Below are 115,343 nucleotides of genomic sequence, written 5' to 3' on the forward strand. Positions count from 1 at the left end.
GAAAGCCACTTTCGCAACATCCCAAGCAGCCACGCCGGCAAGCGAACAGGCGATCTCGCGTGATCAGACGGACGGCACGCTCGCAGCCAAGGGTCGCCGCGAGTCGTCCGTCTGGACACACGTGTCGTCCGTCTGATCACGGGTGTCGTCCCTCCGGTCACACGGAACCGACCCGACAGTAGGTATCCGAGAGACGGATGGCTCTAACCCGAATCGCCACTCACGACCACCCGCACCCAAGCCGAGCCCGGAGCTACCAGGCGTCCGCCAGCAGTTGCCGTGTCTCCCCCAGCAACTGCGGCAGCACCTTCGTGTGCCCGATCACCGGCATGAAGTTCGCGTCGCCACCCCACCGAGGCACCACGTGCTGGTGCAGGTGCGCGGCGATTCCCGCGCCGGCGATCACGCCCTGGTTCATCCCGATGTTGAACCCGTGCGCCGAGGACACCTCCCGGATCACCCGCATCGCGTGCTGGGTGAACTCCGCCACCTCGGTGGTCTCTTCCGCCGTCAGATCCGTGTAGTCCGCGACATGGCGGTACGGCACGGCCATCAGGTGACCGGGGTTGTACGGGTACAGGTTCAGCACCGCGTACACGGTCTTCCCGCGCGCGAGGATCAGCGCTTCCTCGTCGCTCTTCTCCGGGAGATGGCAGAACGGACAGCCCTCGTCGGGCTTCTTCACCCCTTGCACGTAGGCGAGCCGATGCGGGGTCCACAGGCGCTGCAACGCGTCCGGGACCCCCACACCGTCCTGTCCGACGACTTCGGGGCCATCGGGGCCCGTCACCGGAGTACCGCCTCCAAGCCCGCCACGGTCGGCGAGGAGTTCTCCCGGCGCTGGACCCAGCCGGCGATCGCCTCGACCGCGTCGGCCACCGGGACGCTGTTGATCTGGCCGCCGTCGCGGAACCGGAACGACACCGCGCCCGCCTCGACGTCCTTCGCGCCCGCCAGGAGCATGAAGGGCACCTTCTGCGTGGTGTGGGTGCGGATCTTCTTCTGCATCCGGTCGCCGCTCGCGTCGACGTCGACCCGGATCCCCTTGGCCCGCAGCGCCTTCTCGACCCCGCGCAGGTGCTCGACCTGGTCCTCGGTGATCGGGATGCCGACCACCTGGACCGGCGACAGCCACGCCGGGAACGCGCCCGCGTAGTGCTCGGTCAGCACGCCGAAGAACCGCTCGATCGAGCCGAACAGCGCGCGGTGGATCATCACCGGGCGCTGGCGACTGCCGTCGCCCGCGGTGTACTCCAGCTCGAACTTCTCCGGCAGCATGAAGTCCAGCTGGATGGTCGACATCTGCCAGGTGCGGCCCAGCGCGTCCTTGGCCTGCACGGAGATCTTCGGCCCGTAGAACGCCGCGCCGCCCGGGTCCGGCACCAGTTCCAGCCCGGAGTCCACGGCGGCGGTGCGCAGCACCTCGGTCGCCTCGGCCCAGACCTCTTCGGAGCCGATGTACTTGTCTTCGTTCCGGGTGGACAGTTCGAGGTAGAAGTCGTCGAGACCGTAGTCGCGCAACAGGTTCAGCACGAAGTCCAAAAGGGACTTCAGCTCACCGGGGACCTGTTCCAGGGTGCAGAAGATGTGCGCGTCGTCCTGCGTCATACCGCGGACACGGGTCAGGCCGTGGATCACGCCGGACTTCTCGTAGCGGTACACGGAGCCGAACTCGAACATCCGCAGCGGAAGTTCCCGGTAGGAACGCCCGCGCGAGCGGAAGATCAGGTCGTGGAACGGGCAGTTCATCGGCTTGAGGTAGTAGTCCTGGCCGGGCTTGCGGACCGAACCGTCCTCGTTGTGCTCGGCGTCGAGGTGCATCGCCGGGTACATGCCGTCGCGGTACCAGTCGAGGTGACCGGAGGTCTCGAAGAGCGCGCCCTTGGTGATGTGCGGCGAGTAGACGAAGTCGTACCCCGCCTCGACGTGCCGCTGACGCGAGTAGTTCTCCATCTCCTGCCGGATGATCCCGCCCTTGGGGTGGAACACCGGCAGCCCCGAGCCGATCTCGTCGGGGAAGGAGAACAGGTCCAGCTCGACGCCGAGCTTGCGGTGATCGCGCCGTTCGGCTTCGGCGAGGCGCTCCAGGTAGACGTCCTGCGCCTCGGCGGATTCCCAAGCGGTGCCGTAGATCCGCTGCAGCTGCGGGTTCTTGTCGTCGCCGCGCCAGTACGCCGCGGCGACGCGGGTGAGCTTGAACGCCGGGATGAACTTGGTGGTCGGCACGTGCGGGCCGCGGCAGAGGTCGCTCCACACGCGCTCCTTGGTGCGCGGGTCGAGGTTGTCGTAGATGGTCAGCTCGCCGCCGCCGACCTCCATCACCTCGGAAGTGTCCACATCGGACTTGATGTCGACGAGTTCGAGCTTGAACGGCTCGTCGGCCAGTTCCTTCTTGGCCTCGTCGACCGAGTCGAAGACCCGGCGGGAGAACTGCTGCGCGCCCTTCACGATCTGCTTCATGCGCTTTTCGAGCGCTTGCAGGTCTTCCGGGGTGAACGGGGTGTCGACGGCGAAGTCGTAGTAGAAGCCGTCCTTGACCGGCGGGCCGATGCCGAGCTTGGCCTGCGGGAACTGCTGCTGCACGGCCTGGGCGAGCACGTGGGCGGCCGAGTGGCGGATGACGCTGCGCCCGTCCTCGGTGCTTGCCGCGACGGCTTCGACCTCGACCTCGGACTCCGGGGCCCAGGAGAGGTCGCGGAGGTTCCCCTCGGCGTCGCGCACGACGACGATCGTGTCCGGCCCCTTGGTCGGCAGCCCGGCTTCGCGGACCGCGGTGCCCGCCGTAGTGCCCGCCGGTACCACCACGCGCGAGGCGGTTGCGGCTGCTACTGACGACGGCTGGGACACGATGGACTCCTCGCGTGTAAACGGATGTTTCGTGTGATGTTAGTCGTCAGGCGCGGCGCGGCTCACGCGCATTACCCCTAACACCACGAAGGCCTCCTTCCCATCGGAAGAAGGCCTTCGCGTATTGAGCGGCGAGGTCAGACGGTCTCGACGACCTCGTCGAAGTCCAGCCGCGGCAGGCGGTCGAACCAGGGGTTGTCGCCCGGCTTGCCGACGTTGATCACGACGAGGGACTTCCACGCCTTGTCCGCGAAGAACTCCTTGTCGATGCCCTCGGCGTCGAAGCCGGTCATCGGGCCGGCGGCCAGCCCGGCGGCGCGGACGCCGATGATGAAGTAGCCGACCTGGAGCAGCGCGTTGAGCTTGGCGGTCTCGACGCGGCCCGCCTCGTCGGCGAACAGGTCCTTGGCGCCCGGGAAGTGCGGGAAGGTGCGCGGCAGGTTCTCGTGGAACTCGGTGTCGGCGGCCAGCACGACGGTCACCGGCGCGGTCTCGGTCTTGGCGCGGTTGCCCTCGGACATCAGCGGGGAGAGGCGCTTCTTGCCCTCTTCGGTGCGGATGACCAGCGCGCGCAGCGGCTGGTTGTTCATCGACGTCGGGGCCCACTTGACCAGCTCGTAGATCGCGCGGATCTGCTCGTCGGTCACCGGCTCGTCGCTGAAGCTGTTCGCGGTGCGGGCCTCGCGGAACAACAGGTCCTGAACGTCCTGCGGGAGGTTCAAGGCTTCGGTCGGCTCAACGCTGGTGGTCATGGGTGGATCTTCCTTCCGTACGCTTCCTGTACTCGCCACAACCTAGTTGAGCGCTGAACTATTTCTCGCTCAACTACCTCTGGGTGTGCGGTCGATCACAGGAACGGCCGCCGTCCCGGAGGACGACGGCCGTCGAGTGTGATGCGGCGGAAGGATCAGTAGGCCCCGCGTCCCTGCACCACGGCCCGGAAGGTCTTCCACAGGATCACCAGGTCGAGGGCGAGGGACCAGTCTTCGACGTAACGCAGGTCGAGCCGGATGCTCTCGGCCCAGCTGAGGTCGCTGCGCCCGCTGACCTGCCAGAGCCCGGTGAGCCCCGGCTTGACCAGCAGACGGCGGCGCGCGTCGGGCGCGTACTTCACGGTCTCCTCCGGCAACGGCGGGCGGGGACCGACGAGCGACATCCGACCGCTCACGACGTTGAGCAGCTGTGGCAGTTCGTCGAGCGAGTACCGGCGAAGCATGGAGCCGACCTTCGTGACGCGGGGATCCTTCCGCATCTTGAACAGCGGTCCCGCGCCCTCGTTCTCCTCCTGGAGGTCCTGCTTGAGCTTGTCCGCGTTCGTGACCATCGTGCGGAACTTGAGCATGGTGAAGGTGTGGCCGTCGCGGCCGACGCGGCGCTGCCGGTAGATCACCGGGCCACGGTCGTCGAGCTTGATCGCGACCGCGATCGTGAGCAACAGCGGGGAAACCAGGGTGAGCAGCAGCGCGGAACCGAACCGGTCGAGCACTTCCTTGACGAAACGGCGGCCACCGGTGAACTGCGGCGCGCTGACTCGCAGCAGCGGCATGCCGAGCACACCGGAGACGTTCAGCCGGGGACCGGCGACCTCCATCAGCATCGGGGCGACCACCATCTCCGCGGAGGTCCCTTCCAGGTCCCAGGCGAGCCGCTGGAGCCGTTTCGGGTTCCAGTGCTGGTCGGCCGTCACGGCGACCACCCGGTAGCCGCCACGGCGGACGTGGCCCGCGAGGTCGTCGAGCTTCCCGACGACCGGGACACCCTCCACCTCGCCGCTCCCCCGCTCCGCGCCGGCGCCGGAGTACGTGCAGACCGCTTCCACCCGCCAGCCGACGTGAGGATCGGCCTTGGTGCGGGCGATGAGATCGGCGACCGTGTCGGGACTTCCCGCCGCGAGCACCGGCAGCAGGCACTCACCGAGCCGTCTGCGCCGGTGCAGCACCTGCCTCAGCGCGTACCGCTGCAGGAACATGAAGACCGAGATCATCGGGACGACGATGAACACCCAGGGCTGGACGGCGAGCGCGCCGAAGAGCAGGCCGCCCAGCGCGACGAGGACCGCGGTGGCCACCAGGCCCCGGCCCAGCGTCCGGTACTCCTCCGCGCCTTCGCCCAGCACTCGCGGGCTCCAGGCGCGGCAGACCGAAAGCCCGAACAGGAAGGCGGCCGCGGTACCGAGCGCGTGCATGTCGTGTGGATCGGATCGATCGATCAAGAAGGCGCTCATCAGGATGAGCACGAAGGCCGTGAAAACGTCACTACCGATGACCCAGGCACGGTAGCGCGATTCCCAAGCCGCGTACGGCGGCCGCGCCGACGTCGTGTCGACCGCCGCGGCATTGCCCGCACCCCTTTGCGGGGGGAGCGGGATCGACTGAAGGTCGATGTGCTGCGGCGTCCCGTTAACGGTGGACGACGGCCGCACCGACTCTTCCATCAGACCTCCCGGAGTGGGGATTCCCGAACGCCGGATCAACACGCTGAGTAAATGAGAGCGATTTCGAAGAGTGATCGATTCTCAAGATCCTTCAGCGGCCGATGGGGCGACACACGCCAAGGTATCGGCCGCTCTCCGGCCTTCGTTACAAGGATTTCCAGCCACATCCTGCGCGAGTTTCCGGCAAATGAATGCCGCGTTGATAACAAGATGATGACGATGGGTAATAGACCGTATCCTCCGAACAACTACTCAAAGTAGTCACGAATTCGCAGCTTTCCCGGCCACTCGGGGCAGCACGCCCCCGATCGGCCGAATGGCCCCGAAAGTTCCACAGTGGACGGTCCGGCGAAGTCGATCTCCGGCCGGTCCACTGTGGATTTCACGCCCCCGGAGGACCTCGGCGCACGAGCCGTCCCCACCGCGGGCGGATCTACCTTGTCAATCGGTCACCGGAGTGGCGTTTCGTCACATCACGCCGGTGTCACGGCGACTTCCCCGCCGCAGCCGGACGAGTGAGCCGCTCGCCCATGCCCTGCATCACTTTCACCGTGGTCTGGACCTTTCGACGGAGGTCATCGTGCCGAGGATCACAATGTCGTCTCGATGGACGGATCATGTGACGTTTTCGCGGCGCGACGGGAGGTCCCCGGCGAATGTCCACACGGGCCGGAATCACGGCTTCAGGACTCTTCGGACCGGCGGCGCCCCCACCACCCCCGCCGCACCGAGTGCATTCAGCCGCTACGGCGACCCGGCCCGCGACGGTAGAAGTACCGTCCCCACATAACCCGCGTCCGACCTGGGGATCGAATGCCTCCGGACGGCCCCGCGCCCCTTGGTGTACAGGAATGAATCAAGGCCCCGGACCAATGGTCCAGGGCCTTCATCCGGTGGGCGATACTGGGATCGAACCAGTGACCTCTTCGGTGTGAACGAAGCGCTCTCCCGCTGAGCTAATCGCCCGCTCGCGGTGTCCCGGGGAACTCTACCCCACGACTTTAGAGGGCCTGCAAACGGGTGGTTCCCTCCGACCACACTCCGCTCACCAGCAAATACGGAGCGAACAACCACGAGCTAGCCGGGGTTGTCCTGGCCGGGGGCCGCCTGCGACGCGTTTCGACATTCGTGCGACGGTGCTATCGCGTGACGACTAAACCGCGCAGTATGTACATGTGGACTGCCTGCAGGGCGCATGTAGGGCTGCGCGTCGCGCGGGTGATGATGGGGTGACGAAGTAGGGAGCCGGGGCCGGATGGCCCCAACCGGGTGATCTGCGGCAAAACCGCGTTCCAATCGGCCGGCCGAAACGTCACATCATCGCCACTCGGTTCGACCGGGCCGGGAAGGAGACGAAGGGTAGGACGATGCGCAACGATCACGTGACGCTCCGCTCGACGGCGGTGTTCGACCTCCTGGCACCGCGGACACCCGCGGTTCCGGTCAAGGTGGAACTGCGATACGACACACGCGACCCCTACGCGGTCGTCGCCGCCTTCCGCACCGGCCGCGCCGGCTGGGTCGAGTGGGTCTACGCGCGCGATCTCCTCGCCGACGGCCTCCTGGCCGACGCCGGCGACGGTGACGTCCGCATCCGCCCCTCCGTCGAAGACCCCGAGTCCGTCCTCATCGAACTGAACTCGCCGTCCGGGCACGCCATGTTCGAGGCGTCCGCCCAGGAGCTGGCCGACTTCCTCGACCGGACCTACGACGTCGTGCTTCCGGGCAACGAGCACCTGTGGGTCGACGTCGACGACGCCCTCACACACCTGATCCCCAACGATCTGGCCTGATGACGGGCTTGCGAACAGCAAGTGGCACCCCGGTTGCAGGGCCGATTCCGGGGTCGGATAGTGTTCACACACACCACGGCGACGGGGTGAGGGACAAAGCCGAAAGGTTCTGACCTCTGGACCGGACCGAGGATGTGCGGATGTAGCGCAGCTGGTAGCGCATCACCTTGCCAAGGTGAGGGTCGCGGGTTCGAATCCCGTCATCCGCTCGGAAGGCCCTCTCGGGCCTGTCACGGTGGAGTGGCCGAGAGGCGAGGCAACGGCCTGCAAAGCCGTGTACACGGGTTCGAATCCCGTCTCCACCTCGCGCGATTAGCTCAGCGGGAGAGCGCTTCCCTGACACGGAAGAGGTCACTGGTTCAATCCCAGTATCGCGCACCATCTATTTCGCAGGTCAGAAGCCCTGCTCCTCCTCGGAGGGGCGGGGCTTCAGTCGTAAAAAGGCGATGAAAAGGCGATGGCCTTCGGGGCCGTCTCCAACTGCCCGTCACGGAAGGTGGCGTGCAGGTGCGGGAACCACTCCCCCAGCTTGGTCCGCTCGCTCGGGGTGAGCGCGACCAGCGAGCCGATCCACCGGGTCTCGAGCGCTTGCAGGATCTGACGGCGCATCAACGGGGTCACGTGGTCGTAGACCCGTGCGATGCCCTTCATCTTCTGCCCCAGCCGTGCCCGCCGGGCGACTTCGGGGATGCCGTCCTCGGCCAGCCAGGTGCTGTGGCTGTGCCGTCCTTCGTGGAAGGTGAACGTCGGCAGGATCGGCTGCACCACTTCCACAGACCGCGTGTGTTCAGCGTCACTGCCATCCCATACCGGGCGCCAGTACCGGTTACGGAAGTTCGACCGTCGAAGCGGCGCTCCCTCAGCACTGCACAACACGAACGGGAAGCTGTGGCTGTCGATCAGCTCTTCGTAGAAAACCGCGATACTCGGCGGCAGTTCCACGCTTCGCGTACCAGCCGGTGTCTTGGTCCGGCCCTTCTTCGCCCGGCCGCCCTGTCGTCTCGGTGTCACCGGGCGAGTCGGCCGCAGACCGAGATCAGCGAGCCTCGAAGTGTCGACTCTGCGGCCGCCTTTGAAGAGGCGTCCGCCGATCTCTTTCAACGGCTCGCGGATCTGGATCGAGCGCGCCTCGCTGTCGTACTCGTGGCGCTGCTGACCGACCAACTCGCCCCAGCGTGACCCGGTGTAGAAGTCGAGCAGCCCGAGTACGAACCCTGCGAGCCCGAGCCCGCTCTCATACAGCCGCATCGAGGCACGGAGTGCCTGCACCGGTGTCGCGACGAGGTTCTCCACCTCGAACTCGCCCGAGGTGACCCGGATCCCTGCGCACGGGTTGGCCGGGATCTTCCTCGCCTTGACCGCTGCGCCCAGGATCGTGGAGAACAACGAGAAAATCGACGCCACCGACGAATCCGCGTAGTCCTCGTGCAACTCCGACAGCCACTTCTCGATCTCCACGTAGCTGTTGAAGATCCCGGCCAGCGGCCAGGACGACCACTGCGGCAGCAGATGGTTGTCCAGGAAGGACCGGTACTTAGCCAATGTCGTCGGTTCTAGCCGCGGGCCGACCGCCTCCATGAACTCCTCGGCGAACACGCCGAACAACATCTCCGCCTCACGCGGGTCCAGCCACAAGTTGCGCCGAATCAACGCCTCCTGCTCAACACCCCACGCCTCGGCTGCCTTCTCTGAGTTGAATCCGGCTCGGCTCCCCCACGTCCCATCAGGACGTTTGAACCGAGCACGCCACCCTGGCGTGCTACCGCCAGTCGGTTGCGCATAGGCCATATCGAACACTCTCTCTTCGTCGAGCGGACTCCCGGATCACCCCGGGATTGAACAGAACGGCCGACGCTCACGCCGCACGCATGCCACCGCGATACGAACGAACCTCGCTCCTAGTCAGCCGCACGATCTCCGCGACGTCCTCCCGGCTGAACCGGTAGTGCTTGCCGAACCGGCGATGCGGGAACGCTCCAGCCGCGGCCCGGTCCTTCAACGTCCTCTGCCGTCAGCAGCGCGTCGGGATCGCGCGGCGCGCGCTCCGCCAACGCGCGGATCGCACTGGCGAGCTCCCGGATCGAAGCCGCCAACGCCGCACCGCCATCGACGGAATCCAGCGCGGAAGCGCTCACGCGCGGACTGTCGTCCGTCACAACAATTCACCTCCTCCAGTGATGCGGGCGGCGCGGTTCAGCCCTGCCACGTCTGCGGCGCAGGATGGTTTCGGCGCCCGCAGACGTGAGGGCTCGTGACAACGGATCAGCTGATCAGACGCGGTGGCGTCGGCCGATCGCCAGCTGTACCAGCTGAAACAGCTGGCGCACAAGGCAAACCTGAAAGACTCGGCCGACCTACCCGATCGCGTGAACTACCGCTCAGCCCGGATCTCCCACCGCGTTCGCCGGATCCCGTCGACGCCGCGCGACTCACGGGGGCGCGACACAGTGGACCAACCAGGCCGCGGCCGAAGGTCCGCGACCGGACGGAACCCCGCCGCACGCAGACTCGCGCCACTCTCGCCGTCCTGGGTGTAGGTGATCAGACGCTGAAAGCCGAGTGTCCGCGCGACGCGCCACGAGACTCCGTACAGCTTGGAGTTGGCGTTGCGGGCCCCTGTCGTACAGGTGCGCGTGACCTCAACGCTAACCCCGTCATCGAGGTGGCGGGCAACCGGCCGCCCGACGATCGCCACACCGACGAGTTCGGTCTCCTGAGCGACGCCCACCGCGAACTTCATCCCGCGCGGCGGCCGATGGTGTCGGTGATGCGCGGCGATGAAATCGCAGGCCTGCCGGAAGGTGATAGGAACGATCGTCAAGCCCAACCTCGACACGTCCAGACCGCGCACAGTGGAGAGTCGGCCAGGTTCGCGTCCGGTCTCGGTCCGAGTCCGGCCTCGGACCGCAATGCCATCGGCTCCCTGGTTCACACCGCCACCCCGCCGACGTCAGCAAGCGCACTGATCTCGGCATCCCGATCCGGCTCGACCTCACCGGATCGCGGAGCCGGCCGATACCGAAGCGGCAGTGTCGACGGAGGCGCGATCCGCTGGGTCGCAGCTGAAACCGACGGGTCTGTCAAACGAACGGTGTAACTCGGGTTGAAGGAAACTACTTGCGTCCGGCGGCGAGTCGGCCGTCGAAGGCGATCTCGAAGGCGTTTAACGCGGGTTTCCACCGCATGGTCCAGCGTTTGCGGCCGGTGCCGGTCGGGTCCAGGCTCATGATCGCCATGTAGACGCACTTGAGCGTGGTCCAGGCGGCGAAGACGGTGTCCTGGGCGAGGCCCCCGGCTTCACCGGCAGTGAGGTGGTCGGGCATGCGGAGCATCGTGTGGCCGGCATGGGTGGCCTTGCGGAAGATGTCGCCGGTGGTGATCCAGGTCTGGACGAGGGGCTGGGCGTGGGCGATGACCAGCTCGGCGAACTGGTCGAACTCCGGGCCGGTGAAGCCGGCCGCGCGCAGGCGGTCGACGAGGGCAGCGTCGACGGGATGCGTGGCCTCCTCGTCCTCGAGCAGTTTCCGCAGGCGCCCCACCGCCCGGCCGCGAGTGGGCCCGACCGAGCCGACGGACAGGCCCATCGCCTCGGTGACCTCCTTGTGGGAGGCCTTGTTGACCACCAGGAGCCGCAGCAGCTCCTGGTCTCGCTTCGGGAGCTTCACGAAGGCGCGCCAGAGCCTCCGGTCACGCTCGGCGCGCGGGGTCTGCTCGTCAGGGGCGGGATCGCCGCTGATCGCGGTCTCGACCAGGTCGTCGGTCAGCGGCCCCGTCCGCGCCGCGCCCTGGCGGAGACGCTGGGCTTCTCGCCGGGCGGTGGTGATCAGCCACCCGGCCAGGGCCCGGGAGTCCCGGATGTTCCCCCGTTGCGCGGCATCGGTCGACGCCGCCCGCTTTGGAACTCGCCCCCTCCAGCAACGGCTGACAACACAGCGGACCAAAACCACAGCTGGACGAACCCTCTACGGTGCATGCCGTTCTTCGCTTCGTACGCGCCTGGTCAGGTATCGGACGTCCATGACGATGGGTACGACGGCGGTGAAGGTGATAGGGACGACTTCGCGTTTCCCCGGACGACGCCGTACTGCTTGACTTGCAGACATGACCACGAAATGGGGGCGCGCGGTGGTCGGTGCGATGGTGCTACTGATCTCGTCGTGCTCGTCGATGGCGATGATGAGCGAGGAACAGAAGATGGTGGAGCTTCGCAGGGCAGGCGAGCTGGGCGCCGGGGCGCACCTCACGCTGCTCGCCGAGCTCACGGTTCCTACGCCTGAGACGTGCTTGAACAACCTCAAGCGGTTTACCGGTGGTGCGCCGTGGGACGAGCCGTACAGTGCCACGGCGGATTGGATCTCACTGCACGGGGACTACTTCGTGGACAGCTGCGTCTCCGGGACACCGCGGGTTCCGAACCCGTGACCTGCCGCCCGCACGGTCCACGCCCCGTCGTTGCTCCGACGGACCTGGACTGGTCGTCGAGGCACTGCACACTGCGAAACCCGCAAGTTCCGCACCATCGACCCGGGACGAAGGCGATTTGGCGACGTAGGCCGCGCACGGCGGGAGCCGCCAGGTGCGACGCTGTGGGCGAAGGACGTCAGGCCGGGCACCGTCCACAGTGCCGGCCGGCCCAGCCTCGTGTGGAAGCTCAGTCGGCCGAATACGCCGGGACCGCCGACGAAGCCTCGTTCGTCACGAGTCCGCGAAGCCACCCTCAGCGATGACAACGTCGCCTACGGCGAGACCGGCGTCATGCAGGAAGCGCAGCAGTACGACAAAGCCGTTAACGGCCAGCTGATCGAACCCACGCACGCTGTCCCCGATGTGTCGTGCTGCGAAGCCGTCGACGGCGAGGTATGGGAAGTTTCCAGGTTCGGAGGGGTTCTTCTGGTCACCGAGACCGGCGAGGGCAGAGGGATCCAGGTGTACGAAAGCGGCGAAGCCACACGCGCCCAGTTCGACACTGTCCTCGCGGGCTTACCTCGCGCCGTTCACCCTGCAGCAGGGCGTAACCGCACCCGAAGCCTCACGGCAGAGCCGTGGGGCTTCGTCATCGGCCGCCATCGACCGGATCGGGTGCCGAAGAGGCGCCAGGCCCTGTCTCGATGCGATCGTGTGTAGGCAAAGATAGGCAGGTGAGCGCGTCAGATGAGCCTGCCGAGCTGAAGAACGAGATCGGCCAACTACATACGGCCTTGGCATCACAACCAGTGATCGAACATGCCAAGGGGATGCTCATGCTCCTGCGCAACTGGACTGGCAACCAGGCCTTCGCCGCACTGCGTGAGGTCTCGCAGCACGCGAACGTCAAGCTCCACGACGTCGCCGCAGTGATCGTCTCCGCAGGCGCGCCTGCCGAACCATCAGGCATCGACCAGGAAGTCTCGCAGCAGGTGCTTCACGAACTACGCCTTCGCGTGCTCGGCTCAGGCTTCGGGACGTAGCCTCCGCAGACCGATTTGAGTATCCCGCTGCAGACTCGCACGTTGTCGAACAGGGTTCGAAGCGACGCCTTGATCGCGCCCGTCTTGCCCTCATAGGTCGACCACGGATTGAACTTCACGAAAGCAGGCTTCCGGTCGGAGGAATTCCACACCGCGACGAGCAAGGTCTTGAGCTTCTCCCCCGTGACCACATATCCGAGAGGAACCTCGGCGTCGACCACGACTCCCGTGGTCAGCCCGTCCTGGTTCGCGCCCACCTCGACCTGGAGGAACTCGGGAGGCGCGCCCTTCACCGCGTCGACCACCGGTCCGGCGGACGCCATCTCGGTCTTCTGAGCAGCCGGAGCCGGGTCCTTGCTGGGAAGGAACAGACTGCAGCCGCCCAGCAGCATCGCCATGGCGGCCATCGTCGCGAACACCATCGCGAACCGGAGACTCATCACTCACTCCATACACTCAGCCACCAGAACCACGCCAACCACGCCCGCACCACGGCGTCTCGTCGGTCCAGCGGCACGACTCGTCGCCTACACCATCGACGGACTGCTCACGACTCCCGCTCGCCCTCGCTGACAGCGGCTTTCGACCATGTGCGTCCTAAGCGTGCAAAGAACTCCTGCTCGGCGGAACGGGATCGTCGGCCCGGAGTCGTCGCCAGGTTTCACGCCGCCGCCGTTGTGCCGCGGGGTCGGCGACCGGCGCGGCCGACAGCAGGCGGTGGGTGTAGGGATGCACCGGGTCGGTGAGCACCTCCTTCGTCGGTCCCTGCTCCACGACGTGGCCCCGGTGCATCACCGCGACCCGGTCGGCGAGCTGTTCGACGACGGCGAGGTCGTGGCTGATGAACAGGCAGGCGAACCCGAGTTCGCTCTGCAAGCTCCGCAGGAGCTCGAGGATCCGGGCTTGGATGGTGACGTCGAGCGCGCTGGTCGGCTCGTCGGCCACCAGCAGATCCGGATCCTCTTTGGACGAACCCGGCGTTTCGCCTACGGACCGTACGCGCGCACGAACGTGTCGACGCCCGATTCCGCGATGGCGTCGAGCTCATCCTCCGGAAGAGTGCGCGTCCCCAGGCGGGAGCGTGACTCCAGCGGCCCGATCAGCAGTGCCAGGAAGTGCTCGGCGGCCCTGGCCGGATCACACGAACGAAGAGCGCCGGAGAGGACGAGGTGAGCGAACCGGTCGGCCAGCGCCTCGATCAGGTGCGCCGACGTGCGTTCCTGCATCGCGACCGCCAGCTCCGGGAACGTGGCCAGTTCGGCGTGTGCCAGGGACCGGAGCGCGTGCGAACGCTCACCAGAGCAGATCCGCAGCAGCCGGGAAGCCGCGGTTCCGAGAGTCTCGCGGACGTCGGCCCCGGCGTCACGGAGCGGCTCGATGGCGTCGAGCGAGTCAGCGGCGACGCCATCGGCGGCAGCCGCCATGGCGCCGCGGAACAGCGTCTCCTTGTCACCGAAATGGTTGTAGACGGTGGGTTTCGCGACCTTCGCCTCGTCCGCGATCTCCTGGACCGACGCCCGCGCGTAACCACGGCGCGCGAAGACCGTGAAGGCCACGTCCAAGATCTGTTGCCGCTTCGAAATCCGGTGTTGCACCTGAACCCGTCCGTTCACTACTTTGAACTCACGGGTTCAAAGTAGTGGAGGAAGTCTTGATCGTCCAGTTCATGCGCTTCGCGTTCCGCGAGGAGAGCACCGAGGAACAGAAGGCCCACGCCTTGGAGTTGATCCGCCGGACCGCGGCGGTGGAGTCGGTGGCGCATTCCACCGTCGGCAGGCTTCTCGGCGATCCGGCCGAGGGCTACACCCACGGCTATTCCTTCGGACTCGCCGACCTCGACGCGCTCGAGCGCTACATGTACGACCCGGTCCATCTGGCCGGAGACCCGGAGATCCTCCCGCACTACGCCAAGTTGCACGTCGGGGTCGCCGTCACCGACGACCCCGATCCGGATCTGGCCGCGAAGATCTCCGCCGTCTACGAAGGCAAGCTCGCCCGGTATCCCGATTGGGAACGGCTGATGACGGCGATTCCCGAAGTCCGGTTCGGCTGACCGGCCGTCATCGCTCGCCGGCCGGATCCAGGTCCGGACGTGAGGTGATCTCCACCGCGTTCGCTCGGATCCAGTCCAGCAGTGGGGTCAACGCCGCCGCGGCACCACGCCCCAGTTCGGTCACCGAGTACGTCACCGAAGGAGGTTGTTCCGTACCGACCTCACGACGCACCAAACCGTCCTGTCGCAGCGCCCGGAGCGTGGCCGTCAGGCTCTTGTCGCTGATCCCAGCGACCACAGCCCGCAGTTCGTGGTAACGGTGTGGCCCGCGCAGCAAGGCGGTGAGCACGAGGATCGCCCACCTCCCCGCGAGATGTCCGAGCACCTCTCGCGCCGGGCACTCCTTGTGGAACACGTCACTCACCGCTTCTCCCCCGGTTTCCTGGACTGGGTGCTCACCTCCGGGTGAGCACCGCACCGCGACGTGAGCGCCTTCCGCCCGAACCCGCGCTCTCCTTAGGTTAGTGACCTGCTCACGACCAAGGAGGAACCCGTGCCGACCACGACCATCGTCACCGGCGCCGCCCGCGGGCTGGGTGCGGCCATCGCCCGGCACCTGGGGGCACGAGGCCACCACGTGATCGTCAACTACCGCACCGACTCCGACGGCGCGGCCGGAGTCGTCGAGGACATCGAGGCGGCGGGCGGCGCGGCGTCGAGCGCCCGGGCCGACGTCACCGACCCCGCCGCGGTCGAAGCGCTGATTGCCGGCGTTCTGGCCCGACACGGCCGGATCGACACCGTCGTCGTCAACGCGAACACCGCCCCGCCTCCCTTCGCCCCGCTGATCTCCCTGTCCTGGAACGATTTCGCCGCCAAGATGACCGGCGAACTCGCCGGCGCCTTCCACATCACCAAACGCGTTCTGGAGCCGATGCGGGCCCAAGGCGACGGCCGGCTCGTGTACATCGGCAGTACCGCGGCGGATTACGTCGGTGAAGGCCGTCTAGCCCACGGCACCGCGAAATCCGCGCTGGCCACCTTCGCCCGTCACGTCGCCGCGGAGAGCGGGCGCGACGGCGTCTGCGCTCTGGTCGTCGCGCCCGGAGCGGTCCGGACGCCGGCGACGGCCGGGCTGCTGGACGGCGACCGCGGCGAAGTCCTTGCCAGGGAATCGGTACTGGGCAGGATCCTCGAACCCGAGGACGTCGCCGCCGCGGTGGCGCTGGCCGCCGATCCCGCGCTCCGCCCGGCCACCGGCACGGTGCTCCGCGTCGACGGCGGCTGGTCCGTACTCGTCGGCGGGCCGGCCAGCTGAGATTCCTTGTCAGCTCTCGAAAAGCACCGCGGCGATCTCGTCTGCCGTGACTTTGGCCAGGTCCACGAAGAAGGGCAGCCGTTCGGGGATCATCAGAGCCGTCGTGCCGCGCAATCCGAGAGCGAACCGAGTACGGCCTTCCCCGTCGCGCAGCGGGATACCGATAGTGCGGAAACCGGCGGCCAGTTCCTCGTCGTTGAAGGCCCATCCGCGTTCGCGGGTCAGCGCGAGTTCCTTGGCCAGCCCGGCCGGATCCGTGGGCGCGCGTTCGGTACCTTCGGTGAACGGAAGTCGCGCCAGCTCGTCCTCCGACACATCGGACCACGCGAGCAGTGCCCTGCCCAGCGCACTGGCGTGGAGCGGGATCCGGAGCCCCTGGAGCTCGTGCCCGTCCGCCTCCCGCCAGCGGCTGGTGCCCAGCAGCACCATGTCGTTGCCGTGCCGGACCGCGATCGACGCGGACGCCCCGGTGGTGGTCGCGAGTTGTTCGAGGTGGGGCTCGACGAGGTAGATCCGGTGCTGCCGGTACGCGATCTGCCCGTACTCCGCGAGTGCGCCCCCGATCCGGTACCGGTTCGAAGTCGGGCTCTTCTCCAGGAAACCGGCACCGATGAGCGCCGTCACCAGACGATGCGTCGTGCTGGCCGGGAGCTCCACCCGGCGGGAGAGCTCGGTGATCCCCAGCTCGCCGCCACCACGAAAACACCCGAGAACCGCCAGTGCCCTCGCCACGGTCTGGACGCCGTCACCACCGTCTCGCGCCATGCGGACCAGCGTAACAGTATTCCAAACAGTGGAAGGACTTTCGCCGTTCGCGCCATCTGTGCCAGAAGGGCCGGGCTGGTTTTCCATTCTGTGGAACGTCTGGATCCCTTGAGGCGGCGTGGTTAGCGTTGCGCCCATCTCGACCGGGCCATCCGAACCGGGTCCCCACTCCCCAGGAGTCACCTCCATGCCCCGCAGCCGGAATTCCAGACTCACGCTCGCACTCGTCGCCCTCCTCGCGCTGATCACCGCGTGTGCCGGCGCAGGCCAGGACACCGGCGGCACCTTCACGCTCAAGGTCACCGATCCCGGAAACGCCGGTCCGCTCGCGGTCGGCAAACGGGACGAGACGTTCGACAAGGCCTTGGCACCGCTGGGTGCCCGCATCGAATGGGTCCCCAGCACACCGGGCTTCAGCTCGAACCTGAAACTGTTCAACACCAAGCAACTCGACGTCTCCGGTGGCGCGTACAGCCCGGTGATCGGCGCACTGTCCAAGGATGTCGGTGTCCGGATCATCGCCGTCGCCGACCCGGTCGGCAAGGACCAGAGCGGCATCCTGGCCTCGCCGAAGTCGGGTATCAAGTCGGTGCGCGACCTGGCGGGCAAGCGGATCGCGGTGAACCCGGCGGGGAAGGGCGAGTACATCACGCTGCTGGCACTGGCCCAGGCCGGTGTGCCCGTCGACCAGGTCGAACGGGTGCCGTTGCAGCAAGCCGACGCGACCTCGGCGTTCGCCACCGGCCAGGTCGACGCGTGGGCGTCGTTCAACGAGCCTTACCAAGAGGCGAAAGCGAACGGCGGCGTGGAGATCGCCACCGAGCAGAGCATCGGCTCGGTCGACAACACGATCGTCGCGTTCCGCACCGAGGTGCTGGACTCGCGGCCGGATGTCGCGGCCAAGTACCTGGAGACGTTGCAGCAGCTGACCCGGCAGCAACGGGACAACCCGGAGGACTTCGAGAACGTCTTCGAGAAGGCCGGTCCTCGCGCGCTGTCGGGCGATCGGCTGCGGCGTGCGCTGGCACTGGGCGGGCAGGCCACGGTTCCCCGGTACCCCGACGAAAAAGACCTGCGCGACCTCGAATCGGTCGCGAACCTGTTCTCGGCGAACAAGGTGACCACGCGGACTATCACCGCGGCGGACGTCGTCTACGACCTGCCAGCCAAGCTCACCGAGCACCAGAAGGCGGCGAAATGAGCATCGTCACCACACCCGGACCGGTACGCACCGAGCCGCCGGGCCTCGTGCGGCCCGAATACCGAGGAAGCGGACGACGGCGGCGCTGGTCGTCGATTCCCTTGCGCATCGCCGTTCCGCTGCTGCTCGTCGCCCTGTGGTGGATCGGAACGGCCACAGGCGGGATCTCCGAACAGGTCCTGCCGGGGCCGCCGAAGGTGTGGAACGCGTTCGTCGAGCTGTTCCGGACCGGTCAGCTGGTGGACTTCACCCTCGCCTCCCTGCAACGCGCGGCGGCCGGAGTGTCGCTCGGTGTCGCGTTCGGACTCCTTTTCGGTGTCCTGGCCGGACTGTCCGCGCTCGGCGAGGAACTGATCGACGCGACCATGCAGATCAACCGCGCCATCCCGTTCCTCGCGCTCGTGCCGCTGTTCATCGCGTGGTTCGGCATCGACGAGACGTTCAAGGTGCTGCTGATCGCGGTCGCCACCGTCGCGCCGATGTACGCCTACACCTATCTCGGCGTCCGCAACGTCGACCGGAAGATGCTGGAGGCGGCGAGGAGTTTCGGGTTGCGCGGGCCGCGGCTGGTGTTCGGGACCATCCTTCCTTCGGCGCTTCCCGCGGTGCTGATGGCCCTGCGGATCTGCCTGTCGATCAGTGTCACCGGGCTCATCGCGGCCGAGCAGGTCGGCACCCGGGAAGGCATCGGCTACCTGGTCAGCCTGGCCCAGGAGTACAACCGCACCGACTACATGGTGCTGTGCGTGGTGCTCTACGCCGTCCTGGGCCTGGTGTTCGACGCGGCGGTCCGGGTGCTGGAGCGGTTCGCGATGCCGTGGCGGGCGGGGGTGGCGGCGCGATGACGGATACGACCACCGAACTCGCGGTGTCGCTTTCCGGCGTGAGCAAGAGCTTCGGCGAGAAGACCGTGCTGGACGGCGTCGATCTGGAGATCAGGCGGGGCGAGTTCGTCGTGCTGCTCGGCCCCAGCGGCACCGGCAAGACCACCCTGCTTCGGCTGCTGCTCGGGCTCGAACGGCCGGACACCGGGGAGATCCTGGTTCCCCGGCAACGGACCGTCGTCTACCAGGAACCACGGCTGATCCCCTCCAAACGCGTACTGTCCAATGTGGTCATCGGCCAGCCGCACGGCAGGCAGACCAAGGACAACGGGCGCCGCGCGCTCGCCGAGGTGAACCTCGCGGACAAGCACCGTGCCTGGCCCGCCACGCTTTCCGGCGGTGAGGCGCAACGCGTCGCGCTCGCCAGGGCGCTGGTGCGCGAGCCGGAGCTGCTGTTGCTCGACGAGCCGTTCGCCGCGCTCGACGCGCTGACCCGGTTGCGCATGCAGGATCTGGTCGGCGACCTCGTGGCCCACCATCGGCCCGCGGTCCTGCTCGTGACCCACGACGTCGACGAGGCGATCCGGCTCGCCGACCGGGTGCTGGTACTCCACAAAGGACGGTTCGGGCACGACGTCGTCGTCGACCTGCCCCGGCCCCGTGACCGCACCGACCCCGCAGCACTCGACTACCGCGCCGCCTTCCTCGCCGAGCTCGGCGTCGGCGGCGTCCCGATCCCCTCGGAGGACACCCATGACCATCACGACTGAGCAGACCATCGACCAGCTCTGGTACACCCGCTGCCCGGTACCCACGGCCAGCGGTCTCGCCCACAGCCTCGGCTGGCTCGCCGACAACGCGGGCGACCACGGCCTTCCCCTGGCGATCCTTCAGGACGCCGCACCCGAAATCGCCGTCCACCACTACGACCACCGGTTACGCGGGCTGATCCGCGAAGGCGGCAACGTACCCGCCATCGCCGCCCGCGCCCAGGGCTCGCCCACCCGGCTCATCGGGCTGACCTGGATCGACGAGGCACAGGCCATCCTCGTCGCGGGCGACTCCCCTATCACGGACGCCGCCGGTCTCGCCGGCGCGCGGATCGGCATCCCGGCGTGGGCCGCGGATCAGGCCCGCAGCTTCCCGAGGGCGATGGCGCTGCACGGGTTCTCGAACGCCCTGCGCCTGGCGGGCCGCACCCTCGCCGACGTCACGGTGACCGAGGTCGACGTGAACCGTGACCCCCAGGTACGTGGCCGAGCCACCCGCGGCACCACCTGGGGTGTGGCCGAGTTGCTGGCCGGTGACGTCGACGCGATCTACGTGAAGGGCGCCCGGGCGGCCGAAGTGGCACGGGAACAGGGGCTGCGGGTCGCGGTCGATCTCGACACCGCCACCACCCGCCGGGGCCGGGTCAACAACGGCACGCCCCGCCCCATCACCGTGCACGCCGACCTCCTGGAGCACCGGCCCGAGTCGGTGGTCGGCTTCCTCGCGGCGAGCCTGCGTGCCGCGGACTGGGCCGCCGGCCACCTCGACGAGGTCCGCGCCGTGCTCGCCCGCGAGACGTTCTCCGGACCGGAGGGCGTCGTCGCTGCCTACGGCGAGGAATTCCATCGCACCCTGCACCCGGAGCTGTCCGCCGAGCGGATCGAACTGCTCGGGGTACAGAAGCAGTTCCTCTACACACACGGTTTCCTCGCCGCGGACTTCGATCTCGGCTCGTGGGTGGCGCACGAACCCCTGGAGCAGGCGAAGGCACTGGTCGCACAGGAGCGGGCGGCATGACCCGGTTCCTGTGGGAGCTGCCCGCCCGCGGCGACGGCCGCCGCGCGGATCCGAACCTGTGGCAGCGTGCCGGCTTCGACCATCTGCACCAAGTGATCGACGCGGCCGAACTGTCCGGTTTGGACGGTATGGTCGCCCCATACGACCCGCGCGGCGAGGAGTCGTGGATCGTGGCGGGCGGCGCGCTGCGCCACACCCGGCACAGCCGGGTGACCGTGGAGTTCACACCGTCCTTCGCCACCCCGGTGTACGCGGCGAAGATGTCGTTGACGTTGCAGCGCCTCGGCGCAAACAGGCTCGACTGGCTGGTGCGGGTCGACACCGATCCCGAGGACGACCGGCAACGCGGTGACCGCCTCGGCCGCGCCGAGCGGTACGAACGCGCCGCCGAGTTCCTCACCGTCGCCCGTGGTGCCTGGACCGGGCGCGGCGCCTCGCCCGGCGGGTTCGACGGCGGGGAGTTCGACCACGACGGCACGTACTACCACGTACGGTCGGGCGGCTTCGACGAAGCGGCAGACGGCCGTCCGTTCCCGGTGGTGCACCTTTCCGGGACGTCACCGGAGGCGATCGCCCTGTCGGCAGCCCACGGAGACGTGCACCTCTTCCCCGCGTCCACATCGGACCTCGCGCCGAGCGTCCGCGCGCTCCACACCGACGCCGGGAGCCATGGCCGGACGGTACGGGCCGGACTGGTGCTGCCGATCATCGCCAGGGAGGACGAGCACGAGGCCTGGGCCCGAGTGCTGCGCCTGTGGCGCGAGATCGACCCGGCCGCCACCGAACACGACGTCCGCTCCCGCGCGCTGGACGGGACGAGGTTCGACGGCTTCGACCGGATCGGGTATCGCACCCCGATCGGGCTGGTCGGCAGCTACCGGCAGGTGGCGGAGCAACTGGCCGAGTACGAGGGTGCCGGCATCACCACGTTCGTCCTCAGTGGACACCCCAGTATCGAAGAGATCCACCGGGCGGGCGAGCACGTCCTCCATCTCGCCGCCCCGGCCGGCCGGACACCGACAGGAGCAAGCGCATGACCGTGGACGTCTACTGGCGCATCGGCATGGGCGGCGACCACGCCTCGCTGCGCACTCCGAAGATCCGCAACCGCGGCGACTGGGGCGGACTCGGCCCGGGCAACATCGCACCGGCCCTGCGCGACGGCGAGCCCGACGGATACGCCTACATCGACCACGCCGCGGCGGTGGCCAAGGCGTCGGAAGCGGCCGGATTCCTCGGCGGGCTGCTGCCCTCCTTCCCCGGCACGGAAGACCCGTGGGCGTTGTCGGCCGCGCTCGCCAAGGAGACCAGCACCTACCGCTTCATGGTCGCGTTCCAGCCGGGTTTCCTGCATCCGCTGCAGGCGGCACGCATGTCGGCGAGCCTGCAACGCGCCACCGGCGGCCGCCTCGTCTACAACATCATCTCCGGTGGCGGCGGGCCCGCCCAGCTGTGGTGGGGCGACAAGGTCGACCACGACGATCGCTACGCCCGTACGTCGGAGTTCCTCCACGTCCTCAAAGGAGTGTGGCGGGGAGAGCCGTACGACTTCGACGGCCGGTTCTTCTCCGCTCGGGGCGCCTCGCTGCCTGAGCACCTCGTCGGCGAACCCTTCCCGGAGATCTACTTCTCCGGCTCGTCGGCGGCGGCCGTGAACGCGGCAGGTCTGCACTCCGACTACTACCTGTCGTGGCTGGAGCCGTTCGCCGACCTCGAGCGGAAGTTCGACGGCGTCCGGGCGCACGCCGCGAAACTCGGCCGCACCCCGAAGTTCGCGGTGCGCATCGACATCCTCGCCCGGCACACCGAGGAAGCCGCGTGGGCCGAGATCGAGAAGGGCTGGCGCCACGTCGACCCGGAGATCGCGAACCGGCAGGCTCAAGGCGACTCCGTCGGCGCGGGCCGAATCAAGGGCTGGGTGCCGTCCACCATCACCGGTTACCGCGACGTCGAGGTCCAGCCGAACGTCTGGGCCGGGTTCTCGTTGCTGCGCGGCGGCCCGGCGTTCGGGCTCGTCGGCAGCTACGCGCAGGTCGCCGAGCGCCTCGACCAACTGCTCGACCTCGGCGTCGACGCGTTCATCCTCGCCGGCAACCCGCATCTGGAGGAGGCCTACCGGGTAGGCGAAGAGGTCCTCCCCCTGCTCGGCCGTTCCCGCTTCACCCGGCCCACCACCCTGCGCGCACCCGCGTCCGTCGCCTGATCAGGAGGACCGTTGACCAGCACACTCGATTCGAACATCACCGAATTCGTCGAGAACGCCCGCAGGGACGCCGAAAAGGCGTTCCGGGTGTTCCGGGAGACCGGCACCACCTCGGCGAACGGCACCGTGAACTTCGTGGAGCGGGTGCCCGGCGAGGAGATCGCCGTCGCCCTCAACGAACCCGGCCCCTGGGCCGACGACCGCGAAGTGGAACCCGTCGTCGCCACGTTCGACGGCACCGTGCTGTCCGGGACCGGACGCGCCGGCTTCATCGGCGGCTACAGCAAGGTCTTCCGCGAACATCCGGAGATCACCACGGTGGTGCACGTCCACACGCCGTGGCTCGGCGGATGGGCACAGACCCACCGCACCCTGCCGATCCGCTACGCCGCGTCCCAACGACTCACCCTGTCGCGCGAGATCCCGCCGCATATCGACCGCAGCCGGCCGGCGAGCGAATTCATCCTGGAACGACTGCGGGAGGACCCGCATCTGGTCGCGATCTTCGAGGCCAACGGCGGCATCAACGTCCTCGGCCGCGACGGCCTGCTGGAAACCGCGAAGTTCATCGTGCTGCTCGAAGAGGGCGCGCAGTTCCAGGCGATCGCCGAAGGACTGGGCGGGTCGGTCGAGTTCGACCCGACCAACCTGGTCGCGCAGTGGAGCCGAAGCGGACTCGTCGACGAGGCACGCCGCCTCGGCCTGATCCCCGAACACTGAGGAGCACACACCATGACCGTTCGAGTCGGTTACTTCCCCCACAACAACTCGCTGTTCGTCCTCCGCCACCGCGGCATCCTGGAACGCCGGCTGCCCGGCGTCGAATGGGTCGACCTGCGCACCCTGCCCGCGAAACCGCCGGTCGACCCGAAGACCGCGCTGCCGACCCTGCACTCGGACTGGCTGTTCGAACCGGGCGGGTACGACTTCATCGGCACCGGCTTCACCCCGCCCGTGACCGGCCTCGCCCACGGCCGTGATCTCGTCTACGTCGGTATCTCCGGTCCACGGGTGGAAAACGGCAGGCTGGTGGTCAAGCCGGAATCACCCATCCGGTCCGTCGCCGACCTCCGGGGCCGCCGCGTAGGCATCGCACACGGTTCCTGGCAGACCACGCTCCTGCTGTTCGCCCTGGAACGAGCCGGACTGTCCTGGTCCGACATCGAACCGGTCGACACCTCGGTGCACGACGGGCCGTCCGCGTTCCGCTCCGGCGACCTCGACGCCTGGGTCGGGGCTTACCCGGCTTTGGCCGCGGTCGAACAGGAGGGTCCCGTCCGGACCCTGATCGAGACCGAAGGTCTGTTCAGCCATCCCTCACTGTGGTTCACCCGCCGCGACTTCGCCGAGAACCATCGCGACGAACTCACCGAAATCGTCCGCTCGCTGCAAGAGTCCGACGCGTGGATCACGGCCAACCCCAGAGAAGCCGCCCGCTACTTCGCCGAAGACGCGGGAACGACCTCGACGGCGGACCTGGACCGCTGGGAGCACGCCCTGCGCGGCCGTCCGTTCGGACTCAACCCGGTGACCGAAGAATTCCTCGCCGAACAACACCACGCGGCGGAACTGCTGGCAGCCAACGGACTCCTGCCCCGATCGGTCGATCCGCGGTCCGCGGTCCTGCCCTGGCTCAACGATCTGCTGACTCCGCACGCGGCCCGGTAACCCTGCCGCGGTCGACCCGCGCCGGCTGCCGGAGACCCTGGCGGCCGGCGCGGCAGACGCTCCTCCCCGGCGAGCGAGGCGGCGACCGCCTCGGCCGCGCGCAGCAACACGATCCCGTGCTGTTCACCAACTACTTCCGCGACGATCCGACCACAGTGGACTAGGGTACGAGAGATCGCCGCCACGGCTATCGCCGACGCTGTAGTAGCCGCGCTGGCCGCGCATCGGCACCGGCTCGCCATCCACGGCGGGCGGATCAGCGAGCCAAGCAGCTCGACGGCGCGGCGCCCGGGCTCAGCGAAAGAGGCTGGACACGGTGCCGCGACCGCGAGCACCGTCCGAGTCCGGCCGCGCCTGCCGCTCGTCCTTTCTGGACTGCTTTCATTGCTGCAACTGTGTGGTCACCCAGCGGGCAGCTTATGCTTCCTCGCTTGCGGAGGTTGAGCTTCCCCCTGTTCGCCGGACACGGTGTCCGGACAACAGGGGGAAGCTCAATGAGCGGACTGGTGCGCCGTGGCGTGACCTTCCTGAACAGTATGGGTCCTGGAAGACCGCGCATGAACGGTTGCGGAAGTGGACCGCGGACGGGACCTGGGACCGGATCCTGGAGCACGTGATCGTCAAAGACGACTCACTCGGGACACTGGAAGACAACGTCGAGTTCGTGGTCAGTGTCGATTCCACGAGCGTCCGGGCGCATCAGCACGCCGCGGGCGCTCGGAAAAAGGGGGCTGCGCGGACTGGATCGAAGACCTCGCCATCGACGGCGAATGCCTCGGACGATCACGCGGAGGACTGACCACCAAGCTCCACCTGGCCGTCGACGCCGCGGGCCTGCCGCTGGCGGTGATCCTCACCCCCGGCCAGGCCGGGGGCAACCCGCAACTGCTGCCACTGCTCGACGAGATCCGCGAGATCGACGTGGACGGGCAGAGGGTGCGGGTGGGGCGGGTGCTGGCAGACAAGGCCTACACCCACCCCAGCACCCGCAAGGCGTTACGGGAACGGGGAATCAAGGCCACCATCCCCGAACGCGCCGACCAGATCGCCCGCCGCACAGCCAAAGGCAGCGCGGGCGGCAGGCCACCGGCATTCGATCCCGACCTCTACAAACCCCGCAACGTCGTCGAGCGATGCTTCAACCGCCTCAAACAGTTCCGGGGCCTGGCCACCAGATACGCCAAACGAGCCGCCTACCACCGCGCCGAGATCATCCTCGCCTGCATCATCCTCCACCTCAGATGAAGATCCGCAGGACACGCCCTAGCCGTCGAACTACTCAACCATGCTCTCAAGCGGCACCGCTCCACAATCACCGAGCAGGTGAGCGAACCAGCGATGGCTTGCTCCATCGACGGCGACGAGGCGATCCAGATTGCCCCCACATCGACTGCGAAGCCCACCATCGAGATGAACGCAGAGGAACGCATGTGGGCGCGCTACCTGGCTGAACAGAACGCGGGGCGCACACCGACCGGCGCTGATCTCGACCGGATCGCAGGCACCCACAACTACGGGCGCCGCATCCTCAGGAAATGGCGCGACGAAGGACTCCTCCGGAGCACGTCCACCTCCGAAGTAGTAGTTGAAGGAAAGCATCAGACTTCGTCGGGACGCTGCGTGACGACCACGTGACGTGACGGCTTTGATGCGACCGTCGACCTCATCAAAGCAGTGCTGGCGCCGTCCGCCGCAGCGGACGCGGCCGATGCGGACGGTCCCCGTCTACTCCATGGCCAAAGCGAGCGTCAACAACCTGACCCCTCGCGATGGAACTGGGACCCCTCGGGCTCACAGGGAACGCCATCGCGCCCGGCTGAACACGGACCGACATGAACGCCGCCGTCCGCGAGAATCTCGAACTGGTCGCGGAAATCGAGACGAGCGGCTACAAACTCTGACGGCATCCGAGGGTGCCCACCGTTTGGACACCCGCGGTACGTGATTGACAGCATCGGCGCCTGTGCCGTTCGGTAGAAGAACATTTACTTTGCAGTGCAAGCATTCATCCATTCGAACCAACGGCGCCCAGCAGAAATCACGAAGTGGTGCCGGCGAAAGGATCCTTCCCCGATGACCGACCTCTGGCACCAGCCGCTACGACACATCCGGGGCGCCGACCTGACCGGCGACACCAACCAGACGAGCGGGATGCGGCGGCTGGAAGCGATCTCCGGCAAGACCGTCGGATCACAGAAGGTCTGGATGGGTGAAACGCACGTCGCGCCGGTGACCAACTCCGGTGACCACCACCACGGTGAGGCCGAGACCGCGATCTACGTCAAGTCGGGGCATCCGGTGTTCGTCTTCGCCGACGGTGACAAGGAAGTCCGGCTGGAGACCGGTCCAGGGGACTACATCTTCGTCCCACCCTACGTGCCACACCGCGAAGAGAATCCCACGGACGAAGAGGCTGTCGTCATCATCTCGCGCAGCAGCCAGGAAGGCATCGTGGTCAACCTGCCGAGCCTCTGGTCCCCAGTCGACGTTCCTGAGGACTGACTCGTGGCGACGACCGGCCCCGCAATCCCGCTGTCCGTACTCGACCTCGTACCGATCAGTTCCGGATCCGACACGGCGGAGGCCTTGCGCAACACCGTCGAGCTCGCCCGGGCGGCCGAACGCTTCGGCTACCACCGCTACTGGTTCGCCGAGCATCACCTTAATCCCGGCGTCGCGGGCGCGTCACCGCCGGTCTTGATCGCCCTCGTGGCCGGTGCCACCACCCGGATCCGATTGGGGTCCGCAGGGGTCCAGCTGGCGCATCGCACTCCACTGGCGGTCGTCGAGGAGTTCGGCCTCATCGACGCACTCCACCCCGGGCGGCTCGACCTCGGGCTCGGCCGCAGCGGAAAGCAACTCGTCCGCGAGTACGCCGAGACAGCCGGGTCTGCTCCGCCCGCCCAGCCGGCCAACGGTTTGCTGATCCCGGACCGGCCGGACTTCAGCGGCCTGGCCCGCTCGGCGCGGATCGGCTTGACCTTCGGGCTCCTTCAACAGCCGGGCGCCGAGTCACCCGACTACAGCGAACAGGTCGGCGACATCCTCTCGCTGCTCGGCGGCACTTACCGATCGGCCGAAGGGCTGGAGGCGCATGCCGTACCCGGCGAAGGCTCAAGCCTCGAGATCTGGGTCCTCGGCAGCAGCGGTGGCCAGAGTGCGGCAGTGGCAGGCCGCAACTCCTTGCGCTTCGCCGCGAACTACCACGTCAGTCCTTCTGGCGTCCTCGAAGCTGTCGAGGCTTACCGGCGGGCGTTCCGGCCGTCGGCGGCGTTGCCCCGGCCGTATGTGGCCGTCTCGGCCGACGCCGTCGTCGCCGAAGACGACGCCACGGCTCGTGAACTGGCCAGTGGCTATGGGCTCTGGGTGCGCAGCATCCGCCGAGCGGAGGGCGCGATCCGCTTTCCCACCTCTGAAGAAGCCGCGGCTCACCAGTGGAGCGACGAGGACCGCGCCCTCGTCGCCGACCGTGTCGACACCCAGTTCGTCGGATCCCCCGCGACGGTGGCGGCGGGCCTGCGGCAGCTGCGGGACGCGACCGGCGCCGACGAACTCGTCGTCACCACCGTCACACACGACCACGCCGACCGTGTGCGGTCCTACGAACTCCTTGCCGAGCACTGGCGATAGAGCTCTTCGTACGCGGCGATATGCCCCCATCCGGTGGTGACGGAGCGCGCGGAGAGCACTGCGTGGACGATGGCGCGGGCGAAGGTGCTCGACGCCGCCTCGAACAGTTCGGGAGTCGCTCCGGTGGGTGTCGCTCCTGTCGCGACCGCGAAGATCGTGTCGCCGTCCGACACTCCGTGCGCGGGGCGGACCGCTACAGCCAAGCCGTCCTGGGCCGCGCCCGCGAAGCGATAGGCCTCACCGGAGCCGAGGGTCGCGCTGGTCGCGACCACACCGATCACCGTATTGAGCGGTGTCCGGACAGCGCGTTCCCGCGCCGAAGCCGCGAGACGCTCACTCGCCGCGGCCAAGGCGTCCGGGCTCGGTGTGGTGAGGGCGAACTCCGCCCAGGGCACGGCTGCGCCACCTCGGCGCCGGGCGGTCGCACCCAGCGGGAAGCCGTAAGGCAGACCGCTCGCGGGGTCGACCGCGGGGTGGTGGGAGTTCAGCGCGACGAGGGCGGCGACGATCGTGCCGTCCGGCAGCACCGCGCTCGCGGTCCCGATACCGCCCTTCATCTCCGCGCTCACGGCACCGGTGCCGGCGCCGACGTTTCCCTGTTCGACAGCGCCCACGCCGACGGCCGCGGCGAGGACGGCCTCAGTACCCAGTTCAGCGTGCGGCCGGGCGTGGAAATCCCCGCCGCGTCCGAGGTCGAACAGCGCGGCGACGGGCACCACGGCCGTCGCGTCCGGGCGGTTCTCGGTCAGCCAATCCAGGACTCCCCCTGCTGCAGCGAGGCCGTAGGCACTGCCGCCGGTGAGGGTGATCGCGCCGACCTGGGGAACGGGATGCCGCGGGTTGAGCGCCGCCGTGTCGCGAGTGGCCGGGCCTCCACCGCGCACTTCGACGGAGGTGACCGCGCCCGGCGGCACCAGGACCACGGTCGTGCCGGTCAGCGCGCCCTGCCCGGCACGGGTGGCGTGCCCGACGCGGACACCCGGGACGTCGGTCAGCGCGTTGTGCTCGCCCGCGATGTCAGAAGCCATGAGCTGGTCCGTATCTCGAGGTCGGCCGGGGAAGGCCGAGATGGTCACGCAAGGTGGTTCCCTCATATCTCGTCCGGAACAGGCCCCGGCGGCGCAAGAGGGGCAGGACCAGCTGGACGAAGTCGTCGAGAGTACCCGGCAGATAAGGAAACACGAGCGTGAACCCGTCGGCCGCCGGCGCGGTGAACCAGCGCTCGATGTGGTCGGCGATCTCCAACGGCGAGCCGACGACAGTGCTGGTGTCGTCGTTGATTTCCGCGGCCAACTGCCGGATCGTCGAGCCACGTTCGCGCGCACGGAGATAGACCTCGAGCCGGGTGCTTTTCGACTGGTTGGACTCGGGAAGATCCGGCAGGGGCCCGTCGAGCGGGAAACCGGTGAGGTCGAAACCGCCGAGCAGATAGCCCAGATGGGCCAAGGCCACCTGGGGCGGCATCAGCCCGCGCAGCGCGTCGCGTTTCGCCTCGGCGGCGGCGCGTGTCTCCCCGGTGATGACCGAAAGGGCGGGAAAGACCTTGAGTTCGTCCGGATTCCGGCCGAACGCCGCGGCCCTCTCCTTGATCTCCGCGTAGAACTCGGTGGCACGGGCCAGATCGCGCTGTCCCGAGAAGACGACTCGCGCTCGAACCGGTCGTCTTGGCCTTGTTCGCGACGATGTCGTCGAAGTTGTCCTTGACCACCTGGGCGGTCAGCGGAGTGCCGTCGGAGAACGTGACTCCGGGCCGCAGCTTCAGCGTGAACTCGGTGGCGTCGGTGTTGGCCTCGTAGGAATCGGCGAGCCACGGCACGGCCTTCTTCGCGGCGGGGTCGAGCGCCAGCAGCGAATCGACGACGGGCCTGGCGACCTCGCGCACGAGCGGCGTGACCGCGCGGGGGTTGAGGCTCACCGGGTCGCCACCGAGCGCGATCGTCAGCGTCCCGCCGGGCTTCGGTGGCCCCCCGGCGTCGGAGCCACCGGCGGCGGAGCCGCTCCCGCAGGCGGTGAGCAGCAGGGCTCCCGCCGCGATCACCGTCGCGAGCCGCGACCTTCTGTTGAACATTTCGGTGCTTCTCCTCGGTTTCACGGCCGTTCAGTGACGGCCTGGGATGGCGGCGAGCAACTCCCGTGTGTAGGTGTGCCCGGCGTCGGCGAAGATCCGCGCAGTGGGGCCGGTCTCGACGAGCCGTCCCCGGTGCAGGACACCCACGTAGTCCGCGAAATGCCGGACCACGGCCAGGTCGTGGGAAATGAACAGGTAGCTCACGCCCAGTTCGGCCTGCACCGCGGCGAGCAGGTCGAGGATCTGCGCCTGGATCGACACGTCGAGGGCGGAGACCGGCTCGTCGCAGACGACGAGTTCCGGGTTGAGCACCAGCGCCCTGGCGATCGCGACCCGCTGACGCTGCCCACCGGACAGCTCGCCGGGACGGCGACGCAGCGCCGCGGACGGCAACGCGACCAGGTCGGTCAATTCCGCGGCCCGGCGCCGTCGCTGGGAACGGGTACCGAGGCCGTACGACGCCAGCGGGTCGGCCACGATCTGTTCGACCGTGCGCCGGGGATCCAGCGACGCGAACGGGTTCTGGTGAACGATCTGCACGCGCCGCCGCACCGCCCGCAGCTCCGCGCCGCGCGCCCTGGTGATGTCCTTTCCGCCGAGCAGCACCCGGCCCGCGGTCGGCGCGGCCAGACTCAGCACCAGTCTGGCGATCGTGGACTTGCCCGAGCCGGATTCACCGACCAGGCCGAAAGTCCGGCCGGTGGGAACGCCGAAGCTCACGTCGTCCACCGCTCGGAACACCCCGGATCCCGGCAGCGGGAACTCCTTGACCAGCCCCTCGACGCGGACGAGGTCCCCGTCGCGGACAGGCGTGGTGTCCGGCCCGGCGCCGAACGGGTCACCGGACGCGCCACCGGGTCTGGTGGTCAGCTCGACCTGCCGTCGCGGGGCGTCGGCGAGGCTGGGGGCGGCCTCGATGAGCGCTTTCGTATACGGATCACGGGGATCGGTGAGGACTTCGCCGGGTGTCCCCCGCTCCACGATCGCGCCGTCCCGCATCACGAGCAGGCGGTCCGCGCGTTCGGCCGCGACGCCGAGGTCATGGGTGATCAGCACCAGCCCGGTGCCCGTGGCCTGGATCAGCTTCCCGATGTGGTCGAGGATCCGGCGCTGGACCGTGACGTCGAGGGCACTGGTCGGCTCGTCGGCCACGATGAGCCGGGGCCGCCCGGCGATGGCGATCGCGATCAGCGCCCGCTGCCGCATCCCCCCGGACAACTGCGCGGGGTAGCGCCGGGCTTGGATCTCCGGATCGGGCAAGCCCGCCTCGGCCAGGAGTTCCACGGCCCTCGCGCGCACGGTGCGCCGCCCGGCCGAGCCGGACAGCGACAAGGCTTCGGCGACCTGGGTCCCGATGCGCTGCACGGGATTGAGGGAAGTTCCCGGGTCCTGGGGGATCAGGGCGATCTCGCGGCCCCTCAACGCGCGCCGGCGTCGCGGGGCCAGCGTGGTCAGCTCGGTCCCGGCGAACCCGACCCGGCCACGCGTCACGCGTGCCGACCGCGGCAGCAGGCCGAGCACCGCGAGCGCCGTGGTCGACTTGCCGGAGCCCGACTCTCCGACGATCGCGACCGTCTCCCCCTCGTCCACGGTGAAACTCACCGAGTCCACCGCGCGCACCGGGGTACGCCGGGCGTGGTACTCGACCACGAGGTCCGCCACCTCCAGCAAGCTCACCACGGCTCACTCCCGCCCTTGTCGAACACGAGCGAAACCCGGTTGGCGGCCAGCACGGTCAGCGCCACCACCGCCCCCGGCAGCAGGGACAGCCACCAGGCGCTGCCCAGGAAGTCGCGTCCAGACGAGACCAGCGCGCCCCACTCCGGAGTCGGCGGCTGCGTACCGAATCCCAGGAAGCTGAGCGTGGTCACGCCGAGGATCGCCATACCGAACAGCAGCAGGGTCAGCACCCACACCGGTCCCATCGCGTTCGGCAGCACATGCCGCAGCACGATCCGCGACCGCCGCGCCCCGCCGATGCGGGCCGCCTCCACGAAGTCGCTCCCGGCGATCCGGAGGACTTCGGCGCGCATCACCCTGGCTGTGCCCGCGATCGCGGTGACCCCGATGGCGATGGCCACGTCGATGGTGCTTCCCTTGCCCAGCACCGAAACCAGCATCAGGGCCAGCAACAGTCCCGGGATCGCCAGCAGAACGTCGACCAGCCGCATGAGCGCCAGATCGACCACACCACGCAGGAACCCGGACAACAGGCCCAGCGTCACCCCGGCGCCGAGCCCGATGAGGGTCGCCAGCACCGCGGCGGGCAGGGTCCGTCCCGCGCCGTGGACGGTCTGGGCGAACAGGTCACGGCCGAGCCGGTCGGTGCCGAAAGGATGGTCAAGCGACGGCGGAAGCAGCCGGGCCGCGGTGTCGATGGCGAGCGGGTCCCCCGGCGCGAACACCGACGGGGTCACCGCCGCGACGACCACGAGCAGCAGCCAGGCCGCCGACAGCACGAGTCCGGGACGCCACGGCACGAGGAAGGTCCGTGGCCGCGCCAAGGTGGTTTCGGCGATCGCCATTCCGGTCACCCCCGTCCCGCGAGCGGCACCGGCCGCCGCTCGACGCCCAGCCGCGGATCCAGCACCTGGTACAGCACGTCGACGACGAGGTTGACGACCACGAACACCAGTGCGCCCAGCAACACGACTCCTTGCACCACCGGCAGGTCCTCGAAGGACACCGCGTTCTGGGTGACCTGGCCGAGTCCGTTGCGGGAGAACACGACTTCGACCACGATCGCGCCGGTGAGCAGGCCACCGGTCAGCAGCCCGGCGATAGTCAGCGCCGGCAGCGCCGCGTTGCGCAGCACGTGCCGGACGTTCACCCGGAACGGCCCGGCGCCCTTGGCGCGCGCCACGTCCACATAGCCGCGGCCTTGTTCCTCGGTCATGCTCTTGGCCAGCACCTGGGCGATCAGGGCCGCGGGCTGCAGCGAGAGGGTGAGCGCGGGCAGCACGAGCGAGTTCCAGCCGTCGCTGCCGATCGCGGGGAAGAGGTTCCAGGAGAAGGCGAACCACTGCAACAGCAGCAATCCCACGACGAACGACGGGACAGCCACGCCGAGCGGCGGCAGGCTCAGCAGCGTGTGCCGGAGCCAGTTCCGGCGCGTCACCGTGGCCAGGACCGCGAATCCGGTGCCGAACACCAGGCCGAGTACCAGCGCCGTGCCCGCGAGCGCGGCGGTCGGCGGCAGCGCGCCGCCGATGAGGCCGGTCACCGGTTCACCGGACTGCAGCGAGCGGCCGAGGTCGCCCTGCAGCGCGTCGGTGAGCTTGTCCAGGTACTGCACCGGGACCGGCCGGTCGAGGCCGAGTTCGTGGCGCAGCCGGTCGAGCTGTTCCGGCGTGACGCTGTTGGTCGGGCCCGCCATGATCGCGGCCGGGTCGCCGGGCAGCGCGAACAGCACGGCGAACGAGAGCGTGTAGGCCGCCCAGAGCACGAAAACGCCCTGCAGCACTCTCCCGAGCAAATACCGCCCCATCGATCCGAAACCTCCTCCGCCGATCGGCCGACCGGCTCCGATTAGTTCATCCGCGCTGCGGGGAAACCACGGCGAGAACCCCTGTCGGGACCCCTACCCCACCCCTGCATCCGGTGCGACACCGGCGAAACCGTGCGTACCCGGACCGGCTTCGGCGCGGGTGCCGTCGGGCAGCACGACGTCCGCGGTCGTCCCGGGCGGCACGATGACCTCCAGGGAGAACTCGCCGCCGGCGATCCGCCAGGACACTTCGATGGCGCCGTACGGGCTTTCGTAGCGCGCCTCGGCCCAGGTGATCCCGCCACCCGGGCGGGGCGCGACGGTGAACCGGCGGTAGGCCGGGATCTGTCGGTCCAGCCGGATCCCGGCGATGAAGCCGTGCAGGAACTCCACGACACTGGCCCGGGTCGGCAGGTTCAGCGCGAGCCGGATGGAGCCGTCGGCGCCGATCCCGTCCCATGACTCCCAGAACGTGGTACCGCCGCGTTCCGGCACGGACATCCACGACGGGGTGCCGCGCTGGAACAACAGCTCGTAGGCGAGGTCGAGGTGACCGTTCTCGGCGAGGGTCGGCAACAGCAGGTGGGTCGCGGGAAGGCCGGTTCCCGGACGCGTTCCGGCGTCGCGGATCAGCGCTGCCAGCCGGGCCGCCGTACGCCCGCGCAGTTCCTCGGGCACCAGTTCGAAGGCGAGCGCCCGGACATAGGTGGCCTGCGTGGGGTCGGCCAGAGTGCCGTCGGCCGCGACGAACTCCTTCTGCCAGGCCGTGCGCACCTCCGCGGCGAGCCGCCGGTAGCGCCGCGCGTCCTCGTCGTGGCCGAGGATCGCCGCGATCCGCGCCAGGAGCCGGGCCGAACGATGGAAATACGCCGTGGCGAACACCCCGTGGTCGCGCGCGGACATTTCCTCGACCACCGCCGCGGTGAACTCGTCGAGGTCGGTGATCTGTGTGAGATTCCGCCTTCCCAACGTCGCCAAGGGCTTGGGCGGGCCCGGTTCGAGGTGCTCGCCGAAGTGATAACCCGTGTCCCACAAGAACTCCTCGTGTGGCGCGGGCTAGGGACGGGCCGACCGGCGGGCCGGATGCCGGTTCTCCCGTGCTACCCGCGCCACTCGTTCGACCCAGGCCGTCATCGACGCGTACTGCCGCGACAGGACCTCCTCGTCCCCGTAGGCCCGCCAGATCTCCCACGGCACCGAGACCGCCGAGTCACCCCAACCGGCCTGTCCGTGCGGGATGGCGAACCGTGCGGTCAGGCTGCCGGGGCCGAGCGGATCCGGCGCGTAGTTGCGGACCGTGCCGTCCGGCCACTGGTCGGCGGCCAGGTCGGCGAGCCATTTCACGCTCAGCCCCGACACGTCGTGCAGCAGCCGCGCGCCGCGCACGTTGTATCCCCAGTCGGTCCAGCCCGACGTCTCCCGGGTGATCTCGGCGGTCGGGACGTCGCACTCCTGATTGCGATAGGTCCAGAACGCGATCTCGTGCAGCCGGTTCACCCGCTCGTCGCTGCACCGGAACCACCCAGTGCGCAGCAGGTCCGAGCTGACCGCGACCGCGGTCACGTCACCGGGAGCGATCTCCCCGGGGTGACCGTCCACGCGCAGGTACCGGAAGCCGTGCCGGGTGTGCCGTGGTTCGAAGACTTCGCCCAGCTCACCCGCCGAGACCACCCGGTCGCCTTGGATCCCTCGCGGTGGCGAGTACCAGCGCAGGGTCGCCGTCCCGCCCGCGGTGTCGACGTCCCCGTCGGGGCGCAGCGCTTCGGCATGGGTCAGCCGCAGCGTGGTCCCGCGCGGGCCGAGGTTCGCCAGGCGCACCCAGCCCGCCAGATTCTGCCCGAAATCGATGATGTGCCGGTCCCGCCGGAGACGGGTGACCGACAAGGCCGGCAATTCCTGGACCCGGCGCACGGGCGGTGCCGGGGACGAGACCAGCCGCGCCGCCACCGCAGGACGCGCGGCGACCGGCGCCCACTCCCCCGGCACGTCGCCCGGCAGGGTCCAGCCGGTGAGCTCCTCGCGCAGATCCGCCTCGACGCCGTCGAAGAAGTCCGCGCCCCGGACCGCCCCGGCCGCCGACCGCCAGCCCGGCCCGGTGCCGAACACCGCGGTGGTCCCGTCCTCGTAGTCCACGTGCAGTTGTGCCAGCAATGCCGTGCGGTCCCCGAAGCCGTCGGGCAGGCGGTGGTAGGACGTGCGGCCGCGGTACCAGCCGTCGCTCAGGATGGCGCCGAAAACGACCTCGCCGGGCTGCAGGAGCCCGGTCACGTCGTGGGCCTGAACGTGCAGGTGGTCGCGGTAGGCGGTGAGTCCCGGCGACAGTTCCGCGTCGCCCACGCGTTCACCGCCGAGGAACAGCTCGTAGATCCCGTGCGCGGTGGCGTACACCCGGGCACGGGCCACCGGGCCGGGAAGGGTCACCGTGGTGCGCAGGTGGTAGGCGGGGCGGAAACCCGGCGGCGGGACCTCGGTCTCCGCGGGCCCGATCCAGGACGCGACCCAGTCCTCCGGCGCGAGCAGTCCCGTCTCCCAGGTCAGCGGCGCCGACCAGTCGCTCGTGCCGAGTTCCGTGCTGACCCGCACGGCGCACCGCACCCGCTCGCCGGAGACCGGCGGGGGGCCGCCGTGCGCGCGGAAGAGGCTCTGATCCGAGCCGATCCAGCCGGTGTCCCACTCCCGGCCGCCGGCGTCTCCCCGGATCCGGTAGGCCCGCTGTTCCCGGGAGCCGTCCGGGAGGCGCCAGCTCACCCGCGGGCTCGGTACGGTGATGCCCGTCGGAACGGCTCGGTACTCGACTCTCAGATCGCTGGGCGCGTTCACCCTTGCCCCTTTCCGGCTCGTCTGTCGCGTCGAGGCTCACACGAGCACCGGTGGTAACAGCAATGTGCCTTCTTCCCCGCGGGACGACGGCGTCCTACATTTCCTCCGTGGCATCAGGTGAACGGCGAGCAGATAGTCCACTGTGGACGAGCAACACGGCGAAGGGACGGTTCCGGCGGTGAAGTTCTACGGCTTGGCACCGATCCGGTACCTGGATTCGGCCGGTGGCGGCGAACATGACGCGACGCGGGCCAGTTTCGAGTTCACCGTGGCCACGGCGCTGCGGCTGGAGGAGCTCGGCTTCGACGGGTTCGGTGTCGGGGAACGCCATCACTGGCCGTTCCTGTCCAGCGCGCCGCCGGTGGTCCTCGCGCACCTCGCGGCGCTGACCACCCGCATCCGGCTGTTCACCGGGGTGACCGTGCTTTCGGTGCTCGACCCGGTGCGGGTCGCCGAGGACTACGCGACCGTCGACCACCTCAGCCGGGGCAGGCTGGAGCTGATCGTCGGCAAGGGCGCCGGACCGGGCGGGGAGCTGTTCGGCCTGCATCCGGCCGAACAGCGGCACGCTCTCGCCGACAACTTCCGGCTGCTGCACGAACTCTGGAGCGGGACCGATGTCTCCTGGCCCGCCGTGCGGCGCCCGGAGCTCACGGGAGTCACCACGCTGCCGCGGCCGCACGACGGCCGCCGCCCGCGGATCTTCCATGGGAGCTCGTCCTCGCTCGACTCGGTCGCGCTGGCCGCCGAGTACGGCGACCCCGTGGTGTTCTCCAACGCCGGTGGGACCAGTGAGAGCGCACGCCCCTTGGTGGAGCACTACCGCGCCGAATGGGCCCGGCACGGGCGGCCCGCCGATCAGTTGTTCACCGGAGCGGGCACCCCGGGATTCCTGGTCGCCAAGACCTCCCAGGCGGCGATCGAGATCTACCGGCCGGTGTACGAGAGCTACGCGGCGCTGCAGCGCGGGTTCGGCGGGCAGCCTTCGCATCCCAGCGTCGAAGCGTTCATCGAGCACTCCCCCGCCTTGGTGGGCAGCCCCGAGCAGGTGATCGACAAGGTGCACCGGCAGCACGAGATCTTCGGGCATTCGATCTCGGTGTTCAGCGTCGACCCGGACGGGCTGGCGGAAGAGGATCACTGGAACTCTCTCGACCTGTTCGCCTCCGAGGTCGCACCCGTTCTGCGCACCGCGCTGCCGGATCCGCCGGCCTGACCAGTTCGTGAGACGGCTTGTCCCACCGGCCGAACCCGTGTGAAGCTTCGGGCTCCCCTCGGAAAGGGAGCTCGATGCCAGCTGTATCCGGTCTGCCCGACGACGTCGAACCGGGCGCGTGCTCGGCGTTCCGTACCGCCCTCGACCGGGTCGGCAGCAAATGGGGCATCGCGATCATCGCGGTCACCAGCGGCGGACCGGTCCGGTTCGCGGATCTGCACCGCGCCGTACCCGGCATCAGCAGAAGGATGCTGACCCTCACGTTGCGCACCCTCGAACGCGACGGTCTCCTGATTCGCACCGTGTACCCGACGGTGCCACCGCAGGTCGAATACGCGGCGACCGATCTGGCCAAGGACCTGTTCGCTTCGACGCGCGCGCTTTCGGACTGGGCCGAGCACAATCACGAACGCCTGGAAGCCGCGCGTTTGGCCTACGACAACGACGAGGAATCCGCACGCCAGTACCATTGACGCTTTTCAACGGGCGAGCGATTAGGGGTATAGAGGGGTCCTTCGCCCGGGCCGCTCCGCCTACGGTTCTCCTTGATGGCCAGTGATCGCCATGGAGGAGGCTCGGTGCCCACGACGATTCTCGTGACCGGAGCGGCCGGTTTCATCGGCTCGCATTTCGTGCGTCATTGGCGAACCCGGCATCCGGCCGACCGGGTCGTCGCGGTCGACGCCCTGACCTATGCCGGGAACAGGGAGAACCTCGCCGATGTCGAACCCGGTGTGGTGTTCCGGCAAGCCGACATCCGGGACCAGGACGCGATCGCGGACCTGCTGAGCGAGCACCGCGTCGACGTCGTGGTCAATTTCGCCGCGGAGTCCCACAATTCGTATGCCGTGCTGCGGCCGGTGGAATTCTTCGAAACCAACGTGGCCGGGACGGTCGCACTACTCGAAGCGGTCCGCCGCACCGGCGTCGGGCGTTTCCACCACATCTCCACCTGCGAGGTCTACGGCGATCTGGCACTCGACTCGCCGGACTCGTTCACCGAGGAATCCCCATACCGGCCGCGCACGCCTTACAACGCGTCGAAGGCAGGCGCCGACCACGCCGTGCGCGCCTACGGCCTGACCTACGACCTTCCGGTGACGATCACCAACTGCGCCAACAACTTCGGCTCGCACCAGTTCCCGGAGAAGGTCATACCGCTGTTCACCACAAACGCGTTACGGGGCCTGCCGCTGCCGCTGTACGAGTCGAGCCACAACCGTCGCGAATGGTTGCACGTCTCCGATCACTGCGCCGCCATCGAGGCCGTGCTCGACCGCGGCCGGATCGGCGCCACCTACAACGTCGGCAGCGGCGTGGAGGCGGATGTGGAGACGATCGCCGACCTCGTCTTGGATCATCTCGGCCTGTCGCCGGATCTGAAGGTCACCGTGCCCGACCGTCCTTCGCACGATCGTCGCTATCTGCTCGATTCGGCCCTGGTGCGCGGAGAACTCGGCTGGCGACCGTCGATCGCGTTCGAGGAAGGGCTGCGGCGCACGATCGACTGGTACCGGGACAACCGGGCGTGGTGGGAACCCTTGATCGGCCGCTCCCCGGTGGCCGAGCAGACCGCCTGGGCCGGGCGCTGATCGTCGTGAAGGGCATCATTCTCGCCGGAGGCGAAGGAACCCGGCTGCACCCGCTCACGACCGCAGTGTCCAAGCAGCTGCTGCCGGTCTACGACAAACCGATGGTCTACTACCCGCTGTCGGTGCTGATGCTCGCCGGCATCCGGGAAATCCTGCTGATCTCGACACCACGCGACCTACCGCTTTTCCGGCTGATGCTCGGCGACGGGAGCAGGCTCGGATTGAGCCTCTCCTACGTCGAGCAAGCGCGTCCCGGCGGGCTGGCAGAGGCGTTCCTGCTGGGCGCCGACCACGTCGGTGACGACTCCTCCGCGCTGATCCTCGGCGACAACATCTTCCACGGGCAAGCCTTTTCGCAGCTTCTGCGCGCACATTCGCGCGACGTCGACGGCTGCGTGCTCTTCGGCTACCCGGTCAGCGACCCGGAGCGGTACGGGATCGCCGAGACCGACCCGGCCGGGAACCTCCTCTCGATCGAAGAGAAACCCCGGGCCCCGAAAGCGAATCAGGCGATCACCGGCCTGTACTTCTACGACAACGAGGTCCTGGAGATTGCACGGCGGCTCAAACCGTCCGCACGCGGCGAACTGGAGATCACCGACCTCAACCGGGTCTACCTCGACCGTGGCCGTGCCCGGCTGGTGAAGCTGGGGCGCGGGTTCGCCTGGCTGGACACCGGAACGCACAGCTCTCTTCTGCAAGCAGCGCAGTACATCCAGACGCTGGAAGAGCGGCAGGGTGTGCGGATCGCCTGCCTTGAGGAGATAGCGCTGCGCATGGGATTCATCGACGCCAGAGCCTGTCTGGCCGAGGGTGAGAAGCTGGCCAAGACCGAGTACGGCCGCTATGTCATGCAAGTGGCGTTGGACCACGAAGCCGGAAGTCTCACCACCGCACACCCTGTCGCGTTCTGAAAGCGCGGAGGCCGCTTCTCGCCCGGGAAGCGGCCTCCGCACTTTCAGCCGTGATGACCACCGTGTCCACCTGGCGCCGGACTGTGCGGGGTCCCCTGCGGCGGCAATGAATGCGACGCGGTGCCGACGACGAACGGCCGCATCATGCCGTGGTCCTCGTGTTCGAGGATGTGGCAGTGGTAGACGAAACTGCCGGTCCCGTCACGGAACTGGGCCGCCACCGACACCAGGTCGTGTTCGTCGATGCGAATGGTGTCCTTCCAGCCCAGCTCGTCCGGGCCGAGCCCCTTCGGCGCGCCGTAGGTCGCCGTGTAGGTCAGGACGTCGTTCGCCGCGTCGGTCTCGGCCACGACGTCGTAGGTGTCCCTGGAAAGCGCCTGGAACGAGACCAGGTGGATATGCGTGGGGTGGTTGGGTCCGGACAGGTGGAGGAAGTTCCAGACCTCCCAGTCATTGGGGCGGACCTGGAACGACACCGGATCGTCGAACCGCAGCGCCACCCGGCGGAAGGTCGTGGTCACCCCACCCTTCACCACCTTGACGAGGCGATCGCCACGCTGCGGCCGATAGCCGTCGCCGACGCGGGCCAGCTCCCACATCTGCGGGTTTCCGCTCACGGTGCCGTCGTCGGTGGCGCTGGCGACCCAGCGCTGCACGTGGCCCGCCGGCAGTGAGCCCGGCGCGACCCGTGAGAACGTCGGAGACGCCACGGCGGGCGGGACGAACGGGTCCGCGACACTCCGGGCGGCGACGCGGAACTGCATGACCTCGCGCCCCAGCGGCAGTGTTCCGTCATCCACAGTGGACAGTCGTACCGACGCGCCCTGGAACGGGCCGAAGTTCACCAGGACGTCGACGCGTTCGGCTGGGGCCAGCGTGAGCCGGTCCAGCCGGTGCGGGGCACCGAGGAACCCCTGCTCGGTGCCGATCTGGATGAACGCCCCGTTGAGCGGCGTCGTGCTGCCGTCACGGTTCTCCTTGCTCAGCTCCAGCCGGTAGGTGCGGGCGTTCGCGGCGTTGAGGATCCGGAACCGGTACCACTGCGCGGCGACGTCCAGATGCGGCCAGATGACGCCGTTCACCGTGTTGAAGGGACCGGCGAAAGGCAACCGCACGCGGCCGAGAGCGGTGTCGTAGTAGCCGATCTTGTGCAGGAAACGGCCATTGAACGCGCCGGTGGCGTCGGTGTCGAGGTTGCGGTCCGCGAGCACCAGCGGGATTTCCTTGATCCCGCTGGGAAGTCTGAGCGCGTCCTCCTCCGGATCACGCACGAGATAGAACCCGGCCAGTCCCGCGTGGACGGTGTAGGCGGTGACGTCCATCGCGTGGTCGTGATACCAGAGCGTCGACGCGCGCTGGACGTTGGGATACTTGGCGATCTGCGCCTGTCCGGCGACACGCAGGTCCATCGGCCAGCCGTCGCTGTCCGCGTTCATGGCTCCCCCGTGCAGATGGGTGACCAGCTTCGGCGCGAGCGCGGCGACGTCCGGCAACGGCGTGGCGTCGCCGCGCCCGACACCCAGAATCGAGTCGATGCCGGTGAAGGGCACCTCGACCGCGGTCACCGGATACCGGCCTTCGACCTTGTTCGTCCACGTGACCGTGACCGGGCTACCCCGGCGGACGTCGATGACGGGACCGGGGAAGCTTCCCTCGTAGGTCCACACGGGAGTCAGCGGAAGCTGGGAATGCGCGCGGTAGGTACCCGCGATCTGCCGGATAGACAGCGTGGGGCCGGGTCTGAGCACCGGCGGGATCGGCAGCGGATCGGCGAACTTGGTCAGATCGGTCGCGGCCCGGGATTGCCCGACCCCGGCCGCGAGCACCGTGACCGGGATGGCGGCGAGCCCGAGACCGAGAACGGACCTCGAGAGGAACTGACGACGATTCGACATGGCGGCTCCTTCGATGAGTGTCGAATGGAGCCCGATCCTCGATCCGGAAAGCCCTGCGCCTCAATCGAACAGCGGGAAGACAGGGGACATGAGGGGTTCAGCCCTTCCGGCCCACTGTGGAACGCCGGGTTCTGTCTGGGGTGGACACGCTGTTCCGCCACCGCAGGATCACCGCAGCTCGTCGAAGAGCCGGAGGGCACGGTCGAGGCCATCGGCGTCGATCGCGTGGAAGTTCCACGGGCGGATACGGGTGGTTTTGACGAGTCCGACCTGCATGAGCCTTTCGATGTGCCGGGAGGCGGTCGGTACGGAGATCCCGGCTTTGGCGGCGATGAGGGAGAGACATGCGCCGTGCTCGCTGAGGTCGCCTTCGCGCTGGGAGACGAACTCGGCCTGAGGGTCCTTGAGCCACTGCAAGATATTGATGCGCACATCGGAGGCGAGCGCCGCGGCCACGTCACTGAGCTTCACCTAGTTAGCCTACTTGCTAACTAGCTTACTGCACAAGTAGGGTCTCGATCATGCGCAGCCTGGTTTCGGTGTGTGCCGCCCTGCTGGCCGTCGTGCTTTGGGCGACCAACGCGACGGTGGCCGCGGAAGCGTTGCGCAGCGTGACGGCCTTGCAGTTGCTGACGTTGCAGTACGGTGCGGCCGCGGTGACGCTCGCCTTCGTGGGGGTCTGTGGCACCTTTGGCTCTCGCGAGACCGTGCGGGAGGCTCGGTCGCAAGGAACGAACTCACCAGGGTGGCGTGGCCTGGCGGTCGGAATGGTCGGGCTGACCGGGACGATCCTTCTCCAGAAGGTGTCCTTCGCGTTCGCCCCGGTATTCGACGCGAACGCGATCTCCTACGGGTGGCCGCTCCTCATCGCGCTCTGGGGCGCCTGGTCGCGGGGAATCGCCCGAGGGTGGCCGCAACTGCTCCTGTCGGCACTGGGGATGACCGGGGTGGTCATGCTGCTGGGCGTGGGAGCGGAGGCGCCGTCACTGGGGTCGCTGATCGGCTACGTGTGCGCCGCGGGTTCCGCCGCCTGCATGGCGTTCTACACCGTGGCAGCAGGGAGGCTGCGGTTGCGGACCATGCAGGTTCTGTTCCCCGCGGCGATCGCGGGTACCGCCATCGCTTGGATCGGATCCGAGGTCAGCGGTGCGACCTGGCCTCCGGTGTCGGAATGGCTGGGGTCGATCTATCTGGGCATCGGCCCGATGGCCGCCGGCTATCTCCTGTGGACGGTGGCCAGTGCCCGCGGCCGCCCCAGCGTGATCGCCGCGATCGGTTACCTCACCCCGTTCGCGTCCACGGCGCTACTGATCGCGGCGGGCGCGCCGGTCACCGCACTGACCGCGGTGGGGGCGATCCTGATCCTGGCGTGCAATATCGGCGTACTCCTGCTCGGTCGCGGCGAGAGCCACCGCGAACCCGGGACAGCGCCGAAACCATCGACCCCGGAGTTGCTGCGCGATGCTGGCCACTGACGCCCTCGATCGAACACGCCTGAGTGTCGAGCATCTTCGCCGCACCGTGACCCCTCCCCTGTCGAGGACCGCGCTCAATCCGGCGATATCCACCGCCGATCTCTACCTCGTCACCGGGAATCTCGTCAATGTGCTCGAGGCGATCGCGACCGGTGTGACCACGATCAACAACGAACTGATGGCGCGATGGCGGCAGAATCTTCTGTCGGCAGAAGGTTCGTCGTCCGATTCCGTGGACAACGAGGTATACGCGGTGAATCACTGGTCGGCCGTGGCGAGTGGTGCCGCGCACGATCTGCGTCACGTCCTCGCCGACATGCAGTTTCTCCTTTCCGGGCTCGCGGATCGATAGAGCGAGGACGCCCGCCGATCCACCAAAATACCGACGTCGATATTTGACCGTCCGCGGATTCTTCAATTCACACCTTTCACGTCTCGCAGCCTGGCGCGTAGTCGTCGATCACCTTTTTCTTGTCCGGCACAATGGATTCCATCCACTGAGAATCACCTAGCACGATGTTGAGAGCAGGTTGGTAACATTCCTACGACGGAGAGTTCTCCGATCGACTGGGACACGAGATTCGACAAGCGAACCGATGAATGCGCCATACATGGCACCGCACCCTTGTCTATTTTTGGGATAAGCTGAAGTATCGGGGAGGTACTCGTGCGCGTCTTCGAAGAAAAGTCCAGAGCAGAACTCATCGGCAAGAAGTCTTACTGGCAGATATCCGACCTAGGCCTGAAGCAAGTCGAGTTCGACTATGATCCCGAGCTGCTGATGCTGATACTCGACAAGGCTCGGCGCATCAGAGACGAGGCCAGCGAGAAACGACACCTGAACCTTCGTTTCATCCGGAAAGCGCATGTCGCGATCCCCGAAATACTCGAACTGGTCCACTACCCCGGCCGTCTTGACCGGCTCAGCGAACTGGCGGGCACCGCACTCGAACCGTATCCGGTATCGGTGATCAGCTCCACGATCACTTTCATGGGCGCGAACCCGGATGACGGAACGGTCGCCTGGCACACCGACGGTGTCCCGGCCACCGAAATCGTCCCTCTTGCCATGCACGACATCGACGGCGGGGAGCTGCAGATCTATCACGGGGATTACGAAGCCGGCTTCACCAGGCTCGGCGAGCACGGCGCGCTACCCGAACGCGATCTGATCACCGTCCCCCATCGACTGGGCGCGAGCACGCTGGCCCAGCTGATGCGCGTCCTGCACCGAACCGCCCCTATCCGGAGCGGATATCGCGTCAGCCTCAACATGAATCTGCGATCACGGGACCAGCCCTTCATCGACGACAACCCGCTGTACTACCTGGCCGCGGACAACCCCGACTACGACTGGATCGACCAGTACCTCAGCGATGTGCGGGTCCGCCAAGTCCCCGCCTACCTTGCCTCGCGCCGGCCCGCGAAATCATAGACGCGCCACACTCGACAGGAACGGATCGACCCCGGGCATCAGCTACGCGAAGGTGATCAATGTCGACCGCATACACACACTTCAATTCCGCGAAGGTAAATTTCGATGACGTCTACCGATCCGGGGACGCGTCTCCCTACTACGCCGAAATGAGCAGGCTCGACTATCAGATACCATAGAATTCGCTTCCCTGGTTCTTGCGTGTCATCGACGAGATCCGGGCCGTTCGCGGCAGCGACCTGTGGGGTTCCAAAAGTCGCTCACCGGCGCTGACCAGTGAATTTACGCGGCCCGTTCGTATTCGTTGATGAGGCCTCCGAGCAGCCGATGTCGCCTGATCCGCTGAGAGTTGAGGGCCGCCACGGGGTGGGTCGGTCGTGGTGGGCGAAGCTCGCGGGAACGATGCGGCCTTCGACCGTTGTAATGCCGGACGTACTCGGCGAGCACGGCGCGCAGATGCCGATCGCCCAGAATCAACATCCGGTCGGTGAGCTCGGTTCTGACCGTGAGCACGAACCGTTCCGCGTAGCAGTTCGCCCGCGGGCAACGCGGAGGAATCCTCACCACCTCGATACCGACGTCGGCCAGAACGGCATCGAACGACGCCGAGAACTGGCCAGCCCGATCACGGATGAGAAACCTGAACTCGTCGACGCGACCACCAAGACCCAGCATGAGATTGCAGGAGCGGACCGACCGCATCGAACAACGCCCGGCCAATCTCCCCAGCAATGAGCGGTTCGGCCACGTTTAGCGCCAGCGTGACGACGCTCGAGACCAGCAGCAGTCGGCGCGCCGGCCGGATCACCTCCGCGGAGGCGCCACGCAGCGACAACTGCCGGATCGCGATCAGCAGCGCCAGGACCGACAAGCCCACGGCGGGCGCGACCAACGGAGCAACCCAACCGGATACGCCGAGCCGGAGACCGAAAGCCAGGACGTTGCCGAATCCGAACAGGAACGTCAACCCCACGATGACGCCGACGATAACCGTGACCAGGTGAAGCACTGAGCCACGCTCGACCGGAAAACCAACAGCTTTGGCAGACACGAAGTAACTCCTCGTAGCCAACGATCCAAGATCAACTGGCGATATTCAGGCGACCGGAACACGCCGAAACGCGTCCGAAGCTGCCCCAACGAAGAGGAACGAGAGACTGCAGACCTGCAAAAACAGAGGAAACGCCTGGTCAGAAGCTAGATCGATCTTCCCTGACACGGAAGAGGTCACTGGTTCAATCCCAGTATCGCGCACCACCTTTGACTGAAGCCCCGCTTCTCTTCGGAGAGGCGGGGCTTCAGTCGTTCAGTGGCGCTCGCCCTCGGAGCGGTCACCAACTGCCCGTCACGGAAGGTGGCGTGCAGGTCCGCTCGCTCGGGATGAGCGCGACCAGCGGCCCGATCCCCCGGGTCTCGAGCGCTTACAGGCGCATCAGCGGGGTCACGTGGCCGCAGACCCTCGCGACGCCCTTCATCTTCTGCCCCAGCCGTGCTTGCCGAGCGACTTCGGGGGGTGCCGTCCTTCGTGGAAGGTGAAGGCCGGCAGGATCGGTTGCACCACTTCGGCCGACCGCGTGTGTTCAGCGTTACTTCCATCCCAGACCGGGCGCCAGTTCCGATTGCGGAAGTTCGACCGCCGCTGCGGCGCTCCCTCGGCACCGCAGCTCGTAGCCCAAAAAGTGTCAGTCGGCGCGCCATACCCGTCACGGCAGACTCGGCCGAGCGAGAAAGATCGTTTGGCCAACAACCACAGGTCACAGGACTCGCGCGGGCCGACGCGAAATTCGCGCGGGAATGGTGGCACTGGTTCTTCTTCGGCCAGCTCGCGAAACCCCGCCGACGCGTGATCAACGCCGACCCCGACGCCTGGTCCCCTGTTGATGCTCTGGTCCAGCCGCGACGACATGGCCGAGGACAATCCCGCCGACCTCGCGGCGGCACTGCGGACGTTCTTGGCGTAGCTGAAGCTACGGAGACTCGCGCGCTTCACGTCCGGACGCCGTAGCCGCAAAAACGGGAGGCCAGCGTGAGATAGCGCGAGCGGCACCGGCCCGTGCCTTGTCGACCATACGGTCGATTGCCTCACCGGCGTCAAGCGGAACACCAGTGGGGCACCCGGAGCTCGTTCCCGAGCCGCGGACGCCCCACTGGCCTTTCACTTCAGTTCCCGCAAATCCATCTCCGCTGCGAACAGTCGGGAGGGGGCTGCGTATTCTCGTATCCCCCGTTCGGAGCCAGCATGATCGTATGGCCGCCACTGCTGTAACCGGTACCCGTGACCGAATTCAGAACGGCCCGCTCGAGTTCGGCATTGGTGGGCGGCCTGCCGAGAGTCTTTTCGAGTTCCGTATAGGTCTTGCGTCCGACCGCGTTGTTGTGCAGGTCCATCAGTTCATTGTGTCGATCGTTGCCCAAGTACGCTTCGTGGGCGTCGGTCAACGCCTCCGCCGTCCGCGCACCTAGAATACCCGTCAGCAAGGCGCTCCAGTACGCGTGCTGAAAAGCGTTCCCGATGGTCCCGTCCGGCGGACCGCCCGCGTCATCTCCGGTACCACCTCCACCGAAGAGCGCCTTCGCCCGCTCTTTGGCTTCGGTCATCGCATTGTAGGCTTTCACGCCATTCAATGGATTGTGCGCGATGATATCAAGGATTACGACGTGCTCCCTGTTTGTGAGTTCCACTTCTCCGATCTTGGGAATCGAATAGGTCCTCCTCGGTCCGGCGCCAGGATATTTCGTCGGGAACTTGGCGTCCAATTCCGCTTTTTGCTGCTCGTCGAGAACCGGCCATTTTCCGGTGGGGTCGGTGAGCTTGACGGGATTGTTGTGGACGTAGGTGTGAGTGGCCAGGTTGTGAGGGTTGGTGATGCCACCCGCGGCCTTGGAGCCGGACATGAAGTCGGCGAGAGCCGGATCCGCGCTGGCCCAGAGTTGTGTTCTGGGGTTGTAGTAGCGCGCGCCGTGGTAGTAGAGGCCGGTCTCGTCGTCGAGTTCCTTACCGGTGAACTTGTACGGCGTATCGCTCTGACCGGCCTGTTCCTCCACCCAGGTTTCCCCGAACGGCATGTACTCGAGGTGTTGGGTGACGTTGCCCTGCCTGTCGGTCACGTAGCCGGATGAGCCGAGGTGGTCGGCGTGGAAGTAGGACTGGGTGTTCTCAAGTCCACTGGCGGCGACGGTCTTGGTGGTGAGGCGGCTGTCGCCGATGAAGATGTGCTTGAAGCCGGTGCCGTTACGTTCGCTGTAGCCACGGTTGGGGTAGAGCGACAGGCCGTCGCCTCGTTTGATGACGCGTTCACCGGCGACGTCGTAGGTGTAGCCGACGGTGGCGTCCTCGCAGCCTTCCGGGGTTTGAGGGACTGTCGCCGTGGTGGTGTCCTGATTGCAGGCGAGCCGGTTCTCCTCGTCCCACACGTACTGGCGTCTTTTGCCCTCTGCCTCGGTGTTCACCGTGTCGGTGAGGTTGCCGCTCGCGTCGTAGACCTGGGTGATCGGGCCCACCTTGCTCGGCGCGTGCGGTTTTCCGCTGCCGTAGTCGTACTTGTAGTCGTAGCTCCCCGCAGCCTCGATCGGCCCGGCAGACAGCGGCCCCAGCGCAGCGGGGCTCCCTCCTCCGCCCTGGACCGGCGACGCTGTGCCGCGGTTCAGCGACGCCGCTTGAGTGGTCGTGCCGGTTATCTCGTGGAACTGGGTCTTGCTCGTGGTGTTGTGGATGGAGTCGTAGCTCAGCGCCAGGGTGTACTTGTCCTGCTGGTTGTTCTTGGTCGTGTACTGACCGCCGGCGGAGGTGAGCTGGTAGAGGTCGTCGTAGCCGAAGGTCTGGCTGCTCGGACCACCGATCGTCGGGTTCTGTGCCGTGTTGTTGGCCAGCGCCGCGATGTTGCCGACCTTGTCGTAGGTATAGCCGAGATTCTGGAACTCGGTACCGCCCGGTGTCTTCGACTTCAGCGTCGCGAGCCTGCGGTCGGCCTGGTCGTAGGTGTAGGTGGTGCGCACCCCGTTCCCGGTCTGTTGCAGTACCTTCTGACCGAACTTGTCGTAGTCGAGGCGACCGAGGTAGATGTAGCCGGTGCCGTTCTTGGCCCCGGTTGCCCGGGTGACCTGGCCGCCGCTGTCGTAGTCGTAGCGGAGAACCTCGCCGTCCGGGTAGGTCATCTGGAGGACGCGGTTGAACGCGTCGAAGCGCCATCCGGTGGTGTAACCACGGTCCTCCTGCCCGGCGATCTTGATGGTGCGGGTTTCCCGGGTGGTCTCGCCCAACGGTCCGTAGCCGCGGGTGAGAGTTCCTGCCGCGTCGCGGATCTCGGTGAGCCGCCCGGCGGCGTTGTCCGGCGCGCCGGGTGCGCCGTGGGTGTAGGTGACGTTGTTGGCCGGGAAGGTCGGGTAGCGGACCGCGGTGAGACGACTGTGGTCGTAGTCGTACTCGACCTGTTTGCCGCTCGCGGTGATCTTCGCCGTCGGGTTCCCGGCCAGGTCGTAGCGCGTCTCGGTGCGGCCCGCGTCGGGGTTGTCGAGCACGGTTCGCCGGCCGAGGGTGTCGTACTCGGAGCGGGTGGTGTTGTTCTTGTCGTCCACCACGGTGGTGAGCTGACCGAGTGGGTCGTAGCCGTAGCTGGTCCAGATCACCGGATGCCCACCCGCCGGGTTGAACTCCTTGACCGCGGTGGTCTTCTCCCGCAGGTCTGTGTAGCTGCGCTTCTGCTTGCCGTTGCCGTCGGTCGCGATGGTTTCGAACCGGGTGACACCAGCGCGGTCGGGTCCGAAGGCATAGGCCATGGTGGTCGTGACCTCGTCCGGTGCGACCGTCTTGACCGGCCGGTCCAGCACGTCGAACGAGGCCCGGGTGGGCGCCACGGTGTCGAAGGCGGCATTGAACGTGGTGTTGCCGCCACCCTTGGGCTCGGTCACCGGGTGGTACTGCTCCACCACGCGGCCGACGAAGTCGAACTTGGTGCGGCCGGACACGGTCATGACCTGTTCGGGTTCGTCGCCGGGAGTGTTCGCGACCGACGCGTCCTTCTTCGTCTGCAGGACGTGTTTGAGACCGTCGGTGAAGGTGACGGTGTCGATGGTGTCCTCGCGGAGACCGGTGGCATCGCGGTCGAGGTGGCGCGTGGTGGCGTACGGAACGGTGGCTTCGGGGTGATAGTCGAAGTCGATCGTGGCCTTGCCCGAACCGATCTCATACGGTCCGGTCACCGTGTCCAAGCGGCCCACGCTGTCGTACGAACGCAGCACCTGCTGACCGTTCTGGTCGGTGGTCCGGTCCGGTTGCCCGTACTTGAGGTTGTGCGTCGCGCCCGACCGGAGCCCGAAGCTATCCACAATTGACTCGATGTGGACGCCGACGACGGTGTCGTAGCCGTACTCCAGCCGGTACCGCTGACCGGTCGTGTTGGCGGGCTTGGTGACCGCTTTCAGGTTCCCGTCCGGGTAGTACTCCAGGTCGGTGTCGGCCGAGATGGTGTCGGTGAGGTACGCGCGGACCTGCCGTACCGCACCGGTCACGCAGTCCACTGTGGATTCGCCGTGCCGCGACACGGCACCGCCGCCGGCACCACGCTGTTTGTGCAGGTTGACGGTGCCGATGAGGTTGCGCGCCCGGCAGGCCGGGTCGGATGCGGTGTAGCCGTAGGTGGTCTCGACGTCGTCGGCGGTGCCCTCGTCGGCCGCGTCGAACGAGCGAGTCAGGTTGCCGTAGTCGTCGTACGACATTTCGGTGTAGGTGGACTTACCAGGGTTCTCGCCACCCTCGTAGAAGTGCTTGTCCACCCGGGACAGTGCGGCGAACACACTGCCCGGCGCGGTGTCGCGCAACTGATAGGTGTTGACGGTTTCGGTGAACGGCCGCCCCGCACCGTCGGTGGTGCGGGTCCGGGAGGGCAGCCCCTTCGTGTACGGGCCGTCGGTGCGGTACTCCGTCGTCACCGCGCGGTACACGGCGTCGCCCGCCCCCGGGTCCCGGGTCTCGGCGACGACCTTGCCGAAGCCGTGGAACTCGCGTTCGAGCCGGTCGTACTTGCCGTGTTCGTAGCGGTAGGTGGTGAGCTGGGTGTCGGCTCCGTCGCCGGGACGTCCGTCGGACACGCTGGTGCGGGACAGCACCCAGCGGGACTCCGGCGTCGCCTGGGTGTTGCCGGTGCGGGTGTAGTCCAGGTCGATCTTCCCGCCCAACGGCCGCGTCACCGTGCGGAGCAGGTTCGTACGGCCGGTCTTGTTGACCGCGACCAGGAGCTCGTTGTCCCGGGTGGATTTGACATGGTCGGCCAGGCCGTCGCCGTTGAGGTCACGCAGGCCGATCTCGGCACGGCTGATGCTCGTGGAGGCGTTGGCGCCGGGGTTGAACACGAATGTGCCGACCGGAGTGGGGACGGGGAAGGTGAAGTAGACACCCGCGCCGAGGGTGGCGTTCTTGTCGACGGCGACGTCGGTGAAGCTGCCGCGGAAGGGCGTGGGCGCGGTGAAGCCGGTGCCGGTGTTGATGGCCACCTTGATCGGGTTGGCGCCATCGGTGAAGACGCGGTCGGTGAGACCATCGCCGTTGACGTCGAGCATGCTGGCGTTGGTGATCGAGGTGCCCAGTTCGGCGGACAGGCCGCCGGCGAAGCCGTAGTTGTCGACGTTGAAACCGAGGTTGACGCCGATGTTGCGCGTGGAGGCGTCGTTGATCGGACCCGCTGACCACGGTTCCTTGGCGGCGAAGCTGTAGCCGAGGTTGAGTTGGGCGTCGCCGTTGGCGAAGACCTTGTCCGGTAGACCGTCGCCGTTGATGTCGACGAGGTCGACGCGGGTGTCGGACTCGCCGCCGCCGATGCTGCCCCCGATCCCGAGCGCCGGTTGGACCGGGCCGGAGGTGGCGGTGTTGTTGCTGCTTCCGGCCTCCGGAGCGGCCAGGCCCTGTGCGCTGGCCATGGTGGCCGACTCACTGCCGCCGGAGTAGGACACGTTGCCGGACAAGGTGTCGGACTCGCGGACGTTGCCGCCGAGCGTGCCGCGTCGAGTGCCGAGCCCGCCGTCCATGTCGGTGAACTGGATCTCCTTGGCGCCGACGACATCGGGAAAGCGGTCACCGTTGAGGTCGACGTAGTCGACGGAACCCGCGGTGATCCCGCCGACGACCGTGCCCCCGAACGGACCGGCGGACAGCGTGCCGGAAACCTGGCCGGTCACGCCGCGGCGCATCACCGTGCGGTCACCGGCGACATCGGCGTCGGTGACCACATCGATGGTGTCCGCGCCGAGCCGGGAACTGGTCGCCATGGTGGCGGTGAACCAGGACGACTCGTCCTGCGCGGCCCAGCCGCCCTTGGCCGGGTTCGGAGCGAAGATCGCCAGCCGGGGCATGGCGATCCGGGGGTTCGCGGCGAACCCAGGGATGTCGGATTCCTTGGGCTCCTTGGGAAGGGCGTCCTTGAAACTCTGGTCGATCGCGAGTTCGGCCTGCTTGATGGGCTGGGTGGCGCGGTCGCGGTTGGCCTGGTAGCCGATCACACCCCAGCCGCGATAGGGCTGCGGGAACGCACCCTGCTGGGCGGAGCCGTGTGCCGCGCTCGGCGCCGGGCTGAACGTCGGCCATGGGGACGAGAGGTCGTAGGTGACCTTCGCGGACTGTTCGGCGACCAGACCGAACAGGTAGGGATCCGTTGTGGAGTGGTCGAAATACAGCTCGTCGCCCTCGGTGACAGGGACGACCACGTCCAGGTCCTGGCCGGGCGAGCCGTACTGCCCGTTGACGATGTCGACGACCCGCTTGCCCATGAGTTGCCCGCCGCGTTTCTTGACTGTGAACGCGATCTTGGTCGCTCCGGGAAAGCCGAAGTCGAGCTTCACGCCCGGCCGGACCCGCAGCTTGCCGGTCTTGGTCACCTTGTAGGTCTGCTGCGGCGCGGCGAGGGTGTCGGCGGGGTACATGTCGACGTCGAACGGCGGGCTGATCACCAGGCTCGGCTGGCCCTTGTCGTCGACAAGCGACTCCACTCCCGGCGCCTCCGTGTAGTGCGCCTTCGGTACCCAGGACACCGCGGAGACGTCGATCGAGGAGTCGGTCTTGATGTGCCAGGACATCTTCTCGAACTGGCTGACCGGGAGGCTCATGTCGATCTTGGTGGTCCCGGTCGACGCGGCGGGCAGGACCTTGCGGAACACCTCCGCCGGCGCGTGCACCCCGTTGCCCTTCGTGATCACCACGGTCACGTCATCCGAGGTCACCTTGCTCTTGACCACGTCGCCGGTCAGCTGAAGCTTGCCGGTCACCGGCACCATCACCTGCGACGAGCGGCCGCCGAGCGTGAAGTCCGCGGACGCACGGAACACGGTGTTCGCCAGCCCGTTCACGTCCGTACCGGCCGGCAGGTTGGTGTAGGCGATCGTCGGATCCCACGCCACCGTGTCGTACTTTCCGTCCAGAATGGACTGTGTGCGGAAGTAGAGCGCGTCGCCCTTCTTCACCGAGATCGCCGACACATTGGCCGGAGTGAACTCGGTGTGGTCGTCCGGGCCGATTCGTTGCGCCCAGAGTTCGGTGTCCTTGGCCTGGACGGTGACCCGCACACCGTCGGCTTTGGTGTACGCGGCGCGCGCGGGCGAGGGGTCCACGGTCAGTTGCACCCGGCCGTCGACGCGGACGGTGCCGTCGAACGGCGCGACCCAGCGGCGCACCGAGTCCAGCAGCGGCGAGTTGTCGACCTGCTGGTTGAACTGGGCGGTCTGGTCACCGACGATCTCGCCGGTCACCGCGCCTCCGCCGACCGGTACCGGGGTGCGGGTGGAATCCGCGCTGTAGGCGGGCTGGCCGTTGGCGTCCAGGTAGCCGAACAGCACGCCGCCGTTGTTGACCAGGTCGGTGATGCCGTCACCGTTGACGTCGCTGAAGAACCGATCCGACGTGGTCGTGGTTCCCACGAAGTCCAGCTGCGCGGCGATGGCGGCGACGAACGCCTCGACACCGATCGTGCCCGACAGCGTCCGCTCGGTCGAGATCCCCGGGAGGTCGCGCAACCTGACCGGCGTGTCACCGAACTTCGGTTCGCCTCCCGGGGTGCTCAGGTTGGGGCGGTAATACACGTCTTTGTTCTTGCGGAAGACCTTGTCCGGCAGGTTGTCGCCGTTCACGTCCACCAGCGCCGACAGGCCGTCGGACTGGCCGGCGTTGAACCCGACCTTCAGCCCGACGCCACCCTGCTTGACCGGCCACCCCTGAACGTTGTAGCCCGCGAACAAGTGCGCACCGAATCCGACGGAGGTGTTCGCCGAGATCGCACTCGCCTCACCTTCCCGGATGTTCACGCCCAGATCGTCATCCGGGACCGACCACCCGGCGGCGTCGGAGAACCCGGTGTAGTTGCCCGCCTGGTCACGCACTTCGTCGAAATAGTCGAACGAGTGGGTGTTGAACAGCTTGCCGTCCTCGCCGAACTGCGACACCGACGCCAGCAACGTCTTCGCGAACGCGCCGGTCCGGTAGTTCAGTTCGTAGGCCCGGATCAGCTGGTCGTCCAGCTTCACCTCGACCCGCCGCAGCAGGTCCGCGGTCACCTTCTTGAACCCGCCACGAGCGTCGATCTGCACATCGCCGCGGCGTGGCTCGCCCCGATCCCGGTCCCGCAGGAACGTCACCGAGTATTTACCCTCGGTCGCACCGTGACCGGTGTAGGTGATCCGCCTCGGATACAGGTTGCTACCCGGCACCGTCGACTTCGCGGTGCCACCGTCTTCCACCCTGGCGTAGTGGTAGCGCAGCACGTTGTCGTTGGTGTCACGGACCTCGCGCGCCGCCCACGTCGCCACACGACCCGAGGCGTCGGTCAACGTGGTGTTCTCCGCACCGCCGAACACCGTGCGAGTGCCCGACTTGTCGGTGACCTCCCACCAGTAGTTCGCGGGCTTGTCCCCATGGCGCACGATCCGATCGAACCGGCTCTCCACCTTCGCGTGGAACACCTTCTCCGCCGTCCGCGCCTGCAACGGACCCCGATGGGCCACCGGCGTCAACTGCTCACCACCCAGCACGTAGGTCTCGGTCTCCAGCCCGGCGTCGAAGCGCGGCACCCCCCAACGGGTGTCCACCGAAATGGACGGCACGGAGACGTCCCACCCGACACCCAGCCAGCCGTTCGCGCCCGCGGAGCTGTACGACACCGCCAGTTTCGGCTCGAGGCCCGCTCTCCCCTTGGGCACCTCCAGCGGATACGACATCCGGGCATCGCCCGTGGGATTCGCCGCCGGCGGCCCGATCAGGTTCACCCCGGCGCCCGGATCGGCCGCCTTGATGTCCTTGATCTGATTCGGGTCGAACGCAGTTCCCTCCGGGTGCTCGGGAACCGTCACCGCCCCGTCCGCGCCCGAAGCCAGCCCCGCCTCACGCACCGAAGCGGGCGGACCCGCGCTCGGAACGGCCATCGCCACCAACGCCAGTGACAACACGACCACCACGGCCTTGTGGCGATGACGAACCGGACGAGCCCACGCGAAGACAGACATGCCCCCGACCCCCTCTGGATCAATGGATTCGACTATCGGGTCCCAGCGAAGGGCGACATTTCCTGTCGCGCGCGGGATCGAGCGGTGACACGTCTGACGAAGACATTCGATCGAATAGTCGAAACGAACTAGAACGTTCGGGCGAACTCCCCCGCCGGGATCAGCGCGTGATCCCCGCAAAAGACGAGACTTCGATCTCCGGTGACGCTATCGGCGGCTCATGAAATTTCGATGAAACGCCCCTTGTCGGCACAGAATGACCGGCGGCGCGGCCAGTTGGGAAAAGCCTTACATGTCTGGCATCCGGTCCGCCAGTCTCAGTGCGGCCGCGATCGCGGTCAGCCGTGCCTTCGCCGCGTCGTGATCGGGCGAACGGCTCGCGTACTTGGCCGAGGTGGCGATGAATCCCTGACCTCCCCCGTACTCACAGTCCACAACGGACACGAAGACCGGCCGCCCGGCCACGATCACCGCGTCGACGCACACCTCACGTCCCGGCAAGAACTCCTCGATGACCGCCGTGCGGGACGGCGAGAGCGACCGCACCACCGGCCATTGCCTCCGCGCCTCGGCCTCGTCGTCGACCGCGAGCACCCCCGCGCTGCCCGCCGAGTCCACCGGTTTGAGAACCGCGCGCCCGGTGGCCTCGGCGTAGAACTCGCCGAGGTCGTCCGGACCGGTGACCCGCCGCCAGTACGGCACCGTGATCCCGGCTCCGGACAACAGTTCCCGCTGCCGCCATTAGGAACGCGCGACCTCGGCCCGTTCCGAACCCACGCCCGGAAGTCCAAGCTGTCCGGCCACCTTGGCCGCGGTGGCCTGGGACGCGTCCGACAAGGTGGTCACGCCGTCACAGCCGCGGACCAGCTCCACGATCTGATCGACGTCGGCACTGCCGTCGCGCGCGTCCACGGGGTGAAAGGCGTCGGCCAGCCCGGCGAACACCGAACAGCACGCCCAGACGGCCCGCTCGGTGTCGGAGCAGAGGGAATGACTCCACTCGATGGTGGCGCGCAGCGTCCGATGCCGCTCGACGGGCATCCGGAGACCGGTGGACAGCACCCCCGAACTCCGCTCGACCCGGTCGGCGATCTGCGACGGCGACAGGACGCGGATCCGGGCCGCCGCGAGCTCGATCGCCGGCGGCAGACCGTCGAGGCCGCGGCAGAGGCGAACGACGTCCGCGACGTTGTCCTCGGTGACCTCGAACGACGGCAGGACGTTCGCGGCCCGCTCCGCGAACAGCCGCACGGCGCCGAACGTGAGTGCCTCACCGGGTGTCTTGTTCTCTTCCGGCACGGCCAGGGACGGGATGGTCAGGACGTGCTCACCGGCGATCCCCAGGGAGCAACGGCTGGTGGCCAGGACCACGAGGTCCGGGCAGTCGCGGAGCAACGCCGTCACCAGGTCGGCGCTGCCGGGCAGGAGATGCTCGCAGTTGTCCAGCAACAACAAGGACCGCCGGGGGCGCAGGTACGACACGACAGCCTCCAGGTCGGTCCGCCCCGCCGTGTCGTGCAGCCCCAGGCTGTCGGCGACCGTGCGCGTGACGAGCCGTTCGTCCCGTAACTCCCCCAGCCCGGCGACCGCCACCCCGCCGGGGAACTCCCGGGTGAGCGAACTGGCCACCTGCGCGGCCAGCCGCGTCTTGCCCGCACCGCCCGCGCCGGTCAAGGTGACCAGACGGCCGGCGCCGAGCAGGCGCCGCACCTCGTGCTCGTCGTCCGCACGGCCGACGTAACTCGTCAAGGGCCGCCGATGGACCTCACTGTCGCTCGTCATGTCCCTCACCCGTAGACCGTTTGGTCTCATATCGAAGCATGTCTTCGGAGAGATGTGGGCCATTCGGCCCAGCGTGGAGCAGACGTCGCCGTGTCTTTCACGGCGGAGACCCGCCGTGGCGAAGCCGGTCCGCCGGCCGCAGATCCAGCCGGAGAGGGGGTCTCCACCCGGGGTGACGGCCGGATCGGACGCGGTGAGGTGGGACCGGTCGCCAAGCCCGGCCCCACCTCATTTTCTTCGCCCCCGGGTCAGAACGTGACGGTGAACCCGTCGATCGAGCCGGTGTCGAACCGGTAGACGTCCTGGGCGCTCAGCTTCCAGGTTCCGTTGGCGTTCTCGCCGGAGGCGTCCACCGTGTACGTCTCGTGGACACCGCCTGCCGTGCCGACTCCACCGGAGCCCTTGAGCCGGTACGCCTTCCCGCTCGGCCCGATCAGGTCGAGTACCAGGTCCGCGGTGTAGGTGTGCGAGATGTCCACCTTCACCGGCAACGACGAGGACGCCCTGCCGTCACAGCCGTCCTGCGTCACCGTGCTCGTCACCGCGGCACCGGCGTCCGGGATGGACACCGGGGTGGTGTTCGACTTCGTGCCGCACTTCGGCGCCGGGCCACCGCCGCCGATGAACGAGACGTTGAGCAGTTTGTTCAGCGAACCGCTGCCCGGGTTCTTGACGACACCGTCGGAAGCGTTGTTCACCAGCGCGTCCCGGACCTGTTTCGGGGTCGCGGACGGGTTGGCCGCCAGGTAGAGCGCGGCCGCGCCGACGACGTGCGGTGTCGCCATCGAGGTCCCGCTCATTCCGGCGGACCCGCCGTTGCTCGGGCTCAACGAGGTGATGTTGGTGCCCGGCGCGAAAATGTCGGTGCAGCTCCCGTAGTTGGAGAACGACGAGCGGTTGTCACTGGAATCCGTCGCGTTCACCGTGATGGCTTCCGGCACCCGCGCCGGGCTGGTGTTGCAGGCGTCGGTCGAGGCGTTGCCCGCGGCGATGCCGTAGACGACTCCGGACGCGATGGATCGCTTGACCGCGTCGTCACCGACACCCGGCGCGTCCGTGGTGAGGCTCATGTTCGCCACGGCCGGTTTCGTCGCGTTGGCCGTCACCCAGTCGACGGCGTCGATGATGCCCGAGTCCGGCCCGGTGTTGTCGCAGCCCAGCACCTTGAGCCCGACGATCTTGACCTTCTTGGCGACCCCGTAGGTCTTGCTGCCGATGGTGCCGGCGGTGTGGCTGCCGTGGCCGTTGCAGTCCTTGCCGTCACCGCCCATGAAGTCCTTGCCGAGGCTGGCCCGGCCTTCGTACTCCGGGTTGCCGGGGTTGATGCCGCTGTCGAGGTCGTACGCGGTGACGCCTTCACCGCTGTTGTTGTAGGTGTACTTCTTGTCCAGCGGCAGGTTCTTCTGATCGACGCGGTCCAGGCCCCAGGTCGGGTTGGCCTGCGTGTCGGCGCCGCGGGCCGTGCCGTCCTGGTAGACGGCCTTGACCGACGGATCGGCGGCGAGCCGCCGCGCCTGCTTCTCAGTCATCTTCTTGACCGAGAAGCCGTTCAGCGCGGCCGACCAGGTCGAGCGGACCTCGCCGCCGAAGCGCTGGGTCAGCGACGCGGACGACGCCTGCGCGGTGGCGAGGCCGTCCTTCAACACCACGATGTACTGGTCGCCGTAGTGCTGTTTCGCCTGGATCACCACACCTTCGGCTTCCGCGGCGACGGCGTTCCCGACGCCGAGCGCCAGCAACGGTGTCAGAGCACCCAGTGCCAGCAGGAGCTTTCGATGGTTACGCATGGTGGATCACCTCCGTGTTCGTCGTGGTCACTGGACGGTGAGCGTGTACGTGGCGGTCGAGGTCTTGCCGGAACTGTCCTTCGCCGTCACGGTGATCGGGTACGTACCGGCCTGGAAGGGCGGGAAGACCTGCATCGTCGACGTACCGCCGCTGGAGATGGTCTGCGGGTTGAAGAACGGCGCGAACGGCAGGCCGGAGCCGGAAGCCGAGAGCGTGATCGAACCACCGCCACCGGTCACGGACACCTTCGTGCTGACCATCGAACCCGGGCGAGCGGTCCCCGAGGCCGGGTCGAGCGTCACCTTCAGGTCACCCGGCTCGCTGCCGCCCTTGCCGACGGTCAGCGTCAGCGTGGTGGTCACGGTGTCGGTCGTTCCCTTGCCGGAGACGGTGATCGTGTAGTCCCGTTCCGGGGTGCCCGCCGCCGTTTCGATCGTCAGCTTCGCGGTGTCACCCGACTTGATGGTGGACGGCTGGAAGGTCGCCTTGGCGCCGTCGGGCAGCCCGGACGCGGTCAGCGCGACGTTCTCGCTGCCGTTCTTGCCCGGCTTGCTCGTGATCGACGTCGAGATGTACTTGCCGGGGTCGACCTTCACCGAACCCGGCGACGCCGCGAGGGTGAACTTGTCGGCGCTGGGCGCGTCGCCGATCTGCTGCTTGACCCAGTCCCCCATCTCGTTGTTCAGGCGGCTGTAGACGCTGTACCACTTGAAGTCGCTGCGGCTCCACGAGGTGATGCCGACGACCACGCCGTTGACGATGAACGGCCCACCGCTGTCACCGGGCAGCACGGTCTTGCGGCCGTCGGAGTAGCCGGCGCAGATCATCGTCTTGGGGTCGACGCCGTTCTCCACCCCGGTGCACTGGTTCGCGTTGACGATCGGCAGGGTCAGCTTCTGCAGGGTGACGTCGGCGGGGCTGTCGTTCTGGGTCTTCTTGCCGTATCCCAGACTGAAACCGTCCTTGCCCGGCGTCTCCAAGCCGGTGTCGGCGGACGTGGCGACCTTCGCGTATCCGCCCGCAGGGACGGGGATGTCGGCGTCGGTGGTGATGATCGCGACGTCGTAACCGTTCCAGGGCTGGGTGAACTTGGGGTGGAGCTGGTAATCGACGGCCTTGAGCTGGGTACCGCCAGTGCTCTTCAGGTCGTCGAGTCCATAAAGGACGGACTTCTCACCCGCGAGTTCCTTGCAGTGCGCCGCGACCATCACCTTGCGGGGCGCCACGACCGAACCGCTGCAACTCTGTCCCTTGGGGCGTGATCCGCCTTCACGCAGGGCTGCGATGGCGAACGGGTAGTCCTTCACCGAGGCCGGGACGCCGCCGATGCCCTGGGCGTGGGCGCCTTCGGGGATCCGGACGTCACCGGTCGGGGCGATGGCCGACGTGACCGGCTGGGGCGCCGCCCCGGCGGTTCCGCCGACGACGGGGACCGACAGCGCCGTCATCCCCAGCGCCAGAAGGCCCAGGATTCTCTTTCTCTGCACGGTGTTTCCTTTCACAGGGAGGGAAATCAGAAGGTCAGGCCGAAGCTGTCGATGGCGCCCGCGTCGAAGCGGTAGACGTCCTGGACGCGCAGCTTCCAGTCGCCGGAGCGGTTCTCGGCCGAGGTGTCGACGGTGTAGGTCTTGGAGAGGTCGATCGAGCTTTCGCCACCGGCCTGCTTGAGGTTGACGACCTTGCCGCTCGGCGTCACGAGGTCGATCTTCAGATCGCCGGAGTACGGGTGCTTGATCGCCACGGTGACCGAGGTGCCCGACGTGCCCTTGGCGTCGCAGGAACCGATGGTCACGGTGCTGGACACGGCGTCACCGGCGTCCGGGATGGCGACGTCGTCGGTGCTGCTACCGCCCGCGCAGGACGGCGGATTCGGCGTGCCGCCGTCGAGGAAACCGGTGTACAGCAGCTTGTTCGGCGAGCCCTTGACATCGGAGATCTTGCCGGGGGTGGTGTTGTCGAGCAGCGCCTTGGTGACCTGCGCCGGGGTGGCCGACGGATTCGCGGTCAGGTAGAGCGCGGCCGCGCCGGCGACATGCGGGGTGGCCATCGACGTGCCGCTCATCTGCTGCGTGCCGCCGCCGTTGCGGGTGGAGGTGATGTTACTGCCCGGCCCGAACAGGTCGGTGCAGGTCCCGTAGTTCGACGACTGCGACGAGTTGAAGATCGACCGCTTGTCCTGCGCGTCGCTCGCGGCGACCGTGATCGCCTCCGGCGTGCGGGCGGGCGAGACGTTGCAGGCGTCCTGCCCCTCGTTGCCCGCGGCGACCGTGACGGTGATCCCCGCCCGGACAGCGCCCTGCACCGCCTGGTCCACTGTGGACGTCGCGCCGCCGCCGATGCTCATCGTGAGCACCGCGGGCTTCTTGGCGTTCTTGGTGACCCAGTCGATTCCGGAGACGATCGTCGACCACGGCGCGCTGGAATTGCAGCCGAGCACGCGCACGGCCACGATCTTCACGCCCTTGGCGACACCGTAGGTCGTGCTGCCGACGGTGCCCGCGACGTGGGTGCCGTGACCATGGCAGTCGGAGGCGTCGCTGTCGCTGTCGACGAAGTCGTATCCGCTGCTCGCGCGGCCACCGAACTCGGACTGCCGGTAGTCGGTCCCGGTGTCGAGGACGTACACGGTGGCACCGTCGCCCTTGTTGGCGTAGCTGTACTTCTTGTCCAGGGGCAGATCCTTCTGATCGATCCGGTCCAAGCCCCAGGTGGGATCGTTCTGGGTGTCGGTGGCGTGGGCGAGGGCGTCCTGCTCGACCGTGGCGACGGCCGGGTCCGCGGCGAGCTTCCGGGCCTGCGCCTCCGTCATGCGGCCGGCGAAGCCGCGCAGCGCCGCGTCGTAGGTGCGGGTGACCTGCGCGCCATAGCCCGAGGCCAGCGAGTGGGCGTCGGCGGTGGCGGCCTGACCGGGTTTGAACGTGACGAGGTAGGCACCCGGGATGGCGCCGGGACCACCCTTCAGCACGGCCTGTTCGCCCGCGGAAGCGGCGGCGGGGAGGACGAGGGTGGCGGCGGACAGGGCCGTGGCCAAGGCCAAGGTCCATCGAGGACGGAAACGTTCACGCATCGGCATACTCCTGAAGGTGGGGAATCGGCGCCGGGCGGGAGAGAGCGAAGGCGACCGCGACGCTGTGACAACAGTGAATTTTCCGCGAGCCGAGAACAATAGTGGTTGTCCACGATGGACTACTCATTAAATTCACAGGGCCGCCACCAGCACTTTTGCCGCCAGACGTGCCGGTTCGAACCGATTGGAATCACTAAGACCCGTATGCCGAAAAAGTAAGTGACCTCATCAATCTACGCGGACATGAAAAGGTCAAAGTCGAGTGAATCACATGATTCAGGTGGTTTTCGACCCGGTGAGCCGGTCCCGCAGCAATTCTTCACTCAGCACGGCGCGCGAAGGCAGCTCGAGTTTGCACAGCGCGCGGCCGAGATGGACCTCGACGGTGCGTGCCGACAGGAACAGGCGTTCGGCGATCTGGCGATTGGTCAGGTTCTGCGCGGCGAGGCCGACGACCTCGAGTTCACGCGGTGACAGCGCCTTGCCGTAGCCGCGACGGCCGCGTCGCGGGACGTCCGGGCTGTGAGCCGCGAGCGCTCGGCGGCACCGCTGCGCGTCGGCGAGGGAGTCCAGCGCCCGGTAGGTCGTCTCGGCCGAGGTGAGCGCGCCCAGCACCCGTTCGTGCTCGCCGAGTTCGGCGTAGCACTCGCCTGCGAGCTCCTCGGCGCCCGCGGCCGCTTGAGGTCGCGGCAACGCTTGGTAGGACCGCGCCGAGCGGCTGAACAGTTCGGCGGCTTCGGCGGCGCGGGGCCGGGCGAGCAAGCCCCGGCAGAACAAGTCCGCTGCGAGAGCGAGTGGCGCGTCGCGGCCGGCGATCCCTTCCTGATACTCGGCCAGCAGCTTTTCGGCGGATTCGGTCTCGTGTGCCCCGATCAGGATCCGTACCGCGAGCGGAAGCAGTTCCGCCGCCCACACCCAGTTGTTCTTGCGGCGGACGTTCGTCAACCCGTACTCGACGAGACGGCGCGCCCCCGCCAGGTCCTTGCCCGCCAGCCGGACCGCCGCCCGCCCCGCGAACGACGAGGCCTGCAAGGGAACACTGCCGGCCGAAAGCCCGAACGCGGCGTCGAAATCGCGCAACGCCGCCGCCCGCCGTCCGCGCCCGAAGTGGTACCAGCCGAGCGCCAGCAGCGGCTCACCGGCCAGGGAACTGTCTTCACCCACGCGCGCGATCAGGTCACGAGCCCCACTGTCCACTGTGGACAATTGACCCATCGCGACGTCTAGCCGCAGATCCGTACCCGCGGCCAAGGCCTCCAGATAGGGCTGGTGTTCGTCCTGGATCAGTCTCCGCGCCGTCGCGAGATACGACCTGGCCACCGGGTAGTAACCGTTCCACGCCGCCGCGTCGGCGAGGTTGATGTAGGTCCGGCAGACCTGACGGCGCACATCGGCCGACCGTGGCGAATCCGGAAGTGTGCCGACGTCGAGCCAGACACCGGGATCGGCCACCTGCATCCGGCTGGACATCCGGTTCGCGGTGACCGCGGCGAGCAGCTCGACGTCGCGGATGCCCCGGCTGGCGCGCTCGGCCTGATCGAGCCAGCGCAGGTTCTCTTCGACCGGGATCGCGCCGAGGTGCGGGAGTGCCAGCGTGACCAGACCACGCGCGAGCAGGCCGCGATGGTCGGAGAGGTCGGCGACGGCCAGCTGGATCTCCGAGCGGCCGGCGTCGATCTGCCCGTTCTGGTTGATCAGCACCCGGCCGAGATTGATCCGGATCTCGCCGCGGGCGGTCTTGCTCATCGGCCACTCCCGCACCGCCGTGCGCAGCAAGCGGACCGTCGGCTCCTTGATCAGCTCGTAGGCGGTTTCCCTGCTGAGCCTGACCGCGAAGTTCTCCCGGTCGGCGCGGGAAAGTCCCTCGTCACCGAGCGCGGCTTCGAGCAGGCGGACGGCTTCGTCCGGCTTGCCGTCGGCCACCGCGGTGTCGACGGCCTCCGAGGTCCACCGCACCCATTCGCCGAGTTCACCGGCCGCCCGGTGGTGCTGTGCGATTCTCGACGCGTCCGGTTCAGCCGAACCGGCGAGGAGACGAGCGACGCGACCGTGCAGGCGGCACCGGCGAGGTCCGGGGATGGCGGCGTGGACGACCTCCGCAACCAGAGGACTGCGTGCGGCGTACCGCCCTCTGCCCAAATCTCGCAGAAATCCCGCGTCGAGAGCGGAGAGCAGCGCATCGTCGACGGCATCGCCGTCCATTTGGGACAGTGTCGCCAGCTCGGCGCTACCGGCCGGGCGACCGAAGACCACAGCCGCTTCGGTGACGGCGGCGCAGCCCGGATCCGCTTTCGTGAGCCTGGCCGCGAGCGCGGCGGACCAGGCCTCCGGCATGGACGTGCGGACCGATTCCAGGACCGCGTGCACGGCTCCGCGCACACCGCCGGTCCTTCGATGAACCCGTTCACCGAGCTCACGCGAACCGGCCAGCGACACCACGTCGTCGACATCCAGCGGCGCCAAGGTGAGCATCGCGGTCACCCCCGATTTCGGCGGCCACCAGGACTCACTCTGCCCGGGCCGTTGCGCCCGAATCGTCGAGGTGGTGACGACAGCCAGCCGTGGAGAGGGATTGCCCGCCAGGAACCGGAAGAGATCTTGGGTCTCCTCGTCGGCTTCGTCCGCGTCGTCCGCGAGCAGGACCGTGCGGTCGTGCGCGGTCAGCAGTTCCCGGAGCGCCCGGAAGACGAGGTGACGGCCGTTCGTGTCGGACGGCGCGGTGGGGAGCACTCCCGCCAGTTCGGGCAGCAGGGGCCGAAGAACTCCGGCGAGCGGCGACAGGAGCGCCGCGACCGCGGTCCACCTGCCGAGGTCGGCGCTCAGCGCTTCGAGCACCGGGCCGAGCGGGACGGGTCGCCGGCGCCGGGCGCAGCGGACCCGGACCACGGCGCAATCCCCGGCTTCGCGTCGCGCGAGCTCGTCGAGCAGCCGTGTCCGGCCCGCTCCAGGTTCGCTTTCGACCACGGCGAAGGCGGGACACCGGGCGATCGCCCGTGCGGTCCCTGCGACGAGATCCGCGGTCGCACCGTTCATGAAACGACTCTAAGCGCGAACCTCCCGTCCGGGATTTCTCTAAGGGCCCTCATTTAATGCGAGGCCGGACGGGCCAGCTCGACGAGACTGTCGAACAGCACCTCCGCGGACCGGCACACGGCCAGCGGAGGCACCTCGAACGGGCCGATGACCTCGGTCAGCTGTTCCCAGGCGAACCGGCCCAGCACCCTGGCCAGCACGATCCTCACGGCGGCGGGCTCTCCCTCGCGCGACCGCAACGCCTCTTCGCCGCCACTGAGCCGTCCTTCGGGTTCGAGCGCGTCGAGGCACCGCGAGAGCACCTCGCCGGTCAGCCGGACCACTGCCGCGCGTGACGGCCCCCGCAGGTAAGGGGCGACGTCCGCCAAGGCCGCCATCCGGTGAAGCACGCCGGCCACCATGCGGTCCCGTACATAGCGCGGTCCGAGGGTGGAAACGGTCGCGGGCTCCTCGAATCGCTTCGACACGATCCCCAGCTTTGCCGGGGCGCCGAGGCCCCAGCCAGACCTGAAGCGATAGATGAGGACCCGTAGCTATTGACCGGCCGCTTCGAACCCCGAGGTCAGGACTCACCTCGGTGATCGGCCGGTGATCGGCTGAGTGGCAGTTCGGCCCAGACGGTCTTGCCTTCGGGACCACATCGCTGTCCCCAGCGGCTCGCTCCCCGGGCGACGAGCCGGAGGCCGAGCCCCGCGCCCTCGCCGGCGTGCGCCAGCCTCGGATTGGCGTCGTCGATCTCCATGCGCACCCGGCCCGCGGCCAGGTCGACGGTGACGGCCCGGCAGACGTGCCCGTGGACCACCGCGTTCGTCACCAGCTCGTCGAGCACCATGACCGCGTCGTCGGTCAGGTCGCCGCACGCGTCCGGACGGTGCCGTCGCACCAGCGCCCTGAACCAGCGTCTCGTTCGCCCCAGCCCGGCGGCATCACGAGGTGGCGAGGGCAACCTTTCCCCCACTGTCGTGCCCTGATCGCTGTCCGACATCCGGACCCACCTTCCCCAGACGGATACTCCCGCGTGAAGTACCCGTTCCTCGACGGATTCAGTCATGAACCGAGGACAGCCGGCAGCCGAAAAGAACCACCCGTCGGCTTGACCTGCCGAGCACCGCGCCGGCGAGCCGCGGCGGATACGGACCGTAGGCGTTGTCCCTCGCGCCACAGGCACGGACACCGGGAATGGCGCAGAGCGGTTTCAGCAGCTTCGGGGGTGCCGCGCCGCGACCGTTCTCCCGTGCCCGGGCGGCGCGACTCTCGGGTTCGTCAGCGGCTCACGGTGATCTCGCGCTCCACGCTCGCCAGTTTCTCAGGATTGCGCACGTGATAGGCACCAGTGACACAGCCGTCCTCCACACGCACCGCCAGCACGCCGTCGATTTCGCCGTCGACGCGGATGAGCAGTCCCGGGCCGCCGTTGATCTGAACCGGCTCGACCGACCGTTCCGCGTCGCGTTTCCACCAGCCGCCTGCCAGCAGCCGAGCCACCTTGTCCGCCCCCACGATCGGCCGCAGCAGCGCGTGTTTGACTCCACCGCCGTCGCTGAGAGCGACGACATCCGGCGCGAGGATGTCCAGCAGGCCCTGGATGTCGCCGGTTTCCACCGCTGTCTGGAAGGCCTGGAGCGCGGCCCGGTGTTCGGCGGGGGTACCGGTGCCGCGAGGCCTGCGAGCCGCGACGTGCGCCCGTGCCCGGTGCGCGATCTGGCGTACGGTGCCAGAAGTCTTGCCGACGGCTTCGGCGATCTCGTCGTAGTCGAGTGCGAAGACCTCGCGCAGCACGAAAACCGCTCGTTCGGTCGGCGCGAGGGTTTCCAGCACCAGCAGCATCGCCATCGAAACGCTGTCGGCCAGCTCGACGTCCTCGGCCACGTCCGGCGCGGTCAGCAGCGGCTCCGGCAGCCATGGACCGACGTAGGACTCTTTGCGCCTGCCGAGCGTGCGCAGCCGTTTGAGCGCCTGCCGGGTGGTGATCCGGACCAGGAACGCGCGCGGAGACGACACCGTCGCGAAGTCCACGCCCACCCACCGCAACCAGGTTTCCTGAAGGACGTCCTCCGCGTCGGTGGCCGAGCCGAGCATCTCGTAGGCCACGGTGAAAAGCAGGTTGCGATGGGTCACGAACGCCTCGGTCGCCGACTCCATGGCGACGCCCGTTCTTTGTTCGTCTCGTTCGCTCATCGCCGGTTCCCGTCTCCTCGTCCGCGAGCGTGCCAGATCCATACGACCCCGCCTGCCCTCCCTTTGTGACGTCTCCGGCCCGTGGCCTGTGTCACACGCCCGCCTTGTCACGCCGGACGGATCGCCGGGATCTCTTGGGCACGACGACGAGATGCCGAGAGGAAGGAAGTCCCACCCATGTCCGTGCCGACGAGTACGCGATCCCGCATGCCCAACCCGCTCCCCTTCGTCCCCGAGATGGCCGAGGTCGCCGGCGGCCTGCACCAGGTCCTGAAGAACGGCGCGATCCCCCCGACGACCGTCAGCCTGCTGCAGCTGCGTGCCGGGCAGATCCTCGGGAGCACGTACTTCACCATCCGCGAAACCGGCAGCCTTCGCCGCGCCGGGGAGCCCGAAGAACGCATCACCGCCGTGGCGACCTGGCAGGACGCCGCCTGCTTCACCGAGGCGGAACGGGTCGCGCTGGAGCTGACGGAGGCCGTCTTCACCCCGAACCCGTCCGGCGAGCGGGTCCCCGATTCGTTGTACGCCAAGGCATCCGAGTGTTACGACGCCAAGGCGCTCTGGACGCTCGTCATGGCGATCGCCCACATCGGCTTCTTCGCCCCCGCCGCGCTCATCGCCAAGCCCATCCCCGGGATGCCTCCCGGCCAGAACTACACCGACTGACCATCCCCTTCGAGAAAGGCGAACACCATGAGCACCGGCAAGATCGCGGTAGCGGGCGCCACCGGACGACTGGGAGTCCACGTCGTCGACGTCCTCACCGCACAAGGACACCAGGTCGTGCCCATCTCCCGGGCGACCGGCGTGGACATCATCACCGGCGAGGGGCTCGCCGAGGCCCTCACCGGGGTCGAAGTCATCATCGACGTCGCCTCGTGGCACGGCTCCGAGCAGGAAGCGGCGACGGAGTTCTTCCGGACGTCGGCCCGCACTCTGCACGAGGAAGGCCGCCGGGCGGGGGCGACCCGGATCGTCGCGGCGTCCATCATCGGCGCCGACAAGGCCACCTCCGGGTTCGTCGCCGCCAAGAAGGTGCACGAGGAACTTCTCTTGGCCGGGCCTCTCCCCGTACGTCTCCTGCGGGCGGCGCAGTTCCACGAGTTCGTCGGCCAGCTCCTGGACTGGCAGCAGGGCGACGTCGCCTACCTGCCGTCTCTGCCCACCCAGCTCGTGGCCTGCCGAACCGTCGCGGAGGAACTGGTCGACCTCGCCTTGGCCGCCGAGGCGCCGGAGACACCGATCCCCGAGATCGCGGGGCCCCGCAAGGAGAACATGGCCGACGCGGCCCGGCTCCTCGGCGCCCTCCGGGGCATCGAGGTCGTCGGCATCGACGGCGGCGGCATCCCGGACGCCGAGATCGCCGCCGCGGGCGGTTTCCTGCCCGGACCGCACGCCAAGCTCGCGGGCCCCACGTTCTCCGAGTGGCTCGACACCCGGCCTTGAGCCGAAGGGAAAGGCAGACGATGACCGAAACCTGGGAAGTACCGCTACATCTGCGGCGGACCGGCATCGATCCGGTCAAGGAACTGGCCAAGGCACGCGACAACGAGCGTGTGCTGCGAGTGGAGACACCGTTCGGCCGGCCCGCGTACCTGGTGTCCCGGCACGAGGACGTTCGCCAGGTGCTGGCCGACACGGCTCGGTTCAGCAGTGCCCTGACACCGTTCGCCGGTGCGGGACAAGGGAAACCCGTGCCGGGTCAGCTGATCACACTCGACCCGCCCGACCACACGCGGTTGCGCCGGCTGCTCACGCCGGAGTTCACCGTCCGGCGCATGAGCAGGCTCCGGCCACGGATCGCCGAGATCGTCGAGAACGCCCTGGACGATCTGGAGCGCGCCGGCAAGCCTGCCGACCTGGTGGCGCACTTCGCGTTGCCCGTGCCCTCGCTGGTGATCTGCGAGCTGCTGGGTGTCCCCTACGCAGACCGTGCCGGCTTCCACGAACGCGCCGTGCGCGTTCTGGACACCTCCTTGCCGCTGGACGATCGCGTGGCGGCGCAGGAGGAAGACCACGACTACATGGCCGGGCTGGTGGCCCGGGCCCAGGCGGATCCGGGCGAGGACATGCTGGGCATGCTGGTTCGCGAACACGGCCGGGAGCTCACGTCCGCCGAACTGACCGGTGTCGCGGGGCTGCTCCTGCTGGCCGGGCACGACACCACCTCGAACATGCTCGGGCTCGGCACGCTGGCCCTGTTGTGGCACCCGGAGCAGCTGGCGATGCTTCGTGAAGATCCGGAACTGGTCGAGCCCGCCGTCGAGGAGCTGCTTCGGTGGTTGTCGATCGTGCAGACGCCGCCACCGCGGACGACCACGACGGAGGTGGAGATCGCCGGGCACACCATCCCGGCGGGATCACTCGTGATCTGCTCTCTCCCCGCCGCCAACCGCGACCCCGCTCTGATCGGTGATCCGGAGATCCTCGACATCACCCGGGGAAGTACCGGCCACGTCGCCTTCGGGCACGGCGCGCACCACTGTCTCGGGGCGCCGCTGGCCCGGATGGAGTTGCGCATCGCCCTTCCGGCCCTGCTGCGGCGCTTCCCCGGTCTCGCGCTGGCGAATCCTGACGGCCCGGTGGACTTCCGCGCCTTCAGTCTCGTCTACGGCGCGCGCTCGTTGCCGGTGACCTGGTGACGGTCAAGCCCGGCCGGCACGTTCTTAGAGCGGCGTGATCCACTCCCGGAACCGAAGGCCACGACAGGCGATCTGGCGAGGTCCGTCTCGTCGGCACCTCGAGCGAGCCACTCATGGGCCTTCAGGTCAGCGTGTGAGTGGGACAGCGATCCGGCCGGGGAACTGCGGGTTCTCCGCTTCGTCAAGCATCGCGGCGGCAACGGTGTCCCGGCTCACCATGATGCGGAAGATGCTCTTGGGGGAGGCATCGAGACCGACGGTGCGCCGGTTCGGGCTGATCGGTTTGTTCGTCAGGGGTCCGGCGTGGAAAACCGTTCCGCCGGCTTCGGTGACCACGGCGTCCGACTCGACCTTGTCGGCGACCTCCGCTCCGAGTCCCTTGAGGACCAGCCGGTTGAGCGCGCTTGCCACCGCGGCCGAGGGACCTGTGCCGTAAGCACCCAGCCAAATGACGCGGGCGCCCGACGCCACCGCCGACCGGGCGCCCGCGGTCAGCACGCCCGGCTTCGTCCCCTTGGGCACACCTAGTCCGGACAGCACCAGTTCACTGCCTTCGAGCGCCGAGTCAATCTCGTCAGTGTGGAACACGTCCGCGACGATCTTGGTCAGCCCCGGGGCGTCCGGAACGGTGATCCGGTCGGGATTGCGGGCGATGGCCCTGACGATGTGGCCACGGTCGAGTGCCTGCCGGGTAAGGGAGAGTCCGGTCGAGCCGGACGCGGCGAGAACGGTGAGGTGCATGAACATCTACTCCTGGGGGTCGATGTGAACGATGTTTCCAGTTCGCGCGATGCCGTGCGGGGGCCGGTTTGTCCCCTGCTTTCCGGCCCCGCGCCCTCCGTCAGGCGAGACGCACGACCAGTTTCCCCGACCACTCGCCACTGCAATCAGCTCCGCGTCCGAGTCCAAGGGCTCGATGCGGCCGACGCAACGTGCGGATGTCCCACTCCGGCAACTCCCCATCGTCCAGCAGAGCACCGGGCGCAATCTGACGAGCCGGATTTCAGTCGAGGATGTTCAGCTGTGCCGATGTATCCGGGGCATCGACCGGATCGAGGTAGAAGCGAGCCGCTCTGGCGCGACCGTCCTCGACCCGGATGATGACGGTGCCGCGGATGGTCTCGACAACCCCGTCGGCCCGCGTGCCGATCATCTCCCACTCCGTCCACACCCGGTCACCGTCCACCACGGAATCGATGACCCGGGCGTCCAGGCCGTGTGAATACCGGGCGAAAATCGTCGTGTAGTTCGCGCGAACTTGCTCGACACCGCGGAAGGAACGATCGGGGTGCACCGGCATCACGCAGTCGAAGTCGTCGGTGTAATTGGCCACCAACTTGTCGACGTCACGATCGGACATCGCCGCAGCCATTCGAAACGGAACGGCGCGCACGTTGTCAGTCGATTTACTCGCTTCTCGCCCGCCTTTGTCCGCAGACCCCGCAGCGATCGCGTAAAGCTCGGGGTTACCCACGAAAGGGGCTTTCCGCACCACGCGGATGCGCCTCAGCCGCCATTCATTGTCGACCCGCTGCAGGTCGACGTGCCAGAAAGCGCGCACGACGAGCCAGTCGCCCTCGTCGGCGGGAACGTGGTGGTAGGCCACCACGAAACTCCGGTAGGTAGCGTGGTCGCCCTTGAGCTCGACGATGACGTTGGAGGTCGAATGGTGCGTACTCTGAAACCCTTCCAGCACCGCCCGGCTGGCGGCCACGAAATCATCGGCACTCAATTCTTGCGACGGCGCGCCCAAGTGCTCGGAAACATCCATCGTGACGGTGTCGGCGACGATCGCACGCAGCCCGTCCCAGTCCTTGAGATCCTGCGACCAGGCGAAACGGGCCACGGTCTCGGTGACAGCGACCCGGTCGGCGAGGTGATTGGCATCAGTCATGAAATTCCTTCATCGAGAACACGATCGATAAAACATCGGGAGGGGCGCGTGTCAACACAGATTCGCGCGCGCTGTCTCCGCCCTTCCTGGTGGTCATTCTTCCGGATTTCGGCTGCCGTAGCAGGGGCCAGGATGTCCCCTCCTGGCGGATGCCGCTGATATTCTTCGGTCATGCCGGACGCGAGCACTCTGGGAATGGCGTTGCGGGAGCGACGTGAACGCACCCGCCCCGAACAAGTGGGTGTCGTCGGTCACGGCCGCAGGCGCACGGGCGGCTTACGCCGGGAAGAGCTCGCCGAACTGGCCGGCGTGTCGACAGATCATCTGAAACGCATGGAGCAGGGCCGTCGGCATCCCTCGCCTGGCGTGTTGAACGCCTTGGCCCGAGCACTCCGGGTGAGCAGGGCGGAGTACGAGCACCTGTGCACGCTGGCCGGTTACGCGCCAGTAGAAGGGCAGGTGCCACGGCGGCTCAGTCCTGGCGCGCGCAGACTCGTGGAGCGGGTAGAGAGCACGCCGGTGTGCGTGCTCGACGCCACGTGGACCGTCGTCGGCTGGAACCAGGCTTGGGAAACGTTGGCCTGCGGAGTGCCCTCGCTCCATCCGCGCGAAGGCAACATCCCCTGGCGGGTGTTCGTTGGCCAGGACGGCCGGGTGATGCGGTCGCCGGGTGACCACGCCCGCTTCCAGCGCCTGCTGGTGGCCGAGCTGCGTGCGGCCTCGACCCGATACCCCGCGGACGATGACCTGGCGTCGTTGACCGCCGAACTCCAGCGCGCCAGCGCCGTGTTCGCCGAGCTCTGGGCGAGCACGCCCACCGCCGGGCAGCACGACAGCCGGATGCTGCTGCAGCATGAGGACCTGGGGCAGATCGCACTGGACTGCGACACCGTCCACATTCCCGACGGCGACCTGAGGGCGGTGGTGTTCACGGCAGACCCGGGCTCGGTCGACGCGGACGCCGTTGCCGATGACGAACACTTCGGCCGGTGATCACTTCCCAGCGCTGCTTCGTGGCCGGTGCGCGGTGAGGTCGGTGACGCCGCTGCGGGCAGCGAGGTCGCGGGTGAGTCGGGCGTTCTGATCGGCGACCGTGCACTCGCCCACCCCGGCTCGACACTCCGGTCTCACCGCAGCGGCCGGAAGAAGTCGGTGAGGTCGTGAGCGAGCAGCTCGGGTTCTTCGTGTGCGGGGAAGTGACCGCCGCGGGGCATCTCCGTGTACTTCGTGACGTTGTAGGTGCGCTCGGCCCAGCTGCGCGGCGGCCGGGTGAGATCGGCCGGGAACAGCGCGACGGCGGTGGGCACATCGATCCGCTCGACTCTGCGCGTCATGTTCTCGCTGTACTCGTAGTAGGGCCGGAACGAGGTCGAAATGGTGTTGGTGAACCAGTAGAGCGACGCCTGCGTCAGGAGGAAGTCGTCGCTGAACCGCGAGGACAGGTCACCTCCGCAGTCGCTCCACGCGCGGTACTTCTCGATCATCCATGCGAGCAGCCCGGTCGGCGAGTCGGCCAGCCCGTAGCTCAAGGTGACAGGTCGGGTGCTCTGCTGATGCTGATACGCGCCTTCCTTCGCCGACCAGGTCGTCACCGAGTCGAGGTAGGCGCGCTCCTGCGCGGTGATGCTCTCGTCGTCGTAGGCGACCGGACTGGCGACGGCCGTCAAGTGGATACCCACCAGAGCGTCGGGATGGGCTTCGGCCAGCCGGGAGGTGATGCCCGCGCCCAGGTCTGAGCCGTGCGCCCCGTACCGGGCAAGCCCCAGTTCCTCTCGCATGAGCAAGTGCCACAGTTCGTGGGTCTGCAAGGGGTCCGTGAGTGAGGGCCGTTGCGGGGAGAAGGCGAATCCCGGCAGCGACGGGACGATGACGGTGAACGAGTCCGCCGCGCGACCACCGTGCTTGGACGGGGTGGCCAGTCGCTGGGCGAAGTCGGTCAACTCCAGGAACGAGCTGGGCCACCCGTTGGTCAGGACGATCGGCAGGGCGTCCGGAGCCTCGCCGTCGAAACGCAGGTACTGCACCGATGTCCCGGCGATGTCCGCGACGTGGTGGGGAAGTGCGTTGATGGCGGCTTCATGAGCACGCCAATCGTAGCCGGTTGCCCAGTAGTCGACCAGTCGCCGCAGCTCACCGGGTTCGGTTCCGGCCGACCAGCCGGTCACCGGCCACGGAGTCGGCCATCGCGTGGCGGCCAGACGAGCTCGCAGCTCACCGAGTTCGGCATCGGTGACCTCGGGTACGGGCTTAGTGAGCCCCATGGTTTTCTCCTTGCACTCGCGGAAAGTCGTCCTTGCCGGGCTGCTCGACAGTCTTGGCGATCGCGGCCCGTGCCGCCTCCCGTGACCGCGGTCCGGTCGCCAGCAATGCCGCGGGGGTGCGGCTCGAAACCGAGGACCGCGCCGAGTCGGCGAGGTTTACGTCGGGGAGGCTGGCGTCAGATGTCCGTGCCGACGCGTTCGAAGGCCAGGGTGGGCAGGTCGACCGCGTGCGCGCCGCCATCGGCGACCAGTACCGCGCCGGTGATGTACGACGACTCCGGCGAGCCGAGGAACCAAACGATGGAGGCGATCTCGTCCGGTTCGGCCGGGCGTCGAAGCGGGACCTCGGCGGTGGCCCGGCGGTAGCCCTCGTCGCGCCCGCCGGCAAACCCTGCCGCTTCGGCGAACTGGTCCATTTCGCCGTCGGCCATCGGGGTGCGGACCCAGCCGGGGCAGACCGCGTTCGCGCGGACACCGCGGGGCCCGTAGTCCCGGGCGATCGACCGGGTGAGACCGATCAGCGCGTGTTTCGCGACGGTGTACCCCGCGACGTTGGGACCCGCGAACAGACCAGCCAACGAGGACACGACCACCACCTGTCCCTCGGCTCGCACCAGCGAGGGCAGCGAGGCCCGGCAGAACACGAACGCGCTCGACAGGTTCGAGCGCAACGCCAACTCCCACTCCTCGTCGTCGGTGTCAGTCACCGACGACAGCCCGTGCCCGCCAGCGTTCGCGACCACGACATCCAGCCGCCCGAACCGGCCGACGATCTCCGTGACCGCGTTCTCCGCGTCCGAGGACACGCTGGCATCACACGCGATGACGTGCGCACCGGTCTCCTCCGCCACCTTCTCCAGCGGTTCACGCCGCCGTCCGAGGACCACCACGTTCGCCCCCTCGGCCGCGTAGCGGCGGGCCACCGCCGCACCGATGCCCGTCCCCCCACCGGTGACCGCGACGACCCTGCTCCCTGTACTCACCCGAAGTCCTTTCCCTTGTCCTGAGCCGACTGTGTCGATGCCAGATCCACATGGCGGAGTTTCGGCCTCATGTGGTCAGGTCCAGCCATTCGCCGACGGGCAGCACGCGTGCGCGTGTTCCCGCGTGCGCGCGGAACTCCTTCTCCGGGTCGGCGACCTCGACGTAGCCCGCGATCTTGTCCGGCTGCTCCGCCTCGTAGTGCATCGGCACCGCGTACCGGGCGTCGAGGATCTCCGCGGCCGCGGCGGACTGTCTCGGGTCCATCGCGGCGGGCAGCGGGCTCGGCGGCTGCAGGTGCGGCGCGTCGACCACCGCGCCGTTGGCGGGCAGGAACACCGCGTCGAACGGGCTGAACCGACGCGCGACGAGCCACCAGTAGCCGTGGAACATCGTGTCGCCGCCGTGGAAGACCCGCTGCCCGTCGGCGTGCACCACCCAGTTCAGCTGCGGATCGCCCAACCCATCGACGGCAGGGACCGCGGTGACGCGAAACGGCCCGATCTCGCGGGTGGACCAGGCATCCACGACCTCGACCGTCAGCCGGTGCGCCTCCAGTTCACGTTCGGCCAGCTGTGTCGTCACGTTGTCCACGTCGTCGCCGTGACCGGGTGCCGGTCGCAGCACCGGCGCCCCCGGTATCAGCACGCCCGCGAGCGCGGCCGCGTCGGTGTGGTCGCGGTGCAGGTGCGTGACCAGCGCCGCGGTGACGTCACCGCTCGGCGTCGCCAGTCCCTCGCCGGGCTTCCACCCCGTGAACAGCGGTGACAGGTCCCGCACGTAGTCGATCACCAGACGCTGGTCGCCCGCCTCGATCTCCAGTCCGGCCCAGCCCAGTCGTCGTACCCGCATCTCGCGCTCCTTCGTCTCCGGTGGATGCCGCGAAATTTAGCGTACGTACGTTCTCCAAATCAATAGCGAACGTGCGTACGCTATCCTGGCCGCATGTCACCTCGACGCTCAGCGGCCGAAGCCCTGGCCACCCGGGGCCGGATCCTCGACCGCGCCGCTGCGGTCGCCTCCGAGGAAGGGCTGGACGGCATCACCATCGGCCGACTCGCCGACGAGCTGGAGATGAGCAAGTCCGGGGTGCACAAGCATTTCGGCACCAAGGAGACACTGCAGATCTCCACATTGGACAAGGCGTTCGTCGACTTCTGGCACCGGGTGGTCGAGCCCGCACTGGCCGAGCCACAGGGTCTGCGTCGGCTGCGCGCGGTATGTGCCAACTCCGTGGGCTACCTGGAGACGCCGCTGCTACCCGGCGGCTGTCTGATGACCGCGGCCCTCAGCGAGTACGACGGCCGCCCCGGCCGGGTCCGCGACGCGGTGGCCGAGGTGTGGTCACGCTGGCGGGAACAACTGCGGGCGGACCTGGCCGCGGCCGTGGACAACGGCGAACTACCCGCCGAGTTCGACATCGACCAGGCACTGTTCGAGATCATCGCCGCCGGGCTGGCACTGAACGCGGCCATGCAACTGGAGCACGACCAGACTGCCGCGGGGCGAGCCCGCCGCGCCATCGAACGGGCCCTGGACCAGTCCTGACCGCACGCCAGGCCGTTGCCCAACCTGTGAAGCCGGTCCCCCGAGCGGGGTTGGCAGTCAGCGTCGCCGTGGAGGACGAGAAGGCCAAGCGCAGCGGCGGCTAGCAGAGCACAGGCGACGCGAGCGTGCTGGATGCCGCGGCGCACCCTGATCGGTGTTCTGGACTACGTGAAGGCGCACGGGCGCGAGTGGTACGTCGGGCGCAGCACGACGGCCGCTACGGACGGCTGGACCGTGTCCTGCTCGTGCTGGAGTTCCACGACCGTCTACATTCGACACTCGGCTACCGCACCACGCACGAAGCCCGCGTTGGCCATCATCAAGGTTTTGCCCTCGTCGCATGAAATCCGGTGTCCGGTCTTCGGGGGACAACCTCAGAGCGCCTCCAGCTCATGACAGGTGAACCCAGTTGGCCGATCGCGCCGCGAGATCGACTACCGGGTCGACATCCATGACACACCACTATGCTCATCGGATGGAATTCACCGTCGACCAGCTTGCCGGCTACGGCGACCGAGACCTTGACGCCGACCTGGCCCGCTGGTTCCCGGACCGGCCGACGATCCGGATCACTGAGCCGATCCGGCCGATCGAGCCGTTCCTCGCCCGGCTACCGCAGGACGCCGCCGCGGCGCTCGCAGCGTTCGACCGCAGAGTCAGGTCAGGGACGCTGCCGTGGGTCGTCGACGTGACCGACGACTCCTACGGGTTCGACTTCGCCGGCAACGACTGCCAGATCCTCGACTCCGACTACGAGACAGCCCTCTCCGATGACGACGTGTGGTCCATCGCCTCCGACGGCGGCGGAAACCTCTACGTCGTGCTGGCCAATGGCCGCGTCGCCGTCTGGTTCCACGAGGAGGAGGTCATCGAGGCGAACACCCAGTTCGACAACCTCGATGTCTTCCTCTACTCGATCGTGCGCTACCAAGCCGTTCGGGCACACGCACTGGATCGCGCCACCGTCGAGGCCGACTTTCATGCCCTCGCCCAGCCCGGCGCGCTGGAACCAGAAGTGGGTCTCCTCGCGTACCTGCGCTAGCGCTCAACGCCCTGGTTCACCTCGCAGGCCGCGCACCAACCGCGCACTGCCGCACCACCGAGGCCTGGTAGACAACGCCACCGCGGTAGCGGACCAGGCCACCGTTCCCGAGTGCAGCACACGCGTCGCGCCGATACGCCCGTTTCACACGGTGGACTCGGGTCTCGACGTGCTGGGGTCCGCGAATCGTGTGTGGACACCGAACCGCAGTCGAACATCCTCGCGTATTTGAGACGTCTCATCGACGTCCTAGCTTGCAGTCCGTCGGCGCGGACGCAGGCGTCGTCGGTGTCGCGCGCGTTGCGCTCGGCGGTCACTTAAGCGCGGTCGGCCCGCTGTTTGGCCTCTCGGTCAAGCCGGCCCCGCTGTTCCGCTCGTGCAGTACGGGTCTCGGCGGCGTCGGCTCGGCTCTCGGCGTGTTCGGCGGCGGGCGTTGGCGACCAGGGCGACCGCGGACCGGTCGGCGGTGGTGAACCGGTCGAGCAGGTCCGGGGCTGGTCGGACCTGGGCCGCAAGGCATGGGGAGTCGGCGGTCTTGCACCATCCGGGTCGACCTCATTTTCTCATCGCGACGCGCCCGGTTCCACCACAACACCCTGCGTACAGCGCACAACCCCGTCACGGTCCTGCGTGACCTCGCCCAACACGACCAAGCCGACACTCTCCAGACATGGATCGGTAGCTCCCCCACATCCTGACTACACCACCACAAACGACCCGGCGTGTACGGCGCAATCATGCCGTTCCTGTCATCACGAACGTCCTGACATGCCGCTGACCGCGCGTCTCGGCGAACGTCCGCTCATGCCGATGAGCGCACGTTGACGCGGGAGCCCCGGCACCTTGCGTCGGGGCGTGAGCTCCCCGGACCCGGCCCGGCTCGAACGGGCTGTCACCCTGCATGACGTGCCTATCGCTTGCTCGGGCCGGTGACCTCGGGGCCGCGACGCAAGCACTTGCCGACGATCGGACGGGCAGTGGACGGACTGACCGAATTCGGACGCACCACTCAGGAATCCGACTGCGGGCGATCCTCGACAACCACTTTCTCGGCGCCGCGCTTGGCGAACGCCGCCCATAGGCTGAAGCCCACGAGACCCACCGCGACGGCCAGCCAGAGCCAGATGAACGGCTCGCGCAGCGGGAACCGCACCAGGACGAAGATGATCACCGCGACGCCGACAACCGCGCCGAACACGGCGGCGGGCTTGGACGGCTTGATCCGATACACGAGCACCACTCCCCAGACTGACGTTTCGTGTCGCTGGACTACCCCCTGGACGATCTAGCGAAACTTCACCGGCTACTTCGGGCGACCGCCAGCAGCACTGAGCCAGATCGTCCGGACACCCACACGCAGACGTCCTCTCGTGCCGATGAGCGGATGCTGGATGCCACCGTCGGCTGTTCTGTAACGACCGCAGGGTGGCGGCTTCAGGTCGATCGCGCCATGTCGAGGTTCGAGCGGATGGTCCTGGTTGTGGGGTGGCCAGGTCCCGGCACCCGCCTCGCTGCCGGCGAGAGTGGCCTCGTACAGCGGGATCGCCCGCTCACGGAAGCCGTTGCCCCGCAACTTCCGCACGGCGACTAGGTGGGAAGCGGTGTTCGTTCGGGCGCCTGCGGCACGGCCTCGGCACCGTTCTCCTGCACCGGCTCCGCGGTGGGATGCCCGCTACCCCTTGGGGCTTGGAGCCTCGACGGTGATCTCCTTTGCGAAGGCACGTGCCCTGCCGCTGTCCTCCGCATGCCACACCACGCCGAGTACGGATTCCGGCAGCCCGGTGAGGGGCACGAAGAGGACCGAATCCCGCCGTCCTTGGTGTTCGGCGGTCGAGCGGCACAGCACCATGCCGCCTTGGCCTGCCGCGGCGAGACCCATGCCTTCCTGCAGTGTGCCGACGGTCGGTCCGCGCGGAATCCGGCGGCCTCCGGGGGTGAGCTCGGGGGCTTGGGCGCGGCGCCAGTATTCCGGGGCCGGACCGCGGATCCCGATCAGAGGACATTCCGCCAGCTCCTCGACGGTGACGGACTCCCTGCGGGCGAACCGATGCCGAGGCGAGACGGCGAGCATCTGCGGTTGACGGGAGAAAACCGGGCCGAGCATGAGATCCGGTTCCTGCACCGGAAGCAGCACCACCGCGGCATCGATCTCCCGACGGCGGAGCGAGCCGAACGGATCGGCCAGCGGGATTTCGGTGAGCTCCACCGCGCAGTCCGGGTGGTGCTTCTCAAATCCGCCGATGGCGTTCGCGAGGTGGTCGTCGATGATGCCCTGGAAACCGATTCGCAGCACACCGCCGATCCCTCGCGCGGTGGACCGCGTGTGATCGACGGCGGCCCACAGCGCCTCATAGGCCGGACGCAGTTCGGCGAGGAACTTCTCCCCGAGCGGAGTCAGTTCCACCCGGCGGCTCGTGCGCTCGACGAGGGTCGCGCCGATCCGTCCCTCCAGCGACCGGAGCAGCTGACTGACCCGGCTCTGAGAGACGTACAGGCGTTCGCCTGCCCGGCCGAAGTGCAGCTCCTCGGCGAGTATCAGAAACACCTCCAGCTCGCGGATCTCCAAGCCGCTCATCGGTGTTCTCCCTCCATGGATCCAGTAGTCCTGCTCATGGAAGGATGAGAAATCGGCCATTGTTCCCGGCAGCGGGCGACGGTTGCCTGGAACACGTGACGACAAGGGAAACCGAACAGAGGAAAAAGGGCTGGCCGGCGGTGAGCTCGCTCGCCGGGGCGACCTTCACTGTGGTCACCTCGGAAATGCTGCCGGTAGGTCTGCTGACCCCGATCAGCCGCGACCTGCAGGTCACCGAGGGTATGGCGGGTCTGACGCTCACGGTCACCGGTCTGGTCGCGGCCGTCTCCGCACCCCTGCTGATCCCGGCGCTCAGGAATCTCGACCGGCGGGCCGTGCTGTGCGCCTTGATGGCGCTGCTGACGGCAGGGAATCTCCTGGCAGCGTGGTCGCCCGGGTTCGGCGTCATGCTGGTCGCCCGAGTCCTCGTCGGAATCGGCATGGGCGGAGTGTGGGCGATCGCGGCGAGCCTGGCCGTGCGGCTGGTTCCACCGCGATCGATCGGATCCGCGACCTCACTGATCTTCAGCGGAATCGCCGTGGCGTCCGTGCTGGGTGTACCGGCAGGCACCTACCTCGGGGAACTGCTCGGCTGGCGGGCCGCCTTCGTCGGTGCCGGTGGTCTTTCACTGGTGGTACTGGTCGCGCTGGTGATGTCACTGCCGTCGTTGCCGACGGAAGGGGCCGTTCGCCTGGGCGCGATGCTGCGGCTGGCGGGTGTGCCGCGGGTGCGCCTCGGGCTGATCGTGGTGGCGCTGATCGTCATCGGGCATTTCGCCGCGTACACCTATGTCCGGCCGGTACTGGAAAAAGTGTCCGGGGTGACTGCCGGGCAGATCGGAACTCTTCTCCTGGTCTACGGGATCTTCGGGGTCGCGGGCAATTTCGCCTCGGGCGCCGGAGCGGCGCGATCACCACGGGTGACCCTGCTGGTGCTCGGCGGGACTTTGTCGGCGACGATGGCGCTGGTCCCGCTCCTGGGACTGACCACCCTGGCAGCGGCGGCGCTGTTGGTGGTCTGGGGCCTGGCGTACGGCGGTGTCTCGGTTACCGCGCAATCATGGATGCTGGTGGCCGCCCCGGAGGCTCGTGAAGCGACGTCGGCTCTGTTCGCTGGAGTGTTCAACGCGGCGATCGCGGTCGGAGCGTTGGTCGGCGGGCTGGCCACGGACGCGGCCGGGACCACCGCGGTGATGTGGCTCGGCGGGGTATTCGCGGCCGGGGCGGTGCTGGTTCTCGCCACCGCCGGTGGCCGGTCCGCCTAGGACGTGTCCTGCGGATCTTCATCTGAGGTGAAGGATGATGCAGGCGAGGATGATCTCGGCGCGGTGGTAGACGGCTCGTTTGGCGAACCGTGTTGCCAGGCCACGGAATTGTTTGAGCCTGTTGAAGCATCGCTCGACGACGTTGCGGAGTTTGTAGAGTTCGGGGTCGAAGGCCGGTAGCCTGCCGCCCGCGCTGCCTTTGACTGTGCGGCGGGCGATCTGGCCGCGAGGCACAACGTCACGATCGACGTTCAACCGGAACTGTTCGCCATTCGTATGCGACGGGACATCGGAGCGGTTGCGTCACGCGCCTACGCGTACGTCAAGTCAGACCGATCACGCCGCCATACGTGATCTCGTGGCCGAGGTACGGCTCGAGCGCGGTGCAGAACCGATCTCGCCGGGATCGAGGAGTCTTTGCCAGTCGCGACCGGGCTGGCAGTCGGCAGGCTATGACCGACTGAGATTCCGAGCCGGAGCGAATGCACTCTCATGCCGCTGATCGGTCGTCACGGTGTGGTGGGGTGGTCAGGCGATGATGGCGGGGGTTGGAGGGATTTCCACGTGATCTCGGGGAGCGGGCCGCTGGTGATGTCGAGGTCTGCGCGGGCGCGGGCATAGAACTCGTTGCGTAGGCGCATGGCATTCCGGTAGGCGTTCGTGAACGCGGCTGTGTCGGAGTGCTCCTCACGCAGGATGTGCTCCAGTTGCCACACCTGCTCGCTCCATGCTCGTGCGGCGGAGATCGTCGCCGGTTCGCCGAGGAGCAGGACGGTCTCCCATCGTGCGGCTCGTTCGGTCTCCCCCTCGGCGAGGTCGGCGAACGCGGAGTCGAGGTCGATGGGCTGACCTGTGGGCAGCAACCCCTGCGTCTCCGCGATCCGACGGCACAGCCGGACCATGTGCTTGACCGCGTTGGCGTACTCCGAATACGCGAGCAGACGCTTGTCGTCCCACCGCGCAGACTGCGTTCGCCGCCACCGGGCTCGCTCGGTAAGGGAAGTGACGACGAACGTGGCGGCTGAGCCGAGCAAGACACCGGCGATGGTCAACACCTGCGCAACGATCGGATTCACAGATCACAGCCTGCCATCTCCCAGGACGTCCGACATACCCATTCGGAGATGGCGACAAGACAGGCTTGCACCCTCGCCGTGTTTGACAGCCCCCCTCGGAGCTGCCCACGCTGACCGGGCACCGTGGCGCGGTGAATGCGGTGACCTTCAGTCCGGACGGCCGCACCCTTGCCACCGGCAGTGCGGACCACTCACTGCGGTATGGGATGTGACCGTCAACAGGCAACTGGCCATACTTACTGCAAAGAGCGACGTCGAAAGCATCAACTCGGTTTCGTTCAGCCCCGACGGGTACACCCTGGCCGCCGCGGAATCCGGCCTCAGAGTGCGACTGTGGGATCTGCACGACCCGCGGCGGCAGGTGGAGCTTCACCCGTTGAAGGAGCACACCGACAACGTGAAGTCGGTCGCGTTCAGTCCGGACGGCCGCACCCTGGCGAGCGGAAGTTCGGATCACGAGGTGCGGCTATGGGACATCACCACACCGGCACGGGTCGCCCAGCCCGTCGTTTTGACCGGGCACGCCGGAAATGTCGTTGTTCCACAGATTCAGCGGCGCGGCCGCTCATCGCGGCGCGCGATGGCAGTGATCCGCGCGAGGCACTTTCCGTTCTTCGTATTTTCGGAAGAATCACAGGAAGCTAATCTTCCTCGTTTTTTGGAAAGGCGGAGAGAATGTCGGAAATCAGCAGGCGGGGTGCGCTCGGCGCGGGTGCGGGAATCGCCGCCGCGACTGCGCTCGGGACGGCGGGGGCGAGCACAGCGGAACCGGCCAAAACGACCTCGCCGGTGTATGTTTTCCCGCTCGCCAAATCCGCGCCGGCCGTCCATGACGGCGGGACGTTGCGTGGAGCCCACGAGAAGAACTTCCCGGTGCTGGCCGGTCAGCAGGGCTCGGTGTACCTGGTGCACCTCGACCCTGGCGGGGTCCGCGAACCGCACTGGCACCCGTCCGCGTGGGAGCTGAGCTACATCATTTCCGGCAAAGCGGACTGGAGCATTCTCGGCACGCACGAGGACGGCAGCTACCACAACGAAGTTTTCAGCGCGAGTACAGGGGAACTCGTCTTCGCCCCGCAGGGATTCTTCCACTATTTCGCGAATTCCAGCACCACCGAAGGCCTGGACGTGCTCGTCATGTTCAACACCAGTACCGGGGAGCCGAACGACGACATCGGCATCGTCGGGACGCTGAACTCGCTGCCGAGGGAGATTCTCGCCGCCTCGTTCGGGGTTCCGGTGTCCGCGTTCGCCGCGATCCCCAAGGACCTCAAGCCGGTGGTGATCACCCGTCGCCGGTAGTGGCAGCGCACACACATGGTAGACGGTCATGCACTGACAGTGGTACTCCGGAGTAGTGATCGATCCGGTGCTGCTGCGCACTTTTCTCGCCGTGGCCGAGGCGGGCGGGTTCTCCGAAGCCGCCCGCCGGCTGGCTCTCGGGCAGTCGACGGTGAGCCAGCACGTCCGCCGCCTCGAGACGGCGCTCGGCAGCGTGCTGTTCGAGCGCGACACGCACAGCGTGCGACTCACCGGCGACGGCGAGACGATGACCGGATTCGCCCGTAGCATCCTCGACCAGCAGGACCGCGCACTGCGATACTTCTCCCGGCCGGGCCCACGTGGGCGGGTCCGGTTCGGGGTGTGCGAGGACTTCCTGCTCGGCCACGCCACGGACGTCCTCGACCGGTTCCGCAGCGCGCATCCGGGGATCGACCTCGAACTGTCGGTCGAGCTGAGCGAGGTGCTGCACTCCCGGCTCGCCGACGGAGACCTCGACCTGGTGCTCGCCAAGCGCGACTCCGGACAGGGCGTGCGACGGGATCCGCTCGTGTGGGTGAGCTCGCCCGGACTGGACCTGATCCCGGGCGAGCCGCTGCCGCTGGTCCTCTACCCGGAGCCGAGCGTCACCCGGTCCCGCGCGCTGAACACGTTGCGCCGTAACGGTGTCCAATGGCGGATCGGCTGCGTCAGCGAACGGCTCAACGGCCTGCGGGTCGCGCTCGAAGCAGGGCTCGGCGTCGGCCTGTTCGCGGCGTCCGTGGTCCCGGACGGGCTGGTCCCGATCAGCGGGTTGCCCGATCCGGGATCGGTGACGTTCGTGCTGAGCCACCGGGGAACCGCACGGGGCTCGGCGGCGGCGTTGGCGGACACGATCCTGTCCGCCCAATGGAGTCGATCGCCGCTCACGTTGGCGTAGTCGTAGGTGAGCGCCTGCAACACCAGGTCGGGAGGCGCTGCCAAGACAAGCTGTCCAGGATCCAAGGTTGTGGGGCTGTAATCATTCCAGCTCGTAATGGCAGATCAGGAACGCCCGTGCGAGCCGGACGTCCGGGAACCTGAACACTCCACGCTCCTGGTCCCCGCGGTGCCGGAGCGGCAGCGAGACGTCGAGGACGCCGTGGAACAGCGCCGGCCATTCGGCACTCGCCACGCAATGGAGATCGCGCCCGGCGCAGCTGCACACTTCTCCGCTCTCGTGGTGGCGCTCGTGCTCGGCGACGAACCGGACGGGCAGCTCGCCCCGGTCGCTCGGGTGCTCCAGCTCGGCGAACAGCTCCAGCCGGGTGATCCGCGGATCGCGGCGGCCGGGCAGGAAGGGGAAGTGCTCGCGGCCGAGTCTCAGCGGCAGCAGGTGCTTTCCGTCCGGCGCTCGGTCGACGAGCCGGTACCAGTCGTCCGGGAAGTCATGGCGGATGTCGAACAACCGGGCACCGGCACCGGGCAGCTGCCGTTGAGCGCAATCGTTCGCCGCGTCGCGCAGTAGGTCGCCGCCCTCCCGAGCGGTGTAGTTGAGGTGCAGGACGATGTCGCCGAGCGTGTCGAAGTCGAACCGGTTGTTGTCCGGCGGCAGCGCGATCCGCCACCGGCTGACCGCGCCGGCGAACTCGAACGGCAGATACCGTTCGTCCCGGAAGTTCAGCTCGAACATCCCCGAGTCGTTCTGTCCGTTCGACGTCGCGATGGCTTCGGTGGCGGCGAACCCGCGCACCAGCCGGGGGTCACCCGGCGTCGGCCGGTAGCCCGCGCCGCACCGGCACCCGTCGACCTCGGTCCCGCAGCAGCACGCCACCGGGCCACTCAGCCGCGGGTCGACGCGGGTGGTGCTGCTGAGCAAGGTGAGGCGGCAGTGGACGCCGATGTACGGGCCGACCACACACGGGATGCTGAGCGTGACGTTCTTGAGCCGACGCAGGTAATGGCCGGGGTAGTCGAGGTCGAACATCCATTCGGGGATCTCGATCTCGGCCGTCCCGGTGGCCTGGATGCGCAGGAACGCCGCCGGGAAGTCCAGCCGCAGCGAGACGTGTTTGGTCAGCTCGTACTCGCGGCAGTTGGCGTCGACGTAGGCCAGCTCCATCTGCCGCAGCGCGACCTGGAGCCTCTCCCCCGCGAGCAGGCCCTCGTGCAAGGTGTCCCAGGCGCGCTCGGGCAAGAACGTCCTGGCGAGATGGCCGCGTTCGCTGTTGAACGCGCGTTGCGCCTGCCGTCCGGTGCGCAACGCCAGCTCGTACAGCTCCCGGTGCAGCGCCGCGGTCTCGGACTGGAGGTAGGTGTACAGCTCACCATTGGTGAACTTGCCGCGCAGGAAGTTCTGCACCTCGGCCGAATGCTCCACTTGACGTTGATGGCTGTTGAGGTCCCGAAGTGCCGCGTCGCGACGCCGTTCGGCGGCCAGGTACTGCCGCTCGATCTGGTCGATCTCGATGGTGATGACCTCGACCTGGTGCTGCCACTCCTCCAGCCGCCGTTGCCAGCCCGCCTCGGTGAGGTTCAGGCCCGCACTGGTGTTGGCGATATCGGCGAGCGCGTTCATGATCCGCGCGGCGGTGGCGAACGTCGCGTTCGCGAGTTTGGTGCCGATCGGGAGTTGGTTGGCTTCCAGCGGCCCGAGTCCGGCGACACCGATGTGGATGTCCGGGATCAGCCCGATGCCCTGCGCGATGGCTTCCGACACGTTGCCCGCGGTGCGCGAGATCATCGATACGCCGGTCAGTGCCTCGTACCCGGTCTCCCCCGCGTTCAGGCCCCGCGCGATGAGTTGCTGGAAGTACCGTAGGCGGGCCAGTGCGCCTTCTTTGGTCTTGCCCAGCGCCTGGACTTGCCATTCCGCCTCGCGCCATTGGGATTGACGGGTCTGCAGGGCCAGCTCCAGCAGTTGACGCTCGTGCGTGGCGCGCAGGATGGCGAGTGCTTCGGCGTCGCCCTTTTCGTACGCGGAAAGCAGTTCGGCGCCGAGGCCGCGTACTTCGCTCGCCAGCTCGATGGCCTTGCCGATCAGATAGGTGAACCGATACGGCGTGGCGCGGCACAGGCATTCGCCGTCACCGCCGCAGTCCCCGTCGCAGCCGTCCAGGGTCTCTCGCCAGCCGTCCCGCAGCGGGTCGTCGCCCCAGAACTCGGTGTCCGACAGCTGTTCCCGGCTACGCAGCCGGCTGCTGCCGAGTGCGTGCCGTACGACAGCGAGCCGGTCCGCGGAACTCTCATACAGCGACATCAACCTCGGGTTGAGGGGCGCGGGCGACGGGACGAAGGTCGCGACCCGCTGCGGGACGCCGTCGTTGTCGTGGTCCTCCACCAGTCGCGGGCTCGCGCCGAGCAGACGGCGCAGCGAGTCGAACACCACGGCCGCCTGCCTGCTCGCCTCCGCGGAGTTGCGGCACAGCAACGCTTCTCCCCAGGCGAGGAGGGTTTCGAGGTAGGACAGCAGGACGGCGCGGTCACGGGCCAGGGCGTCGCCCTCGTCCGGGGTCCAGGCGTTGTCGCGCACCAACGGCGCGTACGCCAGCTCGTACCACCGCAGCGCCGCTTCGAACCCACCGTGCGCGCGCAGCGTGGCCGCCACGGCCGACGCCACGGAGTGCACCGAAGGCGGGAGAAGCCGAGCGCCGGGCGAGACGTACGCGAAGAACGGGTACGCCGCGAGACCGAAGTGCGGTGCCGGAGTGGACGTCGGTTTGGCCACCAGCGGCAGGACGACCGCGGAGTCCGACGCCAGGTCGTAACGGAACCCGGGCGGTGGCGCATCCGGGTACTCGCCGAAGCCGACCGGCTTGACGCCCATGTTCTGCGTACCGGCGAGATCGGTGACCTCGAACCGCAGCGAGTCGCCGGTGCGGCCGTCGAACTTCAGTCGCAGCGACCCGTCGCTAGGGTCGCCTACGACGAACAGCCCTTCCGACGAGCGTCGCGGCGGCTCGAACTCGCCGTGGTGGTATCGGGACCAGTACAGGTGCACCAGCGGTTCCGGCTCCCAGTTCAGCAGGCCGGGCACCTTGTCCTGACGGTGCCAGTCCGAGGTCTGCTCGTCGGTCCGGCTCCGGTCGGCGGCCACGACTATTCCGGCGTCGGCGTTCTGCACGGCGCCTGTGTCGGCGAAGAAGGCGGAACCGGCGATCCAGAAGTAGTACTCGTCGACCTCCGGCGGTACGTCGCGGGTGCTGAGGTCCCCTCGCGGCTCGAACCGGGCCGACGCTGTTGGCAGCCCTGCCGCGGCGAGCCGGACAAACCCCGAGCGCAGCCCTTCGGCGGCGCGCAGCCACAACGGAAGCCGGGCCATGACCGTCTCTTGTGCACTGTCCACTCTCGACTCTTCGGCGCTCGTGAGCGTTGCGGACGCCTTCCTGCCCACGGCGGCGGTCTTGCGCTTGGTGGCCGCTTTGCGCACGCCCTCGTTCTCCCCGTCATCACGGCCGGCGAGCAGCAGCGAAACCGGCGCGAGCCACGACGGCCGTGCACCGTGCTCCGGCGTCCCGAGCAGGCCCAGCCCCTCCGGCGCGGAGCGCTGGAGCCGGATCTCCGCCGGCTCCAGTGCCTGCCGTGCGAGCAGCTCCGGATGCGCGGGCGGACGCTGTGCGGTCGTCTTCGGCCACCACTCGAGGCCGCCGGGGACGGGTACGGTCAACGCGGTCCGGCGCAGCTCGTCTTCCAGGAACCGGAACGCCTCCGAGCGCCGGGCCGCCCGCAGGTCGTCCCACTCGATCCAGTTCTCGCGGTAGATCTCGCGGCGTCGCGCCGCCGTCCAGGTGCGGAACGTGCCGAACCGCTGCTCCCACACGGCGGTGAGCCCCGGTGTCACGGCGAACCCGGATTCGAGCCCGAGCCGCGCTCGCTGCACGAACGTCTGCACGGCGGTCACGGCGTCCTCGATCCGGGTGGTCCGCTGCGCGATCCCACACTGGACGTCCTGCAGCAACAGGTCGGACAGGTCGCGCGGCTCAGCGGCGAACCGGCCGGTCGCCCACGGCAACGGCACCCGGGACATCCCGCACAGGTATGCCAGCAGCGCCTCCCTCGCCCGTTCCCGCAAGCCGTTGTTGAGCTGTTCGAGGTTGTCGTAGCGGCGAGGCTCACCGCGTTCGAGGTGGCCATCCTGGACGAACCGGGTCAGGTCGGCGTTGCCCGAGCGGGGCGGGGAGACGATCGGTGGTGCGTCCAGTTCGGCGGACGGGTCGTCGGCCGCCCATAACGCGGGACGGGCCAAGGAGATGTCCGCGGGCAGAAAATGGCGGCGCAGCCTGCGGACCCAGCTTTCGGCGTGCCAGACGCGCACGGCCCAGCGCTCGTCGGCCAGTTCGCCGCTGCCGGGCAGGCCGACCGTGTAGATCGGCGGGGTGCTGCCCGGAGCGAAGTAGTTGAGCACCAGCGGGGCGTGCCGCAGGTCCACGCCGAGGTGCCGCAGGAGCTCGGCGGGGTTGTCCGGCTGCTGCTGGAGGACCTCCGCGAACAGCAGCCATGGCGGCCGTTCCAGCGCCCGTTCGGTCTCCTCCCGCAGGCTGGTGTAGTCGAAGACGCGCTCCCACCAGTCGAACAGCGCCGCCTGACGCCGGGGGCTCGGCGCGGACCGCTGGTCCGCCGGTGCCGACTCGCGCGGGCGGAGCGTTTCCGGCGGGTAGGGATCGGACACCGGCAGCAAGTCCGGCGCGAACCACGCGTGGTGGGTCGCGAATGACGTCGCGCCCGTCCGGTAATGAGAGGTGCCCCCGAACGCCTTCGGGTGATCGAGGAGAAAGCCGAGCTCGGACTGCCGGTACCCGGCGACCGGCCGCGCGGACAGGCGGAATCGCTCGGTGAACAGCAGCGCCTTGAACGCCCGCTGGTAGGTACGCCGCATGTCGCGCAGGGTGGGCGGGTAGTGGTCCTCGAGATACGCGGCGGCTTCTTCGTCGCCGCCGATGGCCAGGCCGGCGGCGACGGTCGGGTGACGTCGCACGATGCCGTTCCCGAGCGTCGCGTCCTTGGTGTCGCGGAAGAGCCGGTCGAACGGCAGTGCCGTGTGCTCGCCGCCGCTGTCCGGCCCGGAGTACTTCAGCTCGAAGCCGGTACGGGCGGCGCAGTCGTCCTCGGGGCGCGAGAAGTCCGGCTCGGTCTGCTCGAACTCGACGGTGATGCGGTAGGCGCCGCGACGTAGTGACACCGGTGCCGAGTGGTCCGCCGGCGCGTGCTCACCGGGCCGTCGGTGGTTGAGGATCGTCCACGTCTTCTGCCCACGGCCCAGTGTGACCCGCCAGCGGTTGTGCCGGGCGTCGCAATCGGCGGGCAGGACCGCGTGGAAGCGGTACTCGCCGCGTTCCTCGATCAGCAACACCCCGGACCAGGTCACGGCGAACGGTTGCGCGCCGCCGAGCGGATCGCCGGTGCTGTCGCGCAGTGCGAACCCGTTGCGGATGCCCACGAACCGCAGTTGCTCGGGCGTCAGCTCGAAGTCCAGCGCCGGCAGCACGGTCGGCACCGGCGCGTTGAGGGAGTCGCGGACCCGCCCGAACGCGCTGAGCGGACCGCGGGTCTCCCGCCACACCAGTTCGTCGTCGCCCCCGTGGCCGCGGACCTCGAACTCGCCGAGCAGCCCGGTACCGGTGAGCCCGAGCAGCGCGGCGAACGCCCCTCCGCTCGGCAAGGGCCCCCATCGGGTCGCGGGCGGCGCGCCGGAATCGTCCTCCCACGGCCTGAGCGCGAAGTTCTCGTCCGCCGACAACGTCCGAAGGAGCCGCCACGCGGCCGCGCTGTCCTGCTCGCCGGGTTCCGCCCCGGTCGCCGCCCGGACGTGGGCCGCCAGGTGCGTGGCGATGACCCCGCAGCGGCGGTGGAACAACGCGAATTCGCGCCGGAAGAAGGCGAACCGCTCGTGCTCGTCCGGCTCCTGGACCAACCGGTCGACAGCCTGGTCGAAGTTCCCGAACAACGCCGCGAAGGGCGCCAACGCCGCGCGAGGTGAGAAGTACAGGTCGCGCACCGCGATTTGCTCGTGCTCACGCAGCGGCCGCAACTCGCACAGCCGCTCGATCACCGCGGAATCGGTCAGGGGAAGGCGAGTCCACAGCTCCTCGGTGCTCTCGTCGTAGCCGAACGGCCCGTCCGGTGGCGCGATCCACATGCGCGGCGAGGTGTCTGCCGCGGGTAGCGAGACGCGGTATTGGCGGTCACGCGGTTCCACCGAGTGACCGCAGCGGCGCAGTTCTGCGGTGAAGAAGTGCTTGCCGAGGTCGAGCAGACGGTCGGTGGAGCCGTCCTGGCCGTAGCCGAAGTGTTCGCGCAGCGACGTGACGATCCGTTGCCAGCTCCAGCTTTCGGCCTCCTGCTCGCTGACCTCGACGTCCAGCAACGCCCGGCGCAGGGCCCAGAGTGAGCACTCGCCGTCGCCGTCGGCCTGTTCGGCTTCGGGCAGCGACAGCGGGTCGTCGACCGACTCGATGCGGTCTTCCAGGGGGAACGGGTCGTCCCCGTCGAGGTGCTCCCCCGTGGTGAACAAGAACAGGATCTCGCCGACCGAGAACTCCGAGGCGTAGACCTTGCCCAGGATCTCGACGAACCGCAGAGTGTGCGTCGGCAGCGCGAACCAGGTGTCGCCGGGGGTGGCGGGGTCGAATCCGGCCAGCACCGAAAGCCGGTCGAGGTTCTCGGCGATCACCTTGAGGAACTCCGGTTCCCTGCGGCGACAGTGGAACCGTCCTTCGGCGTGGTCCTCGACGGCGTCGAGCAGCACGGTGACCGCGTCGGCTCGTTCCTCCGGATCGGAGGGCTCCCACAGCGGCAGCAGCGGAAGGCGTCCGGTGAACCGGAGCCGCAGGTCCCGCACCAGCAGCAGCACGGCGGCGAGCTGGCGGAGGAAGTCCGGATTCACGTGCGCGGCGGCGTCGAACAGACGCAGGACGGCGGCGTAGTCGGCCAGCTGGGCGAAGGTGATCCCGTGGTCGCGGACGTACCGCCACAGCCTGATGAACACGACCAGCTTGCGCAGTGCGGTGGCCGTGTCCTGTTCGCCGAAGGAGATCCGGAGGTCGTCGAGGTCGCAGGGCTCGCATTCGGGGAATCCGCCATTGCCCCCTTCGTCTTCGGCGTCGGTGTCGCCGTCCGAGCGAGCACGATCGAACTCGACGAATCCAGACTGCTGAAGGTCGAGGAACTCGCAGTACGACAGCCCGGTCCTGCGGAGGAATTCAGCGACGCGGGTCACCACGACGGTCCAGGATCGATCATCCACAGTGGACGATGCGTACCCGTAAACCTGGTGCAGTGCGGGCCTTCCCTCGGCCGCCTTGTCGCCGAGATCGTGTGCGAACAGGACGTCGTACTCCTCGGCCGAGACACCGAGGTACTCGCGGGCGACGTCGACGCGGACGGGGTAACGCCAGACGGTGGCGTCGAACCCTGCCGGTTCGTGCGCCGGATCCAGCACGAACTCGGTGATCTCGCGGCGGAAGTGCCGCATCGCCGAGAACCGGCTGGTGCGCAGCTCTCCGAGGTAGGAGCGATTCACGTCCGATGACTGGTCGTACGGCAGGATCGGTGCGGTGAAGTCCTTGCGCAGTGCGGCATACGCGCCCGCTCCGGCGGGCGGGATGGCGACGGACGCGGGCGAGGAGTGCTGCGGGATCGCGGCGAACAACGTGGCCGGGTCGTGCCCGCCCGGAGTGCCCGTCCGGCGCAGCGGGTGCCCGGCGAGCTTGTCGGACGCCGTGTCGTGCACCGCGCCGCCCCCGACCGGGTCCCCCTTCGCCACCGTGGCGGTGAGCGTTTCGAGACTCTCGTTGACCAGGTCCAGCGCGGGAAGCGGGGTTTCGGTGTTGGCGCGGGTCGCGTGTAGTTCGCCGAGCGGGCCACGCCGCGCAGCTACGAGCTTGCCCAGCGGTGAAGGGGCACCGGGCACCGTCGGATGGCTGGGGGTCGAGGCGGCGGACGCCAGCAGCAGCTCGTGCAGATAGGCGACCGGCCCGAACGGCGAAAGGTGCGATGGCGGGAGGCAATCCGTGAGCGAGCCGTCCGGGTCGACCGGCCGGAAAGTCCCCGGCGATACCGGGCCGGGCGCGGTGGATCCGCCCGCCGCCGCCTGGATGGCCGAAGCGAGCGGGTAGGCGACGGTGCCGGTCAGCGCCGCGGTGAAGTCGGCCAGGGTCGGCGCTTGAACACTCGCCTTGCTGACGAAACCTCTGGCGTACAAGGCTTCCATCACGGAGAAGCGCAACTCGGGGCTCGCGGGTGCGCTCAGTCCGTAAAGCGCCTGGATGAGGTCGAGCGTCTCGGTCAGCCACGCCTGGGCGTCCGCATCGTCCGGGAAGGTGTCCACGACGGCCGCCGTCGACGCGGCCTGGTCGCGCGGACCGGTGAAGGAGAACGTGCCACCTCCGTGCGCGGCGTAGGCGCTCGCGAACCGCGCGAATACGTCCACAGTGGACACCCGGAGCGCGGGCGGCCCGGACGGTGCCGTGTCCGCGGTGGGGACTACCCCCGGTGGCACGGTGAAGAACTTGCGCAGGTGCCGGATGAACGCCTCGACCCGTTGCGCGGGTGTGCCCGGCTGGGTGAACGGCGGCAGCAGCTCCAGCTTCGGCACGGGCAGGCCGAACAGCGCGCGCCAGTCCTGGTCGGTCAGCTTGACCAGCTTGTCCACCGAGGTGATCTGCCGGGCGGGCGTGGTGATCTCGGTGATCAGCGCGGCGAAGCTCTGCGTTACCACCTGGAGCACGAGGCCGAGGTACGCCTGGGATTGGGCCTGGATCTCCGGCTTCCAGAACTTCTGGTCCAGTTCGGGGGTGGCGAGGGTACTCCCGAGCCAATCCGTCACCAGCACCTTGAACGCCGAGGTCTGCTGGTTGAAGGCGACCTCGGGCAGTGAACCGGCGATGGTCCCGAGCGCGTGCAGCCGTCGCGCCGCCTGCGCGGGCGTGACGGTGGCCCCTGCGGGTGCGGTCGCCGGCTTCTCCGCGCCGACGACCGAACCGGCGTCGATCGCGGTCTGGAGCTCCTGCAGAATCTTCGGCTCGGTGTCGAACCGCGCCATGTCGTACCGCTGCCCAATGCCGACCTGGACCGGAAGTGCCACAGCCAGCGCGTAGAAATAGGCGGCGGGGACGATGAACAGGTCGGTGATGGTGGGCGCGGTGGGCCGGAGGATGACGGCCGTGTCCAGCGGCGCGGCGTCACCCGCGATGACGGGGAACGGGAAGACCGCCAGCGGCGCGCCCACCAGATCCTGTCCGGACGGCCCGCCCTTCACCACCGTGCCCCCGGCGCTGAGCCGCTCACACTGGACCGCTGCCGAGGCCGAGTAGACGAACTTCGCCAGCCGCGCCGCTTCGGCGTCGTGCGTGGCGTGGTAGCCGGTCAGCTGCCCCTCGAACTTCTTCCGGTCGCTGTCGATGTTCTGGTCGATGTCCTTGTCGTCCGGCTTGGTGTAGAGAAAACCGAGCGGGCGAGGTTCGGCAGGCGGCGGGTAGACCGCTCGGTCCCAGACCAGTTCGGAGGCGACCTGAAGGCTTTGCGCGGCGGTGAGCTGGCCGCGGTCGACGAGCTTGCGGCCGTCTGCGGGATCCTTGGCGAGCACCTCGTCGACCGCGGTGATCAACGGCCCGAACGGCGGGGCGGTCCCGTCCTGGGGAACCTCCACCCGGGACTTGCCCACGTTCGTCGGCAACGTCGCGTAGGCCGACGCCGCCATGGCGAGATAGTCGCGCTGGTCGTTCGACAGTGACGCGATGGTGACGACGGAGATGTTGAAGTCGATCGTGCGGTCGGTGATCGGTGTGCCGTCGCGGCTCAGCTCCAGCCGGAGATCGTAGGTGTTCGCCCGCGGGTACTCCGGATGCGGGGACGGCGGATTCACCACGATCACCGCGTTCGCGGCCGACAGCAGCGACCGGATCACCGTGGGCGGCGTGACGGTGACGGTGGTGTCCGTGTAGTGCTGGATGATCTGTGTCTTGGTGAGATCGACCCTGTTGTCGACCGGATTCAGCCCGCCGGGCGGGATGTGCGGATCCGCCAGCCCCGTCGCCGTCCCGAGCGGCACCCCGGTCGTGCTGTTCCCGAAGGTCAGGTCGAAGGCGGTGATGGTGAGCCCGCTCAGCGCCTGCCTGAACGCCGACGCCGTCACCGGCTGCGTCGGATGGAGTTTGATGATGATCAGGTCAGGCATGGTGTTCACTCCTTGTGTAACTGCCGAGATGGTGTTCATCGGGGTGGCGGGTCACCACAGACCACCCCAACGACCAAGGTGGAAGCCGAGTGCGAACAGGCCGAGGGCGACGCCCGCCACCACCAGGCCCGTGCCGCCGGTCGCCACACCGATAGCAAGCATCACGCCGCCGATCGAAGCCGCCGCGTCGATCGAGCCCGCGACGTTGTCTCCACGTCGGAACTCCTCGTACGCCTGGTATCCGGACAGCACGGCTTGCCCGATCCCGCCCGCGATTCCGGCGGCCGCACCGCCGGCGGACATCGCGACCCGGCCGGCTGGGGTGCCCGCTCCGAGTAGCCACCGCCCGTACCCGTAGTACGCAGCTCCGCCTGCTTCGCCCGCAGCGGCGGCGTATCCGGTAGCGCGCACGGTCGAGTTGTCGGTGTTGCTCGCCGACCAAGCGGTCAGCGCAGGTCCGGCGAACATGAGCCCGACACCTGCCGAGCGGACTCCGGTCCGGAAGCCTTCGAGGTTGGTCAGGTTGCGTGCTTCAGCTGCCCGTGCCACCCCACCGGCGGGTTCTCCCTGGGGAAGACCTTGTTTGAGAACCCGGCTCTGGGACCCTTCAGTCACGTTCTGGCGGCCGTCCTGCCATCGGTAGTCGTCGATGGAGCGCCCGCTCTGGCCAGTCAAGTCGTGTTGGATCTCGAGGATGTGGTCGGCCTGGTATCCCATGCCGCCCGGCGCCGGAGCAGTCGGTTGTGGGGTCGTTACGCGAAACGCACGGGAAGCAGCCCCGCCGGCGGCGCGCTGTGTTCGTTGGACCGGTGGTGGATCCGGGTTCACCCCGACTTCCCGGTTTATCACGCCCTCTCGATACGCGGCGAGCTTCTCTTCGTCGTAACTGTTGGGAACGGGCAGGGTGAATCCTGCGGGATTGCGAGTCACGAGGTTCGTCCCGAGTCCCGCTGTGCCCGCTGTGCCGAAACCAGACGAGTTGTCGTTGTTGTTCGGTCCGAGCGTGAAACCGCGGCACCTCGGATTCAGCTCGTCACACTGGCCGGGTGAGGGACTCAGCGGGCCTATCCGAATTCCCTGTCCCCCACCGAAGGTGAGACCGAATCCTTGAGGTGCAGGCGGAGCCAATGTGGAGTTGTCGTCGGTGCCCTGCGGATCGTTGCGGCCGGTCGGATCGTCATGGCAGTAGGCGTAGACGTTGATCCCGTCGCCGAGCCCGATGGGGTCCGCCGCCGTCCAACGACCGAGCCAGGGCAGGTAGTACCGGGCACCGTGGTAGTACAGCCCGGTCTCCGAGTCCCGTTCCTTGCCCGTGTACCGGTACCGCTTCGGCGCCTCGGTCGCCGACCGGACCGCCTGGTACGCCGTGCTCCCGTACGGGTGGTACTCCTCGTACGAGATCACGCGACCGGCATCGTCGAGTTCCAGCACAGCGGAGCCGAGGTGATTGGCGAGCTGGTAGCGGAGCAAGGTTTCCGCGCCCTCGTCGGTGCCGAGCGTGCGGGTTTCGACGAGCGCGACGCGTTGTTTGTCGTCGAGGATGTGCAGGGTCTCGCGCTCGAGACTCACCTGGTCGTCGCCGCCGTACTCGCGATAGACCTCGAACGAGCCCAGATAGATCCGTTCGGCTTTCCGCCTCGGTGTCTCCCCGGCCAGCTCGGTGACCTTGCGGACGCGTTGCCCGGTCGCGTCGTACACGTAGTACGTCGTCTCCGGAGTGCCGTTCCCGAGCGCCTGCCGGGACGTCGCCTGAAGCCGGTCCTGGGGGTCCCAGCGCATCGACGGCAGCTCGGGCATCGCGGTGATGTTGCCCTGCTCGTCGTAGCCGAACGCCGGCGGCGTGGCGACTTCGCCGTCGGACGTCGTGTGGCTCAGCCGGTTGCTGACGTGGCCCGGCTCCAGCAAGCTCGGTTCCGCGTAGGTGTAGTCCCTCGTCCAGCCCGCGTCACCTGCCCGATGCGCCATCCGCAGGATGTTGCCGACGGCGTCGTACACGTACCGCTGGACATAGTGAGCCATCGCCGCGCCGTCACCAGGGTGACTCAGACCGGCCCGGGGCGCGTCGGTCGAGTCCGGCGCGGTCTGCCCGAGATGCTCCCTTCCGGTCGCCGAAATCAGGCGATAGACCGCGTCATAGGTATAGGACGCGCTGGGATCGACGACCCGGTTGCGGAAGAACACCGTCTGCTGCGCGTCGTCCCGCAAACCGGTGACGTTGCCGACGGGGTCGAACGTGTAGGTGAGGTTCTGCAACCGTTCCGCGCCGCGACGCGTCCGCAGGCGAGTCATCCGGAACGTCAGCGGATCGTACTCGTACACCGTTTCCGCGCCGTTCCCGAGTTCGACGGCGAGACGCTGTCCGCGGGCGTTGTAGTCGAGGTTCGTCACGAAGGTCGTGACCTCGCCGGAGTCCCGCAGCTCGGCGTCGAGTCGTTCGAGCAGCGACGCTTCGTTGTAGCTCGAGCGGATCACGCTGCCGTCGGGGGTGGTCATGCTCGTCGGCCGGTTCAGCGCGTCGTACCGCGTGTGCCCGGCGAAGACCTGGTCCTCCAGCGGGACCTGTCCGTTCCAGTCCGGCAGTTCGCGATACCCGGCAGCCAGCTGCCTGCCCGCGTCGAGGAGGTTCCCCTTGAAGTCGTAACCCTCGTACGTGCTGACCCCGGCGTCGTCGAACTGCCGGACGACCTGGCCTCGTAGGTTCTTCGCCTCCGCATCCGGTCGCACTTCGCCGTACTCGGTGCACTGGTGCAGCAGTTCACCGGCGAGACCGGGTCCGCTCAGGTACGACCGCACGGGCCGCCGCAACGAGTCGTACTCGGTGCGGAAGCGGAAGCCGCGCGAATTCCAGCTGTACCGGGGCTTGCCCAGCACGTCGAGGAGCACAGGCCCGCCGCCGGTGTCCATTCCGGACCGCAGCACTCTGCTGCCGAGCATGTCGTGGCCGTACCGCATCACGACCCGGCCGAGCGCGTCACGGACCTCGCGTTCGTTACCCTCGATGTCCAGCTCGCTGCGGGTCGGGTAGAGCTCGTCGACAGGCGACCCGTCGCGGAGGAACCTGTTGTGTTCCAAGGACAGGAACGTCCGCCCGAGGGTGTCGAACCCGGCGCGGGCGGGAGTGGCCGCATGGATCGCGGCCTGCTCGGCGGCGTGCTGTTCCGCAGGGCCGAGGTCGCCGTGGACGCGGCGGGCGTACCACGTGGTCCAGCCGCCGATGCCGGCCAGATGACGCCGGACGTACCCTGCGGTGTCCTGGTCCTCGCCGGGGTGATGGAGCACGGTGTCGTTGCTGTCCCAGGTTTCCTGGTGCCACGGCCCGAAAAGCGTCTTGAGGTACGTCGAGTCCGGTTGCAATGTGATGATGACGCGGTCCATCGGATCGTAGAACAGCACCGAGCTGACGCCGGCGATCTTCGCGAACTCGAACCGCGGGGTCGCCGTGAAAAACGGTTCGTAGGTCCGGACGGGTTTGCCCTTGTTGTTGAAGATCGTCCAGCCGCTGCCGACCCAGCGCGCCGCACCATCCGGCCCGGGCTCCGCCTGTGCCTTCTGCTGAACCTCCCGGCCGAAACCGTCCGAAAAGGACAGATGGTGCCGGATGCGGCCGCGCTCGCCGGGCATCAGCTCGCTGAGATGTGTCTCGCGTGCGAGAGTGGCGGTCGCACACGGACGCGGTGACGCGTCGTCGAGGGTGTGCCAGAACGCCAGCTCGTCGTAGATCACCCGGGTGCTCGCGTCTCCCAAGAGGCCGCCCGGATCCTCGAGAGGATCGGCGAAATACCGGTCGATCTCGGTCCGGTCCAGATCCGCGCGGAAGCCGTCGAGTGAGTCCCCCAGCTGTTCCTCGCGCTTGCCCATCACCGCCGTACCGGCGACCCGGCCGTGCGCGTCGTGGGCGACTTCGGCACGGTTCCGGTTGGCGTCGGTGACCAGCCGCGGCTGGAGGACGCGGTAATCGTTGCCGTTGCCGAGAATCCGCCCGTCCGCGTCCCGCTCCCCGACGGTGGTCACGTTGCCGACAGCGTCCGTGCTGCCCGTGACGAGCAGGTCGTACCGGTCGTATGCCACCGTCGTGACTCCGCCGAACGGGTCGCGGAACCGGCGTGGCAGGAAGAAGTGTCGCCGCGCGAAGTCCCGCTCCTCCACCGGGTCGTCGTCGGGACCCGGCGAGTAGCGAATCCGCCCGGACGGGATCCACCAGCCGCCGTCGATCTGCACGTACCCGGCGTCTGCCAGCACGTTCGTGTCGACGCGGTCACCGTAGAGCTGGGTCACGAGCCCGGTGGTGAACGCCTGGCGGTAGCTCTCGAAGGGCAGCGCCAACGCCTCGAGCACGCCCAGCGGGAGCGGGCCGGTCAGGTCGTCGCGCCGGAACAGCGTGCGGTTGTGCTCGATCATCCGCCGGCCGGCAGGACCGGGCTCGGGATCCTGATTTTCGTAAGGCAGTTCGACGCGGACCGCGTCCAGTTCGGCGCGCAGCTCGGTCAAGGAGAACAAGTCCTTTGTGGGCGAGACCCCGAGCACCTCGAATGCCCTGGTCTCGCAGCGCTGTGGGAGGCGATGGTCGTCGGGACCGTCGACCACGTTGGTGAAGTCGTTCTCGGTGACGACGACGTGCAGCCGTCGCTGCTTGTCCTGGTCGGCCGCGGTGAGTGCCGCATCGGGTTCGCGGCGACCGTAGGCGACGGTGGCGGAACGCAGGACGTTGCCGAAGGTGTCGATGTCGAGTACCAGCTCGTGTCCGATGCGCGGGTCGGCTTGCCGTTCGTGGTGCGCGGTCAGGGTTTCCCTCGGCGTGGCGAGGAAGACCGCGTGTCGCAAGCCTTCGTTGTCGGGCGTTCGCTGCAGCGCGCGCTGGAGCAGCTCGACGGTGTAGTTGTGCTCGGTGACCAGGTACGGCTTGCCTTCCGCGGCGCTGCCGTCGAGGGCGTAGACCTCTTGACGCAGCGGCAGTCCCTTCAGCGCGCGGCGGGCCTGGCGTGCCTCGTCCGCGGTGAGTCCCGGAGGCACCACCGAGTCAGGCAGCGGGAGGGTGTCGGGGAAGTATTCGTGCGCGTACTGCCGGGAGATGCGGTGTTCGTCGAGGAAAGCCCCGGTGTGGAACCAGGTCCGGGTCAGCACCGGCGGCACATGCGACTCGGCGCCGAGGTTCGCCGCGTCGGGCAGCAGGTCGTCGTGCCCCAGCACCGCGAGCTGTTCCGTGTCACGCTGCTCGACCATGCCGAACCCGCGGAACTCGCGCTCCACGCCGTCGAAGTGACCGTGGTGGTAGGCGTATACGGTGGTGAACCGGTTCCGGCCCACGAGGTCCACTGTGTCGACGCGCTCGACGACCTGCACCGGGAACGGTAGCCGCGTGCCCCACGGCCGCCCGGCCATCCGGTCCGCCGCGGAGAACCGCGTCGACGGCGCGTACGAGACGTGCGTCTCCACGCCCAGGTTGTTGCGCGCGGAAATCAGCAGGTGCGGTTTCACACCGCCCATGAGGTCAAGGAACTTCAATGGCCTGGTGGCGTCGCCGGGCAGCGGTGACGACCACACGAGACACGCCGTGCCGGTGCCGAGGAGGTCCACGACGCTGACCTGCGTCACGTTGTCGACCCGCGGAAACGAGACGCCGAGGTCGCGTGCCGCGCTCCAGCTGTTGCCCGATTGGTTCCGGTAGAGCCGCGTGCCCCGCGGGTGCAGGTAGATCAAGTCGGTCGTACCCGAGCCATCGACGTCGGCGAGCCGCAGCCGCGCCGGGTCGAACTGGGCTGTGTCGTCCAGCCATGGTGCGTCGTCCATCGCGACCTTGGCGCCGAACCGGCCGTAACCGAGGTTGGGCCAGTAGCAGATCTCGCCGTTGCGGACGCGGACGAGGTCGGTCAGTCCGTCACCGGACATGTCCGCGAAGTGGATCGACTGGCTTTCCTCGGCGAAGATGAGTCGCGGCCCGGCTTCCTCGTCGTCGGGGACGAACGTCCGCCCGGCGAGATCGAAACCGTCCTCACCGAGCGAGCGGTACCAGGTGAACGCCTGCTCGCCGGTGAGCAGCACGTCCACGTGCCCGTCGCCGTTGAGATCGACGAACCGCAGGTTGGCGTCATTCCAGTCGAGATCGGGGCGCGCGGTGAAGGCTCGGAACAGTCCCCAGCCGTGGTCGACGGTGCGTTCGGTGAACCCGGGTGTGCGACCGCCGAACTCGACCAGGTCGAGGCTGCCGTCACCGGCGAGGTCGAGCAACTGCTGGCGCCCGCCGTTGAGCGCCGCCTCCGTCGGCCGGCGCGTCGTCTGGAGGGGGCCGAACCGGCCGTCACCGAGGTTGGGCTTGTAGAACCAGGCACCGGCCTGCTCGGTCAGGATTCCGGAGCGGCCGTCACCGTCGAGGTCGACCCAGCGGTACGCGGGTTCACCGAGCCCGACCGGGACGTTGGCCAGCGCGTCGCGGTCCAGCGCGTGAACGCAGGTGTCGATCACCGCCTCGCTGTAATCCAGCTCCAGCGGCGGCAGCGACCGCTTGACGTACCCGCCGTCCGTGCGCCGGAACCCGTGCCGGACCACGGAACCCAGGACCGACAACACCTGTTCACCGCGGACGGCATCACCGCGATACCGCAATTCGGTCGCGCGGACCAGGCAATCCCGCCCGACGCCTGGCTCGTCCGGGAAGTGATGGAACATCAATACTCGCCGGCACAACCGGTAGTCGCGGACCTCGAATCCGGCGCGATAGCCGGAGAACGGATCGAGCCGCGCCGACCACGGCCGGTCCTCGACAGGCGTCGGGTTGTCAGCATCATGCTCGCCGTAGTCGAACACGACCTCGAAGTGCCAGCCCACGTCGTGAGTCTCGCCGGGCACCCGGTTGCCGTACCTGATCCGCTTCAGATACCGCTGGACGGTCCGGGCGGCGGCGTCACGGTTGCGTTCGTGACTCGCCCGGAAGTCGACTCCCACGGCGTCCTCGGCCTTGTATCCATAGTGGACTTCGTTGCCGACGGCGTCATGGCTCGCACAGATCAACCAGCTGAACACCCGAAGCGGGTCACGCGGATCGGCGATGCGGCTCTCGGCCGTACGGCCGTAGAAGGTGGTGACGTCGTCCCGGCTGATCGAACGCCAGTGCGTTTCGCCGGTGTCCACCGCCGTCCACCACTCGATGCGGGCGAACAGGCCCTCGATCCGCGGACGGTACCGCCGCACGGTGAAGCCACGGCCGTCCTCGTCCCGGTGATACGTTTCGGCGACCCCGCTCGCGGTCAGCACCGGCACGAGATCTTCTGCACCGGACAACAGGAACGTGTCTTCCGAGTCCTTCGCGGCCCCCTCACGATAGGTCGGGAGGCCCTTGTCGGTCTTCCGGGTGACCGACGGGAGCCCGAGCCGCCAGCCGAGCCCGAACGGGCCGTTGCCCGATCCAGAGTCATAGCCGAGTTCGAGCGCGGGACCGAACCCGTTCCGGCCAGGACTCGCCTCGAGCGGGACGGTCAGCGAGCCGGTACCGGTAGCCGGGTTCGCGCTGAATTTCTCACCGATACCGCGGATCGCCCCGCCGCCCTTGGGCACCGATACCGACGGTGCGATCGGCACCCCCGGCGCCGGAGACCCGCTGTCCCCCGGTGACGACGTCGCCGGTCCGGTCGGCTGTACCTCCGGTGTCGGGACATGTCGGGATTCCTGCGCCACGACCGCACCCACCCCCTTCGGAGACACGGCTCCCTCGGCAATCGATCGGGACTGTCTCGGTGAAAAGGATTGCCGCGAAGAGCCGCGGCGTCTCCGTTCAGGCGCGAAGTCGATCGGGCGGCGTTTCCCTGCCCGACAAGGCTGCGCGCACTGCCCTTCCGGGCGAATGGCGACAATGACCCCCGCAGTACTCCTACCTGCCGCGCCGATCACCCGCTACCTGATCCTGCTAATTCAGGAAGTCGCCGCGGTAGTCCTTGGCCCACTGGGCATAGGTGCGGCCCGGTCGGCCGGTGATCCTTTCGATGGTGTCGGTGATCGGTGCCGGGCGGTCGAGGTGACGGGCCCAGTCGTCGAGCAGGACGTCGGCGGGCGCGTGCGGGCCCATGGCCGTTCGGGCTTGCACCACGGGCAGTTCCTCGTACCGGAGCGGTCGGTCGAGCGCTTCGGCCAGGAGCGCGATCTGCTCCGCGTGGGTCAGGGATTGCGGGCCGGTGACCGGGTAGGTCCGGCCGGCGTGGGCGTCGTCGGTGAGGGCCGCCACGGCGATGGCCGCGAAGTCGGCGGGGTGGATCGGTGCGCCGGCGGCCTGGGCGTACGGGCCTCGGACGACGTCGCCTGCCCGTACCTGCCCCGGCACGTCGAACGCCCACTGGATGGGGTTGGCGGCGGACAGTTCCAGGCGCAGCATCGTCCACTCCAGACCGGAGTCGCGGAGCTGCTGCTCGATGTCGTGGTGGAAGGCGGCGACGGGGTGGGGCTGCTCGGCCGCGGTGTCGTCCACCGAGCCCGAGGATTGGAAGACGACGCGCCGCACGCCGGCTTCCTTCGCGGCGGCCAGGAAAGCCGGTGCGAAGCCAGGTACGACGGCCAGCAGGAACACCGTTGACACGCCGCGCATCGCGGTCGCCAGGGACTCGGGGTCGGCCAGGTCGCCGGCGACGACGTCGGTGGTGGCCGGGAGGCCGGTGTTCTCCGGGTCGCGGGTCAAGGCGCGCACAGGGTGGCCGGCGGCGGTGAGCTGGCCGACGATCTCACGGCCGACGGGGGCGGTGGCGGCGGTGACGAGGATCATGATGGTTCTCCTTCTGGTGCAAGGGATCGGTGGGGTGGGGACGCGACACCTGGGCGGGTCGCGTCCCCTGCGGAACTCGGGTCAGAGGCTGGAGAGGTCGATGGCGTCGGCCATCGCCTGCAAGCCGGCGTCGTTGGGGTGCAGCCGGTCGCCGGCGTCGAACTCGGCGCGCAGTGCGGCCGGGTCGGCGGGATCGGCCAGGACGGCGGCGAAGTCCACCACCGCGTCGTACTCGCCGCCCGTGCGGATCCAGCGGTTGACCTCGCCGCGGGTCTGTTCACCGCGCGGGCTGTCCAGCATCGAGCCCTTCATCGGGGTGACGGTGCCGCCGATGATCCTGACGCCGCGGTCGCGGGCGGCCCGGATCAGCTTCCGGTGTGCCTGGATCAGCTCGGCGCCGGTGACCTCCGGGTCGAAGCCGATGTCGTTGAGCGCCTGGGTGACGACGACGCTGCGCACGCCCGGCTGGTCGAGGACGTCGCGGCGGAACCGCGACAGAGCGCTGTCACCGCAGCAGTCGGAATCATCCAGCACCCGGTTGCCCGCGATGCCCGCGTTGAGCACCGCCAGCGGCTCACGGGACGCGACCAGCCGTTCGGCCAACTGGTCGGGATAGCGGTTGTCGGCGTTCTTGGTGGCGCTGACGCCGTCGGTGATCGAGTCTCCGAACGTGACGACCGCGGACCGGGCCGGACCGCCTGCGATGTCCACACCGGACAGGTAGTACCAGGAGTGGCTCTCGGCGGTGTACGCCTCCTGCGCGCGGGCACCCGGGTACGGCGGGCTCTGCTCGACGCGGCAGGCCGCGACCGGCAGCGGCGCGAACTGGTCGAGCGGCGCACCGAACAGCTCCAGGACTTGGCGACGCGGGTGACCGCTGACCGCCCGGTGCCGGCGGCGCACCTGGCCGCGTTCCACGCCGAGATCGCGCAGAACGATTCGCGGCTGTGGGCCGCCGCGGTGGCGGCGTGGCGTGGCCGGTCCCAGCCCTACGAACTCGCCCAGGCGCTGTTCGGCATGGCCGAGTCGGCGCTGTCAGCGGGCGACCGCGCCGCCGCGCAGGACCCGCTGCGGGAAGCCGCGTCCCTCGCCGACGACCTCGGCGCCGGGCACCTCCGTCGCGAGATCGACCTGCTCGCGGCCCGCGGCCGCGTCGATCTCGCCTCGCCCGAACCCCCACCCACACCACCGCCCGCGGATCCGTTCGGCCTGACCGCCCGGGAACTGGACGTGCTGCGTCTGCTGGCCGATGGGCTGACCAACAGCCAGATCGCCGCGTCACTGTTCATCTCCGCCAGCACAGCCGGCGTACACGTCTCCCGGATCCTGGCCAAACTCGGTGCCGGCCGCCGCACGGAGGCCGCCGCCATCGCCCACCGCGCCGGCCTGCTCCGCCGGCTCGACGATTGAGATGATCGCGGAACGGCGACGACGGGTTCGACTGCTCAGGCGGCCGGCGACCAACCAGTTCAGAACGCAGTGCGTAGGTCACTGCGGGGATCGCCCTGCACGACATGGGGTTCGTAGAGTCCTGCTCTGGCAGTCCGGCGCCACGGCCGTGCGAGCCGCACTGCCACGTCGATGTCAGTGTCCGGCGCGTCGCGATCGAGCTCTGCGACGGCGAGACCGGGTCGCCCGTCGCTGTTAGCGCGTTGAATCCATCGCCCACCGGGTGCGACGAGGCCGGCTGGAGCCGTCGCGCTGAACTGGGCCGGGACCGAGTAGGCGACCCAGTAGTTGTAGAGAGTGCCGTACGCCTGTGCCACGACCGACCTCGGCAGATCATCGACCATGACCGATGCCAGAACACAATCAACGTCCAGACTCTCGTACTCGGTAAACAACTCGGGGAAGTTGACCTCGATACAGAGGACGCAGCCGAACCGGAAGCCATCGACCTCGAAGACCAGCGGCGCCACTCCTGGCGTGTACAGGTAGCTGATCTCGCTGTGCGACAGGTACCGCTTGTCATAGCGGCCTACCAGCTCGCCCCGATCGGAGACCACATACAGGCTGTTGTGCGGACGGTGTGCCCCGGACAACCGATGGATCGAACCGAACACCGTCCAGATCCCGAGCGCACCAGCGAGGTCGGCGACCGCCTCCGCTTCCTCCCGAATCACATCCCAAGCTGCGCGCGACCAATCCGCCTCACACAACCCCCCGTCGCCATCCCCCGCCACCACATACTTGTCGGGATAGGTGATCGCCCCCTCCGGAAGCTGCACCAACCGGGCCCCCGCGGCGCTCGCCTCCCGCATCAAAGCCCGGATCTCCGATCCACTCTTGCGAAGACCGTCTCGATCCGACGGATCCTCCGGCACCGTGCTCTGCGCGACGGCCAACCGCAGCGTCTGACTCATACGACCATCTTGCCGACCCCGGCCGGCCCGCCGCCGCGGCCTTTGGCGACGCGGCGGGCGATCGCCCGCTGAAGGGTCAGGTGCAGAGGGGACCAGCCAAGCCAGTTCCCTTCCGCACCTGACCACGCCACTAGGTCAGGAGTGTTCGTAACTCATGAAGTAGCCGGCCCTCTCGAGCGGAGGAGACGACGGAGAGACGTACGTGGGTTTCCCCTCGCAGTGGGGTTTGGACCAGATGACCTGTCCTTGCCCGGAGTGGTTCTTCACGAACCCGTAAGGAGGAGCCGGATTGCCGAGTTCCAGGCACGTGGAGGCCACGGGCTTGTTGTAGCACTTTCCGTCCTTGCAGAACTGGATCCAGACGGATTGGGTACCCGCCACCGCCGTCCCGGGAATAGCGAGAATCACTGTCCCGAGCACCGCGAGCATGGCTCCCATGCGGCCGAATCTTGCCATCATCTCGTTTCCTTTCAACGCTGTTGACCCGGATTCACGAATAGCGGCACGGTCGCGCCGCGTCACCTTTGTGTAGCAACGGAGGTGTGTTCGGCGCCGGGGCCTGGACACCGAACAACAACGTCCGGACAATGACTTTCCAGGGGAGGGGGTGGCATCATGCCGCGCCAGGAACGGCCACTCGATCAGGAAGACGAAGTATTGTCGCAGTTCGCGGCCGGTTTACGGCGGTTGCGAGCGCACGCGGGTAACCCGACCTACCGAGAGCTGGGCCGGAGAGCGCATTACGCGGCCAGCACGCTGGCCGAAGCGGCGGGCGGTCAGAAGCTCCCCACCTTGCCGGTAACGCTCGGTTATGTTCGGGCGTGCGGCGGAGACGTCGCCGAATGGGAACAACGCTGGCACGAGATCGCCACCGCCCTGGCCGACCGGGAAAACGAGGTTGCGCGACAAAGCGACGGCGAGCCGCCTTATGTCGGCCTCGCGGCATTCCAGCCCGACGACACCGCCTGGTTCTTCGGGCGGGAGCGCCTTGTCTCGGAACTTGTCGAACGCGTCAGGAACGAGCGCTTCGTCGCCGTTTTCGGGCCGTCGGGAATCGGCAAATCCTCCCTGTTGCGCGCCGGTTTGATACCGGCTCTGGGAAACGGCGCCGTGGTATTCACGCCCGGCCCGCATCCACTGGGGGAACTCGCGGCCCGCCTCGCGGGCACCGATCCCGGGGACGGACGGGATGAAGCCGTCATGGTGGTGGATCAGTTCGAAGAGGTCTTCACCCTCTGCACGGATCAGGACGAACGCGCCCGCTTCATCGACGCGCTCGTGGCCGCCACGTCCGACGGCGGCCGCCGGGTCGTCATAGGCATGCGGGCGGACTTCTACAGCCGCTGCGCCGATCACCCGAGATTGGCCGCCGCCGTCTGCTCCACCCAGGTCCTGGTCGGCCCCATGGCCGCCGACGAACTCCGCGACGTCATCGTGAAGCCCGCCGCCGCGGTTCATTGCTCGGTGGAAGGCGTTCTCGTCACCCAGCTCGTCACCGAGACCGACGGGCGGCCCGGCGTCCTGCCGCTGTTGTCGCACGCCCTGCGTGAGACATGGCGACGGCGTAGCGGTAACCGGCTCAGCCTGGCCGGCTACCAGGCCACCGGAGGGATAGCGGGAGCGTTGTCCCGGACGGCCGAACGGGAGTACGCCGCGATGACCCCGGAGGCGCGGCTCCTCACCAAACGCCTGTTCCTGCGTTCGATCGCGCTCGGCGAAGGCACCGAGCACACCAAACGCCGCGTCCGGCTGGACGAATTCGACCTGACCGAGTCCGGCGCGCACGACGTTCTCACCCGCCTGACCGACGCACGGCTGATCACTCGTGACACCGGGACGGTGGAGATCGCCCACGAATCGCTGATCAAGTTCTGGCCGCGGCTGCGCGAATGGATCGAGGCCGATCGAGAAGGGCTTCATGTCCACCGGCAGGTCACCGAAGCGACGCAGTCCTGGCAAGCCCTTCACCGTGATCCCGGCGCGCTGGCGCGGGGCACGCGCTTGGCCATCGCACGCGCATGGGCCGCCGAGGATCCCGGTGCGTTGAGTCCGGTGGAGAGGAAGTTCCTCGATGCCAGCAACGAAGCTGAAACGAGGGAACGACGCACCACCCGGCGTCGCGTGCGGCAGTTGCGCTGGCTCGCCGCGGGACTGACCGTGCTGCTCGTGAGCGCGACCGCGCTCGCCGGGGTCGCGATGCGCAACGAACGCGACGCGGCCGAACTGAGCCGGATCGCGCGATCAAGGCAATTTGCGGCACAAGCGGACGCGATGGCCGGCCGCGACACCGGTACCGCGACGCGGCTGGCCTTGCAGGCGTTGAAGGCCCACGCGACCACCGAAGCTCGCAGCAGCCTGCTCACGCTGGCGGGACGCCCGACGTCCCACGGCCTCATCCCCGCCCCGGCACTCGCGCTCAGTTCCGACGGGCAGCGGCTGGCGACCCCCGGCCCCGAGCAGACACTCGCGATCTGGGACGTTCCGCGCCGCCAGCAGACCACGCTCATCCAAGCCGTCTTTCCGAAGATCACGGCGAGGCCCGGAGTCTCCATCCTCGGCGCCTTCAGCCAGGATGGCACCCGGTTGGTGACCGTGACCGATGCAGGCTTTCTGATCCTGTGGAACCCAGGACCTGGCGGGACGATCGCCGTCGTCCCGACGCCCCGGCGGATCCGGGCGGTGGCATTCAGCCCGGACGGCACCCGGATCGCCACCGTGGACCAGAACCAGACGCTCGAACTCAGGGACGCGGCCAGCCTGCGGGTCCTGGTCACCGCGACGGGTTCGGGCGAGGGCTCCGACTTCGCCTCGGCGACCTACTCCCCCGACGGCCACACACTGGTCACCACGGCAGGCCGCGAGCGGATCGTGCTGCGCGACCCGGCCGACGGAACGGTTCAAGCGACGCTGCCCGCGAGTCCCTACGACACCAAACCACTCGCATTCGACCGTGAGAGCGGAGCGCTCGCGGTCCCCGACCCCTCGGGCGGGATCGCACTTTGGGACCTCCGCACACGCACGGTGAAGCTCACAGCCCGAAACGTCGGTCCGGTCAACGGCCTCGCCTTCGACCGCACCAGCGGAAATCTGCTCGTCACCGGCAATGACGCCGTAACCGTCTGGAACCGCGAACTCACCTGGCCGGTCAAGCTCGCCGAGACCGGTGCGACCACACCTGCCACTGGCGGCGGAACCCTGGCCGTCACCACCACGGCCGGAACACTGCTCTGGGAAAGCGACTCCCTCCCCATCCTCACCTTCAGCCAGGTCGACGACCTCGCCTTCGACGCCGCCGGTACGGGCGTGCTCGCCACCGGCACCACCCTCACCAGGCGCTGGCCCGTCGCCGGACCCCATACCGACGGCAGGCCGATGGCCAACGGGCATCCTGGGGCTCTTCGACAGCGGCTCGGCAAGGGCGGCGGTTTATCGGCCGCCCTGCTGCCGTCCGGCGACATCGTCTTCGACGACCTCGTCTCAGGCAGCACTCGCAGGACACTCGCAAATCCCGGCGGCCACCCGAAAGCCGCTTTGGCCCTGACGCCCGACGCGACAACGGTCGCGGCGGTCTACACCCCGCCGAAACCGCTGACCTCCCAGATCGGGCTCACCGTGTGGGACATCGCCACCGGTCGTGTCCTCGCCGATCTGCCGACCTGGAACTCCTCGGTGGCCTTCAGTCCCCGCGAGCACCTACTCGCGGCGGGCGAAGGCGACTACGTGGAGATCTGGGATTTCGCGACAGGCACCCGGCGGACGGAATTCAGTACCGTGACCACTGACCAGTCCCTCCACAAGCAGCAGGTCAGCACCCTGACATATAGCCCCGACGGCGCCCTCCTCGCGGTCGCCCTCATCGACGGCACCATCGGCCTCTGGGACGCCCTGAGCGGAACAAAGGTCACCGACCTGCCAGGCCTCACCGTCGCTCCCACCACTCTCGCGTTCAGCCCCGCGGGACGCTTCCTCGTCGCCGGCGGCAACGACGGCGCGATCGTGATATGGGAGCTCGCCACCAAGGAAACCTGGGCCAACCTCAACAACAGGAACCCGATCACGGCGATCGCCTGGAACGACACCGAGACGACACTCGCCACAGCCGGCCAGAACGGCGTTCTCAGGCTCTGGCCGGTGGACACCACCGCAGCGGCACGGCAGCTGTGCGCCTCACTCACTCAGCGTTTCCCCGCCGCCGCACCCGACGGCGAGACAGCCTGCGCCGGCTCCTGACGGCCTGTCGTGACGCTCCACTCGCGGCCTCAAGTGTCGCTGCGTTGTGGATCATGCGGCTTGACCTGGACCGCACTCCAGGCCCTAGCGTCGGAGGCGTTCGCCGGCCCTCGAGATACCTCGGCGGCTCCCGACCCTCTAATGCGCCGGCAAGCCAAGGGGTTGCATCCGATGGGGAACTTCCGGGAACACGGACAGCGCCCTCGGGAGCCCGCGACCGCGTCGGCGGTCACGGGCTCCAGAGGGTTGGGAAGAGTCCGGATCAGGGACCGGCTGGTCCGTGGATCATCGGACGGTGAGGGTGTATTCCGTGATTCCGGCCTTCCCGGTGCTGTCCGTCGCGGTGATGGTCACCTTGTGGGTACCGCGCTGGTACGGGCCCATGACCGTCATTCGAGAAGTGCCGCCGGCGTTGACGGTCTGCGGCGTGAACATCGGCGGCTGGGACAGGTCGGCGCCGCTGAGCCGGATGGGACCCGTACCGCCGGTGACGGTGATCGTCGCGTTGGCGTAGCCGCCGGGCGGGACAGTGCCGGTGCCGGGCGAGGCGGACGGTCTCGGGCCGTCGACGGTGCCGCCGTCTCCGACCGTGAGGGTGAATTCGGCGGTCTTGGATCCGGAGGCGCCCTTGGCCGCGACGGTGACCTTGTAGATGCCCGCCGCAGTGCTCGCCGCGGTCTGCAGGGTCAGTTTCGCGACTTGCCCGGACTCGACTGCCGACGAGGGCTGGAAGGTGGCGGTCGTACCGGTGGGGAGCGCGGACGCGCTCAGCTCCAGCTTTTCCGGGCCCTGGTCGCCCACCGTGGTGGTGACGCTGGTGGAGACGTGCTTTCCGGACTCGGCCTTGCCGGAGGAGGGCGACAACGCCATGCCGAACTTCCCGTCGCCGGGTTGGGTTCCGCCGATCTCGGAGCGAGCCCAGTCGCCCATCGCGTTGGTCAAGCGCGCCATGATGCTGTAGCGGTCGCAGGCGCTGGAGCCCCACGATGAGACGCCGACGATCACACCGTCCACGATGAACGGGCCGCCGCTGTCACCCGAGCAGTCGGCGGTGCGGCCGTCGTTGTAGCCCGTGCACACCATCAGGTCACCGTTGACCCGGATGTCGAAGACCTGGCAACTCGCGGGGTCGTTGACCGGCATCGTGGTCTTGCGGAGTTCGCCGGACCCGCCGCTCGCCGACGTCTTGCCGTATCCGAGGGAGGTGCCGGACTTGCCCGGCTGCGTGAGCGCGCCGTCTCCCGAGCCTGCCACCTTGGCCCACTGGCTTTCCGGCACCGGGAGGTCGTCGACGGTGGTGACCACCGCGACGTCGTGACCCGTCCTCCAGCCGCCGGAGCCGGTGTACTGGGGGTGGGCCTTGAACGAGGCGACGGCCGTGCGGAACGTCTCGTCGCCGGGGGTGTTCAGGTCGTCGTCACCGTAGAGGTAACTCTTGGCGCCGGTGGTGTCGACCATACAGTGCGCCGCGGTCAGGATCTTGCGCTTGCCGACCACGGAGGCGGTACAGGACTGTCCCTGCGGGCCTCCGCCCCCGACACGCATGCCCGCGATGACGGACGGGTTCTCCTTGACCGTGGTGCGTTCCCCGTTGACGATCCGGGTTCCCATGCCCGTCGTGCGGAGCTGATCGGTCGGGGTCGCCGCGACGCTGATCCTGTCGGCCGGTGCGGCGGTCGCGGTGCTCATGACGGGTGAGGTCGCCGCGGCCAGTACGAGGGCGAGCGCTACGGCGAAGCGTGGTGTTCTCATCGTTCTCCTTCAAGGTCGGAAGAATCGGTGGCACTGTCTGTCCACTGTGGTCAGAACGTGATCGACCAGCCCGTGAGCGTGCCGACGTCGAACCGGTAGGTGTCGCGAACCGAGAGTCGCCACGTGCCGTTCGCGTCCTCGCGGGAGGCGTCGACGGTGAAGCTCTGGTGCACTCCGCCGGATTCGCCGACGCCGCCCGCGCGTTTGAGCGGATAGGACGTTCCGCTAGGCCCGATCAGGTCGATGGCGAGATCACCGGTGTAGCCGTGGTCGATGTCCACTCGCACCGCCAGCGTGGCCGATGCCTTGCCATCGCAGGAATCCTGGCTCACGGAGCTCCCGACAGCGGCGTCCGCGTCGGGGATCGCCACATCCTGGTCGTTGCTCTTGATCCCGCACTTGGACGGCGTGCCGCCACCCAGGTCACCGACGTAGAGCAGCTTGTTCGGCGAGCCGGTCCCGGGGTTGGCGATCAGGTCCGGGGTGGCGCTGCGTACCAGCGCGTCGCTGACCTGCTGCGGGGTCGCGCCGGGGTTCGCGGCGAGATAGAGCGCGGCTCCGCCCGCGACGTGCGGGGAGGCCATGGACGTACCGCTGGCGGTGCGGAACTTCCCGGTGTTGTCACTGGAGTGGATGTTGCCGCCCGGCGCGAAGAGATCGACGCAACGGCCGTAGTTCCCACCGCGGCTACGGTCCTTGTTGAACCAGCCGACGGTGATCGCCTCCGGAACACGCGCCGGGCTGACGCCGCAGGCGTCCTTGCCGTCGTTGCCCGCGGAGACCGCCACGACGATTCCCTTGGCCACCAGTGCCTTGACCTGCTCGTCGCCGACACCGAGCACGTCCATGCCCAGGCTCAGGTTCACCACCGCGGGTTTGACGGCGTTCTTGGCCACCCATTCCATGGCACTGACCGTGGCCGAGTCCGGACCGGAACCTTTGCAGTCCAGCGAGCGCACGGCCACGACCTTGGCCTTCTTCGCCACGCCGACGGTTTTGCCCGCGATCGTCCCCGACACGTGCGAGCCGTGCCAGTAACAGTCGCCGGCGTCAGTGTCGTTGTCGAGGAAGTCGTAGCCGTAGCTGGCCCTGCCCTCGAACTCGGGATGCTGGGCCTGCACCCCGGAGTCGATGACATAAGCGGTCACCCCTTCGCCCGAATTCGGGAAGGCGTACTTCTTGTCCAGAGCGGCGGTTCGCTGGTCGATCTGGTCCAGGCCCCATGACGGCGGACTCGGCTGCTCCCCCGCCGCCCTGGTCGTGCCGTCCTGGTGCACTGCCTTGACCGACGGATCGGCGGCCAGCCGCCGCGCCTGCCGCTCGGAAAGACCGCGGACCGAAAACCCGTTCAGTGTGACCGAGTACGTGTCGGTCACCTCGCCGCCGTAACGTCCAGTGAGTGCCGAGGCCTGGCCTTCGGCCGCGGCACGGGCGCCACCTTCGAGTACCACGATGTACTGCCCGGAGTTCGGCCGATCGGCCTGGACGACAGCCGCTTCCGCCTGCTGCGCCGCGGCCACGCCCGCGGTCGTCACCACTGCCGCGGCGGCGACCGCGACGGTGAACAGGTTCGCCATCCATCTCGTTCTGCACTGTTGCATCGATTCCTCCATCGCGCGTTCGAGCGGCCGCAGGGGTTGTGACATCGAGCCGCTCGATCAATCAGCCTTCGGCCTGGCGGACGGGGGAACAAGTGTGGTCGCGACCCGTACCGGTACCTGATCCTGTGTGGACGCAAGTGCCGTAGCTCGCGGGGTTATGACGCCCGTACCCGCCGACCTACCATGGCTGGTATTCCTCCGCGGAGGAGTTCACCGACAGGAGCGAGCATGGTCGACGGTCGCGCGAATTCCCTCTCCAGCCGATTCCGCCGCCGATGATCGGCCGGGACGCCGAACTCGCGGCTTTGCTCGGCGCGGTGCGGAACCCGCCGTCGGCCGTTTTCGTGGAAGGCCAGGCCGGCGTGGGCAAGTCCAGGCTGGTCACCGAGTTCGCCGCCCGCGACGGGGCCCCGCGAGTGATCAGGGGTTCGTGCCAGCCGCTGCCCACCCCGTTCCCGTACGGGGTGCTCCTCGACTGCCTCAGCCAGTGCGGCGACCTGCTGCGCGAGCCCGGCCCGGTGACCGGTGCGCTACGGGACCTTCTGCCCGAACTCGCCGATCGCCTGCCACCGGCGCCGCGTGCCCTCGGTGACCCCGACGCCGAGCGGCACCGGATCTTCCGCGCCGTGCGCGATCTCCTCCGTTCGCTGGGACCGGCCGTACTCGTGCTCGAGGATCTGCAGTGGGCGGACGAAAAAACCCGCCGGGTGTTGCGCTTCGTGCTGGCGGACCCACCGCCGGAGCTGTCGATCGTGATCACCTACCGCCGCGAGGATCTGCCGTCGGTGGCACCACTCGGCCACGCCTTCCACCTCCCGCACGGAGTGACCGGGATCGATCTCGTCCTGCGGCCCTTCGGCGCGACGGATGTGCGCGCCATGATCGACGCCCTGGTGGGAGCCGCCGTGACGTCGCACCGGTTCGCCGAGGCCGTCCTGCACGAGACCGCGGGGATCCCGTTCGTGGTCGAGGAAACGGTGCGAGCGCTGAGCGACCCGATGCGGGACGTGCGCGCCGAAGGTGACTTGGCCCGCCGGATCCTCGCCGGGATCGACGTGCCGCCCTCGGTGACGGACACGATCAAGGAGCGGCTGGCGACCTTGCCCGACGCCGCGCGGAACCTCGCCGAGGCCGCCGCGGTGCTGGGCGGCCCGGAGACGCTTGAGGTGCTGAGCGCCGTGGCGGGAGAGGCGACCGCGGCGCACCTGATCGCGTCGGTGGAATCCGGTGTGCTCGTGGAGGAAACGGCCAACAGATACGGCTTCCGATACAACATCGCCAGACGCGCGGTGTACGCGTCGCTGCCGGGTCCGCGACGGCGGGAACTGCACGAACGTGCCCTCACCGCCCTGTCCGCCCTTGAGCAGGCCCCCGTCGCCCGCCTGTGCGCGCACGCCAAAGCGGCGGGCAGGAAAGCCGAATGGTTGCGCTACAGCGAACTCGCCGCCAAGGTCGCGGAGGACGCCAACGATGTCTCCACCGCGGTCGACTTGCTGGTCGAGGTCCTGAGCGATGCGGAAACCAGCCCCGAGGTCGCGAACCGGCTGGCGACCAAGCTCTGTGACCATGCCCTGACGGGACTGCCCGGAGGGACGATGACCGCGCGAGTCGAAAGCCTCCTCGCGGACCCCCGCCTGGCCCCGGACGTCCGAGCCCAGGTTCATCTGTGGTTCGGACTGCTGCTGCAACGAGAGACCGGGTCGGTCGACCGCGGCGCCGAGGAGATCGCCCTCGCCCTCGGCCTGCTCGGCGACCAGCCGGAACGCACCGTGCGCGGCATGGCGGCGATGGCCGGGCCTTATCTGGGGTCCGCGT

Annotated in this window: 85 protein-coding genes, 4 tRNA genes and 7 pseudogenes (1 of these 96 cut by a window edge); 41 read left to right on the forward strand and 55 right to left on the reverse strand. The window is 68.2% G+C overall.

Annotated elements, in window-relative coordinates:
• Positions 1-253: 253 nt before the first annotated feature.
• From B0293_RS36720 to B0293_RS36740, 5 genes are all read right to left on the reverse strand, one after another.
• The gene (locus B0293_RS36720) at positions 254-790 is read right to left on the reverse strand and encodes an HIT family protein (RefSeq protein ID WP_005159121.1); all 537 of its coding nucleotides are present in this window, start codon (positions 788-790) and stop codon (positions 254-256) included.
• Positions 787-2,847 carry a threonine--tRNA ligase gene (gene thrS, locus B0293_RS36725; RefSeq protein ID WP_039918518.1) on the reverse strand — a complete coding sequence of 687 codons (2,061 nt, stop codon included), beginning with the start codon at positions 2,845-2,847 and terminating at the stop codon, positions 787-789. The genes B0293_RS36720 and thrS overlap by 4 nt, the downstream gene beginning before the upstream one ends.
• Positions 2,848-2,984: 137 nt before the next feature.
• Complete coding sequence (locus tag B0293_RS36730; RefSeq protein ID WP_005159123.1) at positions 2,985-3,599, reverse strand: malonic semialdehyde reductase; 615 nt, start codon at positions 3,597-3,599, stop codon at positions 2,985-2,987.
• A gap of 155 nt (positions 3,600-3,754) precedes the next feature.
• Entirely contained in the window at positions 3,755-5,281 is a 1,527-nt protein-coding gene (locus B0293_RS36735; RefSeq protein WP_005159124.1) for a sugar transferase, read from the reverse strand.
• 894 nt (positions 5,282-6,175) lie between these two features.
• Positions 6,176-6,247 (reverse strand) — tRNA-Val (locus tag B0293_RS36740).
• A gap of 401 nt (positions 6,248-6,648) precedes the next feature.
• On the opposite strand from B0293_RS36740, the gene B0293_RS36745 reads away from it, so the two are divergent.
• The 4 genes from B0293_RS36745 (at position 6,649) to B0293_RS36760 (ending at position 7,455) form a co-directional block, all read left to right on the forward strand.
• On the forward strand, positions 6,649-7,074 hold the full coding sequence (locus B0293_RS36745; protein ID WP_005159130.1) for an SsgA family sporulation/cell division regulator: 426 nt from the start codon (positions 6,649-6,651) through the stop codon (positions 7,072-7,074).
• Between the two features lie 136 nt (positions 7,075-7,210).
• A tRNA-Gly gene (locus B0293_RS36750) sits at positions 7,211-7,283 on the forward strand.
• Positions 7,284-7,308: 25 nt separating this feature from the next.
• Positions 7,309-7,379 (forward strand) — tRNA-Cys (locus B0293_RS36755).
• A 1-nt stretch (position 7,380) separates the two neighbouring features.
• Positions 7,381-7,455 (forward strand) — tRNA-Val (locus tag B0293_RS36760).
• Between the two features lie 48 nt (positions 7,456-7,503).
• Here B0293_RS36760 and B0293_RS36765 read toward each other — a convergent pair.
• The 5 genes and pseudogenes from B0293_RS36765 to B0293_RS44505 all read right to left on the reverse strand — a co-directional run.
• Positions 7,504-8,724 (reverse strand): tyrosine-type recombinase/integrase, encoded by a 1,221-nt coding sequence (locus B0293_RS36765; RefSeq protein WP_245191970.1) that lies wholly within the window; start codon positions 8,722-8,724, stop codon positions 7,504-7,506.
• A gap of 205 nt (positions 8,725-8,929) precedes the next feature.
• A complete protein-coding gene (locus tag B0293_RS44495; RefSeq protein ID WP_005159134.1) occupies positions 8,930-9,073 on the reverse strand; it encodes a hypothetical protein in 144 nt (47 codons plus the stop codon).
• A 372-nt stretch (positions 9,074-9,445) separates the two neighbouring features.
• Positions 9,446-9,895 (reverse strand): XF1762 family protein, encoded by a 450-nt coding sequence (locus tag B0293_RS36775; protein WP_245820139.1) that lies wholly within the window; start codon positions 9,893-9,895, stop codon positions 9,446-9,448.
• Positions 9,896-10,187: 292 nt separating this feature from the next.
• Positions 10,188-10,325, reverse strand: a pseudogene (locus B0293_RS44500) (IS256 family transposase); the annotation flags it as partial.
• A 276-nt stretch (positions 10,326-10,601) separates the two neighbouring features.
• A pseudogene (locus tag B0293_RS44505) lies at positions 10,602-11,021 on the reverse strand (RNA polymerase sigma factor); the annotation flags it as partial.
• A gap of 154 nt (positions 11,022-11,175) precedes the next feature.
• Here B0293_RS44505 and B0293_RS36785 point away from each other — a divergent pair.
• Positions 11,176-11,496: a hypothetical protein gene (locus B0293_RS36785; protein WP_005159138.1), complete on the forward strand. Its 321-nt coding sequence runs from the start codon at positions 11,176-11,178 to the stop codon at positions 11,494-11,496.
• Between the two features lie 716 nt (positions 11,497-12,212).
• Positions 12,213-12,521 (forward strand): ANTAR domain-containing protein, encoded by a 309-nt coding sequence (locus tag B0293_RS36790; RefSeq protein ID WP_077241476.1) that lies wholly within the window; start codon positions 12,213-12,215, stop codon positions 12,519-12,521.
• Here the strand turns inward: B0293_RS36790 and B0293_RS36795 are convergent.
• From B0293_RS36795 to B0293_RS36805, 3 genes and pseudogenes are all read right to left on the reverse strand, one after another.
• Positions 12,476-12,961: a hypothetical protein gene (locus B0293_RS36795; RefSeq protein WP_005159149.1), complete on the reverse strand. Its 486-nt coding sequence runs from the start codon at positions 12,959-12,961 to the stop codon at positions 12,476-12,478. The genes B0293_RS36790 and B0293_RS36795 overlap by 46 nt on opposite strands.
• Positions 12,962-13,118: 157 nt before the next feature.
• A pseudogene (locus tag B0293_RS36800) lies at positions 13,119-13,481 on the reverse strand (ABC transporter ATP-binding protein); the annotation flags it as partial.
• Between the two features lie 26 nt (positions 13,482-13,507).
• Positions 13,508-14,077 carry a TetR/AcrR family transcriptional regulator gene (locus B0293_RS36805; protein WP_143254723.1) on the reverse strand — a complete coding sequence of 190 codons (570 nt, stop codon included), beginning with the start codon at positions 14,075-14,077 and terminating at the stop codon, positions 13,508-13,510.
• 95 nt (positions 14,078-14,172) lie between these two features.
• Here B0293_RS36805 and B0293_RS36810 point away from each other — a divergent pair, with 95 nt between their 5' ends.
• Positions 14,173-14,574 (forward strand): Dabb family protein, encoded by a 402-nt coding sequence (locus B0293_RS36810; RefSeq protein ID WP_039915700.1) that lies wholly within the window; start codon positions 14,173-14,175, stop codon positions 14,572-14,574.
• A gap of 7 nt (positions 14,575-14,581) precedes the next feature.
• Here B0293_RS36810 and B0293_RS36815 read toward each other — a convergent pair whose 3' ends face one another.
• The gene (locus B0293_RS36815) at positions 14,582-14,938 is read right to left on the reverse strand and encodes a winged helix-turn-helix transcriptional regulator (RefSeq protein ID WP_005151639.1); all 357 of its coding nucleotides are present in this window, start codon (positions 14,936-14,938) and stop codon (positions 14,582-14,584) included.
• A gap of 129 nt (positions 14,939-15,067) precedes the next feature.
• Between B0293_RS36815 and B0293_RS36820 the strand changes: the two genes are divergently transcribed.
• A complete protein-coding gene (locus B0293_RS36820) occupies positions 15,068-15,832 on the forward strand; it encodes an SDR family oxidoreductase (protein ID WP_005151638.1) in 765 nt (254 codons plus the stop codon).
• Between the two features lie 9 nt (positions 15,833-15,841).
• On the opposite strand, the gene B0293_RS44990 is transcribed toward B0293_RS36820, so the two are convergent.
• Positions 15,842-16,597, reverse strand: coding sequence for an IclR family transcriptional regulator (locus tag B0293_RS44990; RefSeq protein ID WP_005151637.1), 756 nt, complete (start codon positions 16,595-16,597; stop codon positions 15,842-15,844).
• A gap of 187 nt (positions 16,598-16,784) precedes the next feature.
• On the opposite strand from B0293_RS44990, the gene B0293_RS36830 reads away from it, so the two are divergent.
• From B0293_RS36830 to B0293_RS36890, 12 genes and pseudogenes are all read left to right on the forward strand, one after another.
• On the forward strand, positions 16,785-17,798 hold the full coding sequence (locus B0293_RS36830; RefSeq protein WP_005151635.1) for an NrtA/SsuA/CpmA family ABC transporter substrate-binding protein: 1,014 nt from the start codon (positions 16,785-16,787) through the stop codon (positions 17,796-17,798).
• The gene (locus B0293_RS36835) at positions 17,795-18,643 is read left to right on the forward strand and encodes an ABC transporter permease (RefSeq protein ID WP_005151632.1); all 849 of its coding nucleotides are present in this window, start codon (positions 17,795-17,797) and stop codon (positions 18,641-18,643) included. The genes B0293_RS36830 and B0293_RS36835 overlap by 4 nt, the downstream gene beginning before the upstream one ends.
• Entirely contained in the window at positions 18,640-19,392 is a 753-nt protein-coding gene (locus tag B0293_RS36840) for an ABC transporter ATP-binding protein (protein ID WP_005151630.1), read from the forward strand. The genes B0293_RS36835 and B0293_RS36840 overlap by 4 nt, the downstream gene beginning before the upstream one ends.
• Positions 19,376-20,410, forward strand: a complete 1,035-nt coding sequence (locus B0293_RS36845; RefSeq protein ID WP_005151627.1) for an ABC transporter substrate-binding protein — start codon at positions 19,376-19,378, stop codon at positions 20,408-20,410. The genes B0293_RS36840 and B0293_RS36845 overlap by 17 nt, the downstream gene beginning before the upstream one ends.
• Positions 20,407-21,447: an LLM class flavin-dependent oxidoreductase gene (locus B0293_RS36850; protein ID WP_039915649.1), complete on the forward strand. Its 1,041-nt coding sequence runs from the start codon at positions 20,407-20,409 to the stop codon at positions 21,445-21,447. The genes B0293_RS36845 and B0293_RS36850 overlap by 4 nt, the downstream gene beginning before the upstream one ends.
• Positions 21,444-22,613, forward strand: coding sequence for an LLM class flavin-dependent oxidoreductase (locus B0293_RS36855; RefSeq protein WP_005151625.1), 1,170 nt, complete (start codon positions 21,444-21,446; stop codon positions 22,611-22,613). The genes B0293_RS36850 and B0293_RS36855 overlap by 4 nt, the downstream gene beginning before the upstream one ends.
• Positions 22,614-22,625: 12 nt before the next feature.
• A complete protein-coding gene (locus tag B0293_RS36860; RefSeq protein WP_005151623.1) occupies positions 22,626-23,333 on the forward strand; it encodes a class II aldolase/adducin family protein in 708 nt (235 codons plus the stop codon).
• A gap of 12 nt (positions 23,334-23,345) precedes the next feature.
• Positions 23,346-24,281 carry an ABC transporter substrate-binding protein gene (locus B0293_RS36865; protein ID WP_005151621.1) on the forward strand — a complete coding sequence of 312 codons (936 nt, stop codon included), beginning with the start codon at positions 23,346-23,348 and terminating at the stop codon, positions 24,279-24,281.
• Between the two features lie 397 nt (positions 24,282-24,678).
• Positions 24,679-25,526 (forward strand): annotated as a pseudogene (locus B0293_RS42835) (IS5 family transposase).
• A gap of 78 nt (positions 25,527-25,604) precedes the next feature.
• Positions 25,605-25,916: a hypothetical protein gene (locus B0293_RS36880; RefSeq protein ID WP_143254725.1), complete on the forward strand. Its 312-nt coding sequence runs from the start codon at positions 25,605-25,607 to the stop codon at positions 25,914-25,916.
• A gap of 438 nt (positions 25,917-26,354) precedes the next feature.
• Complete coding sequence (locus B0293_RS36885) at positions 26,355-26,783, forward strand: cupin domain-containing protein (protein WP_005151615.1); 429 nt, start codon at positions 26,355-26,357, stop codon at positions 26,781-26,783.
• Positions 26,784-26,786: 3 nt separating this feature from the next.
• Positions 26,787-27,911, forward strand: coding sequence for an LLM class flavin-dependent oxidoreductase (locus B0293_RS36890; protein ID WP_005151613.1), 1,125 nt, complete (start codon positions 26,787-26,789; stop codon positions 27,909-27,911).
• On the opposite strand, the gene B0293_RS36895 is transcribed toward B0293_RS36890, so the two are convergent.
• The 8 genes and pseudogenes from B0293_RS36895 to B0293_RS44525 form a co-directional block, all read right to left on the reverse strand.
• Positions 27,881-28,939, reverse strand: a complete 1,059-nt coding sequence (locus B0293_RS36895; protein ID WP_005151607.1) for a P1 family peptidase — start codon at positions 28,937-28,939, stop codon at positions 27,881-27,883. The genes B0293_RS36890 and B0293_RS36895 overlap by 31 nt on opposite strands.
• Positions 28,929-29,543: pseudogene (locus B0293_RS44510) on the reverse strand (LLM class flavin-dependent oxidoreductase); the annotation flags it as partial. The gene B0293_RS36895 and the pseudogene B0293_RS44510, both read right to left, overlap by 11 nt.
• 28 nt (positions 29,544-29,571) lie before the next feature.
• Positions 29,572-29,979, reverse strand: a pseudogene (locus B0293_RS44515) (ABC transporter substrate-binding protein); the annotation flags it as partial.
• Positions 29,980-30,009: 30 nt separating this feature from the next.
• A complete protein-coding gene (locus B0293_RS36910; RefSeq protein ID WP_005151601.1) occupies positions 30,010-31,659 on the reverse strand; it encodes a dipeptide ABC transporter ATP-binding protein in 1,650 nt (549 codons plus the stop codon).
• The gene (locus tag B0293_RS36915; protein WP_005151599.1) at positions 31,653-32,504 is read right to left on the reverse strand and encodes an ABC transporter permease; all 852 of its coding nucleotides are present in this window, start codon (positions 32,502-32,504) and stop codon (positions 31,653-31,655) included. Before B0293_RS36915 ends, B0293_RS36910 begins: the two co-directional genes overlap by 7 nt.
• 5 nt (positions 32,505-32,509) lie before the next feature.
• A complete protein-coding gene (locus B0293_RS36920) occupies positions 32,510-33,466 on the reverse strand; it encodes an ABC transporter permease (protein WP_005151598.1) in 957 nt (318 codons plus the stop codon).
• Between the two features lie 93 nt (positions 33,467-33,559).
• A complete protein-coding gene (locus B0293_RS44520; protein ID WP_005151597.1) occupies positions 33,560-34,501 on the reverse strand; it encodes an alpha-L-rhamnosidase-related protein in 942 nt (313 codons plus the stop codon).
• A 21-nt stretch (positions 34,502-34,522) separates the two neighbouring features.
• Complete coding sequence (locus B0293_RS44525; RefSeq protein WP_456061845.1) at positions 34,523-36,286, reverse strand: family 78 glycoside hydrolase catalytic domain; 1,764 nt, start codon at positions 36,284-36,286, stop codon at positions 34,523-34,525.
• Positions 36,287-36,428: 142 nt separating this feature from the next.
• On the opposite strand from B0293_RS44525, the gene B0293_RS36930 reads away from it, so the two are divergent.
• From B0293_RS36930 to rfbA, 4 genes are all read left to right on the forward strand, one after another.
• Positions 36,429-37,502 (forward strand): LLM class flavin-dependent oxidoreductase, encoded by a 1,074-nt coding sequence (locus B0293_RS36930; RefSeq protein ID WP_005151591.1) that lies wholly within the window; start codon positions 36,429-36,431, stop codon positions 37,500-37,502.
• Positions 37,503-37,576: 74 nt separating this feature from the next.
• Positions 37,577-37,975, forward strand: coding sequence for a winged helix-turn-helix transcriptional regulator (locus B0293_RS36935; RefSeq protein WP_005151589.1), 399 nt, complete (start codon positions 37,577-37,579; stop codon positions 37,973-37,975).
• A 105-nt stretch (positions 37,976-38,080) separates the two neighbouring features.
• Positions 38,081-39,094, forward strand: a complete 1,014-nt coding sequence (gene rfbB, locus B0293_RS36940; RefSeq protein ID WP_005151587.1) for a dTDP-glucose 4,6-dehydratase — start codon at positions 38,081-38,083, stop codon at positions 39,092-39,094.
• 5 nt (positions 39,095-39,099) lie between these two features.
• Entirely contained in the window at positions 39,100-40,008 is a 909-nt protein-coding gene (gene rfbA / locus B0293_RS36945) for a glucose-1-phosphate thymidylyltransferase RfbA (protein ID WP_005151585.1), read from the forward strand.
• A gap of 44 nt (positions 40,009-40,052) precedes the next feature.
• Here the strand turns inward: rfbA and B0293_RS36950 are convergent, their stop codons facing one another.
• Together B0293_RS36950 and B0293_RS36955 are read right to left on the reverse strand one after the other, a co-directional pair.
• Positions 40,053-41,903 carry a multicopper oxidase family protein gene (locus B0293_RS36950; protein ID WP_005151583.1) on the reverse strand — a complete coding sequence of 617 codons (1,851 nt, stop codon included), beginning with the start codon at positions 41,901-41,903 and terminating at the stop codon, positions 40,053-40,055.
• A gap of 168 nt (positions 41,904-42,071) precedes the next feature.
• A complete protein-coding gene (locus tag B0293_RS36955; RefSeq protein ID WP_039915640.1) occupies positions 42,072-42,374 on the reverse strand; it encodes an ArsR/SmtB family transcription factor in 303 nt (100 codons plus the stop codon).
• Between the two features lie 50 nt (positions 42,375-42,424).
• Here B0293_RS36955 and B0293_RS36960 point away from each other — a divergent pair, with 50 nt between their 5' ends.
• The 3 genes from B0293_RS36960 to B0293_RS36970 all read left to right on the forward strand — a co-directional run bounded on the left by B0293_RS36960 (position 42,425) and on the right by B0293_RS36970 (position 44,813).
• Positions 42,425-43,378: a DMT family transporter gene (locus B0293_RS36960; RefSeq protein WP_005151580.1), complete on the forward strand. Its 954-nt coding sequence runs from the start codon at positions 42,425-42,427 to the stop codon at positions 43,376-43,378.
• Positions 43,365-43,730 carry a hypothetical protein gene (locus B0293_RS36965; RefSeq protein ID WP_005151579.1) on the forward strand — a complete coding sequence of 122 codons (366 nt, stop codon included), beginning with the start codon at positions 43,365-43,367 and terminating at the stop codon, positions 43,728-43,730. The genes B0293_RS36960 and B0293_RS36965 overlap by 14 nt, the downstream gene beginning before the upstream one ends.
• A gap of 315 nt (positions 43,731-44,045) precedes the next feature.
• Positions 44,046-44,813 carry a hypothetical protein gene (locus B0293_RS36970; protein ID WP_005151578.1) on the forward strand — a complete coding sequence of 256 codons (768 nt, stop codon included), beginning with the start codon at positions 44,046-44,048 and terminating at the stop codon, positions 44,811-44,813.
• Between the two features lie 282 nt (positions 44,814-45,095).
• On the opposite strand, the gene B0293_RS36975 is transcribed toward B0293_RS36970, so the two are convergent.
• The 12 genes from B0293_RS36975 to B0293_RS37040 form a co-directional block, all read right to left on the reverse strand.
• The gene (locus tag B0293_RS36975; protein WP_245191838.1) at positions 45,096-45,488 is read right to left on the reverse strand and encodes a transposase; all 393 of its coding nucleotides are present in this window, start codon (positions 45,486-45,488) and stop codon (positions 45,096-45,098) included.
• Positions 45,439-45,864, reverse strand: a complete 426-nt coding sequence (locus B0293_RS36980) for a hypothetical protein (RefSeq protein WP_245191837.1) — start codon at positions 45,862-45,864, stop codon at positions 45,439-45,441. The genes B0293_RS36975 and B0293_RS36980 overlap by 50 nt, the downstream gene beginning before the upstream one ends.
• Before the next feature lie 1,109 nt (positions 45,865-46,973).
• Positions 46,974-55,292, reverse strand: a complete 8,319-nt coding sequence (locus B0293_RS36995) for a SpvB/TcaC N-terminal domain-containing protein (RefSeq protein WP_005151575.1) — start codon at positions 55,290-55,292, stop codon at positions 46,974-46,976.
• Between the two features lie 288 nt (positions 55,293-55,580).
• On the reverse strand, positions 55,581-56,015 hold the full coding sequence (locus tag B0293_RS37000) for an ATP-grasp domain-containing protein (protein ID WP_005151573.1): 435 nt from the start codon (positions 56,013-56,015) through the stop codon (positions 55,581-55,583).
• An 18-nt stretch (positions 56,016-56,033) separates the two neighbouring features.
• Positions 56,034-57,074 (reverse strand): ATP-binding protein, encoded by a 1,041-nt coding sequence (locus B0293_RS37005; protein WP_245191836.1) that lies wholly within the window; start codon positions 57,072-57,074, stop codon positions 56,034-56,036.
• 248 nt (positions 57,075-57,322) lie between these two features.
• Positions 57,323-58,861: a S8 family peptidase gene (locus B0293_RS37010; RefSeq protein WP_005151569.1), complete on the reverse strand. Its 1,539-nt coding sequence runs from the start codon at positions 58,859-58,861 to the stop codon at positions 57,323-57,325.
• Between the two features lie 27 nt (positions 58,862-58,888).
• Positions 58,889-60,349 carry a trypsin-like serine protease gene (locus B0293_RS37015; protein WP_005151568.1) on the reverse strand — a complete coding sequence of 487 codons (1,461 nt, stop codon included), beginning with the start codon at positions 60,347-60,349 and terminating at the stop codon, positions 58,889-58,891.
• A 26-nt stretch (positions 60,350-60,375) separates the two neighbouring features.
• Positions 60,376-61,929: a S8 family peptidase gene (locus tag B0293_RS37020; protein WP_005151567.1), complete on the reverse strand. Its 1,554-nt coding sequence runs from the start codon at positions 61,927-61,929 to the stop codon at positions 60,376-60,378.
• Between the two features lie 276 nt (positions 61,930-62,205).
• On the reverse strand, positions 62,206-64,962 hold the full coding sequence (locus B0293_RS37025; protein WP_005151565.1) for a helix-turn-helix transcriptional regulator: 2,757 nt from the start codon (positions 64,960-64,962) through the stop codon (positions 62,206-62,208).
• Between the two features lie 53 nt (positions 64,963-65,015).
• Entirely contained in the window at positions 65,016-65,429 is a 414-nt protein-coding gene (locus tag B0293_RS37030; protein WP_005151562.1) for a hypothetical protein, read from the reverse strand.
• 95 nt (positions 65,430-65,524) lie between these two features.
• Positions 65,525-65,947 (reverse strand): ATP-binding protein, encoded by a 423-nt coding sequence (locus tag B0293_RS37035; protein ID WP_143254726.1) that lies wholly within the window; start codon positions 65,945-65,947, stop codon positions 65,525-65,527.
• Between the two features lie 278 nt (positions 65,948-66,225).
• Positions 66,226-67,140 carry an RNA polymerase sigma-70 factor gene (locus B0293_RS37040; protein ID WP_039915636.1) on the reverse strand — a complete coding sequence of 305 codons (915 nt, stop codon included), beginning with the start codon at positions 67,138-67,140 and terminating at the stop codon, positions 66,226-66,228.
• A 207-nt stretch (positions 67,141-67,347) separates the two neighbouring features.
• Here B0293_RS37040 and B0293_RS37045 point away from each other — a divergent pair, with 207 nt between their 5' ends.
• From B0293_RS37045 to B0293_RS37055, 3 genes are read left to right on the forward strand one after another with little or no spacing between them, the layout of a single operon-like run.
• Positions 67,348-67,809, forward strand: coding sequence for a carboxymuconolactone decarboxylase family protein (locus B0293_RS37045; protein WP_143254727.1), 462 nt, complete (start codon positions 67,348-67,350; stop codon positions 67,807-67,809).
• A 27-nt stretch (positions 67,810-67,836) separates the two neighbouring features.
• Entirely contained in the window at positions 67,837-68,589 is a 753-nt protein-coding gene (locus tag B0293_RS37050) for an SDR family oxidoreductase (protein WP_005151547.1), read from the forward strand.
• Positions 68,590-68,609: 20 nt separating this feature from the next.
• Positions 68,610-69,785, forward strand: coding sequence for a cytochrome P450 (locus B0293_RS37055; RefSeq protein ID WP_005151545.1), 1,176 nt, complete (start codon positions 68,610-68,612; stop codon positions 69,783-69,785).
• Between the two features lie 126 nt (positions 69,786-69,911).
• Here the strand turns inward: B0293_RS37055 and B0293_RS37060 are convergent, their stop codons facing one another.
• A complete protein-coding gene (locus tag B0293_RS37060; protein ID WP_039915679.1) occupies positions 69,912-70,526 on the reverse strand; it encodes an NAD(P)-dependent oxidoreductase in 615 nt (204 codons plus the stop codon).
• A gap of 262 nt (positions 70,527-70,788) precedes the next feature.
• Positions 70,789-71,679 (reverse strand): nuclear transport factor 2 family protein, encoded by an 891-nt coding sequence (locus B0293_RS37065; protein ID WP_005151538.1) that lies wholly within the window; start codon positions 71,677-71,679, stop codon positions 70,789-70,791.
• A 171-nt stretch (positions 71,680-71,850) separates the two neighbouring features.
• On the opposite strand from B0293_RS37065, the gene B0293_RS37070 reads away from it, so the two are divergent.
• Entirely contained in the window at positions 71,851-72,672 is an 822-nt protein-coding gene (locus B0293_RS37070; protein WP_039915632.1) for a helix-turn-helix domain-containing protein, read from the forward strand.
• Positions 72,673-72,806: 134 nt separating this feature from the next.
• Here the strand turns inward: B0293_RS37070 and B0293_RS37075 are convergent, their stop codons facing one another.
• From B0293_RS37075 to B0293_RS37090, 3 genes are all read right to left on the reverse strand, one after another.
• Complete coding sequence (locus B0293_RS37075) at positions 72,807-73,940, reverse strand: epoxide hydrolase family protein (protein WP_005151534.1); 1,134 nt, start codon at positions 73,938-73,940, stop codon at positions 72,807-72,809.
• Positions 73,941-74,116: 176 nt separating this feature from the next.
• Positions 74,117-74,923, reverse strand: coding sequence for an SDR family NAD(P)-dependent oxidoreductase (locus B0293_RS37085; protein WP_039915629.1), 807 nt, complete (start codon positions 74,921-74,923; stop codon positions 74,117-74,119).
• Between the two features lie 67 nt (positions 74,924-74,990).
• Positions 74,991-75,773, reverse strand: a complete 783-nt coding sequence (locus tag B0293_RS37090) for an MBL fold metallo-hydrolase (RefSeq protein ID WP_005151530.1) — start codon at positions 75,771-75,773, stop codon at positions 74,991-74,993.
• Positions 75,774-75,866: 93 nt separating this feature from the next.
• On the opposite strand from B0293_RS37090, the gene B0293_RS37095 reads away from it, so the two are divergent.
• Together B0293_RS37095 and B0293_RS37100 are read left to right on the forward strand one after the other, a co-directional pair.
• Positions 75,867-76,469, forward strand: a complete 603-nt coding sequence (locus tag B0293_RS37095; protein WP_005151528.1) for a TetR/AcrR family transcriptional regulator — start codon at positions 75,867-75,869, stop codon at positions 76,467-76,469.
• A 475-nt stretch (positions 76,470-76,944) separates the two neighbouring features.
• Complete coding sequence (locus B0293_RS37100; RefSeq protein WP_005151522.1) at positions 76,945-77,511, forward strand: hypothetical protein; 567 nt, start codon at positions 76,945-76,947, stop codon at positions 77,509-77,511.
• Positions 77,512-78,520: 1,009 nt separating this feature from the next.
• Here B0293_RS37100 and B0293_RS37105 read toward each other — a convergent pair.
• The 3 genes from B0293_RS37105 to B0293_RS37110 form a co-directional block, all read right to left on the reverse strand.
• Positions 78,521-78,742, reverse strand: coding sequence for a hypothetical protein (locus B0293_RS37105; protein ID WP_005151521.1), 222 nt, complete (start codon positions 78,740-78,742; stop codon positions 78,521-78,523).
• Between the two features lie 72 nt (positions 78,743-78,814).
• Entirely contained in the window at positions 78,815-79,093 is a 279-nt protein-coding gene (locus B0293_RS43360; protein WP_143254728.1) for a hypothetical protein, read from the reverse strand.
• Between the two features lie 90 nt (positions 79,094-79,183).
• On the reverse strand, positions 79,184-80,086 hold the full coding sequence (locus B0293_RS37110) for a LysR family transcriptional regulator (protein ID WP_005151518.1): 903 nt from the start codon (positions 80,084-80,086) through the stop codon (positions 79,184-79,186).
• A 95-nt stretch (positions 80,087-80,181) separates the two neighbouring features.
• On the opposite strand from B0293_RS37110, the gene B0293_RS37115 reads away from it, so the two are divergent.
• Complete coding sequence (locus B0293_RS37115; protein ID WP_005151517.1) at positions 80,182-81,351, forward strand: MFS transporter; 1,170 nt, start codon at positions 80,182-80,184, stop codon at positions 81,349-81,351.
• An 18-nt stretch (positions 81,352-81,369) separates the two neighbouring features.
• Here B0293_RS37115 and B0293_RS37120 read toward each other — a convergent pair whose 3' ends face one another.
• Positions 81,370-81,606: a transposase family protein gene (locus B0293_RS37120; protein ID WP_005151515.1), complete on the reverse strand. Its 237-nt coding sequence runs from the start codon at positions 81,604-81,606 to the stop codon at positions 81,370-81,372.
• Between the two features lie 254 nt (positions 81,607-81,860).
• Entirely contained in the window at positions 81,861-82,427 is a 567-nt protein-coding gene (locus B0293_RS37125; protein WP_143254729.1) for a hypothetical protein, read from the reverse strand.
• Between the two features lie 110 nt (positions 82,428-82,537).
• Here B0293_RS37125 and B0293_RS44955 point away from each other — a divergent pair, with 110 nt between their 5' ends.
• From B0293_RS44955 to B0293_RS37145, 4 genes and pseudogenes are all read left to right on the forward strand, one after another.
• Positions 82,538-82,639, forward strand: coding sequence for a WD40 repeat domain-containing protein (locus tag B0293_RS44955; RefSeq protein ID WP_407640119.1), 102 nt, complete (start codon positions 82,538-82,540; stop codon positions 82,637-82,639).
• Positions 82,636-82,890 (forward strand): annotated as a pseudogene (locus tag B0293_RS44960) (WD40 repeat domain-containing protein); the annotation flags it as partial. The gene B0293_RS44955 and the pseudogene B0293_RS44960, both read left to right, overlap by 4 nt.
• A gap of 212 nt (positions 82,891-83,102) precedes the next feature.
• Positions 83,103-83,729, forward strand: coding sequence for a cupin domain-containing protein (locus B0293_RS37140; protein ID WP_039915619.1), 627 nt, complete (start codon positions 83,103-83,105; stop codon positions 83,727-83,729).
• A 55-nt stretch (positions 83,730-83,784) separates the two neighbouring features.
• Entirely contained in the window at positions 83,785-84,627 is an 843-nt protein-coding gene (locus B0293_RS37145; RefSeq protein WP_005151509.1) for a LysR family transcriptional regulator, read from the forward strand.
• 81 nt (positions 84,628-84,708) lie between these two features.
• Here the strand turns inward: B0293_RS37145 and B0293_RS37150 are convergent, their stop codons facing one another.
• From B0293_RS37150 to B0293_RS37165, 4 genes are all read right to left on the reverse strand, one after another.
• The gene (locus B0293_RS37150) at positions 84,709-94,839 is read right to left on the reverse strand and encodes a Tc toxin subunit A-related protein (protein WP_005151508.1); all 10,131 of its coding nucleotides are present in this window, start codon (positions 94,837-94,839) and stop codon (positions 84,709-84,711) included.
• A 51-nt stretch (positions 94,840-94,890) separates the two neighbouring features.
• The gene (locus B0293_RS37155) at positions 94,891-102,507 is read right to left on the reverse strand and encodes a SpvB/TcaC N-terminal domain-containing protein (RefSeq protein ID WP_005151506.1); all 7,617 of its coding nucleotides are present in this window, start codon (positions 102,505-102,507) and stop codon (positions 94,891-94,893) included.
• A 229-nt stretch (positions 102,508-102,736) separates the two neighbouring features.
• Entirely contained in the window at positions 102,737-103,582 is an 846-nt protein-coding gene (locus B0293_RS37160; protein WP_005151503.1) for an NAD(P)H-binding protein, read from the reverse strand.
• An 81-nt stretch (positions 103,583-103,663) separates the two neighbouring features.
• Positions 103,664-104,485 (reverse strand): SGNH/GDSL hydrolase family protein, encoded by an 822-nt coding sequence (locus tag B0293_RS37165; RefSeq protein WP_005151501.1) that lies wholly within the window; start codon positions 104,483-104,485, stop codon positions 103,664-103,666.
• Here B0293_RS37165 and B0293_RS37170 point away from each other — a divergent pair.
• The gene (locus B0293_RS37170; protein WP_245191834.1) at positions 104,453-104,992 is read left to right on the forward strand and encodes a helix-turn-helix transcriptional regulator; all 540 of its coding nucleotides are present in this window, start codon (positions 104,453-104,455) and stop codon (positions 104,990-104,992) included. The two genes, B0293_RS37165 and B0293_RS37170, sit on opposite strands and share 33 nt — an antisense overlap.
• Positions 104,993-105,051: 59 nt before the next feature.
• Here B0293_RS37170 and B0293_RS37175 read toward each other — a convergent pair whose 3' ends face one another.
• Positions 105,052-105,945: a carbon-nitrogen hydrolase family protein gene (locus tag B0293_RS37175; RefSeq protein ID WP_063936617.1), complete on the reverse strand. Its 894-nt coding sequence runs from the start codon at positions 105,943-105,945 to the stop codon at positions 105,052-105,054.
• A gap of 135 nt (positions 105,946-106,080) precedes the next feature.
• A complete protein-coding gene (locus tag B0293_RS37180; protein ID WP_005151496.1) occupies positions 106,081-106,404 on the reverse strand; it encodes a hypothetical protein in 324 nt (107 codons plus the stop codon).
• Between the two features lie 156 nt (positions 106,405-106,560).
• On the opposite strand from B0293_RS37180, the gene B0293_RS37185 reads away from it, so the two are divergent.
• Entirely contained in the window at positions 106,561-110,175 is a 3,615-nt protein-coding gene (locus B0293_RS37185; RefSeq protein ID WP_005151494.1) for an NACHT and WD repeat domain-containing protein, read from the forward strand.
• A gap of 285 nt (positions 110,176-110,460) precedes the next feature.
• Here the strand turns inward: B0293_RS37185 and B0293_RS37190 are convergent, their stop codons facing one another.
• Positions 110,461-111,927 carry a trypsin-like serine protease gene (locus B0293_RS37190; RefSeq protein ID WP_005151492.1) on the reverse strand — a complete coding sequence of 489 codons (1,467 nt, stop codon included), beginning with the start codon at positions 111,925-111,927 and terminating at the stop codon, positions 110,461-110,463.
• A 50-nt stretch (positions 111,928-111,977) separates the two neighbouring features.
• Positions 111,978-113,504 (reverse strand): S8 family serine peptidase, encoded by a 1,527-nt coding sequence (locus B0293_RS37195; RefSeq protein WP_085939582.1) that lies wholly within the window; start codon positions 113,502-113,504, stop codon positions 111,978-111,980.
• 299 nt (positions 113,505-113,803) lie between these two features.
• Here B0293_RS37195 and B0293_RS37200 point away from each other — a divergent pair, with 299 nt between their 5' ends.
• Positions 113,804-115,343, forward strand: the 5' portion of a protein-coding gene (locus tag B0293_RS37200) for an ATP-binding protein (RefSeq protein WP_005151482.1). It continues 1,250 nt past the right edge of the window; only the first 1,540 of its 2,790 coding nucleotides appear in the window; its start codon is at positions 113,804-113,806; the stop codon falls past the right edge of the window.

Origin of the sequence: Amycolatopsis azurea DSM 43854 (assembly GCF_001995215.1) — a bacterium.
In the GTDB taxonomy this organism is placed as follows: domain Bacteria; phylum Actinomycetota; class Actinomycetes; order Mycobacteriales; family Pseudonocardiaceae; genus Amycolatopsis; species Amycolatopsis azurea.

Excerpts from the sequence above, each read along its gene's own strand:
- B0293_RS37160 (WP_005151503.1), bottom strand. The coding sequence starts at position 103,582 with ATGATCCTCGTCACCGCCGCCACCGCCCCCGTCGGCCGTGAGATCGTC.
- B0293_RS37095 (WP_005151528.1), top strand. The coding sequence starts at position 75,867 with ATGTCACCTCGACGCTCAGCGGCCGAAGCCCTGGCCACCCGGGGCCGG.
- B0293_RS36795 (WP_005159149.1), bottom strand. The coding sequence starts at position 12,961 with ATGAGTCTCCGGTTCGCGATGGTGTTCGCGACGATGGCCGCCATGGCG.
- B0293_RS36995 (WP_005151575.1), bottom strand. The coding sequence starts at position 55,292 with ATGTCTGTCTTCGCGTGGGCTCGTCCGGTTCGTCATCGCCACAAGGCC.
- B0293_RS36885 (WP_005151615.1), top strand. The coding sequence starts at position 26,355 with ATGACCGACCTCTGGCACCAGCCGCTACGACACATCCGGGGCGCCGAC.
- B0293_RS37055 (WP_005151545.1), top strand. The coding sequence starts at position 68,610 with ATGACCGAAACCTGGGAAGTACCGCTACATCTGCGGCGGACCGGCATC.
- B0293_RS37065 (WP_005151538.1), bottom strand. The coding sequence starts at position 71,679 with ATGACTGATGCCAATCACCTCGCCGACCGGGTCGCTGTCACCGAGACC.
- B0293_RS37175 (WP_063936617.1), bottom strand. The coding sequence starts at position 105,945 with ATGAGTCAGACGCTGCGGTTGGCCGTCGCGCAGAGCACGGTGCCGGAG.
- B0293_RS37070 (WP_039915632.1), top strand. The coding sequence starts at position 71,851 with ATGCCGGACGCGAGCACTCTGGGAATGGCGTTGCGGGAGCGACGTGAA.
- B0293_RS36745 (WP_005159130.1), top strand. The coding sequence starts at position 6,649 with ATGCGCAACGATCACGTGACGCTCCGCTCGACGGCGGTGTTCGACCTC.
- B0293_RS37100 (WP_005151522.1), top strand. The coding sequence starts at position 76,945 with ATGGAATTCACCGTCGACCAGCTTGCCGGCTACGGCGACCGAGACCTT.
- B0293_RS37195 (WP_085939582.1), bottom strand. The coding sequence starts at position 113,504 with ATGGCGAACCTGTTCACCGTCGCGGTCGCCGCCGCGGCAGTGGTGACG.
- B0293_RS37190 (WP_005151492.1), bottom strand. The coding sequence starts at position 111,927 with ATGAGAACACCACGCTTCGCCGTAGCGCTCGCCCTCGTACTGGCCGCG.
- B0293_RS36835 (WP_005151632.1), top strand. The coding sequence starts at position 17,795 with ATGAGCATCGTCACCACACCCGGACCGGTACGCACCGAGCCGCCGGGC.
- B0293_RS36730 (WP_005159123.1), bottom strand. The coding sequence starts at position 3,599 with ATGACCACCAGCGTTGAGCCGACCGAAGCCTTGAACCTCCCGCAGGAC.
- B0293_RS36965 (WP_005151579.1), top strand. The coding sequence starts at position 43,365 with ATGCTGGCCACTGACGCCCTCGATCGAACACGCCTGAGTGTCGAGCAT.
- B0293_RS36895 (WP_005151607.1), bottom strand. The coding sequence starts at position 28,939 with ATGGCTTCTGACATCGCGGGCGAGCACAACGCGCTGACCGACGTCCCG.
- B0293_RS37090 (WP_005151530.1), bottom strand. The coding sequence starts at position 75,773 with ATGCGGGTACGACGACTGGGCTGGGCCGGACTGGAGATCGAGGCGGGC.
- B0293_RS37035 (WP_143254726.1), bottom strand. The coding sequence starts at position 65,947 with ATGTCGGACAGCGATCAGGGCACGACAGTGGGGGAAAGGTTGCCCTCG.
- B0293_RS37045 (WP_143254727.1), top strand. The coding sequence starts at position 67,348 with ATGCCCAACCCGCTCCCCTTCGTCCCCGAGATGGCCGAGGTCGCCGGC.
- B0293_RS36785 (WP_005159138.1), top strand. The coding sequence starts at position 11,176 with ATGACCACGAAATGGGGGCGCGCGGTGGTCGGTGCGATGGTGCTACTG.
- B0293_RS36830 (WP_005151635.1), top strand. The coding sequence starts at position 16,785 with ATGCCCCGCAGCCGGAATTCCAGACTCACGCTCGCACTCGTCGCCCTC.
- B0293_RS37040 (WP_039915636.1), bottom strand. The coding sequence starts at position 67,140 with ATGAGCGAACGAGACGAACAAAGAACGGGCGTCGCCATGGAGTCGGCG.
- B0293_RS37110 (WP_005151518.1), bottom strand. The coding sequence starts at position 80,086 with ATGAGCGGCTTGGAGATCCGCGAGCTGGAGGTGTTTCTGATACTCGCC.
- B0293_RS36850 (WP_039915649.1), top strand. The coding sequence starts at position 20,407 with ATGACCCGGTTCCTGTGGGAGCTGCCCGCCCGCGGCGACGGCCGCCGC.
- B0293_RS37010 (WP_005151569.1), bottom strand. The coding sequence starts at position 58,861 with ATGCGTAACCATCGAAAGCTCCTGCTGGCACTGGGTGCTCTGACACCG.
- B0293_RS36935 (WP_005151589.1), top strand. The coding sequence starts at position 37,577 with ATGCCAGCTGTATCCGGTCTGCCCGACGACGTCGAACCGGGCGCGTGC.
- B0293_RS37060 (WP_039915679.1), bottom strand. The coding sequence starts at position 70,526 with ATGCACCTCACCGTTCTCGCCGCGTCCGGCTCGACCGGACTCTCCCTT.
- B0293_RS36960 (WP_005151580.1), top strand. The coding sequence starts at position 42,425 with ATGCGCAGCCTGGTTTCGGTGTGTGCCGCCCTGCTGGCCGTCGTGCTT.
- B0293_RS36840 (WP_005151630.1), top strand. The coding sequence starts at position 18,640 with ATGACGGATACGACCACCGAACTCGCGGTGTCGCTTTCCGGCGTGAGC.
- B0293_RS37075 (WP_005151534.1), bottom strand. The coding sequence starts at position 73,940 with ATGGGGCTCACTAAGCCCGTACCCGAGGTCACCGATGCCGAACTCGGT.
- B0293_RS37150 (WP_005151508.1), bottom strand. The coding sequence starts at position 94,839 with ATGCCTGACCTGATCATCATCAAACTCCATCCGACGCAGCCGGTGACG.
- B0293_RS37180 (WP_005151496.1), bottom strand. The coding sequence starts at position 106,404 with ATGATGGCAAGATTCGGCCGCATGGGAGCCATGCTCGCGGTGCTCGGG.
- B0293_RS36920 (WP_005151598.1), bottom strand. The coding sequence starts at position 33,466 with ATGGGGCGGTATTTGCTCGGGAGAGTGCTGCAGGGCGTTTTCGTGCTC.
- B0293_RS37185 (WP_005151494.1), top strand. The coding sequence starts at position 106,561 with ATGCCGCGCCAGGAACGGCCACTCGATCAGGAAGACGAAGTATTGTCG.
- B0293_RS37020 (WP_005151567.1), bottom strand. The coding sequence starts at position 61,929 with ATGCGTGAACGTTTCCGTCCTCGATGGACCTTGGCCTTGGCCACGGCC.
- B0293_RS37005 (WP_245191836.1), bottom strand. The coding sequence starts at position 57,074 with ATGACGAGCGACAGTGAGGTCCATCGGCGGCCCTTGACGAGTTACGTC.
- B0293_RS44990 (WP_005151637.1), bottom strand. The coding sequence starts at position 16,597 with ATGGCGCGAGACGGTGGTGACGGCGTCCAGACCGTGGCGAGGGCACTG.
- B0293_RS36735 (WP_005159124.1), bottom strand. The coding sequence starts at position 5,281 with ATGGAAGAGTCGGTGCGGCCGTCGTCCACCGTTAACGGGACGCCGCAG.
- B0293_RS36855 (WP_005151625.1), top strand. The coding sequence starts at position 21,444 with ATGACCGTGGACGTCTACTGGCGCATCGGCATGGGCGGCGACCACGCC.
- B0293_RS36865 (WP_005151621.1), top strand. The coding sequence starts at position 23,346 with ATGACCGTTCGAGTCGGTTACTTCCCCCACAACAACTCGCTGTTCGTC.
- B0293_RS36950 (WP_005151583.1), bottom strand. The coding sequence starts at position 41,903 with ATGTCGAATCGTCGTCAGTTCCTCTCGAGGTCCGTTCTCGGTCTCGGG.
- B0293_RS36845 (WP_005151627.1), top strand. The coding sequence starts at position 19,376 with ATGACCATCACGACTGAGCAGACCATCGACCAGCTCTGGTACACCCGC.
- B0293_RS37140 (WP_039915619.1), top strand. The coding sequence starts at position 83,103 with ATGTCGGAAATCAGCAGGCGGGGTGCGCTCGGCGCGGGTGCGGGAATC.
- B0293_RS37050 (WP_005151547.1), top strand. The coding sequence starts at position 67,837 with ATGAGCACCGGCAAGATCGCGGTAGCGGGCGCCACCGGACGACTGGGA.
- B0293_RS36975 (WP_245191838.1), bottom strand. The coding sequence starts at position 45,488 with ATGCTGGGTCTTGGTGGTCGCGTCGACGAGTTCAGGTTTCTCATCCGT.
- B0293_RS37025 (WP_005151565.1), bottom strand. The coding sequence starts at position 64,962 with ATGAACGGTGCGACCGCGGATCTCGTCGCAGGGACCGCACGGGCGATC.
- B0293_RS36915 (WP_005151599.1), bottom strand. The coding sequence starts at position 32,504 with ATGGCGATCGCCGAAACCACCTTGGCGCGGCCACGGACCTTCCTCGTG.